This window comes from Amycolatopsis granulosa (assembly GCF_011758745.1).
Taxonomy (GTDB): Bacteria; Actinomycetota; Actinomycetes; order Mycobacteriales; family Pseudonocardiaceae; genus Amycolatopsis_E; species Amycolatopsis_E granulosa.
Genome location: NZ_JAANOV010000001.1, coordinates 1,008,368 through 1,122,522 on the forward strand (window position 1 = coordinate 1,008,368; position 114,155 = coordinate 1,122,522).

Genomic DNA, 114,155 nt, shown 5'->3' on the forward strand with positions numbered 1-114,155 from the left:
GCGAACAGCGCGACCTCACCGCGGTCCAGCAACGTGCGCGTCGACTCCATGGACAGCCGTTCCGGCGCCAGGTACAGCAGATCCAGCTCACCCGCGACGAACGCCGCCTCGACCTCGCGGCGCTGCTCGTAATCCTGGGAGGAGTTGAGGAACCCGGCCCGCACCCCGACGGCCAGCAGCGCGTCCACCTGGTCCTGCATCAGCGCGATCAACGGCGAGATCACCACACCGGTGCCCGCGCGGACCAGCGACGGGATCTGGTAGCACAGGGACTTCCCGCCGCCGGTCGGCATCAGCACGACCGCGTCGCCGCCGCCGATCACGTGCTCGACGATCGCTTCCTGGTCACCGCGGAAGGAGTCGTAACCGAAGACGCGCCGCAGGACCTGCAGGGCGTCACTCACCGGGACGGTGTCAGCGGAAGCCACCCCGCGATCCTAGGGGCTCGCCGCGGCAGCCGGACGGCGCCACACGAGATGCACCCGCGCTACAGGCCGACCCGCCGGTAGAGGCCGCCGACCTCGTCCCGGTTGAGCTTGCGGATCGTGCCCGGCTTGCCGTTGCCCAGCTGGACGTCCCCGATCGCCGTGCGCACCAGTTTGCGCACCGGGAAGCCGACCTCGGCCAGCAGACGCCGCACGATGTGCTTGCGGCCCTCGTGCAGCACGATCTCCAGCAGGCTGCGGCCGCCCATGCTGTCCTTGACGCGGAACGCGTCGACGCGGACCGGACCGTCCTCCAGCTCGATGCCGGCCCTGAGCTCCTTGCCCAGGCCGCGCGGCACCTTGCCGTCGACCTCGGCCAGGTAGGTCTTGGGCACGTGGTAGGACGGGTGCATCAGCCGGTGGGCGAGGTCGCCGTCGTTGGTGAGCAGCAGCAGGCCCTCGGTGTCGGCGTCGAGGCGGCCGACGTGGAAGAGGCGTTCGCTGCGGTCTCGGACGTAGTCACCGACGCACGGGCGGCCCTGGTCGTCGTACATCGTGGTGTGCACGCCGCGGGGCTTGTTCAGCGCCAGGTGCACCAGGTCCTCGCGCAGGATGACCCGGGTGCCGTCGACGTGGATCACGGCGCGGTCGGGGTCCACGCGGCGGCCCAGCTCGCGCACGACCGCGCCGTCCACGCTGACGCGGCCCTGCACGATCAGGTCTTCGGCGGCGCGGCGGGAGGCCACACCGGCCTTGGCGAGCACCTTCTGCAGGCGCACGCCCTCGGCTTCGGGCTCAGATGTCATCGATGGAGTCCACTTCCGGCAACAGGGGGGCGATCGGGGGCAGGTCGGTCAGTGACGACAGCCCCAGTCGCTCGAGGAACAGTTCGGTCGTCACGTACAGGGTGCCACCCGTCTCCGGGTCGGCGCCGCTCTCCGCGATGAGCCCGCGGGCGACCAGGGTGCGGATCACACCGTCGACGTTGACACCGCGGACGGCCGCGACGCGCGAGCGGGTGACCGGCTGCCGGTAGGCGATCACCGCCAGGGTCTCCAGCGCGGCCCTGGTGAGCTTGGCGCGTTGCCCGTCCAGCAGGAGCTTCTCGACGAACGGCGCGTAGGTGTCGCGGGTGTAGAGGCGCCACCCCTCGCCGGCCCGCCGCAGGTCGATGCCGCTGCGGCGCTCGGCGAGCTCGGCCGACATGACCTGCAGCGTCTGGGTGACGCGTGCCTCGGGCTGGTTCAGCGCACCGGCCAGCGCCTGTTCGCTCACCGGCGAGTCGACGACCAGCAGCAGGGCTTCCAGTGCCGCGGCCAGCGCGGAGTGCTCGGTGAGGTCCGGCAGCCCGTCCCCCACCGCGACGAGTTCGTCGTCCTCGTCGGGTTCGTCCGCCGGCTGCTCCTCGGCGGGAGGTTCCGCCGCGACGGGCACCTCCGGCGCGCGGGAATCGCCCACCGCGGGTTCCGTCGTCGGCACCTCGGGCTCGGCCCCGGGCTCCTGTTCGGGATTCACCCGTACTCCTCTTCCTCGACGCGGGCGCGGTCCTGCTCGGCGGCGGCCGTCGCCTCCTCGACCGATCCGCCGGTCCACCGCACCCGCAGCACCGTCAACGGCTCGTCCTGCTCGAACTGCACGCTCGACTCGCGGTAGAGCTCCAGCAGCGCCAGGAACCGGGCCACCACCTCGACCGTGTGCTCGCAGTCCTCGACCAGCTCGGTGAACGTCGCGTCGCCGCGCTCGGCCAGCTTCAGCCGCAGCAGCGCCGCGTGCTCGCGCACAGACACCCGGTGCGCGTGGATGTGGTCCAGCGACACCGTGGGCGGCGGCTTGGGCCGGAACACCGCCAGCGCGATCTCCGCGAACTTCGCCACGTCCACCCCGAGCATCACCTCGGGCAGCAACCCGATGTAGCGCTCCTCCAGCGACACCGATCGCGGGTACCGCCGCAGCGCCCCGGCCTCCAGCTCCGCGAACAGCGCCGCGACCTGCTTGTACGCCCGGTACTGCAGCAACCGGGCGAACAGCAGGTCCCGCGCCTCGAGCAGGGCCAGGTCGTCCTCGTCCTCGACCTCGGCGGCGGGCAGCAGCCGGGCTGCCTTGAGGTCCAGCAGGGTCGCCGCGATGACGAGGAACTCCGTCACCTCGTCCAGGTCCCACTCCGGCCCCAGCGCCCGGGTGTAGGCGATGAAGTCGTCGGTGACCTGGTGCAGCGCCACCTCGGTGACATCGAGCTGGTGCTGCGAGATCAGCTGCAGCAACAGGTCGAACGGCCCCTCGAAGTTGTGCAGGCGGACCTTGAACTTCGGCGCGGCGGAGTCGTCGCCGGCGACGGGCTGGGCCCCGTCGACCGGAGCCCCGTTCTCGCTCACGGCCCGGCGGCTTCCTCGGAGTCGAGCCCGCCCTCACGCAGGCGGCGCACCAGCACCGAGTCGGCACCGTGCTCGTCGAAGTCGGCCAGCAGCACCGCCACCGCCTCGCGGACCAGCCGGCCGCGGTCGATGGCCAGGCCGTGCTCGGCCCGCAGGCTCAGCCGGGCCTGCTCCATCGCGACCAGTTCCTCGCCGGAGACGTACACGGTGATCTTCGAGTCGTGTTTCTGCCGTCCGCTGCCGCGGCGCCCGGCGGCGCTGCGCTCCAGCTGCTCGCGGTGCCCCGGGTTGTGCCCGTGGCCCGGCCGCTGCGCCTCGGGGCGCTGCGGGGCGGGCGTGGGCGGCGCGGGCACGTCGAGGGCCGGGCTGCTGGTCAGGCGGAAGAGTTCCGAGGCCCCGGGGAGGGAGGCTCGCCTGCTCACCGAGCGATCACCTCGCGGGCCAGCGCGCGGTAGGCCTGCGCACCGGCGGACTTGGGAGCCCAGCGGGTGATGGGCTCGCCGGCCACGGTGGTCTCCGGGAACCGCACCGTGCGGTTGATGACCGTGTCGAACACGGTGTCGCCGAAGGCCTCCACGACCCGCGCCATGACCTCCCGGGAGTGGAGGGTGCGCGGGTCGAACATGGTGGCCAGGATGCCCGTGATGTCCAGTTTGGGGTTCAAGCGTTCGCGTACCTTCTCGATCGTGTCGATCAACAAAGCCACGCCCCGCAGGCTGAAGAACTCGCACTCCAGCGGGATGATCACGCCGTCGGCGGCCGTGAGCGCGTTCACCGTGAGCAACCCGAGCGATGGCTGGCAGTCGACCAGAACATAGTCGTACTCCGCGATGAGGGGTTGCACGACCCGGAGCAACGTGTGCTCGCGGCCCACCTCGGCGACCAGCTGCACCTCGGCGGCGGACAGGTCGATGTTGCTCGGCAGCAGGTCCATGCCCTCGACGCTGGTGTGCCGGAGGATGTCCTGGGCGGTCACCGACCGCTCCATGATCGCGTTGTAGACGGTCTGGTCCAGCTCGTGCGGCTGCACGCCGAGCCCCACCGACAGCGCACCCTGCGGATCGAAGTCCACCAGCAGCACCCGGCGCCCGTACTCGGCGAGCGCGGCGCCCAGGTTGATCGTGGACGTGGTCTTGCCGACGCCGCCCTTCTGGTTGCACATGGCCAGCACCGTGGCCGGGCCGTGCTTGTCCAGCAGCGGCGGTTCGGGGATCTCACGCAGCGGTCTGCCGGTCGGGCCGAGCTTGGGCTTGGCGGTCACGGGCGCGGTGCCCACGGCCACGACAGAGTCCACGGTCTCGGGCTCCCCCTCTGTCGCGATGGTCAACTGGTCGAGGTTCGCGGCGGCCGATGCGGCCGAGACCGATCTGGTCGAGGGCTGCGGTGTCGACATGGCGCGAAACTCCTCGTTCGACGGGTTGGCCGCAGCCTATGCGGCGAGCCGTTTGTCGCCAAAGCAACTCGCCGGTGCCGATCAGGTCAACCCAGCGCCCGAGGATGCGCCGTAGCATATACCTCACGGAGCGTGTTCATGGTGACCAGGGTGTAGACCTGCGTCGTGGTCACCGAGGCGTGGCCCAGCAGCTCTTGCACCACCCGGACGTCCGCCCCGCCCTCCAGCAGGTGGGTCGCGAAACTGTGACGCAGCGTGTGCGGCGAGACTCCGGAGGCGATCCCGGCGCGCTCGGCGGTGGCCTTGAGCACCTGCCACGCGCTCTGCCGGGACAGCCGGGTACCGCGGGCGTTGAGGAACAGCGCCGAAGTCCCGTGGCCGCGCCGCGCCAGCACCGGGCGCGCCCGCACCAGGTAGGCCTCCAGCGCCTCGACCGCCGGACGGCCGATCGGCACGAGCCGCTGCTTGCCGCCCTTGCCGTCCAGCAGCACGGTGCGCTCGGTGCGGTCCACGTCGTCGACGTCGAGCCCGACCGCCTCGGAGATCCGGGCACCGGTGGAGTACAGCAGCTCCAGCAGGGCCCGGTCGCGCAGCGGCCGCTCCCCTTCGGCAGCCGGCATCGCCAGCAGCCGCAGCACCTCGTCGACCGGCAGCGCCTTCGGCAGCCGCTTCGCCGGAGCGGGCGGCCGCACCTCGCGGGCCGGGTCGTCCTCGGTGAGCCCGTCGAGGTGGGCGAAGCGGTGCAGCCCGCGCACGGCCACCAGGGCCCGGGCCGCCGAGGATGCGGCGAGGGGCGGGTGCCCCTCGCCGCCCTCGCGCAGCGCGGCGCCGAACCCGGTCACGTCCGCGGCGGTGATCCGCCGGAAGTCAGCGATCCCGGACTGCTCCAGGTATCCCAGGTACCGGCGCAGGTCGCGCGCGTAGCTGTCCAGCGTGTTGCGTGCCGTCCCGCGTTCGACGGCGAGGTGATCGAGATACGCCGTGACCACCTCGGAAACCGGCAGAACATGCACGCCGACACCCTAGAGGGTCGGTTCAGGAAATGCGATCGGCGAACCTCGTGGGCCGGTCCCGCCACGGCGCGTCAGCCGGGCGGGCCGGGGCTGCGTGGTGGACCACCGCGTGCGCGGCGAGCACCCCGCCCACGGTCGCGCCGTTGACGATCTCCCCGGACAGCGTCATCCGCACCGCCTCGGTCAGCGGCACCCGGTGCACCACCAGGTCGGCCTCCTCGTCGCCGAGGACCTCCCGGTCGACCGGGGTGAGGTCGCGGGCCAGGAAGACGCGCACCACCTCGTCGGTGAACCCGGGTGAGGCGGCCACGTCGACCAGCGTCTCCCACCGCCCGGCGGCGAGCCCGGCCTCCTCGGCCAGCTCGCGCCGCGCGGCCGCCACCGGATCCTCGCCCGGGTGGTCGAGCAGCCCCGCGGGCAGCTCCCAGATCCGCCGCCCCAGCGGGTGCCGGTACTGGTGGATCAGCGTGACCGCACCGTCGGCGTCGACCGCGGCGATGGCGACCGCGCCGAGGTGCTCGACCACCTCGCGCTTGGCGGTGCCGCCGCCGGGCATCGCGACCTCGTCGATGCGCAGGCCCACCACGCGTCCGATGTGGACGTCCTTGCTGGACACCACGCGGAACTCGTGCTCGCCGGGCCTGCTCAATGCGCGCTCACGGTCGGCTCGGGCAGCTCGACCGGCAGCCGGTCCGCCGTGCGGTAGCGGACGACGGCGTCGATGAACGCGTCGAACAGCGGGTGCGGCCGGGTGGGACGGCTCTTGAGCTCGGGGTGCGCCTGGGTGCCGACGAAGAACGGGTGCACGTCCGCGGGCAGCTCGACGAACTCGACCAGCCGGTCGTCCGGCGAGGTGCCGGAGAAGACCAGGCCGGCGTCGGCGAGCCGCTTGCGGTAGGCGTTGTTGACCTCGTAGCGGTGCCGGTGCCGCTCGGACACCTCGGTGCCGCCGTACGCCTTGGCGACCTGCGAACCGGGCTTGAGCCTGGCCGGGTAGGCACCCAGCCGCATGGTGCCGCCCATGTCGCGTTCGCCGGCGACCACGTCCTTCTGGTCGGCCATCGTGGAGATCACCGGGTGCTCGGTGGTCTCGTCGAACTCCGCGGAGTTCGCGCCTTCGATGCCGGCCAGGTTGCGGGCGGCCTCGATCACCATGCACTGCAGGCCCAGGCACAGCCCGAGCACCGGGATGCCGCGGGTGCGGGCGTAGGTGATGGCGCCGATCTTGCCCTCGATGCCGCGCACGCCGAACCCACCGGGCACCAGGACACCGTCGACGTCACCGAGCGCGGCAGCCGCACCGGCCGGGGTGGTTGCCCGGTCGGAGGCGACCCAGACGATCTCGACCTTGGCGCGGTGGGCGAACCCGCCGGCGCGCAGGGCCTCGGTGACCGAGAGGTAGGCGTCGGGCAGGTCGATGTACTTGCCGACCAGCGCGACCCGGACGGTCTCCGACGGGTTGTGCACGCGGTCGAGCAGGTCGCCCCACACCGTCCAGTCGACGTCGCGGAAGGGCAGGCCCAGACGGCGCACGACGTAGGCGTCCAGCGCCTCGCGGTGCAGCACCCTGGGGATGTCGTAGATGGACCGGGCGTCCGGGCACGCGATGACCGCCTCGGTGTCCACGTCGCACATCAGGCCGATCTTGCGCTTGAGGTCCTCGGGCAGGTCGCGGTCGGCGCGGCACACCAGCGCGTCCGGCTGGATGCCGATGTTGCGCAGCGCGGCGACCGAGTGCTGCGTCGGCTTGGTCTTGAGCTCCCCCGACGGCGCGAGGTAGGGCACCAGCGAGACGTGCAGGAAGAAGCAGTTGTCCCGGCCGATCTCGTGCCGCACCTGCCGGCAGGCTTCCAGGAACGGCAGCGACTCGATGTCGCCGACCGTGCCACCGACCTCGGTGATGACCACGTCGGGCTGCTGACCGGTGCCGTCGGACTCGGCGACCGCCATGATGCGCCGCTTGATCTCGTCGGTGATGTGCGGGATGACCTGCACGGTATCCCCGAGGTACTCGCCGCGGCGCTCCTTGGCGATGACTTCGGAGTAGACCTGGCCGGTCGTGACGTTCGCCGAGCCGGAGAGGTCCCGGTCGAGGAAGCGCTCGTAGTGGCCGATGTCCAGGTCGGTCTCGGCGCCGTCCTCGGTGACGAAGACCTCGCCGTGCTGGAACGGGTTCATCGTGCCCGGATCCACGTTGAGGTAGGGATCGAGCTTCTGCATCGTGACCCGCAGGCCGCGAGCGGTGAGGAGCTGACCCAGGCTGGAGGCCGTCAGGCCCTTACCCAGGGAGGAGGCGACGCCCCCCGTGACGAAAACGTACTTGGCTGTCCGCGGCTGAAGTCCCACGGGCTTCCACCTTATCGCACCGGGCCCCGGACGCTCGCCCGCCGCGCCCACGTAGTTCGATAGGTCACGTCAGAAGTTCGCGCGTGAAAGAGGCACCGTGTCCCAGTCCACCGCTTCCCCGCTCACCTGGACCGCGCCGGTCGCGCCCGGACCGCTCGACGCGACGGTGCGCGTGCCCGGCTCCAAGTCCATCACCAACCGGGCGTTCGTGCTGGCCGCGCTGGCGGACGGGCCGACGCTGGTGCGCGCGCCGCTCGACTCGCGGGACGCCCGGCTCATGCTGGGCGCGCTGGAGGCGCTCGGCGGCGGCTGGGAACGGCAGGGCGACGACGTGCTGATCCGCCCGCTGGTGCGCGGCCCGGCCGAGCCCGCGCGGGTGGTGCTGGGCAACGCGGGCACCGTCGCGCGGTTCACGCCCGCCCTGGCCGGGCTGGGGTCGGCGCCGGTGACGTTCGACGGCGACGAGGCGATCCGCCGGCGCCCCATCGCGCCGCTGCTCGCCGCGCTGCGTGAAGCGGGCGCGGACATCGACGACGACGGCCGCGGCGCGCCTCCGTTCACCGTGCGCGGGCACGGCGGCCTGGCGGGCGGCCCGGTGGGCCTCGACTCGAGCGCCTCCAGCCAGTTCCTGTCGGCGCTGCTGCTGGCCGGCCCCGCGTTCGACGCCGGGGTGACGGTGCGGCTGACCGGCGGGACCCCGCCGAGCGAGCCGCACATCGCGATGACCCTGGACATGCTGCGCCGGTTCGGCGCGGCGCCGGAACGCGACGGCCAGGAGTTCCACGTCGGCCCGGCGCGGCTGTCCTGCCCGGACTTCACGGTCGAGCCGGACCTGTCCACGGCGGCGCCGTTCGTGGTCGCGGCGGCGGCGGCCGGCGGCACGGTACGCCTCGCCGGCTGGCCGGAGCACTCGACCCAGCCGGGTGACTGGCTGCGCAGCCTGCTGGTGGAACTGGGCCAGCGGGTGGAGCTGACCGCGGAGGGCCTGACGGTCACCGGGACGGGCGAGATCCCGGGCGCCCGGCTCGACCTGCACGAGGTGGGCGAGCTGACCCCGGTGATCGCCGCGCTGCTGTGCTTCGCCGACGGCCCGTCGCTGATCTCCGGGGTCGCGCACCTGCGCGGGCACGAGACCGACCGGCTGGCCGCGCTCGCGACCGAGTTGTCCGCGCTGGGTGCCGGGGTGACCGAGACCGCGGACGGCCTGGCGATCACCCCGGCCCCCCTGCACGGCGGTGTGTTCCACACCTACGAGGACCACCGGCTGGTGATGGCCGGTGCCGTGCTGGGGCTGCGGGTGCCCGGCGTGGAGGTGGAGGACCCGGCGACGGTCGGCAAGACCTTCCCCGGGTTCACCGGCGCCTGGACGGCGATGCTCAGCCGATGACGTCGGCCAGGCGGCCGGCCTGGTCCGGGTCGCTTCCCCAGCAGTAGAGCACCAGTTCGTCGGCGCCGAGGTCGGCGAACTGCTTCGCCGTCTCGCGGATCTGCTCCGGTGTGGTGAGCATGCGCTCGGCGGTCTGCCGGGCGTAGTCGCCGGTGAAGCCGTAGTACGTCAGGATCGCCTCGCGCGCCTCGTCCACACCGGACCCGAGCGCGACGTTGACCTGTGCGACCAGTCGCGGCCGGCCGTCCCGGCCCTCGTCCGCCCAGAACTGCCCGACCTTGGCGAACAATGACCCGGCCCACTGGACCGGGGCGGCACACAGGAAACCGTCACCCCACCGCGCGACCCGGCGCAGGGCGGCGTCGGCGAACGCGCCGAACAGGACCTCGGGGCCGCCGTCGCGGGCGGGCGCGGGCCCGATCCCCTCGGCGCCGGACCAGATCCGCCGCATGCGGTCCATCTGCTGGTCGAGGACGCGGCCGCGGCGACGCGGATCCGTCCCGGTGGCCTCGTGGTCGTCGTCGCGCCCGCCGACCCCGAGCCCGAGGGTGAACCGGCCGCCGGAGAGACGATCGAGGGTGGCGGCCTGCTTGGCGAGCAGGGCGGGTTCACGCAGCGGTGCCAGCAGGACCTCGGTCTGCAGGCGCACGCGCGTGGTGGCGCCCGCGAGCAGGGCGAGGGTGACCAGCGGTTCGGGGTTGTCGTAGACGACCCGGTCGAGCAGGCCGAGCGTCCGGAACGGGCCCTCGTCGGCGCGGCGGGCCCAGTCGATGAGGGATTCGGGCCTGCCGATGGGCAGGCCGAGACCGTAGTGCACGTGTTCCTCCGAATACGGGCGTGATGGGTGTTGTGTGCCGCCCGCTCCGGGCCGGTCGTGGTGCTGCCGCTGCGGCTGTCGTTCGGTGGCAAGCACGGCCGCGTGGAGTACGTTCGAGCCTAGCGGAAGATCGACTGGGGAGGGACGGCAGTCGTGAATGATCGTCGATTCGGGTTCGGGCTGCTGGTGCCTGACGCGGCCAGGACGCAGGCACCCGTGCCGTTGGCTGTCCAGCGCTGCGACGATCGGCTGCTTCTCTCCGTGGGACGCCAGAGCCCACCAGGCGAGACCGGAAGCGTGGCATGAGATGCCTACGCAGGGTTCACCCCGCGCGACCCCTGCGCTCAACCGAGTCCGTCCGCCAGCGCCGGGCAAGAAGAAAAAGAAAGAAATGATCACACACCAGGACATGGTCGATCTTTATGGTCGCGACAACGTCATCACTTTGACCCACCAGGAAGTTGACCGACTCGGGGTAGCGCCCCGGGATGCAGAGGTTCTGACAACTGTCGGGCTTCCCCGCATGAGTGCACCATTTTTTACGACCGAAACACAAGGGGGACCCGAGTTCCTTCGAGTCATCGATGTGACCACCCGTGACGGAAAGAAGCATCGCGAGGTGATTGTCGGCGGTCCTCCCGGCGATTCCGGAATGCGGTTCTCGCTCTCGGCCTACGAGAGGTTCGTGATGCTGGTGCAATTAGACGGAACGAAGCCCCGGGGTGAGGTGGTGAACAACAATCTTGGCGAATTCGTGGAGTTCCTCTACCGAATTGAGATGTTCACTCAGGACGTCGCCTCCGATCCGACCGTCAAGGAACAACTATTTGATGACCTTGAGGGTGCGTTGACGGGCATCGACCCGTTCTCCTTTGAGCTGCCGGAGAACTGGTGGGCCATGGCGCTTCGTCAACTCGGCGGACGCGACCTGGGGATTTAGCCAGGCCCATCCGCTCCGGCCCCGCCCGCAGTGCCCCGGAGGCAGGTGCGAGCCCGGGCTCGACGCCGACGGGGCGTACGCGGGCGGCACCGCGGAGCTGCTGGGTGTGCCCTTCGGCAGCCCCGGCGACCGGGTGGCTCAGGTGGGCGAGGCGATCCGGACGGTGCGGAAGCTGTTCGCGGACGGCACGTTCACGCCGGTGCAACGGCCTGCACCGCCGATCCTGGTCGCCGGTGCCGGTACCCGGCTGCTGCGCCTGGCGGCCGAGGAAGCCGACATCGTCGCCGTGCACGCGGGCCGGGACAACACCGAGGACGGTCTGCGTGCTCGCCTGCCGGTGCTCCGGGAGGCCGCCGGGTCGCGGTTCGACGAGCTCGAGCTGAGCGTGAACGTGTTCGCGGTCGGCGACGGCCCGATCCCGGAGCGGCTGCGGCAGTTCGGCATCGACCCGGCGGCCGGCCGGGACAACTCGCACCTGTCCGTGCTGTCCGGTGACACGGCCACGGTGGTGGACCTGCTGCGCCGGCGACGGGACGAGTTCGGCCTGTCGTACGTGACGATCAACGCCGGCGCGCTCGACGCGGCCGCCCCGGTCGTCGAAGCCCTCGCCGGCACCTGAGGGCTTGGTGCCCAGCCGGGCCGGCCGGGCACCGAGCCACACGGTATAGGTCGTTATACAGCAGCCTCAGCTGCCGGGCGGAGCCACGCCCGGCGCCGGCGACTGCGCGTTCCCGGCGATGCCGTACCGTCCGGTACCGCCGTCGAGCTGCTCCTTGAGCGCCAGCACCGTGCCGATGCGCCCGGCGGCCGTGTTCACGTTGTCCACAGTGGACAAGATCGAGGTCGCCGAGGTGTCCGCCCGCACGAACCCGATCGCGCCGGTACCCCCGGCCGAAGCGGGGTCGCCGGCGAGCACCGCTCCAGCGCCGGACCGGTCCAGCTGCGTCGCGAACCGGGCCAGCGTCGCGGCCTTGTCCCCGGCCCCGTCCCCGGTCGCCTGGCCACCGGTGAGCACCAGGGCCAGCTGCCCCGGGCCGATGCCCGGGCTGGCCTTGACGAACCCGCCGTCGGACAGGCCCGCGATCGCCGCCGCGAGCTCGTCCGGTGTGGACTGCGGCTTCGCGGTGTCCTTGTTGAGCAGCAGCACCGAACCCACCAGCGCCCCGGCCAGCGTGCCCGGGTCACCCGCGGTCGGGAAGGTCGACCCGGCGGGCTGCAGCCGGGTCACCACCTGACGCAGCTGGTCGGCCTTCACCGGGTCGGTGAAGGAGTCGGTCAGCTGCAGCTCCCCCGACACCCGCGCCCCGGAGGATTCGATGAGCTGCCGCACCGCGTCACGGTCGGCCGGGCTCGCTTCCTGCGTGGTGATCAGCACGACTGAACGGCGGTCCAGTGCTCCGGCCACGACCTTCGGGCCGAGCGAGCCGGCGAAGGCGTCCGCATCGGCCAGCCGCGCGTTGAGCTCGTTGCGCTGGGCCTGCAGATCGGACACCTGCGCGGCGAGCTTGCCCTTCTCGTCGGACAGCCCGGACAGCAGCGTGCCGTTCAGCGCCGTCGACCCGAGCACGACGCCCACGGCCAGCGCCAGGAACACCGCCGCGATCGAGACGATGTGGTACCGCAGAGAAATCACGTGAAGAGCCCCTTGACCCAGCTTGCGAAGGAATCCCAGGTGGAACGCGCCCAGTCCAGGTAGGCCCCGCCCACGTCGGACACGAGCAGCGCGGCCGCGACGGCGACGAGCGCGGCGAGCACGAGCAGGACGACCGCCGCCGGCGACACCCGGCTGCGGTGCAGAGCGGCGACGGCCTTGCCGTCGACGAGTTTCGTGCCGAGCTTGAGCCGGGTCAGGAACGTCGACGGGTTCGACCCGGACCGGCCGTGGTCGAGGAACTCCCGCAGCGTCGCCTGGAACCCGACGGTCACCACGAGTCCGGCCTCGTGGGCGTCGGCGAGCAGCAGCGCCAGATCCTCCGGGTTGCCGGACGCCGGGAAGGTGACCGCGCCGATACCCAGGTCCTGGATCCGCGCCACGCCCGGCGCGTGCCCGTCCGGCTGCGCCGGCACGACCACCTCGGCGCCGCACTTGAGCGTCTCGGCGTCGATGCCGTAGGGGTCGCCGACGATGATGTCGGGCTGGTGCCCCTGTGCCCGCAGCGTGTCCGCGCCACCGTCCACTCCGACCAGCACGGGCCGGTGCTCGGCGATGTACTTCTTGAGCGCCCGCAGGTCCTCGGCGTGGCCCTTGCCCGGGGCGACGACCAGCACGTGCCGGTCGCGCAGCGGCACGCGCACCTCGGGGACGCCGACACCGTCGAGGATCAGCGTGCGCTCGCGGCGCAGGAACTCGATGGTGTTCGCCGAGAACGCCTCCAGCTGGGTGGACATTCCCGCCTTGGCCTCGATCATCTGGTCGGCGACGCTCTCCGGCGTCTGCTCGCTGCCGCTGGCCATCTGCCGGTCGCCCGCGTAGAGGACGCCTTCGTGCAGCCGGACGCGGGTGCCGTCCTTGACCCGGCGCAGCACCTCGCCACCGACGTTGTCCACCAGCGGGATGCCCGCGTTGACCAGGATCTCCGGCCCCAGGTTGGGAAACCGCCCGGAGATCGACGGCGACGCGTTGATCACGGCCCCGACCTGCGCCTCGACGAGCGCGTCGGCGGTGGCGCGGTCGAGGTCGATCTGGTCGAGGACCACGATGTCACCGGAACCGACCCGCCGGATCAGGTCGCGCGTGCGCCGGTCCACCCGGGCGACGCCGACGATGCCGGGGAGGGCCTCGGTGTTGCGGTGGAGCAGACCGGGAAGCTTCATGTGTCCGATGGTGACAAACGAACACCGATGTCCGTTCGCAACACGCCGTGCACGACCCGGTTTCTCGCCGTGATCCCGGCAGAGACCGGTGCGTGTGGACGGTCAGCGCTTGGCGCGTTTGCCCGGCTTCGTGCGCGGCCCGGCCGCCTTCTGCTTGTCCGCGTCGGCCACCGCGAGCAGTTCCTCCGCGTGCGCGCGGCCGGTCTCGGTGCTCTCCATCCCGGCGAGCATGCGGGCCAGCTCGACCACCCGCTCGGACTTCTGCAGCTTCTTCACCCCGCTGCGCGTGACACCGCCCGTCGTGCCCTTGTCCACGACCAGGTGCCGGTCGGCGAACGCCGCCACCTGCGGCAGGTGGGTCACCACGAGCACCTGGTGGGTGCGGGCCAGGCGGGCCAGCCGCCGTCCGATCTCGATCGCCGCGCGGCCCCCGACGCCGGCGTCGACCTCGTCGAACACCAGCGTCTGCACGGTGTCCGCGTCGGCCAGCACGACCTCGATCGCGAGCATCACCCGGGAGAGCTCCCCGCCGGAGGCGGCCTTGTGCACCGGCATCGCGGGCGCGGCCGGGTGCGCCTTGAGCATCAGCTCGACGTCGTCGACGCCGGAGCTGCCGGCGTGCACCAGCTCGCCGTCCACCCGCAGGGCCTGCGGATCGGCGGAGTCGGTGGCGCGTCGGCTGACGGTCACCTCGATCTGCGCCTGGCCCATCGCGAGGCCCGACAGCTCCTCGGTGACCGCACCGGCCAGCTCGGCGGCCGCGGCGGACCGGGCCCGGGACACGGCCGCGGCGTGCCCGGCCAGTTGGGCGGCGAGCTCCTCACGGCGGGCGGCCAGCCCGGCGAGCGCTTCCTCGGAGGTGTCCATCGACGCCAGCCGCGCCCCGGCGTCCTCGGCCCAGGCCAGCACACCGTCGATGTCGGCCGCGTACTTGCGGGTCAGGGTCTTCAGCTCGGCCTGCCGGGCGAGGATCTGCTCGAGCAGGCCCGGGTCGGCCTCCAGCCCGTCAAGATAGCCGCCCAGCTCCGCGCCGACGTCGTTGAGCAGCATCTCGGCCTCGGCCAGCCGCGGCTCGAGGTCGCGCAACGCGGAGTCGTCGGAGCTGCCCAGCCGCCGCCGGGCCTCACCGATCAGCCCCAGCGCGCCCGGCTGGTCCGGGTCGCCGTCGGCGGCACCGGAGACCGCGGCCTGCGCGGCGCTCGCCGCGGCGCGCAGCTCCTCGGTCGCGGTGAGCCGCTTGACCTGCTCGGCCAGCTCCGCGTCCTCCCCGGGCTTCGGGCCGACCGCGGCGATCTCGTCCAGCCCGTGCTTGAGCAGGTCGGCCTGCTGTGCCATCTCACGCGACCGGCTGGTGCGCTCCGCCAGCTCGGCGGCCACCGCGAGCCACTCGTCGCGGACCGCGCGGTACTCGCGCAGCGGCTCGGCCACGTCGTCCCCGGCGAACCGGTCGAGCACGTCCCGCTGCTCGGCCGGCCGCAGCAGCCGCAACTGGTCGTTCTGGCCGTGCACGGCCAGCAGCCGGTCGGCCAGGTCGGACAGCACGCTCACCGGGACCGAACGGCCGCCCAGGTGGGCGCGGGAGCGCCCGTCGGCGCCCACCGAGCGCAGGGCGATGAGGCTGCCGTCCTCGTCGGTCTCACCGCCCGCGTCGGCCACGATCCGGGCGACGTGCTCGGCGAACACCCCCTCGAAACGTCCTTCGACGCTCGCCTTCCCGGAGCCGTTGCGGACCTTCGACGCCTCGGCGCGCCCCCCGGACAGCAGGTGCAGCCCGGTGACCACCATGGTCTTGCCGGCGCCGGTCTCGCCGGTGACCACGGTGAATCCCGGGTGCAGTTCGAGCAGGGCGTCCTCGATCACTCCGAGGCCCTGGATGCGCATCTCGGCCAGCACGCAACCACCGTAGCGGTCCGCGCCGACAATCCGCGGCGGACTCGCCTCAGCGCGCGTGCCGCTCCCGCCAGCTCTTCACCGGCAGCGCGAACTTGTGGACCAGGCGGTCGGTGAACGGTCCCGGGTGCAGGCGGGCCAGCCGCACCGGGGTCTCCCCCGCCACGACCTCGACCCGTGCGCCGCGCGGCAGCGCGATGTGCCGCAGTCCGTCGCAGGTCAGGATGGCCGGTGAGCCGAACGGGTCGACGCCGACGGTGATCACCGAATCCTTGGACACCACCAGCGGGCGGGAGAACATCGCGTGCGCGTTGCTGGGCACCACCAGCAACGCTTCGACGTCCGGCCAGATGACCGGGCCGCCCGCGGAGAACGCGTAGGCGGTGGACCCGGTCGGCGTGGCACACAGCACACCGTCGCAGCCGAAGGCCGACACCGGCCTGCCGTCCACCTCGATCAGCGCGTCGAGGATCCGTTCGCGGGTGCTCTTCTCGACGCTGGCCTCGTTGAGCGCCCAGGTACGCGCGACGACCCGGCCCTCGACGGACACCGTGACGTCGATGGTCATGCGCTCTTCGACGGTGTACTCGCGCGACACCACCCGCTGCACCGTCTCGGTGAGCGCGTCGGAGTCGGCCTCGGTGAGGAACCCGACGCGGCCCAGGTTGACGCCCAGGACCGGCACCCCGGCGGGGCGGGCCAGCTCGGCCGCCCGCAACAGCGTGCCGTCGCCGCCGAGCACCAGCACCAGTTCGGCACCGCGCGCCGGGTCGTCGGCCGGCGCGACCAGCGTGCACAGCTCCGCCAGGGAGTCGTGCTCGATCAGCTCCTTGACCTCGTCGTCGATGACGCGCAGGCCGATACCGGCCTCGGCGAAGCGGGTGGCGACCTCGCGCGCGGCGTCCTTCGTCGTCTCGCGGTCGGGGTGCATGACCAGCAGCACCTCGCGGCTCTCGCTCACTGGGGACCCTTCCCGACCGCGTCGCGGACCAGTTGCTCCATCTCGCCCAGCGGCGCCGGGTCACGGCGCAGCCAGGCGAAGTACTCGACGTTGCCCGACGGCCCGGGCAGGGGGCTCGCCACGACGCCGTGCGGGTGCAGGCCCAGCGTGGCGGCGGAGGCCAGGACGTCCAGCACGGCCTGGACGCGCAGTTCCGGGTCGCGCACCACGCCGCCGCTGCCGAGGCGGTCCTTGCCCACCTCGAACTGCGGTTTGACCATCGGCACCAGGTCGGCGCCGGCGGTGGCGCACGCCGCGAGCGCGGGCAGCACCAGGCGCAGCGAGATGAACGACAGGTCACCCACGACCAGGTCGACCGGCCCGCCGCACTGCTCCGGAGTCAGGGTGCGGACGTTGGTCTTGTCGAGCACGACGACGCGCTCGTCGGTCCGCAGGCGCCAGTCCAGCAGGCCGCGGCCGACGTCGGCGGCCACGACCTGGCGTGCGCCGCGCCGCAGCAGCACGTCGGTGAACCCGCCGGTGGACGCGCCCGCATCCAGGCACCGTTTGCCGGCCACGGACAGCCCGGCCGGTTCGAAGGCTTCGAGCGCGCCGAGCAGCTTGTGGGCGCCGCGGGAGGCCCAGCCCGGGTCGTCGGCGTCCTTCACCACGATCGGCGCGCCCGGTTCCACACCGGTGGCCGGTTTGGTGGCGACCATGCCGCGCACCGTCACCTTGCCCTCGCTGATCAGCGTGCTGGCGTGCTCGCGGGAGCGGGCGAGTCCGCGGCGCACCAGTTCGGCGTCGAGGCGGGCCCTGCGGGGCATCGCCTCACACCTTGTCGATGCTGGACAGGGCCGAGGTCAGCGCGGAGTGCACGGCGTCGAAGCGGTCCACGTGCTCACCGAGCGGGACCCGGTCCAGGTCGTCGAGCGCGGCCATGGCCTCCTCGATGCCGGCGCTGGGGTCGGCCGGGACCGCGGGTGCCGGCGGTGGCCCGGGCACCGGGCGCGGCGGCTGCGGAATGGGTTGGTGCTGCACGGCCACCACGCTAACGGATCAGCTCGCCGCCGGAGGGCAGCCCCAGCTCGGCGAGGGCGCGCCGGGCGGGCTCGTCCCCGGCCCGCACCGCGGTGACGCCGGTGTCCCAGGCGAGGGCGCACAGGGTGCGCAGCAGGGCCAGCGGGGCACCCTCGCCGGTGGCCACGAGGACGTCCCCGTCCCGCTGGGCGTGCCAGCCGGGCTGCGGCGCGATGCGCAGCTCGCCGGCGGGCTCGGTGAGCGCGCCGAGGTCGGCACCCAGGTAGGTGGGCCGCTCCGCGGGGACCGCGGTGAGCAGGGTGGCGGGGGTGGCGACCCCGGTGAGCACGCACAGCGAGTCCATACCGGCGTTGACGGCACCGGCGATGTCGGTGTCCAGCCGGTCCCCGACCGTCAGCGGGCGGGTGGCGCCCGCCGAGCCGGCCGCCGTGTGGAACAGCGGGGCCTCGGGTTTGCCCGCCACCTCGGGAGTGGCGCCGGTGGCCGTGCGCAGGGCGGCGACCATCGAGCCGTTGCCGGGCAGCAGGCCGCGCTCGGTGGGGAGGGTGGTGTCGACGTTGCAGGCGACCCACACCGCGCCCGCCCGGATGGCGACGCACGCCTCGGCCAGGTCGGCCCAGCCGGTGCCGGGGTTGTGGCCCTGCACAACGGCGGCGACGCCGTCGCCGGCGTGGCGCACCGGAGCCAGCCCGGCGTCGGCGACCTCGGCTTCGAGCGCCGCGGTGCCGACGACGAGGACCACCGCGCCCCCGGGCAGCCGCTCGCCGAGCAGCTTCGCGGCGGCCTGGGCGCTGGTGCTGACCTCGCCGGGGGTCGCGTCGATGTCGAGCCCACGCAACTGGTCCGCGACGGCACCGGGCGCTTTGGACGCGTTGTTGGTGACGAAGCGGACCGGGGCACCGGCGTCGCGCAGCTGCCGGATCGCCGCCGCGGCCCCCGGAATGGCCCGGGGGCCGTGGTAGACGGTTCCGTCGAGGTCGAACAGGAACGCGTCGTAGCCGGCCTGCAGGGCGTCAGCCATCGGCGAGCTCCGCGGCCCGCTCGGCGGCGTCGGTCTCCTCGTCCTCGTCGGCGTCGGCGGCATGCAGGAACCAGCGGATCGCCTCGTCCCGCCGGTCGGCGGCCAGCAGGTTGTCCGCGTAGGCGTAGAACAGCCGCGCGCTCCACGGGTCGCGTTTGCGCGGGTCGAGGTCGTCACCCTGGAGGGAGACGACGGCCGCGTCGACCTGGCCGAGGTCGCGCCGCGCACCGGCGGCGACGATCTTCAGCTCGATCTCCACGTCCCGCGGGAGCTGGTGGCCCTGCATCTCCTTGGCGAGGTCGAGTGCCCGCTCGGGGCGGCCGAGGGCGCGCTCGGCGTCGGCGATGACGGCCACGTGCTGGTCGGTGCGGGTCATCCGACGGACGGCCCGCAGCTCGGCGAGGGCTTCCTGCCAGCGGCCGGCGTGGTAGGCGACCAGCCCGAGCGCCTCGCGGACGATCGGCACCCGGGAGGCGCGCGTCTTGGCGAACTTCGCGTGCGCCAGGGCGGCCTCGGGGTCGGTGTCGATCAGGTTCCCCGCGGCGACGAGGTGTTTGCCCACGGTCTCGGCGAGGGACTTCGGCAGGGTCCGCAACTCGCGGCGCACCTCCGCGTCGAGGTCGCTGAACTCGATGTCCTCGGGCAGTTCGGGCGCCTCGAGGAGCTCCCGCGCGAGGGCGGCGTCGTCGAGGTCTCGACCGCGCTTGCCGCGCCGGTCGTCGGTCCGGCGCTCCTCCCGGGGCGCGCGGCGGAACTCCGCGTCGGCGATTTCGACCTGCTCCTCGCGCGTCACGGGTTGCGCGGCACGGTCGACCAGGGCGAAATCGTCGTCGTCCGGCTCGCCACCGGGCTCCGTGGTGCCCCCGGCAGCGGCCACACCGAGCGGGCCGGATTCGTCGTCCGGCTCGCCCGGGGCGCCGGCCGCGGTGGCGTCCGGCTCGGTCCCGGTCGCGTCGCTGATGTCCGGTGTGGTCACCCCGTCCCGGGGCGAGGCGCCCTGCTGGCGTTCCGCGGTGCTCTCGCCGGCCGCCTCGTCCGCGACGGGCTGCTCCGTCCGGTCCTCGGGGGCGGGTACCGCACGGTCGAAGCGCTCGTCGTCGCGGCCGGACCGCGCCGGCCGGTCCGCGAACTTGCCACCGGGACGGTCGACGGTGCCACGTTCGCGGTCACCGAAGTTCCGGCCACCCGACCGCGTGTCGTTCCGGGCCCCGCGACGATCGTCGAAGGACCGCCCGCCGCGCCGGTCGTCGTCCCGCTTGCCGTAGCCGCCACGGCGGTCGTCGGCCGGCCGCCCACCACGGTTGCCGGAGGAGCGGTCGCGCTCGCCGGAACCAGGACGGCCGCCACGGTCGTAGGGCCGGTCACCGCGCCGGTCGGCGGACCGGTCTCCGCCGCCACGACCGCGGTTGTCGAAGGACCCCCCGCGCTTGTCGGCGGAGCGGTCGCGACCGCTGCCGAAGGAGCCGCCACTGCGCTTGTCGAAAGAGCGCTCACCACGGCGATCGTCGAAGGAGCCCGCGCGCCGGTCACCGCGCTCGCCCCGGCGGTTGTCGGCGGAGCCGGTGCGCCGGTCGTCGGAGCTGCGCTCGCCACGCCGTGCGTCGGAGGAGCCACGCTTGTCGAACGAGCCGCCGCGCCGCTCACCGGAGGCGCGCTCACCACCGCGGTTGTCGTAGGAGCCGGTGCGCCGGTCGCCGTAGGGCCGGTCACCCCGGGCGCCACCGCGATTGTCGTAGGAGCTGCTGCGCCGGTCACCATAGGGCCGGTCGCCGTAGGGCCGGTCACCGCGGCGGTTGTCCGCGGAGCGCTCGCCGCGGTTGTCGTCGCGCTTCCAGCCTGGACGGTCCCCGCCGCGGCGGTCGTCGTCGCGCTTCCAGCTGGGCCGGTCGCCACCAGCACGGTTGCCGCCGCCGCGGTTGTCGTCGCGGTTCCAGCCCGGACGGTCGCCACCGCGGCTCCCGCCCCGGCGGTCGTCATCACGCTTCCAGTTCGGCCGGTCGCCACCAGCACGGTTGCCGCCGCCGCGGTTGTCGTCGCGGTTCCAGCCCGGACGGTCGCCACCGCGGCTCCCGCCCCGGCGGTCGTCATCACGCTTCCAGTTCGGCCGGTCGCCACCAGCACGGTTGCCGCCGCCGCGGTTGTCGTCGCGGTTCCAGCCCGGACGGTCGCCACCGCGGCTCCCACCGCGGCGATCGTCGTCACGTTTCCAGTTGGGCCGGTCGCCGTCGCGGTTACCGCCCCGGCGGTCATCGTCGCGGTTCCAGTTCCCACGGCCGGTCCCGCCGCCGCGGCGGTCGCCGAAGTCGCGGCCTCCGCGGTCGTTCCTGTTGTCACCTCGCCGGTCGCCGAAGTCACGGCCACCGGATCGGTTGTCGTCCTGCCGGCCATATCCGCCCGACCGGCCACCCTGTCCCGCCTTGCCGCGCGGGGTGCCTCGCTGCGCTCCCGATCGCCCTGCGCCGGGAGCCGAATCGCGGCGCCGGGGGCGATCGGACGCGGCGTCGTCGAAGTCGCGCCGCCCGAAGTCCGCCACCTGGGCCTCCTCTTTCTCGGTTGTGAAGATCAGTAAACGCACCAAAGGCCCGTCAGGCGAGCCAAACGGCTATCCTAACGGGCCCTTGGGAAAGGGTGTTCGGCGGTGTCCTACTCTCCCACACCCGCGGGGGTGCAGTACCATCGGCGCTGGCAGGCTTAGCTTCCGGGTTCGGAATGGGACCGGGCGTTTCCCTGCCGCCATGACCACCGAAACTCTCCGAAACAACACCCAATTGCCTGGGTGTGGTGTCTCAGAGTTGCAGAGCGGATGCGTAGCAGCTTTGTGGGCAAGTCCTCGGCCTATTAGTACCAGTCCACTCAAAAACACATTACTGTGCGTCCATGTCTGGCCTATCAACCCAATCGTCTCTTGGGGGCCTTAACCCACAAAGGGGTGGGAGACCTCATCTAGGAACAGGCTTCCCGCTTAGATGCCTTCAGCGGTTATCCCTTCCGAACGTAGCTAACCAGCCATGCCACTGGCGTGACAACTGGCATACCAGAGGTTCGTCCGTCCCGGTCCTCTCGTACTAGGGACAGCCTTCCTCAAGTCTCCTACGCGCGCGGCGGATAGGGACCGAACTGTCTCACGACGTTCTAAACCCAGCTCGCGTGCCGCTTTAATGGGCGAACAGCCCAACCCTTGGGACCTACTCCGGCCCCAGGATGCGACGAGCCGACATCGAGGTGCCAAACCATGCCGTCGATATGGACTCTTGGGCAAGATCAGCCTGTTATCCCCGGGGTACCTTTTATCCGTTGAGCGACATCCCTTCCACCAGGAGATGCCGGATCACTAGTCCCTGCTTTCGCACCTGCTCGACCCGTCAGTCTCACAGTCAAGCTCCCTTGTGCACTTACACTCAACACCTGATTGCCAACCAGGCTGAGGGAACCTTTGGGCGCCTCCGTTACCTTTTAGGAGGCAACCGCCCCAGTTAAACTACCCACCAGGCACTGTCCCTGAACCCGATCAGGGCCCTAGGTTAGATTCCCAATCCGACCAGAGTGGTATTTCAACAATGACTCCACCCGAACTAGCGTCCAAGCTTCACAGTCTCCCACCTATCCTACACAAGCCGAACCGAAAACCAATACCAAGCTATAGTAAAGGTCCCGGGGTCTTTCCGTCCTGCCGCGCGTAACGAGCATCTTTACTCGTAGTGCAATTTCACCGGGCCTGTGGTTGAGACAGCCGGAAAGTCGTTACGCCATTCGTGCAGGTCGGAACTTACCCGACAAGGAATTTCGCTACCTTAGGATGGTTATAGTTACCACCGCCGTTTACTGGCGCTTAAATTCTCAGCTTCGCCCCACAAGGAGACTAACCGGTCCTCTTAACGTTCCAGCACCGGGCAGGCGTCAGTCCATATACATCGTCTTACGACTTCGCATGGACCTGTGTTTTTAGTAAACAGTCGCTTTCCGCTGGTCTCTGCGGCCAACTCACCCTAGCCCGCAAAGGGGCTTCAAGTGCTTTGGCCCCCCTTCTCCCGAAGTTACGGGGGCATTTTGCCGAGTTCCTTAACCACAGTTCACCCGACCGCCTTAGTATTCTCTACCTGACCACCTGTGTCGGTTTGGGGTACGGGCCGCACATGTTCTCGCTAGAGGCTTTTCTCGGCAGCATAGGATCACCCTACTTCACCTCAACGGCTACGCATCACGTCTCAGACACATAAGCAGCGGATTTACCTACCACTCGTCCTACACGCTTACACCAGTACAACCACTCACTGGCGGAGCTACCTTCCTGCGTCACCCCATCGCTTGACTACTACCAGCTCAGGCCCCACGCAGACCAACCTCAACCCGAAAGTCTCAGCCAGCCCGGGTGGTTAGTATCACCAGCCTCGTCATGGGCGAACATACGCGGGTACGGGAATATCAACCCGTTGTCCATCGACTACGCCTGTCGGCCTCGCCTTAGGTCCCGACTTACCCTGGGCAGATTAACTTGACCCAGGAACCCTTGGTCATCCGGCGGCAGAGTTTCTCACTCTGCATTCGCTACTCATGCCTGCATTCTCACTCCCACACCCTCCACCACTCGCTTCCACGGTGGCTTCCCCGGATGCAGGACGCTCCCCTACCCAACAACACCACTACACAACACTCACAAGGAGCGAAGTGGATGTACATGTGTCATTGACACGGCTTCGGCGGTGTACTTCAGCCCCGCTACATTATCGGCGCAGGACCACTTGACCAGTGAGCTATTACGCACTCTTTCAAGGATGGCTGCTTCTAAGCCAACCTCCTGGTTGTCTCGGCGACCCCACATCCTTTCCCACTAAGCACACACTTAGGGGCCTTAGCCGGTGTTCTGGGCTGTTTCCCTCTCGACGACGAAGCTTATCCCCCGCCGTCTCACTGCCGCACTCTCACGTGATGGTATTCGGAGTTTGGTTGACTTCGGTAACCCGGTAAGGCCCCTAGGCCATCCAGTAGCTCTACCCCCACCACGAAACATGCGACGCTGCACCTAAATGCATTTCGGGGAGAACCAGCTATCACGGAGTTTGATTGGCCTTTCACCCCTACCCACAACTCATCCCCCAGGTTTTCAACCCTGGTGGGTTCGGCCCTCCACGAGGTCTTACCCTCGCTTCAGCCTGGCCATGGGTAGATCACTCCGCTTCGGGTCTAGACCACGCGACTCACACGCCCTATTCAGACTCGCTTTCGCTACGGCTACCCCACACGGGTTAACCTCGCCACGCAGCACTAACTCGCAGGCTCATTCTTCAAAAGGCACGCCATCACAATCTCACGATCGCTCTGACGGCTTGTAGGCACACGGTTTCAGGTACTCTTTCACTCCCCTCCCGGGGTACTTTTCATCTTTCCCTCACGGTACTAGTCCGCTATCGGTCACCAGGAAGTATTTAGGCTTACCGAGTGGTCCCGGCAGATTCACAGCAAATTCCACGAGCTCGCTGCTACTCGGGAACACCAACACACCACACCAACACAGCTTTCGCGTACGGGACTCTCACCCACTCCGGTCCACCATCCCAGGCGGTTCCACTAGCCATGCAGCACGATGCCAGAAGTGTCAGCTCCTGGAAGTCAGGTCCCACAACCCCGCACACACAACCCCTGACAGGTATCACATGCGCACGGTTTAGCCTCCTCCGCTTTCGCTCGCCACTACTCACGGAATCACTAAGTGTTTTCTCTTCCTACGGGTACTGAGATGTTTCACTTCCCCGCGTTCCCTCCACGCACCCTATATATTCAGATGCGGGTAACACCTCATAACAGGTGCTGGGTTTCCCCATTCGGACACCCTCGGATCACAGCTCGGTTGACAGCTCCCCGAGGCTTATCGCAGCCTCCCACGTCCTTCATCGGCTCCTGATGCCAAGACATCCACCATGTGCCCTTAACAACTTGACCACAAAGATGCTCGCATCCACTCTGCAATTCTCAAACACCACACCCAGAAACAACACACGTGTTGCCTCAGGACCCAACAGCGTACCCATGAGCACCCACCGATCCGGCCAGCCATGCCGTTCCACACTCCCCGAAAGAAGCAGTACTAAACCATCACCACACCATCACGATGAGCATCAGCCAGCCGTCCACAATTCCTCGAGCGTCTGAGCAGGACCACACTCGGGCCCCTAACTCAGCCACCCCACGACCCACCGAAGCAGGCGTGGATGTGTTGTGCTCCTTAGAAAGGAGGTGATCCAGCCGCACCTTCCGGTACGGCTACCTTGTTACGACTTCGTCCCAATCGCCAGTCCCACCTTCGACCACTCCCTCCCCGCAAGCGGGGTTGGGCCATGGGCTTCGGGTGTTACCGACTTTCATGACGTGACGGGCGGTGTGTACAAGGCCCGGGAACGTATTCACCGCAGCGTTGCTGATCTGCGATTACTAGCGACTCCGACTTCACGCAGTCGAGTTGCAGACTGCGATCCGAACTGAGACCGGCTTTAAGGGATTCGCTCCACCTCACGGTATCGCAGCCCTCTGTACCAGCCATTGTAGCATGTGTGAAGCCCTGGACATAAGGGGCATGATGACTTGACGTCATCCCCACCTTCCTCCGAGTTGACCCCGGCAGTCTCCCGCGAGTCCCCGCCATTACGCGCTGGCAACACAGGACAAGGGTTGCGCTCGTTGCGGGACTTAACCCAACATCTCACGACACGAGCTGACGACAGCCATGCACCACCTGCACACCGGCCACAAGGGGGCCGACATCTCTGCCGGTTTCCAGTGCATGTCAAGCCCAGGTAAGGTTCTTCGCGTTGCATCGAATTAATCCACATGCTCCGCCGCTTGTGCGGGCCCCCGTCAATTCCTTTGAGTTTTAGCCTTGCGGCCGTACTCCCCAGGCGGGGCGCTTAATGCGTTAGCTACGGCACGGACAACGTGGAAGTCGCCCACACCTAGCGCCCAACGTTTACAGCGTGGACTACCAGGGTATCTAATCCTGTTCGCTCCCCACGCTTTCGCTCCTCAGCGTCAGTATCGGCCCAGAGACCCGCCTTCGCCACCGGTGTTCCTCCTGATATCTGCGCATTTCACCGCTACACCAGGAATTCCAGTCTCCCCTACCGAACTCAAGCCTGCCCGTATCCACTGCAGGTCCGGAGTTAAGCCCCGGATTTTCACAGCAGACGCAACAAGCCGCCTACGAGCTCTTTACGCCCAATAATTCCGGACAACGCTTGCACCCTACGTATTACCGCGGCTGCTGGCACGTAGTTAGCCGGTGCTTCTTCTCCAGGTACCGTCACTTACGCTTCGTCCCTGGCGAAAGAGGTTTACAACCCGAAGGCCGTCATCCCTCACGCGGCGTCGCTGCATCAGGCTTCCGCCCATTGTGCAATATTCCCCACTGCTGCCTCCCGTAGGAGTCTGGGCCGTGTCTCAGTCCCAGTGTGGCCGGACACCCTCTCAGGCCGGCTACCCGTCGTCGCCTTGGTAGGCCATCACCCCACCAACAAGCTGATAGGCCGCGGGCCCATCCCGTACCGCCGAAACTTTCCACCCACCACCATGCGGTGCCAGGTCATATCCGGTATTAGACCCCGTTTCCAGGGCTTATCCCAAAGTACAGGGCAGGTTACCCACGTGTTACTCACCCGTTCGCCACTCATCCACCCAGCAAGCTGGGCTTCAGCGTTCGACTTGCATGTGTTAAGCACGCCGCCAGCGTTCGTCCTGAGCCAGGATCAAACTCTCCAACAATGCTAGAAAATCGATCCGGCTATAATTCATAGCCTCAAAGGAACCCACAAAGGGTTCTAGCTAATCAAACTGGCATTAGCTCATCAATACACTGTTGAGTTCTCAAACAACACGTCTTGTTGTGTCACCCGACGACACCCGAAGCACAAAGCCCTACGACTTCGAACTCACTGTGGTTTCGTCCGGCGGCGGTCACCCACTCTACCACCCGAGGTGGGAGCTTGGTTCGTGACCCCCCGCCTGGTACCCCGTGCTCCTCGGCCTCTCGGCTCCGGCCCGGTCTCCCTGGCGACGAAGAGAAGATTACATGGTCGGAAACCCCCCTCGAACAGGGGGGTCCCTTAACCGCATTTACCCTGGTCAGGACCGCAATTTGACCCCTGCGGCGTGCCGCTTGCCCCGGCGCACCACGAGCCACGTCCCGTGCAGGGCGTCCGTCCGCTCCGGCCGCCACTCCTCGTCGGCGATCTTCGCGTTGTTCACGTACGCACCGCCCTCTTTCACCGTCCGCCGCGCCGCACCCTTGCTGTCGGCGAGGCCGGTGACGACGAGCAGGTCCACGATCGTGGGTTCGTCCGCCAGGCGCACCTCGCCGGTGGGCACCTCGCTCATCACCGAATCGAGGGTGCGCGCGTCCAGCTCGGTCAGTTCGCCCCGGCCGAACAGGGCCTGACTGGCGTTGATCACCTGGCGCGTCTGCTCGGCACCGTGCACCAGGGTCGTCAGCTCCTCGGCCAGCCGGCGCTGACCGGCCCGCAGGTGCGGCTTCTCCTCGGTGAGCTGCGCGATCTCGTCGATCTCGTCCCGCGGGACGAACGTGAGCATGCGCAGGTAGGGCACGACCTCGGCGTCCGCGACGTTGACGAAGTACTGGAACCACGCGTAGGGCGAAGTCATTCCCGGGTCGAGCCAGAGGTTGCCGCCCCCGGTGGACTTGCCGAACTTGCGGCCCTCGGAGTCGGTCACCAGCGGGGTCGTCAGCGCGTGCACGCTCGTCCCCTCCACCTTGCGGATGTAGTCCACCCCGCCGAGGATGTTGCCCCACTGGTCGGAGCCGCCGATCTGCAGCTTCGTCCCGTACTGCCGGTGCAGCCGCAGGTAGTCGTAGGACTGCAGGAGCAGGTAGCTGAACTCGGTGTAGGAGATGCCGTCGGTGGCCAGGCGCCGCTTCACCGTTTCGCGCGCCAGCATCACGTTGACCGAGAAGTGCTTGCCGACGTCGCGCAGGAACTCCAGCGCGGAGACATCCCGGAACCAGTTCAGGTTGTTCTCGACGATCGCCCCGGTCGGCGAGTCGTCGAAGGCCACGAACTTCGCGAGCTGCACCCGGATCTTCTCCAGCCGGGCCGCGGTGACCTCGGGGTCGACCAGCGACCGCTCCCCGACATCCCGCGGGTCCCCGATCTGACCGGTGGCCCCGCCGCCGAGCACGATGGGCCGGTGCCCGGCGCGCTGGAACCGGGCCAGCGTCAACAGCTGGACGAGGTTACCGGCATGCAGGCTGTCCGCAGTCGGGTCGAAACCGCCGTAAAGGGTGAGCGGACCGGCGTCCAGATCCTTCCGCAGCGCATCGAGGTCGGTGGACTGCGCGATCAGCCCGCGCCAGGACAGTTCGTCGAGGATGTGTTCGCTCACGTCTCGATACTCTCCTACGAGGTCAACGAGTTATGTGGCGGGTCGGACCCGCCCGCCCCGGCGGTAGGCCGACACCGCGGGCGAGTCGGCGATCCAGAACCGCCACGGGATGTCCATCGCCGCCGCCACCCCCACCCGGGGACCGGAGGAGACACGGCCGGAAGGGATTTCCTCCCCCGTCAGCAGGCGCACCGGCGAGCCCGGATCCAGGAGATCGGCACCGTTGTGCTGCGGGCCGATGCCCAGAGCCGAGGTCAGCCGCGCCGGGCCGCGACCCAGTTCGACGTCCTTGCGCGCGGCCTTGCGCCGCGAGCGCGCCAGGTCCGTGCCCTCGACGACCTCGGCCGCGCGCAGCAGGACCGCGCCCGCTTCGCCGTCCTCCCGCCCCACCACGTTGGCGCAGAAGTGCATGCCGTAGACGAAATACACGTAGAGGTGACCTGCCGGCCCCCACATCACCGTATTGCGCGCGGTGCGACCGCGGTAGCAGTGCGACGCCGGGTCGTCCTCGCCGCGGTAGGCCTCGACCTCGACCAGCCGCGCGCGGACGGTGCCCTCGGGACCGGTGGTTTCCAGGACCGACCCGAGCAGCACGCGGGCCAGGTCGACCGGGTCGATCGCGAGTTCCTCACGCTTGAACAGGCGGCCGGTCACCGGAGCACGACCACCCCGGACGGCGTGCGCAGCACGGCCTCCAGACCCGGCGCCGGACCGGGGACGACGGTCAGCCCTGCGTTCAGCGCGGCGAGCGGGCCGGCCACCAGACCCGGATCCGGGTGGATCCCGGACAGCGCCTCCAGCGTGGTGCCGGCGGGCAGGCCGCCGGCCGGATGCGGGGAATCCTGCCAGTCGATGAGGAACGGCACCACGCCCCCACCGTCCGCCGGAAAGGCCAGCGACCAGCGCAGCAGCACGCCGTCCGGCCTTCGGCGGGACATCGGCAGCGCGTCACCGAACACCTGAGCGGCCGCGCGCGGCCGCTCCAGCGCCGCGGGCAGGTCCGGCACGCGGACCGCCCAGGTGACCAGGCGCGGACCGGTCAGGTCGTCGATACCGAACCAGCGCGGTCCGTCCGGCGCCTCCTGCTCCGGGTCCGGGCCGATGACCTCGAGGTACGCGCCGTCGCCGAGGCCCGCCAGGTGGTTACGGGTGCCACGGCCGGGGTGCGGCCCGCCGGGCACCAGGCCGACCCCGCGCTCACGCAGGTCCGCCACCGTGCCGGCGAGGTCCGGTGTCGCATAGACCAGGTGGTCGAGGATCACGCGATCCACTTCCGGTGGTCGGCGACCCGCGCGACGAGCCGGTCGAGCTGCTCGGCCACCCGCGCCGGAGCGGTGCCCCCGCGCGCGTCGCGGGAAGCGACCGAACCTTCGACGGTCAGCACGTCACGCACCCGCGGGGTGAGCGCCGGGCTGATCTTCGCCAGTTCCTCGTCGGTGAGCTCGTCGAGCCCGACGCCCCGCGCCTCGGCGACCCGCACGCACTCCCCCGCCGCTTCGTGCGCGAGGCGGAACGGCACGCCCTGCCGGACCAGCCACTCGGCGATGTCGGTGGCGAGGGTGAAACCGGCCGGCGCCAGCTCCGCGAGCCGGCCGGTGTGGAAGGTCAGGGTGCCGATCATGCCCGCGATGGCCGGGAACAGCAGCTCCAGCTGCTCGACGGAGTCGAAGACCGGTTCCTTGTCCTCCTGCAGGTCCCGGTTGTAAGCCAGCGGCATGCCCTTGAGCGTGGCCAGCAGGCCCGTCAGGTTGCCGATCAGCCGTCCGGACTTGCCCCGCGTCAGCTCGGCGACGTCCGGGTTCTTCTTCTGCGGCATGATCGAACTACCGGTCGCCCACGCGTCGTCCAGCGTCACGTAGCCGAACTCGGCGGTGTTCCAGATGATGACCTCCTCCGCGATGCGGGAGAGGTGCACACCCAGCATGGCCAGCACGAACGCGAACTCCGCCGCGAAGTCGCGGGAGGCGGTGCCGTCGATCGAGTTCTCCACGCTGGCGCCGAAGCCCAGCTCGGCGGCCACCGCCTCGGGATCGAGCCCCAGGGAGGACCCGGCGAGCGCACCGGACCCGTAGGGCGACTCGGCGGTGCGGACGTCCCAGTCCCGCAGGCGGCTCACGTCGCGCAGCAGCGACTGCGCATGCGCCAGCAGGTGATGCGCCAGCAGGACCGGCTGGGCGTGCTGGAGATGGGTGCGGCCCGGCAGGATCGCATCCGGGTGCCGGCGCGCCTGCGCGACCAGCGCGTCGACCACGTCCAGGGTGCCGGCCGCGACGCGCTTGCCGGCGTCGCGCAGCCACATCCGGAACAGGGTGGCGACCTGGTCGTTGCGCGACCGGCCGGCGCGCAGCTTCCCGCCCAGCTCCGGCCCCGCCCGGTCGATCAGGCCGCGTTCGAGCGCGGTGTGCACGTCCTCGTCCGCGACGGTCGGGGTGAAGGCCCCGGACTGCACGTCCGCGGCGAGTTCGTCCAGCGCCGCGAGCATCCCGGTGAGCTCGTCCCCGGTCAGGAGACCGGCCTGGTGCAGCACGCGGGCGTGTGCGCGGGAACCGGCGATGTCGTAGGGCGCCAGCCGCCAGTCGAAGTGGGTCGACGCGCTCAGCGCCGCCATCGCCTCGGCCGGCCCGCTGCTGAAGCGCCCGCCCCAGAGGGCGATCCCCGGTTGGCCGTTGTCTGCCATGTGTTCGTCTCAGCCTTCGCTCTGCTCGTGGTGTTCGGAGTCCAAAGTAGAGGAGCGCTGTGCCAGGGCGGCGAACCGGTCGGCCAGATCCCGCCCGGTGAGCGGTTCGCGCGCGATCACCGCCACCGTGTCGTCCCCGGCGATCGAGCCGACCACCTCCTCCAGTGCGGCCCGGTCGATCGCGCTGGCCAGGAACTGCGCCGCACCCGGCGGCGTGCGCAGCACCGTCAGGTTGCCGGAGGAATCGACCGACACCATCAGCTCGGCCAGCAACCGGGACAGGCGGGACGTGCCACCCTGCACCCCGCGCACGGGACTGCCGTCCTCCGGGATCACGTACACCGGCGCGCCCGAGTCCGCCCCGCGCAGTTTGACCGCACCGAGCTCGTCGAGGTCCCGCGACAGCGTGGCCTGCGTGACCTCGACCCCCTCGGCCGCCAGCAGCTTCGCCAGCTCGGTCTGGCTGCGGATGGCCATCGACGACACCAGCTCGACGATGCGGGCCTGCCGGGCGGCGCGGTTCATCGTCGCGCGTCCTCCTGCTGCAGGAGCCACACGAGAAGCGCCTTCTGCGCGTGCAGGCGGTTCTCCGCCTCGTCCCACACCGCGCTCGACGGGCCGTCGAGCACCTCGTCGGTGATTTCCCAGCCGCGGTGCGCGGGCAGGCAGTGCAGCACGATCGCGTCGTCGGCCGCCTCCGCCAGCAGCGATGCGTTGACCTGGAGCTTCCGGAACGGCGTGACGCGATCCATGCCGTCGTTCTCCTGGCCCATGGAGGTCCAGGTGTCGGTGACGAGGACGTCCGCGCCCTCGACCGCGGCGTTCGGGTCGGTGAACAGGCCCACAGTGCCGCCGGTCTCCGCCGCGCGTTTCCTGGCATCGGTCACCACGTCCGCGTCCGGCTGGAACCCCTCGGGGGCCACCACCCGGACGTGCAGGCCCGCGGTGACACCACCGAGCAGCAGCGAATGGGCCATGTTGTTGGCGCCGTCGCCGAGGTAGGTGAGGGTCAGCCCGGCGAGAGTGCCCTTGCGCTCGCGGATCGTCTGCAGGTCGGCCAGCACCTGACACGGGTGGAACTCGTCGGTCAGCGCGTTGACCACCGGGACCGTCGCGGTCGAGGCCATCGCGACGATGCGCTGCTGGGCGAAGGTGCGCCAGACCACCGCGTCCACGTATCGGGAGAGCACCCGGGCGGTGTCCTCGATCGTCTCCTCGCGGCCCAGCTGCATCGACCGGCCGTCCACGATGATCGGATGACCACCCAGCTGGGCGATACCGACCTCGAACGACAACCGGGTGCGCGTGGAGTTCTTCTCGAACAGCACGGCCACCGACTTGGGGCCGGCGAGCGACCGGTTGCCCAGCGGGTCCTTCTTCAGCTCGGCGGCCAGGTCGAGCACGGCCAGCTGTTCGTCCGGGGTCAGGTCGTCGTCACGCAGGAAGTGGCGGGGCATCGGGCAGTCAGTCCTTCGGGGTGGTGGTGTCGAGTGCGCCGGGCAGTGCGGCGAGGAAGCCTTCGGCCTGGTCCTGGCTCAGGATCAGGGGCGGCGCGAGCCGGATCGTGTCCGGGGCGACCGGGTTGACCAGGTAGCCCGCGGCCTGCGCGGCCTGGGCCACGGCCGGTGAGACCGGCTCGTTGAGCATGATGCCGATCAGCAGACCAGCCCCGCGCACACCCTTGACCAGCGGGTGCGCCAGCTCCTCCACGCCGGCGGCCAGGTCCTTGCCCACGCGGGAGACATGGTCGATCAGTCCGTCCCGGGAGATGGCCCGCAGCACCGCGAGGCCCGCGGCGCAGCACACGGGGTTGCCGCCGAAGGTCGTGCCGTGCTGGCCGGGTTTGAACAGGTCGCCGGCCGCACCGACGCCGATCACGGCGCCCAGCGGCAGGCCGCCGCCGAGACCCTTGGCGAGGGTGACGACGTCCGGGATGACCCCGGCCCGCTGGAAGGCGAACCACGTACCGGTGCGGCCGATACCGGTCTGCACCTCGTCCAGCACCAGCAGGGCCCCGGTCGCCTTGGTGATCTCCCGGGCGGCCTGCAGGTAGCCGTCGGGCGCGGGAACGACACCGGCTTCGCCGAGGATCGGCTCGAGGAACACCGCGGCGGTGTCGGTGTCGACAGCCGCGCGCAGAGCATCGGCGTCACCGTAGGGGACGTGCACCACGCCCGGCACCAACGGCTCGAACGGCTCCTTCTTCCCGGGCTGACCCGTCAGCGACAGCGAGCCCATCGTGCGCCCGTGGAAGGCGCCCTCGCAGGCGACGACCTTGGTGCGGCCGGTGAGCCTGCTGATCTTCAGCGCCGCCTCGTTGGCTTCCGCGCCGGAGTTGACGAACAGGACCTTCGCCTGCCCGGCCAGGCCGGCGACGTCCAGCAGCGCCTCGGCCAGCTCGACCGTGACCGGGTTGACGTAGAGGTTGGAGGTGTGGCCCAGCTTGGTGATCTGCTCGGTCACCGCTCGCACGACGTCCGGGTGCGCATGCCCGAGCGCGTTGACCGCGATGCCGCCGACCAGGTCGACGTACTCGGTGCCGTCGGCGTCCCAGACGCGGGCGCCTTCGCCGCGCACCAGGGTGAGGCCGGGGGTGCCGTAGTTGTCCATCAGTGCGGACTGCCAGTGCCGGCGGCCGTCCACATTGGAGGTGAGCGCGTCCATCAGGACTCCTGTTCCGGGAGGACCATGGTGCCGATCCCGCGGGAGGTGAAGACCTCGAGCAGAACCGAGTGGGCGATGCGGCCGTCGATGACGTGGGCGGTGCGCGCGCCACCGCGCACCGCGCGCACGCAGGCCTCCATCTTCGGGATCATGCCGCTGGCCAGCGTGGGCAGCAACTCCTCGAGCCGGTCGACGCGGATCCGGTCGATCAGCGACGAGCGGTCCGGCCAGTTCGCGTACAGGCCCTCGACGTCGGTGAGCACCACGAGCTTCTCCGCGTCGAGCGCGGCGGCGAGCGCGCCGGCCGCGGTGTCCGCGTTGACGTTGTGCACCACGCCGTCCGCGTCCGGGGCCACTGTGGACACCACCGGGATGCGGCCCGCGTTGACGATGTCCAGCACCGCGTCCGGGTTGACCGAGGCGACCTCGCCGACCAGGCCCACGTCGACGGACTCGCCGTCAACGGTGGCGTGCTTGCGTTCGGCGGTGAACAGCTGCGCGTCCTCACCGGAAATGCCGACCGCATACGGTCCGTGTGCGTTGATCAGGCCTACCAGCTCGCGGCTGACCTGGCCGACGAGAACCATGCGGACGATGTCCATCGTCTCCGGGGTGGTGACCCGCAGGCCGCCCTTGAACTCGCCGACGAGCCCGACTCGTTCCAGCATCGCGGTGATCTGCGGGCCGCCGCCGTGCACGACCACCGGGCGCAGACCGGCCAGCCGCAGGAACACCATGTCCTGCGCGAACGCGCGCTTGAGCTCGTCGTCGATCATCGCGTTGCCGCCGTACTTGACGACCACGGTCGCGCCGTGGAAGCGCTGCAGCCAGGGCAGAGCCTCGATCAGCACGCCGGCCTTCTCGGCCGCGGTGGACATCCGATCGTCGGCCGCGACCAGTTCGGGAGGAGTCATGAGGAGTAGGCGCTGTTCTCTTCGACGTAGGCGTGCGACAGGTCGGTGGTGAAGATCGTGGCCTCGCTCGAGCCGATGCCGAGATCGATGACGATCTCGACCGCCCGGCCGGACAGGTCGGCCGCGGACCGGTCGGCCGCGGTGGTGCCGCCTGCGAACAAGGTGACGCCGTTGATCGTGATCGACAGCGTCCCCGGGTCGATCTCCGCCTGGGCGCGGCCGACGGCCATCGCGATGCGGCCCCAGTTCGGGTCCGAGCCGAACAGCGCGGTCTTGACCAGGTTGTCCTCGGCGACGGTGCGGCCGACGTTGATCGCATCCTGCTCGCTGGCCGCTCCGCGGACCACCACGTCGACCTCCTTCGTGACGCCCTCGGAGTCGGCCCGCAACTGCTGGACGAGGTCCATGCAGGCCGCGGTGAGCACGTCGGTGAACTCGTCCAGGCCGGGGGTGATGCCGCTGGCGCCCGAGGCGAGCACGAGGACCGTGTCGTTGGTGGACGTGCCACCGTCCACGTCGAGCCGGTCGAAGGTGACGCGGGTGGCGGCGCGCAGGGCCGCGTCGAGTGCGTCCGGGTCCACGGCCGCGTCCGTGGTCAGGACGGACAGCATCGTCGCGAGGTTGGGCGCGAGCATGCCCGCGCCCTTGGCGAAACCGCCGACGCTCCAGCCGCCGCCGGGCTGCAGCGTCTGCTTCGGTTTCGTGTCCGTGGTCATCACGGCGCTGGCGGCGGCGAGCGCGGACTCGGCCGTGGTGTCCAGCGCCTTGACCGCCGCGTCCACTCCGGACAGAACGGCCGGCATGGGCAGCCGCTCCCCGATCAGCCCGGTCGAGCACACCGCCACGTCGATCGCGCCGACCTCGAGCAGCTCGGCGACCTTCTCGGCGGTGGCGTGCGTGTCCTGGAACCCACCGGGACCGGTGGCCGCGTTCGCGCCGCCGGAGTTGAGCACGACCGCGCGCAACCGCTTGTGCCGCAACACCTCCTGGGACCACAGCACCGGCGCGGCCTTGACCACGTTGCGGGTGAAGACGCCCGCGGCCGCCTGATCCGGCCCGTCGTTGACGACCAGCGCGAGGTCCAGGGCGCCGGAGGCCTTGATCCCGGCGGCGACGCCTGCGGCGCGGAACCCCTTCGGTCCGGTCACGGTCACGGTGCGACTCCTACTGTCGGAAGGCCGGTGGTCTCCGGGAGACCGAGTGCGATGTTCATGGACTGGATGGCACCGCCCGCGGTGCCCTTGGTCAGGTTGTCGATCGCGGCCACGACGACCAGCCGCCCGGCGTCGGCGTCCACCGCGACCTGGAGCTGCACGTTGTTCGAGCCCAGCGTCGCCGCCGTGACCGGCCAGCTGCCCTCGGGCAGCACCTGCACGAACGGCTCGGCCTGATAGGCCTTCTCGTACACCGCGCGGGCCGCCGCTGTGTCGGTCTCCCCGGCCAGCGGCGCGCTCGCCGTGGTCAGGATCCCGCGCGGCATCGGCGCGAGGACCGGCGTGAACGACACGGTCACCGGAACCCCGGCCACCGCGCCCAGGTTCTGCGCCAGCTCCGGCGTGTGCCGGTGCGCACCGCCGACACCGTAGGCGCTGGCCGACCCCATGACCTCGGACCCCAGCAGGTGCGGCTTGAGACTCTTGCCCGCGCCCGAGGTTCCGGTCACCGCGGTGATCGTCACCTCGGGCCGCACCAGCCCGGCAGCGAGCGCCGGTGCCAGCGCCAGCGTTCCCCCGGTCGGGAAGCAGCCCGGCACCGCGATGCGCTTGGTGCCGGCGAGCTGCTCACGCGCACCGGGCAGTTCCGGCAGGCCGTAGGGCCAGGTCCCGGCGTGGTCACCGCCGTACCAGCGCGCCCAGTCGGCCGCGCTGACCAGCCGGTGGTCGGCGCCAAGGTCGACGACCAGCACGTCCGGCCCGAGCTGGGCCGCGATCTCCGCCGACCGACCGTGCGGCAGCGCGAGGAAGACCACGTCGTGGCCGCCCAGCGTCTCGGCGCTGGTCTCCTCCAGGGTGCGCCCGGCCAGCGGGACCAGGTGGGGCTGATGCTGACCCAGCGGGGTGCCGGCGCTGCTCGCCGCCGTCACCGCACCGATTTCGACCTCCGGGTGCGCCAGCAGCAGGCGGAGGGCTTCCCCGCCCGCGTACCCGCTCGCCCCGGCCACCGCGACCTTCACCGTCATACGAATGATTATGCATTGCCGCGAAAGATCAATCAAACCAGATGGTGTGGAGTCACAGGGCCGGGAAACGAGCGAGCATCAGGCGGCGCCAGCACGCACGCCGGCTGCCAGCCGGGCGCCAGGCACGGATCCGGGCACTCGGAAGGGGCGCCAGATCCGGCACGACGCTCGGGCGCGCAGCGCTGAGCTGCCCGTCCGCCGCTACTCACGGAGCACGGGACCGTCGGCAGCCGGCTCGTCCGCCATCCCCCGCACGGCGTGCCGTCCACGTGCCACCGGATCTTCGCTCGGCTGTCATCGGTACCGCCGATCGCACGTGGGGCTGTCGAGCGGCCGCGAACCGGGGACAGGCGCGGCCGCGCACGAAGACCGTCCGCCGGTCACGCCGCATCGCCGGTCCCCGGCGTCGTGGCCCGCATGCTGGGCGGATCGGGCAGGTACTCGCCGCGGCGTTCCGGGTCGCAGCCCACCCGCGGCAGACGGGCGCGGATCCCGCCGGGGCTGCGTCCGAGTTCGCGGGCGATGTCGGCGACGCGCTCCCCGGCGATCCACCTGCGCTCGAGTTCGGCGTCGAGCTCCGCGGTCCACGGGCAGCCCTGGCCGGCGGGACGGTCACGGCCTCTTCGGCCACCGGGATCGGCGAGTGCCGCGTGATGTCGCAGGGTCTCCGACAGCACCGTGCCGACGGTGCCGGCCGCGCCCGCGGTCACCTCGATCTGCCCGTCGGCGACCGGTTCGCCGTCGGGGCCGGCGGCGCCGATCCGGATCAGCAGCCGGCCGTCGTGCAGGTCCCGGTCGCCGTCCGGCAGGGCCGCGACCTCGATGCAAATGGTGGTGTCGCCGGCGCGGAGAGTGCTCCGGTGCTCTTCGATGATGTTCATGGGCCGGCACGCTAACGACACCCTCCGACAATTTCGGTCACCTGCCGTCGCCAGGCCATCGCGCACCGAAATTGTCGGACCCGCGGTTTAACGTGGTCCGCCTCATCACCGACCACTGGGGGCAGACATGGAGAGCGGGCAGTCGTGGCGCGTCGTCGGGAGCGGGCCGGCACCGAACCCGGCCCGCTCGGGCGTCGTCTCCGCACCGAGCACCGGGCTCACCTCCACCGGACGGCAGAGCCGATGAACGCGCCGCTCCGCGGCGACTGGATCCCGGGCCCGGCCCTGCCGAACCGCCGCGGCGCGGACCTCCGCACCGGGCGGCCCCGGGCATCCGGCCGGAACGGGCTGCTACCGCACCACGGCCCGCAACACGTCGCGCAACACGGCGGGCTGCCCGGCCCGGACACGATCCGAACGCGCGCCGGCCGCGCCGCCGGGAACCGGTTCCGGCAGCGGATCGCACAGGGCGTCCGGGCCGTCGCCCTTCTGACGCGGCGGCAGCGCACCGGTGGCGAGGTAGTCCGCGATCCGGTCGTCGACGCAGGCGTCCCCGGACAGGGAGCCGGCGTGCGTGGTGCCGCCGGGCTCCCCGATCAGGCTCGAGCGCGGGAAGCGGCGGCGCACCTCCAGGTTGCCGGTGAACGGCGTGGCCGCGTCGAACTCCTCACCGATGAGCAGGGCGCCCGCGACGCGACGACCGTCCACGTCCACCGCCTTGCCCGCGGGCACCGGCCAGGTACGGCACGGCGCGTTGTACCAGGCGTTGCCCCAGGTCTCGAACCGCGCCTTCGCGTAGGTGATCCAGTTGTCCACCTTCCAGGTGGTCCAGCTCCGCGGCCACGGCGCATCGGTGCACTGCACGGCGTTGTAGACGGCGAACCCGTTGTCGTCGCCGGGCGAGCTCGTCCGGTCGTAGCGGGTCTTGAGCGTCTGCCAGTCGCGCTGGTGCACCCAGCCCGCGAAAGCCTTCGCCAGATCTTCCCAGGTGGACTGGTAGTAGCCCGCCTGCAGGAAGATGTCGGTCCACTCGTCCGGCCCGATCACACCGCCGGCCGGCTCGTCGGACAGCTCACGCTGCTGGGCGTACCACAAGTCCTCGACCGCCTCGGCCGTCGTACCCAGGTGGTAGGCATCGTCGTGCCGGGCCAGCCAGTCGAAGTAGACCTTGATGTTGCGGTCGAAGGCGAGGTCCTGGTCCAGATTCGCCTGATAGAAAACTTTTCGCGGATCGACGTTGCTGTCCAGCACCATCCGTCGCACCCGCTCGGGGTACCGGGTCGCGTACACCTGACCGAGATAGGTGCCGTACGAGAACCCGTAGTAGTTGATCTGCTCGGCGCCCAGCGCCTGGCGCAGGCTGTCCAGGTCCCGCGCGACATCCGTGGTGCGCATGTGCTCGAGCAGCGAGCCGTTCTTCGCGCAGGCCGTGGCGTAGTCCTGGGAAGCGCCCAGCCAGAACTGTTCCAGCTGCGGGGTGGCCGGCACGTACGCGGGACGGTGGTAGCCGAAGTGCCTGGGATCGCAGGACAGCGCCGGCCGGCTCGACCCGACGCCCCGCGGGTCGAACCCGACCCAGTCGTAGGAGTTCCCGGCCCCCTTCGGCACCGCCCGGCCGAGCGCCGAGAGCCCCAGTCCGGAACCGCCGGGTCCGCCGGGGTTGACGAGCATGATGCCCTGGTAGTCGGTGTTCGTGTGCCGCACGCGCGAGACCGCGAGCGAGATCTTCACGCCGGCCGGATCCTGGTAGTCCAGCGGCACGGCGAGGAATCCGCATTCCGCGCCGGCGTGGGCCAGATCCTCCGACTCGCACGGTCCCCACTGGACCGGCGCGGGCACGAACTCCGGCGGTGCGGCGGCGGCAGGCGTGGCCACCAGGCAGCTCGCCAGCACACCGGCCGCGAGGATCCCGGGCACGAACTTGCTCACAGTGCTCCCTCTCGTCGGCTGAGCGGTCAGAATCTCACCACAAGATCGTGGAATCCGGTCCGGTCCGCCAGCCGACGCGCGGCGGCGCCCGGGATCCCACCCGTCCGGAAAGGGAGGTCGGATGGACGAAGTGGACGAACTGGTCCGGGCGGCGCGCGCTGGACTGGCGCACCTCGCCGATCCGGTGAAGGCGCCGGCGATGCGGCGGTACATGAAGTCCGAGATGGACTTCCGTGGCGTGCCCAAACCGGAGCGGTCGAGGCTGGCCCGGCGGGTGTTCGGGGAGCATCCCCTGCCGGACCGGGAGTCCTTCGTCGCCGCGGTGCGGGAGCTGTGGCGCAACGCGGCGTTCCGGGAAGAGCGATACCTGGCGATCGACCTCACCGGGCACCGGCCCTACGCCCGCTGGCAGGACCACACGCTGATCCCGCTGTACGAGGAAATGATCGTCAGTGGCGCGTGGTGGGACTATGTCGACGAGATCGCCATCCGGCGAATCGGTCCGCTCCTGCGGGCCGATCCGGAGCGCGTGACGCCGGTGGTGCGGCGCTGGGCGCGGGACGCGGACAGGTGGCGGCGCCGGACCGCCGTGATCTGCCAGGTGGGCGCCCGGGGCAACACCGAGCCCGGCCTGCTGACCTCGGCGATCGAGGCGAACCAGGACGACGGCGACTTCTTCCTGCGCAAGGGGATCGGCTGGGCGCTGCGCGACTACGCCCGCACGGCTCCGGACTGGGTGCGCGCCTTCGTCGAGGCGCATCCCGCGCTGTCGCCGTTGTCAGTGCGGGAGGCGCTCAAACACCTCGGCCGCGGATGAGTCCGCGGCCGAGGAGGGTGCACCGGCCCGCGCAGCTATGCGCGAAGCTCCGCGCCGTACCGCGAGCCGGCCTCGGCCACCGCGGCATCGCGCGCCGCCGTCGCCTCGTCGACCGTGAGCGTCCGGTCCGCGGCGCGGAACCGCAGTTTGTACGCCAGCGACCGCTTGCCCGCACCGACCTGGTCGCCGGTGTAGACGTCGAACAGCGCGGTGTCCTCGAGCAGGTCACCGCCGCCGGCTACCAGCGCCGCGGCCAGGTCGGCGGCGGGCACCTGCGCGTCCACCACGAGCGCGACGTCGAGCAGCACCGGCGGGTACGGCGAGATCACCGGGGCCGGCCTGTCCTCCCGCAGCGGGATCGCATCCAGGTCGAGCTCCATCGCGACGGTCCGCTTGGGCAGGCCCAGCGCCTCGATCACCTTGGGGTGCAGCTCGCCCGCGTGCCCGACCGGCCAGTCTCCGACGAGGAGTTCGGCACACCGCCCCGGGTGCCACGGCGCCAGCTCGGCGTTGCGCACCCGCAGCTCGACCCCGGCGGCCTGGCCGACGAGCCGGGCGGCCTGGACGGCGTCCGCCCAACCGGCCTGCTCACCCTTGCCCCACCAGCCGGCGCGCTCGCGCTGTCCGGCGAGCACCACGGCGACGTGCTGGGGCTGGGCGGGCACCGCCGCCTCCAGCTGCGCGAGCTCGGCGTCCGACGGACGCCCGGAGACGCCGAGCTCCGGCATCGGAACCGGGCTCGCGCCGGGCAGGACGACCTGTCCGATGTGGAACAGGGCGAGGTCCTTGAACCCGCGGGAGGCGTTGCGCTGCAGCGTCTCGAGCAGACCGGGCAGCAGCGTGGTGGCCAGCCGGTCCTTGTCCGCCTCGAGCGGGTTCTGCACCTTCACCGTCTTGCGCCGCACGTCGTCGGCCGCCAGGCCGAACGCGTCCCACACGGACTCACCCACGAAGGGGAACGGCTGCACCTCGACGTACCCCGCCTCGGCCAGCGCCCGGGACACGGTGCGGCGGCGCCGCTGGGCGGCAGTGAGACCGGTGCCCGCCGGGGCGGTGGGCAGCACCGACGGGATGCTGTCGTAGCCCTCGAGCCGCAGCACCTCCTCCACGAGGTCGGCGGGCTGCTTGAGGTCGCCGCGCCAGGTCGGCGGCGTCGCGTTCACCTGGGCGGTGCCGTCGTCACCGGCGCCGACGGTGACCTTGCAGCCCACCTGGTTCAGCCGCCGGACGGTGACGCCCCGGTCGTAGCGGATGCCGGCGACCCGGTCGGGCAGGCTGATCGGCATGGTGATCGGCGCCGGCGGCTCGAACGTGCCCACGTCGGTGCGGCCCGGCTGGATGCTGCCGTCGCCGTAGGTACGCAGCAACCGGGCGGCCCGCTCCACGGCGGCCGCGCAGACCTGCGGGTCGGTGAACCGCTCGAACCGCTTGGCGGCCTCCGAGAACAGCTTGTGCCGCCGCGCGGTGCGGCTGATCGACGGCGGGTCCCAGTGGGCGCCCTCGATCAGGACGTCGGTGCTCTCGGTGCTGATCTCCGTGCTCGCCCCGCCCATCGTGCCGGCCAGCGACACGGCACCACGCTCGTCGGCGATCACGACGTCGTCGGCGTCGAGGGTCCGCTCCACGTCATCGAGAGTGGTGAGCTTCTCCCCCGGCTTCGCCCGCCGGACGACCAGACCGCCCTGCAACGACGCGGTGTCCCAGGCGTGCAGGGGCTGCCCGAGCTCGAGCATGACGTAGTTGGTGACGTCCACGGCGAGCGAGATCGAGCGGATCCCGGCCAGCAGCAGCCGCCGGCGCATCCACCACGGCGTCGGCGCGCCCGCGTCGAGGCTGGTGATGCGGCGCACCACGAACCGGTCGCAACCGCTCGGGTCGGCGATCTCGACCGGCCACGCCTCGCCCTCGGCGGCGGGCAGGTCGAGCACGGCCGGGTCGCCGAACGGCACGTCGAGCGCCGCGGCGAGCTCGCGGGCGAGCCCGCGGACCGACAGGGCGTAGCCGCGGTCGGGAGTCGGGGTCAGATCCAGGACGGTGTCGTTCAGGCCGAGGACCTCGTGCGCGCACTCGCCCGGGCTCGCCGTCGAGGGCGGCAGCACGAGGATCCCGCTGTGGTCCTCGCCCAGACCGAGCTCGCGGGCCGAGCAGATCATGCCGTCGCTGATCCGGCCGTAGGTCTTGCGGGAGGCGATCTCGAACGGTCCGGGCAGCACCGTGCCGGGCAGCGCCACGACCACCAGGTCGCCCTCGGCGAAGTTGGTCGCGCCGCAGACGATCCCGCGGGTGCGGATGCCGGCCGGGCCCTCGTGCTCGGCGGGCTCCTCGCCGGGGACGGCCACCTCGCCGACGTCGACACGGCAGAACCGGATCGGCTTCTTGAAGCCGTCGAGCTCCTCGATCTCGGCGACCCGGCCGATCACGAGCGGCCCGGTGACCTGGTCCAGCGAGCGGACCTCGTCCACCTCGATGCCGATGCGGATGAACGCGTCGGCCAGCTCCCGCGGTCCGACCTCGCCGGCGTCCAGGTGCTCGAGCAGCCAGCTGACGGGGACTCGCACTCAGGCCTCCGTTCCGAAGGGAAGGGTGAAGCGGACATCGCCCTCGACGATGTCGCGCATGTCGGGGATGCCGTTGCGGAACTGGAGGGTCCGCTCGATGCCCATGCCGAACGCGAAGCCCGAGTACACGTCCGGGTCCACCCCGCAGGCGCGGAGCACGTTCGGGTGCACCATGCCGCAACCGCCCCACTCGACCCAGCCCGGGCCGCCGGCCTTCTCCTCGAACCAGACGTCCACCTCGGCGCTGGGCTCGGTGAAGGGGAAGAAGTGCGGGCGCAGCCGGGTCCGGGACTTCTCGCCGAACATGGCCCGGGCGAACGCGTCCAGAGTGCCCTTGAGGTGGGCCATGGTGATGCCCTTGTCCACCGCCAGGCCCTCGACCTGGGAGAACACCGGCGTGTGAGTCGCGTCCAGCTCGTCCGTGCGGTAGGTGCGCCCGGGGCAGACGACGTACACCGGCAGGTCGCGGTGCAGCAGCGTGCGGGCCTGCACCGGCGAGGTGTGGGTGCGCAGCACCAGGCCGGAGCCCGGTTCACCGGCGTAGAAGGTGTCCTGCATCTGCCGCGCCGGATGGTCCTTCGCGAAGTTGAGGGCGTCGAAGTTGAACCACTCGGCTTCCAGCTCGGGGCCCTCGGCGACCTCCCAGCCCATGGCGACGAACACGTCCGCGATGCGCTCGCTCACGGTGGTGAGCGGGTGCCGGGCGCCGCGCGGGATACGGTCCCACGGCAGCGTGACGTCCACGGCCTCCTCACGCAGGACGCGCTCGTCGCGCTCCGCGAGCAGCGTGGCGCGCCGGGAGTCGAACGCGGACTGGATGGTCTGCCGCGCCTCGTTGACCCGCTTGCCGGCCTCGGCCTTGTCCTGCTTCGACAGCGAGCCGATGGCGCGGCGGGCGAGCATGAGCGGCGAGTGGTCACCCAGGTGGGCCGGTTTCACCGCGGCCAGGGCGTCCAGGTCGCCGGCGGCCTGGAACTCGGCCTCGGCGTGCTTCACCGCCGCCCCCAGGGTCTCGGGCGAGGTGGCCTCGGCCGGGGGCAGGTCCTGCTTCTCGGTGGCTCCGGACATAGCTCCTCGGTGTCCGCTGGACGGGATCCGCCGTGCGACACGCACATGACGATTACCGCTGGATTCTAGGCGATCGCGATCCGGCACCGGCGCCTCACCCGACCGGACGACGAGCCGCCATCGCGCTGGTGTAGAGACACACGGCCGCGGCCGTGGCCAGGTTGAGGCTCTCCGCCGCGCCGTAGAGCGGGATCCGCACGGGAAGGTCCACCGCGGCCAGGACCCCGGGCGACAGCCCGTGGGCCTCGTTGCCGAACACCCAGGCCGTTGGAGCCGCGACGTCGACGGCGCCCAGTTCGGTCTCGGCGTAGCCGTGGGCGGCGAGCAGGCGCAGCCCGGCCGCGCGGCACGCGGCGAGGGCGGCAGCGGTGTCCCGCACACGCGAGAGGGGGAGGTGGAAGACGCTGCCCGCCGACGCGCGGACGCACTTGCCGTTGTGCGGGTCGACGCTGTCGCCGGTGAGGATGACCGCGTCCGCACCGGCTGCGTCCGCGACGCGGATGACGGTGCCGGCGTTACCGGGATCGGCGACGCCGTCCAGCACGGCGACCAGCCGTGCGGTGCCGTCGAGCAGGCCATCGAGGGGGCGGTCGAGCAGGGCACAGACCGCCACGATGCCCTGCGGGGTGACGGTCTCGGACAGCCCGGCGGCGGCCCGGTCCGTGATCGGCGAGACACGCACGCCTGCTTCCCGTGCACCGCCGACCAGGTCCGGGTGGGCCTGCGCGGCGCGCTCGGTGACGAACAGCTCGTGCACCGCGCCCGGGTCACGAGCCAGGGCGGCACCGACGGCGTTGGCGCCCTCGGCCAGGAAACGACCGGTCTTGTCGCGCTCGGCACGGCGGGTCAGGCGCCGCGCAGCGACGACCCGGGGGGTCCGTTCGGTGAACGGAGCCGCCCCGGGCCGGGTCAGATCGGCGTGCTCGCTCAGGCCGACTTCTTCTCGTCGCTCGGCCCGGTCGTCACGTGCTGCTTGGCCAGCTCGGCCAGCGCGGTGAACGCCGCGGGGTCGTTGACGGCGAGGTCCGCGAGGATCTTGCGGTCGACCTCGACACCAGCAGCCTTGAGGCCCTGGATGAAGCGGTTGTAGGTCACGCCGTTCTGCCGGGCGGCCGCGTTGATGCGGGTGATCCACAGCTGGCGGAAGTCACCCTTGCGGGCACGGCGGTCCCGGTAGGCGTAGTTGAGCGAGTGGAGCATCTGCTCCTTCGCCTTGCGGTACAGCCGCGAGCGCTGGCCGCGGTAACCGCTGGCCAGTTCGAGAGTTGCGCGACGCTTCTTCTGGGCGTTGACCGCCCGCTTGACGCGTGCCACGGGTCCGTCCTGTCGATATCAGGGGGCGACGGCTGATGACCGGGCGCCCCGGGGTTTACGGCGGAAGAGGAGAGGCTTCAGCGGCCGAGCAGCCGCTTGACCCGGCCGACGTCGTTCTTGGCGACCTCGCCGGTGCCCTCCAGACGGCGGGTGACGCGGCTGGACTTCTTCTCCATCAGGTGGCGGCGACCCGCCTTCTGACGACGGAGCTTGCCCGTGCCGGTGACCCGAATCCGCTTCGAGGTCCCGCTGTGCGTCTTCATCTTCGGCATTGAGTGCTCTCTTTCATGGTGCAGCACACCGGAGTACCGGTGTGCTGCGAACTGCGTCGGTCGCGGCGCCCGTCAGGAGTCGACGGGTTCCTTGGCGGCCTTCTGCTTGGGCTTGGCGTTCTTGTGCGGCGCCAGCACCATGATCATGTTGCGGCCGTCCTGCTTCGGGGACGCCTCCACGTAACCGAGCTCGGCCACGTCCTCGGAGAGCTTCTGCAGCAGCCGGAAACCCAGCTCCGGCCTCGACTGCTCACGACCGCGGAACATGATGGTCACCTTGACCTTGTTCCCCGCGGCGAGGAAGCGGGACACGTGCCCCTTCTTCGTCTCGTAGTCGTGCTGGTCGATCTTCGGGCGCAGCTTCTGCTCTTTGATGACGGTGAGCTGCTGGTTACGGCGTGACTCGCGGGCCTTCTGCGCGCTCTCGTACTTGAACTTGCCGAAGTCCATGAGCTTGCAGACCGGCGGGCGCGCCTGCGGGGCGACCTCGACGAGGTCGAGATCCGCTTCCTGGGCGAGCCTGAGCGCATCCTCGATGCGGACGATGCCGACCTGTTCCCCGTTCGGTCCGACGAGCCGGACCTCGGGAACGCGGATGCGTTCGTTGATGCGTGTCTCGGAGCTGATGTGGCCTCCTTGGTCCGAGGTGTGTTGTCTAGCCTGCTCGACCTGGTGCCCACATACCACGGGCCCCGTCCCCGGCCGATGTGCCAGGATGCGGGGCCCTGCTTTCCGATCACGTCCGACAGCGATGCCGAACGTTCCGCCGTCACCGACCACGGCCGATGACGGGACCGGACCCGGCCGCCTCGTGCGGCGACTCGGGTGGGAGCGGGGCTCCACTTGCCGCCCCCGATTTCTCGGGGACTGGTCGCACGTGGAAGGGTACCAGACGTGCTTGACGACGGTTCCAACGCGCCCGACCCGGGCGATATTTCCGCGCCCGTGCGCGACCTGCAGGACATCCCCAGCGTCGAGGTCATCAGCCGGGCGGCGGTGATGCTGCTGTCCGCCGCGGCCGAACGGCTCGGGCTCGCCGACGAGGACCCGGACACCAGCCCGCAGCGGGACCTGGACGAGGCCCGGCGCCTGATCACCGCGCTGGCCGGGCTGGTCACCGCCTCCGCCGAGTACCTCGGCGTGCACGCCGCTCCCCTGCGCGACGGCCTGCAATCGCTGCAGAAGGCGTTCCGGGAGGCGTCGGCGGTGCCCGATGCGCCCGGCCAGGGCCCCGGGGAGAAGTACACCGGTCCGGTGTACTGACGGTTCCCGGCCAGCCGACGTGCGGCGAGGACGCGGGGGTGGCGACCGCGGCGCGGACGCCACCCCGCCGAGGCGGTCCCGGGCCGGCCCGGCCTCAGTCCACGACCGCCAGCAGGTCGATCTCCACCAGCACACCCTTCGGCAGCCCGACGTACACCGTGGTCCGCGCCGGGTAGGGCTCGCGCATCAGCTCGTTGTACACCTCGTTGAACTCGCCGAAGTGGGCGGTGTCGGTCAGGTACGCGCGGACCATCACCACGTCCTGCCAGCCGGATCCGGCCTCGGTGAGGACCGCCTCCAGGTTCGCGAACACCTGACGCGTCTGTTCCGCGATCGTGCTGCCGACGATCTCGCCGGTCTCCGGGTCGAACGGGACCTGCCCGGCCAGCTGGAGGATGGGGCCCTTGCGCACGGCGGGCGAGTAGTTCGCCGCCGGCTTGGGAGCCTTCTCCGTGGTGATCGCGACCTTGGCCATGTGAACCGGTTCCTCTCTCACGGGGTCCATCCGTTGTGGACGGACGCGTCCTCGGCGGCGGCCCGCAGTACCGGCAGCAGTGCCAGCAGGCCGTCGTGATCCAGCAGCACCTTCGGCACCGACAGGGACACCGCCGCGAGGACAGCCCCACCGGGACCGCGCACCGGCGCGGCGATGCCGTGGATGAAGTCTTCGTACTCGGCGTCGTCGACCGCGTACCCGCGTTCCGCGACCCGTGCCAGCTCGGCCAGGTACGCCTCGGGGGCGGTGATGGTGTTCGCGGTCAGCGGGGTGTAGTCCAGGCCGCGCGCGATCGTCTCGCGCCGGGCCGGCGGCAGCGCGGCGACCAGGATCTTGCCGGCCGCGGTGCAGTGCAACGGCGCGCGTTCACCGATGCGGGAGTACATCCGCACGCTGTGCCGGCCTTCGTACTTGTCGACGTAGACGACCTCGCCGTCCTCGAAGGTGGCCAGGTGCACGGTGTAGCCGGTGCGGTCGTTGAGCGCGGCGAGCGCCGGCGCGGACTCGCGCCGCACGTCGCGGCCCTCCAGGGCGCGGGCGGCCAGGTCGAACAGGGCGCTGCCGAGCCGGTAGCCCCGGGACCCCGCGCGCTGCACGAAGTGCTGCGTCTCCAGAGTGCGCAGCAGCCGCAGCACCGTCGACTTGTGCACGCCGAGCTCAGCGGCGAGCTCGTTCAGGGTGCTCGCGCCCCCGGCGAGCGCGTGGAGCAGGCTCAGCCCACGGTCAAGACTCTGGCTCACGCTCGCTCCGTTGACCGGTCACCCGGGGAATGCTACACCTGACGCAGTCACTTTGTGCAACGTGCGTTGCACAATACGCAACGGAGCTCGCATGGCCGACTGTACCCTCGACGCGGCGGCGCTGGCGGCGCTCGCCGGCGAACGGCTCGACTGGCGGTTCAAGTCAATCCCCGCCACGCTCTGGGGCCACACGCTGGCCGACGCTGCCGCCCTGCGGCCCGGGCTGTTCACCGACGGGTTCGTCGGCCCCGTCGTCGTGCTCGAAGCCGACGCGCTGGAGCACAACCTGCGCACGATGGCGCAGTGGTGCGCGCGGGCCGGGGTCAAACTCGCACCACACGGCAAGACCACGATGGCGCCACAGCTGTTCGCCCGGCAGGCCGAGCACGGCGCGTGGGGCATCACCGCCGCCAACGCCGGCCAGCTGCGCGTCTACCGCGCCTTCGGCGTGTCCCGGATCCTGCTGGCCAACGAGCTGGTCGACCCGGCGGCGCTGCGCTGGCTCGGCGCGGAGCTGGACGCGCATCCGGAGTTCGAGTTCAGCTGCTGGGTCGACTCGGTCCGCTCGGTCGAGCTGATGACCGAGGCGCTGCGCGGTACCCGCCGCCCGGTGGACGTGCTGGTGGAACTGGGTGCCGACGGCGGCCGGACCGGCGCGCGCGACCTGGGCACCGCGCTGACCATCGCCGCGGCCGCGCACGCCAGCCCCGCGCTGCGCCTGACCGGTACCGGCGGGTACGAGGGCGCGCTGGCCCACGACCCGGGCCCGGCCTCGCGCCGGGTCGTCGACACCTACCTGCGGCGGCTGCGGGAACTCACCATCGCCCTCGGCCGGCGCGGACTGTTCGCGGACCTGGACCAGGTGATCGTCACCGCCGGCGGTAGCGCCTATTTCGACCAGGTCGCCAGCGCTCTCACCGGCGACTGGGCCGGCCTGCCCGTGGTGCCGGTGCTGCGCAGCGGCGCGTACCTGACGCACGACGACGGCTTCTACCGCGGCATCTCCCCGCTGGGCGAGCACCCGCGGATCGCCGGGACACCGCGGTTCCGCTCCGCGCTGCGCGCCTGGGCCCAGGTCACCTCCCGTCCCGCCGGCGACCTGGCGCTGCTGACCCTGGGCAAGCGCGACGCCTCCTTCGACGAGGGCCTGCCCGTACCGCAGTGGCACCGGCGCCCCGGACAGGAACCCGCGGAGCTGACCGGGCACACCGTGACCGCGCTCAACGACCAGCACGCGTTCGTCGCGCTGCCCCCGGGCTCGCCGGTGCGGGTCGGCGACTGGATCGGGCTGGGCCTGTCGCACCCGTGCACGGTGTTCGACAAGTGGCCGCTGCTGCCCGTGGTCGACGGCGACACCGTCGTGGACTTCGTCCGCACCTACTTCTAGAAGTCCACGGTGGACCTCGTGCCGCGGGATGCGCACGGTGGCGGGCTCGCAGTCGCGCCCGCATCGACAAGGCACGCTCATGCGGATGTGCCGCTGCTCGCGGCACCGGGTTCGCCGTCGCCGGGCGAGGGAGTCCGAAGTGGACCGGTGCGTGAGCTGGTCGGACGTGCGAGGTGGCCGGCACGCCTGGTGGCTGCCACAGCTCGCACCGCCGCAGCTGCCTTGCGGGTGCGCCGGACGCGTTCGGGAAGAGGGTGGAGGTGTGCGGCACGGGCCGTTTGCGTGCCGATCCGGCTGGTTCCTCCCGATGGGCGCGGTATGCGGCATTACCGGCGAGGCGCTGCCGCGTTCCTCGACGCCGCACCCTAGGGTCTTCGGTCAGTTTCCGGGCAGATGCGACAGCGATTCTCACGCCATGCTTGTGCTCTTGCACACACGGTGAAAACGCCGCACCAGGGCCGAATTCAACCGTCCACTAGGGACCGGTTAGAGCCGCTCCCGGTGGAAAACCTTCTATCTCAAGGGCCTTCAGTCGATGTTGCCCCGGCCGTAGCATTGGCCGGATCGCTGAGGGAGCAGCGGGGCGGGGAGGTCTCATGGTCACCACCGGCAGACGAGCCGGGCACGTCGGTGAGGTACCGCGCGCGTCCGGCGACCGGCGCCGCCGGCGGATGCTACCGCAGGCGCTCGCCGTTGCCGCACCCGTGGTCCGCCCGCACCTGCCGGCTCTGGCCGCAACCTCCGTGCTGGAATTGTTCGGGGCCGGCGTGTCCCTGCTCCGCCCGTGGCCACTGGCCCTGGCCGTCGACCACGCGATCGGCGGCAGGCCGGCCTCGGGTTTGCTGGTACGGCTCAACGGGTTTTCGCCGGCCTCAATCCTCCTGCTCGCGGGAGCGGCGACCGTGCTGCTCAGCGTCGTCGCGGGCGTGCTGAACCTCGCCTCCACGGTGTCCGCGGAGCGCGCCGCCGAAGGCGTCGGCGCCAGGCTGCGGGAATCGGTGTTCGAGCACACGATGGAACTGTCCCTGCGGTGGCACGACCGGATGCCCAGCGGCGAGTTGCTGTCCCGCCTGACCAGCGACGTGGCCCGGATGCTGGCCGCCGTGGTCGCGGTGGCGACGATCCTCATCCCGGACACGTTCGTCCTGGTGGTGGTACTCGTCGTACTCGCCCTGTTCGACCCCGGGCTGGCACTGGTCGGTCTCGCGGTCCTGCCGCTGCTGGTCGTCCTCGCGGTGTGGCAACGGCGCCGGGTGCGGCGCGCGCAGAACGACGCCCGTGACGCCTGGGGAAACCTGAGTGCGGTCACCAACGACCTGCTGCGCAACGTCCGCGCCGTGCAGGCGTTCGGCCGCGTCGACCGCGCCCGGGAACTGTTCGCCCGGCCCAACCGGCGGTTGCGGGACACCGAGGTCAAGGCGGCCACGGTCTCGGCGCGCTGGAGCCCGATCGCGGACATCGTCCTGTCCCTGGGCGCGGGCCTGGTGCTGGTGATCGGCGGGCGCGCGGTGCTGTCCGGGTCGCTGAGCACCGGTGATCTCCTGGTGATCCTGGCCTACCTGGGCGACATGTACTCGCCCGTGCGCAGCCTGACCCGCCTGTCCTCGGTGCTGGCCAAGGCGGGTGCGAGCGGCAAGCGCGTGGATGAGGTGCTCACCGCTTCGGAATCGGTGGCCGACGCGGCGTGGGCGCAGCCGGCCCCGGAGCGCATCGGCGAGGTCCGCTTCGCGCGCGTCGGCTTCGCCTACGAACCCGGGCACCCGGTGCTGCGCGACTTCGACCTGGTCCTCCGCGCCGGCGAAACCGTGTGCCTGCTGGGACCCAGCGGCGCGGGCAAGAGCACAGTGCTGCACCTGCTGCTGCGGCTCTACGACGCCGACAGCGGCCACATCATGATCAATCGCACCGACATCCGCGATCTCCAGCGGCACAGTCTCCGGCAACGGATCGCGTTCGTGCCGCAGGACCCCTGGCTCCTCGACGCGACCGTGGCGGACAACATCGCGTTCGGCGCCACGGCGGCGGACCGGGCGGCGGTCGAGGAGGCCGGACGGCAGGCCCTGGTGGACGAGTTCGTGCACACCCTGCCCCACGGCTACGACACGACGCTCGGCGAAGGGGGCGTCCGCCTCTCCGGCGGTCAGCGGCGGCGGGTGGCGCTCGCCCGGGCCGCCGTGTCCGCCGCGCCGCTGGTGCTGCTGGACGAGCCGACGGCTTCGCTCGACCCGGTCTCGTCCGCGACCGTCGTCCAGGCGATCCGCGGCGCCACCGCCCACCGGACCGTTCTCATCGTGACGCACGACCGGGACCTGGCGGCGATCGCCGACCGGGTCGTCGTGCTCGACCGGGACCCGCAACAACCGCACGGAAACGGGAGAGGAGGTGAACCTCATGCTGCTGATCAAAGGCCCGATGTCTTACCGCAAGCACGGGCACAAGCACGGTAAGCACGCCGGCAAGACCACTCGCACCACCCGGACCAGCCGTTCGCGTTGCTGATACCGGTATCGATGACCTGGCGGCCCGCGCTCGGGCGCGGGTCGCCGGGCTCCGGCGGGAAGGACAGGCATGAGCGAAGCCGCGCTCGACGACGACGGCGAACCGGTGTGGGACATGGCGGAGGGCGCCGAGTGCCCCGGCCGGACCCGCGCGGTGCGCCGGCTCGGGGTGGGCTGGCGCTGCGAGACCTGGCTCGTGTGGTCGGTCCCGCTGTGGTGCCCGATGGTGCTGAAACTTCCGCGCCCGCACATGCGCGAGCACCCGCGCGCGGTACGCGCGTTGCGGCGGGAGGTGACGGCGCTGTCCGGGCCACCACACCCGGGGCTGCCGAGGCTGATCACGGACGGTACCGCCGAACCGCTGCCCCACCTGCTGTTCGAGTACCTCGATGGTCCCGACCTCGACGACGTCCTGGACGAGGTCGGCCCGCTGGCCGGAGCCGAGGCGGCGTTGCTGGGGGTGCAGCTGCTGTCGGCGGTGGCGGCGGTGCACCGGGAAGGCCTGGCGCATCTGGACGTCAAGCCCGGCAACGTCGTCCTGCGCGACGGCAAACCGGTCCTCATCGACTTCGGCAGCGCACGTGCGCTCGGATCGCCCCAACCACCGGGACATCCGATCGGGACCCGTGGCTACACATCCCCCGAGCAGGAGGCGTGCCTGACGGTGTCACCGGGGATGGACGTCTACGGGGTCGGGGCGACCCTGCACGCGGTCGTGACCGGGCACCGGCCGGGAACGGGCGGCCAACCCTGCCCGCCGATGCTGACGGGACTGCTCGCGACCGATCCGGCGCGGCGCCTGGACGTCAGCGACGCGATCGCCGCGCTCCTCGAGTGGATTCCGGCGGAGTTCCGGCCATGGCCGGAGTGGGCCGACGCCTACCTCGGTGGAGCGTGACTGCCGCGCCCGGTGCCGTCGTCAGATCCGGCGGGCGTTGTGGAAGGGCATGCCGGCCATCGAGGAGATCTTCACCGGCTGACCGGCGGTGCTGGCGTGCACGATCTTGCCGTCGCCGACGTAGATGCCGACGTGGCTGACCGGCGTGTAGAAGAACACCAGATCACCGGGCCGCAGCTGGGACAGCGCGACCGGGGTGCCCATCGTGGACTGAGCGCGGGAGCTGTGCGGGAGGTTCACCCCGGCCTGCTTGAAGGCCCACTGGACGAGGCCGGAGCAGTCGTAGGCGTTGGGACCCGCGGCACCCCAGACGTAGGGCTTGCCCAGCTGGGTGAGCGCGTCGCGCAGGGCGGTCGCGCCGACGCTGGTGCCGGTGATCGAGGCCGGCGCGACGGCCGGTGCGGTGTCGGTCGGGGCGGCCGTGCTGGCGAACGCCGGGCCGGCAGCACCGGCGAGCGCGGCCGCCAGCACGGCGCTGGTGACACCGGCGCGCAGGAGTTTGCGGCCGGACTTCGGCTGCGGGGACTGTCGCATGTCGAGCGTTTCCTTTCGCTTTCCACCACCCGTGGCGGGGGATCCACGAAATCGCGGTGGTGGCTTGCGGCCGTGATCTTTCGGGGTAGATCACTGGTTGCCGCAAGAGCGCTGGAAACGTTACGAAGCGAGCCCGGCAATTGTGAAGACCGGGTGCGATATCACACAGATCAAAATCATTCCCGGTAATGGATCTTTCGCTGCTCGTGACAATTGATTTTGTCCCGGCGCGGTGCGCGCCGGGACAGTGACGTCACTGCTGCTGCGGGTGACCTTGCTGGACCTGACCCTGCTGCTGGTACTGCTGCTGCGCGCCGGTGTCGGTACCGTCGGGCACCACGTACACCGCCGTGCCGTAGGCGGCGATCTCGCTCGCGGTCTGGGCGATTTCGTTGCAGTCGAACCGCATGCCGAGCACCGCGTTCGCGCCGAATGCCATCGCTTCCTGACAGAGCCGCCCCAGCGCCTCGTGCCGCGAGTCGGACAGCAGCTTGGACAGGCCCTTCAGCTCGCCACCCGCCATCGCTTTCAGCCCGGCGCCGAAGTTGGAGAACATGTTGCGGCTGCGCACCGTCAGCCCGAACACCTCGCCGTACACGCGCATGACCCGGTACCCGGGCAGATCATTCATGGTGGACAGCAGGATCGGAAACCGCGGCTGCGGCTGCTGCTGTTGCTGTGGGTAAGGCTGGTTCATGCCGCGGATCGTAGCGCCCGTCAGGTGACGGCCCGGTACCAAACCTGCGGACGCCCGGCCTGTCCGTATCGTCGTGCCCGCCGCACGAGCCCGCCGTCGGCCGGGGTACTCCAGGTACCATCGGGCGGTCACCGCGAACACCCGCGGCGAACGACCGTCCACCCCGGACTGTGCCGGTGTCTCGCCCGCTTGCCGGAGCCGACCGGGGACGGTTGTCCCGCAACGACGTGAACGGCTCGGCCTTCACCCGCTCCGGAGTGGACGACCACGGCGACCACGAATCCCGCGACGCGCCGCTACCAGGACGGCGGCCCCGGCCCCACGGCCGGTCCGTCGCTCATCGCGTGCTCGTGGCGAGGTGGCTCTGGAGCCCCCGCAGGCCACGCCGCATCATCAGCGCGTGGTTGACCTGGAACAGCGGCCGGGCCAGCGGGGACAGCGCACGCAGCAGCCGTTTGGTGGCGATCACGTGCTGGGTGATCTCCAGCCGGGTGCCGCCCGGGCGCCGCAGGACGACCGCGGCGAGCTCACCTTCCAGGTCACCGGTCAGGTGCACCCGCAACCGGCCGCGGTTCACGTCCTCTTCGTCGCGCCGCATCCGGATGACCAGGGCGTAAGGCAGCGCGGCCCGGCACACGAGCTCCGCGGTGTCGTCGTCCACCTGGCTCACCGCGCGGACGTCCGGCCACCACCGCGGGTAGCCCGCGACGTCGGTGACCGCGTCGAACACCTGAGGCACCGGCGCGGAGAGCAGCCAGGTGTCCCGGAACTGGTAGGCATTGACCCGCATGGGCCGATTATCCGCCGAGATCGACCGCGGGACACGCCGTCACCGGCCGGATCCGGCGGCCTGGTGCTCGCGTTCGCCCCGGACGGCTGACCGCGGATGGATGCCGTCGGCGCCGGACCGGCGGCGCGTCCCGGCGCGGTGCCGGTGCAGCCGGTGAGCTGCCGGAGGCCGTCCGGGTAGACGAGGACACCGGTGACCACGGCCTCGCGGCCACCGGCCATCCTTCGGCCCGCGCAGGTGCCCGCGGGGCGCTCGTCCGTGCGACCGGCTGTCCACGGCGGACCGGTGGCACGTGCTTCCCCCGGTGCCGGTGCTCAGGCCCCGGAGATCCGCGGGAACGAGCCGACGGCCGCTCCGCCGGCGTGGGGCAGCGCCACCGGTCACCGGGCCGGGCAGGCGAATTCCGCGGCGAGCGTCCGGTCGCCGGGACCGGCTCCGTTGCCGGCACGTACCGGTTCACCCGCGTCCCGCGAGCTCGCACCGCCGCCCGGAACGCGGTCCTGGACGGCCCGGCGTGCCCGGCGGCACCGGGCAACGCTGGATCGCGCCCGCCGGCATCGGCCAGGGCCGGCGGCTTGCCGAGCACACCGAGGGGCACCAGCGGCGCGGGCAGCGTGCCTTCGGCCGCGCAGCACACCGGCGACGGGGCACCGCGCGAGCCGTGCCCGCGATCGGCCCCGGGCGGGAGCACGGGCGAGGGCCGGTTGCCCGCCGATCGCTCGGAGGCGAGCGGTGTGATCGACGCGCGGGCGCACCCGCCGCGGCCGTCCGTGCCGTGGCGGGAAGGCGCCTCGCCGCTGCTCGCCCCGATGGCACTGCCCGTGGGCGGAGCACCGGCACACCGAAGTGCACCGGCGGGCCGGACGGGCTCGTCAGGTGAGCAGCTCCTGCAGGAACTTGCCGGTGTAGCTGCCCTCCACCGTGGCGACGTGCTCGGGCGTGCCCTCCGCGACGATGGTGCCGCCGCCGGAACCGCCTTCGGGGCCGAGGTCGATCACCCAGTCCGACGTCTTGATCACGTCCAGGTTGTGCTCGATCACGATCACCGTGTTGCCCTTGTCCACCAGGCCGTTGATGACACCCAGCAGCTTGCGGATGTCCTCGAAGTGCAGACCGGTGGTGGGCTCGTCGAGGATGTACACCGTCTTGCCGGTCGAGCGCTTCTGCAGCTCACTGGCCAGCTTGACGCGCTGCGCCTCGCCGCCGGACAGCGTCGGCGCGGGCTGACCGAGCCGGACGTAGCCCAGGCCCACGTCCACCAGGGTCTGGAGGTGCCGGTGGATCGCCTTGATCGGCTCGAAGAACTCGGCGGCCTCCTCGATCGGCATGTCGAGGACATCGGAGACCGTCTTGCCCTTGTAGTGCACCTCGAGCGTCTCGCGGTTGTACCGGGCGCCCTTGCAGACCTCGCACGGCACGTACACGTCGGGCAGGAAGTTCATCTCGATCTTGATCGTGCCGTCCCCGGCACACGCCTCGCAGCGGCCGCCCTTGACGTTGAACGAGAACCGGCCCGGCTGGTAGCCGCGCACCTTCGCCTCGGTGGTGGCCGCGAAGAGCTTGCGCACGTGGTCCCACACGCCGGTGTAGGTGGCCGGGTTGGACCGCGGCGTACGACCGATCGGCGACTGGTCGACGCGCACCAGCTTGTCCACCAGGTCCAGACCGCGCACCCGGGTGTGCCGTCCCGGCACCTGGCGGGCGCCGTTGAGCTTGTTCGCCAGCACGGTGGCCAGGATGTCGTTGACCAGCGTCGACTTGCCCGACCCGGACACGCCGGTGACCGACACCAGGCAGCCCAGCGGGAACGACACGTCCACGCCGCGCAGGTTGTGCTCGCGCGCACCCACCACGGTCAGCTGGCGCTTCTTGCTGACCGGCCGGCGGATCTCCGGCACCGGGATGACCTCGCGCCCGGACAGGTACGCACCGGTCAGGGAGTCCTTGTTCCTGAGCAGCTTGCTGAACGGTCCGGTGTGGACGATGTGCCCGCCGTGCTCCCCCGCGCCCGGGCCGATGTCGACCACCCAGTCGCTGGCGCGGATGGTGTCCTCGTCGTGCTCGACCACGATCAGTGTGTTGCCCAGGTCGCGCAGCCGGGTCAGGGTGTCGATCAGGCGGCGGTTGTCCCGCTGGTGCAGGCCGATGGACGGCTCGTCCAGCACGTAGAGCACACCGACCAGACCGGACCCGATCTGCGTGGCGAGGCGGATCCGCTGGGCCTCGCCACCGGACAGCGTGGCCGAGGCCCGGTCCAGTGACAGGTAGTTCAGGCCCACGTCCAGCAGGAACCGCAGCCGCGCCTGGATCTCCTTGAGCACCGCACCGGCGATCATCGCCTCGCGCGAGCCCAGCTTGAGCCCGTCGAGGAACTCCGACGCCTCCTCGATCGACAGGGCGCACACCTCGGCGATGGACCGCTCGCCGCGCTCGGCGTGCTCGAGCGTGACCGCGAGGATCTCCGGCTTGAGCCGGCTGCCCTGGCACGCGGGGCACGGAACCTCGCGCATGTAGCCCTCGTACCGCTCGCGCATGTACTCGGACTCGGTCTGCTCGAGGCGCCGCTCCAGGAACGGGATGACGCCTTCGAAGCTGGCGTAGTAGCTGCGCTGACGGCCGTACCGGTTGCGGTAGCGAACGTGCACCTGGTCGTCGACGCCGTGCAGGACCGCCTTCTGCGCCTTGGCCGGCAGCTTGCGCCACGGCGTGTCCATGCGGAAGCCGATGGTCTCCGACAGCGACTCCAGCAACCGCTGGAAGTACTCGGCGCTCTGCCCGCCCGACCACGGCGCGATCGCGCCCTCGGCCAGCGACAGCTCGTCGTCGGGTACCACCAGCTCCGGGTCGACCTCCTTGCGGATGCCGATGCCGGTGCACTCCGGACAGGCGCCGTAGGGCGAGTTGAACGAGAACGAGCGGGGTTCGAGGTCCTCGATCGTCAGCGGGTGGCCGTTCGGGCACGCCAGGTTCTCGGAGAACCCGCGGATGCGGTGCGGGTCGCCCTCGGGCAGGTCGACGAACTCCAGCTCGACCAGGCCGTCGGCCAGCCGCAGCGCGGTCTCGACCGAGTCGGTGAGCCGCTGCTTGGCCGAGGCCTTGACGGTGAGCCGGTCGACCACGACACCGATGTGGTGCTTCTCCTGCTTCTTCAGCTTCGGCGGGTCGGTGAGCTGGTACACCTGCCCGTCGATGCGCGCCCGCGAATAGCCCTGCTGCTGCAGGTTGCTGAACAGGTCGAGGTACTCCCCCTTGCGGCCACGCACGACCGGCGCGAGCACCTGGAACCGGGTGCCCTGCTCCATGGCCAGCACCTGGTCGACGATCTGCTGGGGGGTCTGCTTGCTGATCGGCTCGCCGCACTGCGGGCAGTGCGCCTTGCCGGCGCGCGCGTAGAGCAGCCGCAGGTAGTCGTAGACCTCGGTGATCGTGCCCACGGTGGAGCGCGGGTTGCGCGAGGTGGACTTCTGGTCGATCGACACCGCGGGCGAGAGCCCCTCGATGAAGTCCACGTCGGGCTTGTCCATCTGCCCGAGGAACTGCCTCGCGTAGGCCGACAGCGACTCCACGTACCGCCGCTGGCCCTCGGCGAAGATCGTGTCGAAGGCCAGGCTCGACTTGCCGGACCCGGACAGGCCGGTGAACACGATCAGGCTGTCCCGGGGCAGGTCGAGGTCGACGCCGCGGAGGTTGTGCTCGCGCGCACCGCGAACAACGAGGCGATCAGCCACGGATGAGGTCCCTTCCTGGAATGTGACGGCCGGATCAGCCAGCCGCATCCATGCTAGGACGACCCACCGACAGAAACCGGAGCCGGACCGTTCGGCTCCTCACCGACGAGGTCGTCCGGAGCCCTCCGCGGTGACGGCGCGGTGACGCGCGGCGTGGTCAGCCAGCGGTGGGCCGGCCGTTCGACGAGCTTCGTGAGCAGCCATCCGGCGCCGATCGCCGCCCCCAGCACGAGCGGCAGCCGCGCCCAGCCCGGCAGACCCGCGAGCTGCAGCGCCTTGGCCAGGATGTAGCCCAGTTCCTGGTGCAACAGGTACACACCGTAGGAAATTCCGGCCAGCCACCCGATGGCCGGCGCGACCGGCCGCAGGAACGTCCAGTCCGGGCCCTTCGCCGCCGCGCACACCAGCACCAGCACCACGGCGAACCCGATGTCGGAGGGCAGCCGCGCCGGGTCGGTGGGCAGCGCCACGTGGAACGGGTAGAGGTGCAGGTCCTGGGCGGCGACCGCGGCGGCCAGCAGCAGGGCCAGGTGCGGCGTGGACATCCGGTCCCGCGACCACAGCCACACCGCGATTCCCGCGGCGAACGCGTGCAGCCGGTGCAGCCCGAACCCGAACACGAGCGAGAACGCCCACGGTGACGGGTTGTTCACCCCCAGGACCCAGAACCGCAGCACCAGCGGCACCAGCGTCATCGCCCACAGCAGCAGCTTCGCGTGCCGGGCGGCGTGCGGCGAGCGGAACCAGCGGGTGCGCGACCACAGCAGCGCGGCACCGGCGAAGACCATGAGCTGCACGGGCAGCGTCCAGTAGGAGCCGTCGAGCCAGATGAAACCCGCGTGCCAGCTCTGGATCATGGTCAGGTTGACGAGCAGGTCCCAGCCGACCGGGACGTACCACGAGCTCGCCCACGCCACCCCGTCGCTGGTGGGGCCGAACAGCGTGTCCCACCAGCCGCCACCGAACCCCTGGCCGTTGAACGAGGCGTCCGCCCCGCGCATCACGAAGTAGGTGACGACCACCGCGACCAGGTACGGCGGGAGCAGCCGCGCGGTCTTCTTCCACATCCACCTGCCGGTGCCGCCACGCCGGATCGTCTGGCAGACGAAGAACGCCGAGACGACCATCAGGATCGCCGCGCCGAACTGGGCGCTGATCCGGACCGGGTAGTCGTTCAGCTCGGGGTGGGCCAGCGGACCCTGGTGCGTGATGTGCCCGAGCACCACGGACAGGACGGCGAGGACGCGCACCGCGTCCCAGCTGATGCGTCGGGTGCTCCTGCGCTGGGGGGTTTCGGGGAGGGAACTCGGCACTGTTTCGGGCGTCTCACAAGATCGGGTCGGGGACGCAGCGGAGCCTACGTTACCTTTCTGAGACCAACCTGAACGGGTGGAACGGGTTGTCGCGCGGCGACTACCGTTGGCGCCGTGAACGTCGTAGAGGACTACACCGGCCACGTCGAGCCGGGCGGGGACGCGGCCCGGCGCGTGCTGGACGCCCTGACCATCACCAAGCTGTCGGTCGGGCCCATGGACAACAACGCCTACCTGCTGGTTTGCCGCCGGCAGAACGAGGCGCTGCTGATCGACGCCGCGGCGGACCCGGAGCGGATCTCCGATCTGGTGGGCCACGGCCCGGACCGTCCGGCGCTGCGCACGGTCGTCACCACGCACCAGCACCCCGATCACTGGCAGGCGCTCGGCGCCGTCGCCGGCGCATACGGTGCGAACACGGCGGCTCACCCGTTGGACGCATCCGTGTTGCCCGTGCCGCCGGACTTCCTGGTCGAACACGGCGACACGCTCACGGTGGGTGACTGCACTCTTGAGGTGATTCACCTCCGCGGGCACACCCCCGGCTCGATCGCGTTGTTGTACCGCGATGCGGACGGCAGCACGCACCTGTTCACCGGGGACTCGCTCTTCCCCGGCGGCGTGGGGAAGACGGCCACACCGGCGGACTTCGAGTCCCTGATCGGCGACGTGGAGTCCCGGGTGTTCGACAGGCTCCCGGACGAAACCTGGTTCTACCCGGGGCACGGGGACGACTCGACGCTGGGTGCGGAGCGGCCGAAGCTGGCCGAGTGGCGGCAGCGGGGCTGGTGATCACCGGGATCGGTTCCGTACGGCCGACAGGACCGCCGGGGCGAGCATCGCCGGGCCGAGGTCGACACCGGTGCCCGGGGACCCCGGCCTCGTGCCGCTCGGTTCCGGATGGCCGCGGCGGGCGTGCTGTTCGGGCCGGGACGGCTGGACGAAGGGGGCCCGCTGACGCACCGGCACGGCACGACCGGGCCGCTCACGGGCCGCTGACCAGCGCCGGGCGGCCTCGCCGAAACGGGGAAGCACGGGTAAGCTCGGACCCACGGTTGAGCAAGTAGCCGTTCGGAGCTACCCGACAGGCGCTTGCCGCGCAGTGTGGAGGCCGTGCTCATGGCTCCTCCGGAAACCCGTCCCGCACCGGTCCAGCGGGGCATCCCCGTTCCGCGGGCGAAGGACGTCCCGGAAGCGATGCCGTTCACCGTCGACGTGTCCCAGCCCGAGCGGCACACGCTGCTCGTCGAGGTCGGCGGCGATGTGGACCTGGCCAGCGCACCACAGCTGGCGGACGTGCTCAGCCGCCGTTTCCGCGGCCCGGTGACACTCCTCGTGCTGGACCTGTCCGAGGTCAGCTTCTTCGGCACGGCGGGCCTGAGCGTGCTGGTCGAGACGCAGTACGCCGCCGCGCGGCGCGGTGTCGCGCTGCGTGTCACCGGCACCGGCGCCCGCCCGGTCGAGCGTGCGCTGCGGGCGGCCGGCATGCTGTACAGCCTGCCGCACTCCGACGAGCCCGCCGAGGATGTCGTGCTCCGGCACGTGGCCGAGCAGAGCGTGGGCCGGGCGCCCTGGTGACTCCCGCTCATCCGTGACCGAGCCGGTGGTGCGGGCGCTGCTACGCTCTCGCGCGTGCAGGAGGACGGGCCGGTCGTGGACATCTACACGGACGGCGCGTGCAGCGGAAACCCCGGGCCCGGCGGGTGGGGCGCGGTGCTGCGGTACGGGCAGCACGAGAAGGAGCTCTACGGAGCCGAGCCGGGCACGACGACGAACAACCGCATGGAGCTGATGGCGCCGATCCGCGCGCTGGAGGCGTTGACGCGGCCGTCGGTGGTGCGCGTGTACACCGATTCGAGTTATGTCCGCAACGGTGTCCTGCAATGGATGCCGCGGTGGAAGACCAACGGCTGGCAGACGGCGGCGCGGGAGCCGGTGAAGAACGCGGACCTGTGGCAGCGCCTCGACGCGGCGATCGGCCACCACGAGGTCCAGTGGCACTGGGTCAAGGGTCACGCGGGCCATCCCGACAACGAACGCGCCGACCGGCTGGCGGTGCGCGGAGCACACGAGGCCGGCCGGCGAACGTGACCGGAGCCCGTGCGGCACCGGAGGCCGGGCCGCACGCAGAACAGGTCGTTGACGACACAGGTGTAGTCCTGCGCCGCGGTCTCCAGCTCGCGCAACGCCCGGGTGCCGCACGGCTCCGGTGGCCCCGCGGTCAGGTGCCGGATCCGGGCCAGGCACAGGGCCACGTCCCAGGTTCCGCCGTGCGCCGCCACAGGTCCTGCAGCCCGCGCCGAGCGGCATGACCGGCCCGGGTGCGAGCCGGTTCGGACCGGCGTCCGCGGCGCCCTCGTTCGTGTACCGGCTGGAGCGGGCGTGCCATTCGTGAAGCCCGGGCTACCAGTCCTGCAGGCCCTTCACGCCGGCAACGGCCGGACACGCGATCCCGGCCGCTGTTCGGATGAGCCGCGCGGAACACCCCGGGTCGCCTCGATGTCCTTTTCGGACATCCGGTTTCGCTACTGCGACTGGGGTTTCACCCGGGATACCGCGGGCATGCCACAGTGCGCGGCTCGTGGCCACCCAATGGGGCGATGCGGCGAGGGACATCCCGTCCTAGCGGCGCTCCACGATGCCACGGACGAACGCGGCCTGGCCGGCGTGCTGCAGGTCGTCGGACAGGATGCTCACCAGCCGGACGCCCAGGGTCACCGGCGGGTCCCACGCCTCGTCGACCACCCGGTCCAGCTCCGGCTCGCGCAACCCGCGCAGCCACGCCACCGTCGAGTCGTGCACCGCGTCGTGGTAGCCGGTGAGCAGTTTGGCTTCGGCGCGCACCGCGGCGACGTCCTCCGACCGGTGGCCGTAGCCGGTCGCGCCCCGGCCGAACGGCAACCCGAACCGGTCGTGCCAGCCCTGCTCGGTCCACACCTGGCGGGTACCGGCCAGGTCGGCGATGTGGTCGTCCTGCACCCGCGTGAGGTGCCAGACCAGCCACGCGACCGAGTTCGCGTCCCGGTCGAGACGCTCGGCGAGCTGGTCCGCGGTCAGCCCGTCGACCGCCCCGTGCACGACCTCCCGGATGCGGCCGAACCCGTCGATCAGCAAGTCCGCAACAGTCATGCGTCCACGCTAGCGGCGATCGATCAGTCCCGCCGCGACCAGCTCGACGGTCACCAGCACCGCGATCGACTCGGCCGCCAGCAGGCCGAGCAGGACCAGCACCTGCGTCACCCCGGCCTGCACCGGCCCGGCCCCGCCCAGCAGCACGCCGACGAAGGCGCCCGGCAAGGTGACGAGGCCGACGGTGCGGGTCTGGTCGAGCGCCGGGATCAGCGCCTGGCCCGCGGTCGGGCGGCAGATCTCCAGTGCCGCGGCGCGCCGCAGGAACCCGAGCGCGAGGGCGGCCTCGTACTCGCCGCGCCGCGCGGTCAGCTCGTCGAGGGCCCGCCGCGCGGCCTGGGAGGTCGCGGTCATCGTGCCGCCGATGACGATGCCGGCGATCGGCACGACCGCGATCGGCCGCAGGGGCACCACACCGAGCCCCAGTACGAGCGCGAGCACCGGCAGCACCCCGCTCGCCAGGGCCAGCGCGACCCACGGCAACCGTCCCAGCGGAAGCCCGACCCGGCGGGTCGAGGTCACGGCGGCGACGGTGAACATCAGCAGCACGAACAGCCCGGTCCACCAGCCCGACCGCAGCACCACGGTGATCAGCAGCGACACCGCGGCGAGCTGGGTGACAGCGCGCCCCGCCGCGGTCACCACCGCCCAGCCCGGCCCGAGCCGCCCCAGCCAGACCGCGAGCGCACCGGCCACCACGAGCGCGACGAGGACGACGGCCAGCAGAGGGCCGGCGTGCAGGGTCGCTCCGTTCACGCGGACGATCGTGCCTCACCGGGCCGGGCGCCCGCCCGCTCCGGCGACCACGCGCGCGGCCGGGATGGAGTCAGGGCAGGGACTTCGAGCAGCGCACCATCCCCTGCGGCGCCGACACCGACCGCTCGCTGACCACCACGCCGTCGACGACGATCCGGCAGGTCAGCAGGCCGCCACCGGCACTTTGCGCGGTGAGGCTGAAGTACTGGTGGGCACCCTGCGCCCCGGTCCGCACCAGGGACGCCGACCACGGCGTGCGGGTGTCCAGAACCTGCGCGATGTCGGCGCCCTGCGCCACGTAGGTGACGTTGAGCGCGTGCGCCCCACCGGTCAGCTCGTAGGTGACCTGGTAGGACACCTCCGGGGCGGGTGCGCCCGGAGCCACGATCGGTGCGCCGGCGCCGCTCAGCGAGCCCACCTCCGGATCGGTGGACCGCTGGCCCGCCACGAGCAGCGAGGTGAGGCCGACCGTCAGGACCACGCCGAGGGCGGCGAACACCGCCATCGAGCTGGCCAGCGGCCGCCGCGGTCCCGGACTGGGGCGCACGGTGGGAACAACACCCATGGCGTCGTCTTCTCTCGGCTCTCCGCGCTTCCACCGAGCGCGTCAACCATTCCTCGCGAGCCGAGCACCAATCGTTACCTGCGGTGTACACCGTCATCGGCTTTTCACCCGTTTGGGGTAGTGCAACGGGCTGACCTGCGGACTTCCCCATGTCCACGGCGTCGGTCCCGCAGGTTCCGGCGACCACCGGTATGCGGCGGGCGGCCCCCCGAGGCACGGGACGAGGTCAGTGCTCGCTCGCCCGCTGCCGCTCGGCCAGGAAGTGCGTGATGTCCTTCGTGGCGGGGTAGAGAGCGCGGTACCGCTCGTAGAACCGGTCGTAGATCTCCACCGCGGCCGGGTCCGGGCGCACCGTCCCGGCGACCGGGTTCCACCGCGCGGCATCCGGTTCGGCGCCGATCGCGACCGCCGCCAGCAGCGCGTCCCCGAACGCCGCGCCGATCGTCTCGGCAGGCACCTGCTGCTCGGCACCGGTCACGTCGGTGACGATCTGCGTCCACAGCCCGCCCTGGGTGCCGCCGCCGACCGCGACCAGGCGGCCGGCCGCACCGCCGGAGTCGCGCATCGCCTCCAGGTTGTGCCGCACGCCGTAGGCGATACCCTCCAGCGCGGCCCGGTACAGCTCGCCGATGCCGTGCGCGGTGGTCAGCCCGGCGAGCACGCCCCGCGCATCCGGGTCGAACAGCGGGGTCCGCTCCCCCGCGAAGTACGGCAGCAGCAACAGCCCTCGGCTGCCGGCCGGCACTTTGGCCGCCTCGGCGACCAGTGCGGCGAAGTCGCCGCCGACGAGACGGCGCAGCCAGTCGGTGATCGCCCCCGACGTGGCCATGCCCGCGGCGAGCGAGTACGTGCCTGGAAAGGCGCCGCAGGTGGTCCACAGGCCGGTGTGCGGCCGCGGGTCGGCGAGCACCTGGATCAGGAACATCGTCGTCCCGTACATCACCATCGTGTCGCCGGGCTCGCTGACCCCAACGCTGGCGGCCTCCGCCCACGCGTCGACGGTACCGGCGGTGACCGGAAGTCCCTGCGGCAGACCGGTTTCCGCCGCGGCGGCCGCACTGACCGTGCCGGCCACCTCGGTCGGCCAGACCAGCCGCGGCATCTCGACCCCGGGCGCGCACCGCTCCGCCCAGTCGCTCGCCCAGTCGCCCGCGCGCAGGTCGTACATCGGGTCGCACTGGCTGGCGGAATGGTGGTCCAGCACGTACTCGCCGGTCAGCCGGTGGACCAGGTAGGAGCTGCACATGAGGAACAGCCGGGTGCGCCGGAACACCTCCGGCTCGTGCCGGGCGAGCCACCGCCACTTCGGGCCGACCGCCTGCGACGACAACGCCGTGCCCGCGCGCTCCAGAATGGAGTCGGCGCCCAGTTCCGCGGTCAGTTCCTCGATCTCGCGTGAGGCGCGCGTGTCCACCCCGTACAGGATGGCCGGGCGCAGCGGCCGCCCGTAGGAGTCGGCGGGCAGCAGCACCGGGCCGATGCCGCTCACCGCGAGCGCGGCGAGGCGGCGCTCACCGGCCGCCGCGACCAGCTCCCGCGTCAGCGCCAGGAAGTCCTGCCACCACACCGCCTCCGCGTCGTGCTCCACCCACCCGGGGTGCGGGTAGGACGTCTCGTGCGCCCGTGACGCCCGGGCGACGATCTCACCGTCGCGGGTGACCAGGACACCCTTCGAGCTGGACGTCCCGATGTCGATGCCGAGCAGCAGGTCCTCAGCCACGGGACCACTCGTGCAGTTCGACGCCGAGCAGACCGGCCGCGGCACGCAGCTCGGCACGGCGGTCACCCGGGATGGCGTGGATGTGGTTGGCCCCGAACTCGGACAGGAACTTCTCCGCCGGCACGTCCAGGCGCGCCCACGCGTGCGGCCATTCCGGCGTGGACTGCCGCATCAGCGCTTCGTTGGTCTCGTCGTCGTAGTTCTCGAACTCGCCCAGCATCAGCTGCAGACGGTACTCCCCCGCCCGCCGGGTGAGCCGCCCCAGTGTCATCTGCCCGGGCGCGGCGATGTGCTGCACCGAGGCGCCACCGGCCGGGAAGAAGAACACCTCCGGGTAGAGGTGGACCTTCGCGAGGTTCACCGCCGGGTCGTCGCTGCGCGCGGCGAACCAGGTGGCGTGCTGGCCGGAGTTGCACAGGTCCCAGATGTCGCGGTCGGCGTGGTAGTGACGCACGTCGGCGAACAGGACGGGAGTGCCGGAGATCCGGTGCATCAGCTGCATCGTGAGCGCCCCGTCCATGTCCGCCTCCGTGGCCGTGACGTGCACCGGTTTGGGGCCGTCCCAGTCGTAGGGGTCGTTGAGGAGCGCTTCGGTGACGTCCATCGTGGCGAAGTGCTCGGTCAGCTCGGGCTGGCCCTTGATCCCGGAGAAGTCCAGGTTGCGCTCGGCGATGATGTCGCGGATGGCGAGGTAGGAGCGGATCTGCCGCTCCAGCAGTTCCGGGGTGAGCTTGGAACCGTCGTAGTGCACCCCGGCGGCGTGGTCCTCGAGCCACCGGCGGGCCTTGGCGGCCTCACCCACGTCGGCCTTCTCGGCGCGCAGCACCAGCTCGTACTGGTCGATCTCCTCGACGTCGATGCCGAACCGCCGCATCCACTGGTCGGTGTTGGCCACCGCGGTGTTCATCCCCATCGGCCGGCCACCGAAGCGGCCGAAGGTCGACCCGCGCAGGGAAGCGACCGCGGCCGCGGCACGGGCGTGCGCGCCGATCCGCTCGGTCAGATCCGCGTCGTCCGGGGCGCCCCACAACCGCGTGTGCGCACGGCCGATCTGGTCCAGCGCGCCACCGGCGGCGAGCATGCCGACCAGGCCCGGTTCGGTGGGGTCGGTGCTCGCGACGAGGATCAGGGGGCTGCTGGTGGCGTCCGCGGCGAGCATCGTGAAGTGCGGGAAGCTCCACACCGCGTAGTAGAAGACGGTGACGTCCACCCCGGCCGCGGCGACCTCGCGGGCGACCGACGAGGCCAGCGTGTTGGTCGCGATCAGGTCGGAGCCCGCCACCACGTCGTGCCCGGCCGCGGTGAGCGACCGTACGAGATCGTCCTGTTTGGACTGGATGAACCGGGCGTTGCGCGCGTGCACGTGGTCACGCCCGTCGGAAATGCTGATCACGCCGATGCGGGCCACCGCTGCCTCCTCGGGCGGGTAATCGATTACTCACGACGCTATTCTGGACCCCGGGCGGTGTCAATAGCGGCCCGGAGCCCGCGTGAGCGGCACGGAAGACGGGAGGTCGCGGGTGGCGACCATCAGCGACGTGGCCCACCACGCGGGCGTGTCGACGGCCACGGTGTCCCGCGCGCTGAACGGCGTGTCCACAGTGGATCCGGTGCTGGTCGCGCGGGTGCGCGCGGCGGCCGAGGAGCTCGGCTACCGGCCCAACGGGCTCGCGCGGAACCTGCGCCGCCAGGAGACCGCCGTCCTCGCACTGGTCATCTCCGACGTGGAGAACCCGTTCTTCACCGCGATCGCGCGGGGCGTCGAGGACGTGGCGCAGACGGCCGGCTACTCCGTGGTGCTCTGCAACTCCGATGAGAACGCGGAGAAGGAACGCCGCTACATCGACGTGGCGCTGCAGGAGCGGGTGGCCGGGGTGGTCATCTCGCCGACCGACGAGTGGGCCGGGGTGGAGATGCTGCTGCGGCGCGGCACCCCGGTGGTCGCGGTGGACCGGCCGCTGCGGGCGGGCACCGGCGATCAGGTGCTGGTGGACTCGCGCGCCGCCGCCCGCGCCGCGACGGAGCACCTGATCGCGGCGGGCTACCGGCGGGTCGGGTGCGTGACGGGGCCGGCAGGTGTGCGCACGGCCGACGACCGGCTCGCCGGATACCGGGCCGCGCTCGGGCGCCGCAAACGGCGGGAACGGCGGGCGGAGTACCGCGCGGCCGGCGGTGCGGCGGCGACGCGCGAGCTGCTGGCCGGGGCCGAGCCGCCGGACGCGTTGCTGGTCGCCAACAGCGCCATGGCGATCGGGGTGCTGGAGACCTTGCGGGCCGAGGGGTTGCGGCTGGGGCGCGACGTGGGCGTGGTGGCGTTCGACGACGTCCCGTGGGCGACGCTCATCGACCCGCCGCTGACCGTGGTGGCGCAACCGGCCTACGAGATCGGCGCCGAGGCCGCGCGGCTGCTGCTGGCCCGCATCGCCGACGGCACCCTGCCCCCGACAGCCACGACGCTGGAGGCGCAGCTCATCGAGCGGGGCTCGAGCCACCGCGCCTGACGGCGGTTCGCCTTCGCGCGCGCACCCGGAAGGCCAGCGCGACCCAGGTGTGGCGAACACGGCGACCGCACCGGCCAACACGGCGGCCGGGGCGGCGAACACGGCGGCTGGGGCGGCCAATACCGGTGAGCGGCGCGTGCGGGGGGTGCGGGGAGTCAGGAGCCGGTGTTCAGCTCCGCGTAGGTGGCGGCCGCGTTCTCCTTGGTCACCAGCCTGGTCGGCAGCGTCTGGGTCTTGGGCACCTGCCCGCAGTCCAGCAGGATGCGCTTCGCCGTGTCGACGGCTTCCCGGCCGCCCGTGGGGTAAACGAACGTCGCCGACAGCCGGCCCGCCTCCACCGCCTTCAGCCCGCCGGATTCGATCGGCAGCCCGTCGATCCCGGTGATCGGCAGGTCGGGCCGGCCGGCGTTCTGCGCCGCGATCCGCGCGCCCTCCCCCATCGGGTCGTTCTGCGAGTAGATCCCCTGGATGTCGGGGTGGGCCTGGAGGATCGCGTCGGCCTGCTGCTGTCCCTTGTCGCGCAGCCAGTCGGCATCCTGGGCCGCCACGATCTCGATCTTCGAGCCGTCGATGCCCTGCATGAACCCGTCGTGCCGTTCCCGCGCCGGGGTGGACCCGGCCAGCCCGCGCAGTTCGGCGATCTTCCCGCCGTGCGGCAGCAACACGTTCTTGAAGTACTCGCCGGCCTGCCTGCCGATGCCGGTGTTGTCCGCGCCGATGAACGAGGTGTAGGCGTCCCCGTCGACCTTGCGGTCCAGCACCAGCACCGGGATGCCCTTGTCGAAGGCGCGTTTCACCGGCGCGGTCAGCGGGGTCGCCTCGTTCGGGCTGATGATGAGCAGGTCGATCTGCTGGGTGAGGAACGTGTCCACCTGCTCGACCTGCTTGGAGTTGTCCTGCGCGGCGTCGGCGAAGTCGACGGCGAACTGCGGCACCGCCGCGACGGCCGACCGGATGTCGTCGTTCATCCGCTGCCGGTAGGGTTCGGCGACGTTGGCCTGGCTCATCCCGATCGTGTACTTCCCGTCGGCACCGCACTTCGCCGGCGCGCCGTGGCCGCCGCCGGCGCCGGCGTTCTCGTGCGTGGTGCCGCAGGCGGCGAGCAGCAGGCACACACCCGCCGCGGCCATGGCCCGGGACTTCTTCATGCGCTTTCCCTCTCGTCAGGCAACCGATGCCGGGCGCAGGCGCTGCAACCCCGCGGCGAGCACGATGACCAGGCCGATGACGAGCAACTGGACGTTGGAGTCCACGTTGTTCAGGGCCAGGATGTTGCGCAGCACGCCCACCAGCAGTGCACCGGCGACCGTGCCGACGACCGAGCCGCGCCCGCCCATCAGGCTCGTGCCGCCGATGACCACGGCGGCGATGGCGTCCAGTTCGTACATCGCGCCGTCGTTGGGGCCGCCGAAGTTCAGCTGCCCGGCGTGCACGATCCCGGCCAGCGCGGCCAGCAGCCCGCACAGTCCGAACACGACGATCTTGACCCGCTTCACCGGCACCCCGGACAGGCGCGCAGCCTTCTCGTTGCCGCCGATCGCGTAGACGTGCCGGGAGAACGCGCTGACCCGCAGCAGCACCACGGCCAGCGCCGCGACCACTCCGAAGATCAGCGCGGGGATCGGCACCAGCCCGTCGAACGTGCGCTCCCCCAGCAGCGAGAACGTCACCGGTGCCTGCCCGGGCCGGTCGCCGTAGGTGATCGACACGCCCTGCCCGCCGGACCAGATGCGCGCGAGCCCGCGGGCGATCTGCATGCCGGCGAGCGTGACGACGAACGCCTGGATGCCGAACGACGTGATCGCGATCCCCTGCAGCAGCCCGAATCCCAGGCCGATCGCCAGCACCGCGAGCACGGCGGGCACCAGGCCGAGGTCGTTCCCGGTCAGCAGCACCGCCGAACCGACACTGGCCAGGCCGAGCACCGAGCCGACGGACAGGTCGATGCCGCCGATGAGGATGACGAGCGTCATCCCGACCGCGAGGATCCCGATCTCCGACATCGAGCGGACGACGTTGAACAGGTTGCCCGAATCCAGGAACACGAGCTCGCCGTTCTTGCTCGGCGAGTACACCACCGCCGCGGCGAACACCAGCACCAGGCCGAACAGGCTCTGGAATCGGAACAGCGTCGCCAGCACACCGCCGCCGGGACGCCCGGACCCGGGCAGCGCGGCCACCTTGGCCTGGGTCATGACGTCCCTTCCGCCACCAGGTCCTCGACGGCCCCCTCGCCCATCGAGAACGCCAGCAGCTCCGCTTCGCTGGTGTTCGCCGCGTCCAGTTCCCGCACGCTGCGCCCGTCCCGCAGCACGACGACGCGATGGCACACGCCGATCAGTTCGGCCGGTTCCGACGACGCGAGCAGCACCCCCACGCCCCGGTCCGCCGCTTCCCCGAGCAGCCGGTAGATCTCGGCCTTCGCGCCGACGTCGACGCCACGGGTCGGCTCGTCCAGCAACAGCAGCGCGGGATCGGTGAGCAGGCCGCGTCCCAGCACGACCTTTTGCTGGTTGCCACCGGACAACGACCCGGCCGGGTCGCGCAGCGAACCGAGCTTTACGCCGAGCCGCTCGACGATCTCCTTCGCCGCGCCGCGTTCCCGCCGGCGGGACACCACCCCGGCCCGTGCGATCCGGTCCACGACGGACAGCACGGTGTTGGCCAGCACCGAGTGCTCCAGCGCCAGTCCGGCGACGCGGCGGTCCTCCGGCACGAACGCCAGCCCGAGCCGCAGCGCGCCGCGCGGGCTGCGCGGCCGGATCTCCTTTCCCCGCAACAGCATCCGCCCGGCGAAGCGTCCGCCGACGCCGTAGATCGTCTCGAGCAGTTCGGTCCGCCCGGACCCGAGCAGGCCGGCCACGCCGACGATCTCGCCGCGTCCCACGGTCAGGCTGATGCCGGCCGGGTCGCGCCGGCCCGGCCGCCGCGACGGCACCACGAGGTCCTCGACCCGGAGCAGCTCCTCCCCCGCGCCCGCACCGCCACCGGTGCGGAACACCGATTCGACCGGCCTGCCGACCATCGCCTCGGACGCCTGGCGCGCGGTCAGCGCCCGGGCGTCGAACTCGGCGACGACCTCACCGTTGCGCAACACGGTCGCCCGGTCGGCGACGCGGCCGATCTCGTCCATCCGGTGCGAGATGTAGACGATGCCGGCACCGCCGCCGCGCAGCTGCGCGATGACCGCGAACAGCCGGTCGATCTCGGGCGCGGACAGCGCCGAGGTCGGCTCGTCCATGACGAGGATCCGCGCGTCCAGGGACAGCGCCTTGGCGATGGTGACCAGCTGCTGCTCACCGGTGCGCAGCTGCTCCACGGGCCGCCGCGGGTCGAGCGCGATCCCGATGCGGTCGAGCAGTGCCACGGTGTCCCGCCGCATCCGGCGACGGTCCACCGTGCCGAGGCGGGTGCGTGGTTCCCGGCCGAGGAACACGTTCTCCGCCACCGGCAAGGCCGGGACGAGATCGAGTTCCTGGTGGATCATCGCGACCCCGGCGCGCTGCGCGTCGGCGGGACCGGCGAACCGGGCGGGCGCGCCGCCGACGCGGATCTCGCCCCGGTACCCGCCGACCTCGCCGGCGAGCACCTTCATCAGGGTGGACTTGCCCGCGCCGTTCTCCCCGAGCAGCGCGTGCACCTCGCCGGCGCGGACGGTGAAATCGACACCGCGCACCGCGTGGATCCCGCCGTAGGACTTGCTCACCCCGGCGAGCTCGACCAGCGGCGGCCGCGCCTCCGCGTCCAATCTCGTCCCCCTCGCCACGCTGCGAGAAATCGATTACCCGGCCGAACTTAGGGTGACCGGCGACACATGTCAAGAGTGGACGAGGTACCGTCCACTCCGGTCGGTTTCCCCCGGCGCGCACGAATCCGCACGCCGGGCTATGCTCGGGCGCATGACGGTCGCGCTGGAGAACGTCCTCGCCAAGGCCGGTCTCCGGATCGACGCCGAGGACTTCCTGTCGCTGGTCGAGGACGCCGCCCGCCGGCTGTCCCCGCCGCACCCGGATCCGGCGTCGTTCTTCGGCGCGAGCCAGCGCGCCGCACTCACCGCGGCCGGGCTCGACCTCTCACCCCGCCGGGACGACGAGGCCGACGGCCGCGCCGCGTCCGTCGCCGCGCACGCGGTGCTGGCCGAGTCCGCCCTCACGGTCACCGAAGCCGCGCAGCGGCTCGACGTGGACCCGAGCCGGATCCGGCACCGGCTCGCCGAGCGGCGCCTGACCGGCTGGAAGGACCAGGGCGGATGGCGGCTGCCGTTGTGGCAGTTCGGCGAGCGTGAGCCGCTGCCGGGCCTGGACCTGGTCCTCGCCGCCGTGCCCGACGACCAGCCGGCGCTGGTCGTGGCCGCGTTCATGAACAGCACCCAGCCGGACCTGGAGATCGGCGGACATCCGGTGACCCCACGCCAGTGGCTGCTCGCCGGGGGCGACCCCGCGCCGGTCGCCGCGCTCGCCGCCACCCTCGGCACCCCGTTCTGAGGGCCGCAGCACCAGCTCATGGCACGTCTTCCCCTGCCGCCCGCGCGGGCCGAACTGGTCGCCGCGCTGCGCGCGGAAACCGACCTCGTCACCGTGCCGCCCACCCAGCGGCTGGTCCGGATCTTCAGCACCGGCGGCACCCACCCGCAGCAGTGGAACACGTTCCGCTACACCGGCCCGCTGCCGCACGGGCGGTTCGACCCCCAGCCACCGGGTCGCGACGGTGGCCCGGTCACCGATTCCGGCCACGGGGTGCTGTACTTCGGGCTCACCGTGCGGACGAGCGTGGCCGAGGTGTTCCAGACGACGTCGCTGGTCGACCGCAAGACGCGCGTCCCGCGGCTGGTCGTGGTGCGGCCGGGACGGCCGCTGCGGCTGCTCGACCTGACCGGTCTGTGGCCCACCCGGGTCGGCGCCTCCCAGGAGATCTCCAGCGGGCCGAAGAAGATCACACAGGCGTGGGCGCGGGCGATCCGCACGGCGTTCGACGGCCTCGACGGGCTGTGGTACCGCTCGTCGATGGACGGCGGATCGCCCGCGCTGTGCCTGTGGGACCCACCGGCCGGGGACGCGCTCCCGCTGGCGCCGGACATCCTGCTGCCGCTGGACCACCCCGGGCTGGACGTGCCGCTGGCACGCGTGTGCGAGGAGCTCAACTACGTGCTGCTGAACTGACCCGCGGGCAGGCCCGCCCGCGGGCCGGTTCGGCTCGTCACGACAAGTGGCGCGACCACCACTCCAGGATCGAGGCGAAGCGCTGCAGCCGGTGCCGTGGCTTGCCGGACCGGCTCAGCTCGTGGCCCTCGCCGGGGAAGAGCAGCATCTCCACCGCCGCGCCGTTGCGCTTGAGCTCCACGAACAGCCGCTGGGCCTGCTCGACCGGGCACCGCCAGTCGTGTTCGGAGTGGACCACGGCGAACGGGATGCCGATCTGGTGGGCGTAGGTCAGTGGGCTGCGGTCGCGCTGCACCACCGGGTCCGCACCGACGTAGGCCGCACTGAAGTACCAGCCGATGTCCGAGCTGCCGGTGAAGGAGTCCCACGCGTTGACCGCCCGCTCGCTCCAGGCGGCCCGGAACCGCGAACCGTGGTGGGCCGCGAGCCAGGTGGTCATGAACCCGCCGTAGGACCCGCCCATGACGCCGACGCGCGAGGCGTCCAGGTCCTCGCGTGCCAGGGCCGCGTCCAGCAAGGCCAGCACGTCGTCCACATCCACCGTGCCGAGGCCGTGCACGATCGCCTGACCGTGGCTCTCGCCGTAGCCGGCCGAGCCCCGCGGGTTGCCCATCACCACCGCGTATCCGGCCGAGGCGTACACCTGCGCCTCGTCGAACAGGCCCCAGTCGTAGGCGGCGAACGGCCCACCGTGCACCACGAGCAGCACCGGGTGCGGCCCGTCGCCGTCCGGCCGCACCAGCCAGCCGTGCACCGGGTAGCCGTCGGGTGCGGTGGCCGTCAGCTCCTCGGCCGGCCGGATCCCCTTGCCCCGCAAGGGTTCGGAGAAGTCGGTGAGCACCCGTTGCCCGGCGCCGTCGAGCAGCACCACGTCGCCGGAGCTGTCCGGCCGCGCCACCACCGCGGCGATCCGCTCCCCGTGCACGGCGAACGAGCGCACCGCACACCGGTCGCCGAGCAGCCGGTCCAGCCCGTCCAGCGGCACCCGGTCGGCGTCCCGGGGCACGCCGCGCAGCTCGACCGCACCGCGGTTGAGCACGGCCACCAGGACCTGGTCGCGAAACCGCGCCGGCGGGACGTCGGCCGCGCAGTACACCGACTCGGCATCGGTCAGCCGCCGTGGTTTCGCCGGCTCGCCGTCGGCGGGCAGCTCCGCCGCCCACACTCCGGGGTTGCGGGCGACGGCGTGCGGCCAGGTGAACTCGGCGCCGTAGTAGTAGACGGTGCCGTCGTCGAACACGGCGGGCTTGGCGGCGCTGCCGGCGGTGCGCACCACGAGCACCGGTTCGCCGCCACCGGCGGGCACCCGGTAGAGGTCGCTCTCCCCGGTGTCGGTCGTGCCCCACTCGCGCGGTGCCACGACGAGCAGGGCCGAGCCGTCGGGCAACCAAGCCGGGTCGGACACGTCGGCCCGGTCGTCGGTCAGCGGCTCCGGTTCACCCGGATCGGTGGCATCGACCACGAACAGCCGCGACGGCCGGTCACGCAGGAACCCGACGTTGTCCAGCCGGTAGTCGTAGCGGGTGATCCGGCGGGGCGCCTCCGCATCCGGTTCGACGACCTCGCCGTCCTCCCCCGGGGTGCCGTAGCGGCCCGGTTCGGGCAGTCGCGCGGTGAAGGCGATGCGGCGGGAGTCCGGTGCCCACACCGGGGCGCCGGCGCCGAGCGGCAGATCGGTGATCCGCCGGGCGTCCCCGCCGTCGGCCGGCATCACGTGGAGCTGGGGCCTGCCCTTGTCCTCCGCCCGGAGGAAGGCCACCCAGCGGCCGTCCGGCGAGATGGCGGGAGCGCTGTCCCGCTCGCCGTGGGTCCACTGCCGGGCCGGCCCGCCGTCCGGGTGGGCCCGCCACAACGCGCTGCGGTAGGTGTTGCCGCCGAGGTCAGGGGTGGCGACCGCGGTCAGCAGCAGGGTGCCGTGCAGCGCGGGCGGACCGGGCACGGCGACGAGTTCGAGATCCGAAGGACGCATGCCCCGAACCTACCTGATTTCGTTAGCCTCGCTAAGAGCTTCCGTCTTCTCGTCGCGCTTCGCCTTCGCCAGGCTGAACAGGGTGGTGACGGCGAGGACGACCACGATCACGCCGAGGGACACCCAGTTGCCGATGTCCAGCCAGTCCGGCACCGCGTGGTACTCGTGCAGCGCGTGCAGGATCAGCTTCGCGCCGATGAAGGCGAGGATCACGGCCAGCCCGTAGGACAGGTAGACCAGCTTCTTCACCAGGCCGCCGAGCAGGAAGTACAGCTGCCGCAGGCCCATCAGCGCGAACGCGTTGGCGGTGAACACCAGGAACGCCTCCTGGGTGATGCCGAAGATCGCCGGTATCGAGTCGACCGCGAAGAGCAGGTCCGCGCTGCCGATCGCGACGATCACCACGAACATCGGGGTCAGCCACCGCCTGCCGTCCCGCTTGAGCGTCATCCGGTGACCGTGGAAGTCCTCGGTCACCGGGTAGAGCTTGCGGATCCAGCGCACGACCGCGTTCTCGTGGTACTCCTCGTCGTGGTCGTCACCGCGGACCAGGCTGATCGCCGTCCACACCAGCACCGCGCCGAACAGGAAGAACACCCACACGAACTGGGCGATGAGCGCGGCGCCGATCGCGATGAAGACGCTGCGCATGGCCAGCGCGAGCAGGATGCCGATCAGCAGCACCCGGTGCTGGTGGATCGCCGGCACCCGGAACGACGCCATGATGATCATGAAGATGAACAGGTTGTCCACCGACAGGGAGTACTCGGTGATGTATCCGGTGAAGAACTGCACCCCGTAGTCGTGCCCGGCGAGAACCCAGACGCCGATGCCGAACAGCACCGCGCAACCGACGTAGAACACGACCCACCTGGCCGCTTCCCCAGTGGTGACCTCATGCGGTTTGCGGTCGACGATCACCAGGTCGACGGCGATGAGGACCAGCAGGCCCGCCACCGTGGCAGCCCACAGCCACACGGGAACACTCATGTACGCAATACCTCCGGTTAGCGCGCAACAGCAGCTAGCCGGAGGTCTCTTCCGCCGGTGGGACACCGGCCGACGGTGCCGGGTGTCCCGCAGGACCGCCGTGCTGACGACACCGCCGCGAAGGAATACTCCCCTCCACGTCTGGATCCATCTTCCCTGACGAACCGGACGAACACCACCTCAGGTAAGGCTCATCACCCGGATCCCCCCGGGATCCGGACCGCGCCGCGGCGTTCTCAGGAAAGCTCCCATACCGTTTCGGTGTGCCCCGAATCCCGCTGCCGCACACGCGCCGTGCCCGGGCGGTGACCCTCGCGGTCGTCGTCGTGGTGCTCGCCGCCGTGGCGCTCGTCTGGACCCGCTCGCCGAGCGAGCCCGCCGCGGTCCCGACGCAGGACGCCGTCCTCGACGTGCCGGCCGCGCCCGGCTCGGCGGCGACGGTGCGCCTGGACACCACGCTCTACCTGCCCGCGCACACGCCCGCGCCGGCGATCCTGCTGCCGCACGGGTTCGGCGCCGACAAGACCAGCGTCGCCGGGGACGCGCAGGACCTGGCGCGCCGCGGGTTCGTGGTGCTCACCTACTCGGCACGCGGCTTCGGGCACAGCACCGGCGAGATCGGGCTGAACGACCCGGACTTCGAGGTCGCCGACGCCACACACCTGGTCGACTGGCTCGCCACGCGCCCCGAAGTCCGCCTCGACGGTCCCGGCGACCCGCGGATCGGGGTGCTCGGCGCCTCCTACGGCGGCGCACTCGCGCTGCAGCTGGCCGGCCGGGACAAGCGGATCGACGCGATCGCGCCGATGATCACCTACAACGACCTGGCCCAGGGGCTCACGCCGAACGCGGCGACGACCACGCCGACCGCCGGGACGGCCGCGGCCGGGGCGTTCGCGCCCGACGGGGTGTTCAAGAAGGGCTGGGCCGGGCTGCTGTTCTCGGCCGGCAGCTCGTCCCCCGGCGGCGGCCTGAGCGCCGACGCGCCCGAGCCCGGTCAGCAGACCCAGGACAACCAGTCCGGCGGCACGGGGAGTGGCGGCGGTTCGGCGGCCGGTGCGGCCCCGGGCCCCGGGCAGGCGCCACCCCAGCGCGGCTCGGCGGCCTGCGGCCGGTTCACCGACGAGATCTGCCGGGCCTACACCGAGCTCGCCACCACGGGCAGGGTCAGCCCGCAGGTCGCGGCCCTGCTGCGGCGGCTGTCGCCCTCGGCCGTCACCGGGCGCATCACCGCGCCCACGCTGCTGGTGCAGGGCGAGGCCGACACCCTGTTCGGGCTCGACCAGTCCGACGCGACGGCCCGGCAGATCACCGCCGCCGGCGGTCACGTGCAACAGGTCTGGTACACCGGCGGGCACGACGGCGGGCGTCCCGGGCCGCAACTGCGCGCGAAGATCGGCGACTGGCTGTGGTTCCAGCTCACCGGCGAGGGCGGCAATCCGTTCAGCGGGTTCTCCTACGACGTGGAGGGATCACTGCGCGCCTCGGGTTCACCGTCGGTGCGCACGGTCGACGCCGGCGAGTACCCGGCGCAGGCGCAACGGCGCACGCTCCGGCTGAGCGGCGCCGAGCAGACGATCGTGAACCCGCCCGGCGGCACGCCCGCCGCGGTCAGCGGGATCCCCGGGCTGAACGGGGCGGTCAGCGGCTCGTCGCGGCTGTCCGGCCTGTTCACCGCCGACCCGCCGGGGCAGTCGGCGCGGTTCACCACGGCACCGGTCGACTCGCAGCTGCTCGTGACCGGCTCCTCGACGGTGCGGCTCCGGGTGTCCGGCACCGGCGATGCGGTGCTGTTCGCCAAGCTCTACGACCTGAACCCGGACGGCACGCGCACGCTGCCGGCGAACGAGGTCGCCCCGATCCGGGTGGCGATCCCGGCGTCCGGCACCGCCGACGTGACCGTGACGCTGCCCGGGATCGTGCGGCCGGTGGAAGCCGGGCACGCGCTGCAGCTCGTGGTCACCACGACCGACCAGGCGTACGCCACGCCGGTCGCACCGGCCGCGTACCGGGTCGCCCTGGCCGACCCGGTGCTGGCCGCGCCGGTGGTGCCCGGGCACGCCGAAGGCGGCGGGTGGCCGGTCGGGACGCTCCTCGGCATCGCGGTGACGCTGGCGATCGCCGCGGCGGCCGCGGCGATCGCGGCGCTGCGCAGGCGCCGCTCGCATGGGGCTGACCCGGAGCTCGCCGCGGTGCCGCTGGTGATCGACGGGCTGACCAAGTCCTACCCGGGCGGCGTCACCGCGGTGAACGACCTGTCCTTCCGGGTGGAGCCGGGCCAGGTGCTGGGCCTGCTCGGCCCGAACGGGGCGGGCAAGACCACCACCCTGCGAATGTTGATGGGGCTGATCACCCCGACGGCCGGGGAGATCGTGGTGTTCGGCTACCGGGTGACGCCGGGTGCGCCGGTGCTGTCGCGGATCGGGTCGTTCGTCGAGGGCTCGGGGTTCCTGCCGCACCTGTCCGGCGCCGCGAACCTGCGGCTCTACTGGGACGCGACCGGGCGGCCCACCGAGCAGGCGCATCTGGAGCAGGCGCTGGAGATCGCCGGGCTGGGCAACGCGGTGCACCGCAAGGTCCGCACCTACAGCCAGGGCATGCGGCAGCGGCTGGCGATCGCGCAGGCCATGCTCGGGCTGCCGGAGCTGCTCGTGCTCGACGAACCGACCAACGGGCTCGACCCGCCGCAGATCCACCAGATGCGCGAGGTGCTGCAGCGGTACGCCGCGACCGGGCGGACCGTGGTGGTCTCCAGCCACCTGCTGGCCGAAGTGGAGCAGACCTGCACGCACGTCGTCGTGATGCACCGCGGCCGGCTGGTGGCCGCGGGCGAGGTCGGCGACATCGTGGCCGCCGGTGGCGAGGCCACCTTCCGGGTGGACCGGCCGGAAGCCGCGGCCGACGCGTTGCGCGGCGTGCCCGGGGTGTCCACTGTGGACGTCGACGGCAACCTTGTGCACGCCGACCTGGACGGCATGCCGCGCGCCGACGCTGTTGCCGTGCTGGTGCACGCCGGGGTCGCGGTCGAGCAGGCCGGTCCCCGGCGGCGGCTGGAGGACGTGTTCCTGCAGCTGGTGGGAGAGGACGGCGCATGACCGAGTACGAGGGCCACGGCCCACGCCGCGCGGATCGGTGCGCTGCCGGGCGGCCGGCGCGCCCGCGGCGGGAGGGAGACGCATGACCGAGAACGGCGTCCACACCGACCCGGCGGCTCTGGACGACCTCACCGACGCCGCGAGTCACACCCACAGCGGCGTCGGCGCGGACGGCGCCGTCGCCGGCTACCGGGCGCGGCGCACCCTCCGGCTGGGCGTCGAGCTGCGGCGGCAGCTGCGGCGGCGGCGCACCCAGCTGGTGCTCGGCTTCGTCGTGCTGCTGCCGTTCATCCTGGTGGTGGCTTTCGAAATCGGGCAGTCCAGCCCGAACCGGCGCTCCGGCGGGTTCGTCGACCTGGCGACCGCGAGCGCGCCGAACTTCGTGGTGCTGGCGCTGTTCGTGTCCGGGACATTCCTGCTGCCCACGATCGTCGCCCTGTTCTTCGGGGACACGATCGCGAGCGAGGCGTCCTGGTCGAGCCTGAAGTACCTGCTCGCGATCCCGGTGCCGCGGCACCGGCTGCTCCGGCAGAAGGCCGTCGCGTCCGGGCTGCTGTCGGTGGCGGCGCTGGTGCTGCTGCCGCTGGTGTCGCTCGTGGCGGGGCTGATCTTCTACGGCGCCGGGGACGCGGTGAGCCCGACCGGCGACGCGATCCCGTTCGGCCGCAGCCTGGTGGCGATCGCGCTGTCCACGGTGTTCGTGGTGGTCCAGCTGGCGTGGGTGGCCGGGCTGGCGCTGCTGCTGTCGGTGCTCACCGACGCGCCGCTCGGCGCGGTCGGCGGGGCGGTGCTCGCGGCGATCCTGTCGCAGATCCTGGACCAGATCACCGCGCTGGGCACACTGCGCGACTACCTGCCGACGCACTACGCGTACGGGTGGATGGACCTCATCGCGACCGATATCGACTGGACGAACATGGCGGCCGGGCTGTTGTCCGCGGTGATCTACGCGACGGTGTTCACGTTGCTGGCCGCCCGCCGGTTCGCGACCAAGGACATCACCAGCTGAGCCCGCTACGGTGGGCCGATGACGATCGAGGTGGACAAGGCCGGCGACGTGGCCGTGCTCACGCTGGCCCACGGCAAGGCGAACGCACTGGACACCGAGCTGTGCCGGGAACTGGTGGCGCAGCTGGAGAACGCCGAGCTCAACGGCACGCGGGCGGTGGTGCTGGCCGGGCGGGACGGAATGTTCTCCGCGGGCGTGGACCTCAAGCGGGTGTCCGCAGGCGGGGCGGACTACGTGCGGGAGTTCCTGCCGGCGCTGTCGGATGCGTTCCTGGCGGTGTTCGGGTTCCCCGGCCCGGTGGTGGCGGCGATGACCGGGCATGCGATCGCCGGCGGGGCGGTGCTGGCCGCGGCGTGTGACCGGCGGGTGCTCAACGCCCGGCAGGGGCGGGTGGGCGTGACCGAGCTGCTGGTCGGGGTGCCGTTTCCGCTGGTGGCGCTGGAGATCCTGCGGTGCGCGTACGGGACGGACCGGCTGCCCGGGCTGACGTTCCTCGCCGAGACGTACGCCGGGGAGGAGGCGCTGGCCCGCGGGCTGGTCGACGAACTGGCCGCGCCGGAGGAGGTGCTTCCGCGGGCGATCGAGACGGCCACGCGGCTGGCGGCGGTGCCCGGGGACGTGTTCCGCCACACGAAGGCGCAGATCCACCGCCCGTTCGACGAGCGGATCGGTGAGCAGCGCGCCGGGGACGACGTCTACGTCGAGCAAGTGTGGTCGTCGGCGCCCGCGCTGGCGGCGATCGAGCAGTACGTGCGGGCACACCTCGGCGGGTGACCGGCCCGGACCGCCGGGCGGCCGGGCCGCGGCCGGCCGGCGGGTAACCCGGGTGCGGGCGGCAGCCGACGCGGCCACCGCCCGCGGCCACCGGACCGAATGACAGCCGCCCGCCCCGCGGCCACCGGGTCGAACGACAGTCACCAGGCGGTGACCGGCCGGGCGCCTCGGGAAGGCACCGCAGATCCCGGCACGACGACTTGTCCGGTAGCCGCGTCCCTTCCGGATCACCGTCCCCGTGGGCGGCGGTGCTCGTGCTCCTCGGGGGTGGTGGTGCGCGGGCCGCGGCGCACCGACGTCACTTCAGCCCGGCGGCGTCCATGCCTCGCAGTTCCTTCTTCAGCTCCGCGATCTCGTCGCGCAGGCGGGCGGCCAGCTCGAACTGCAGGTCGCGGGCGGCCTGCATCATCTGGTCGGTCATCTGCTGGATCAGGTCGGCCAGTTCGGCGCGCGGCATGCCGGCCACGTCGCGGTCCACCAGCACCCCCGAGCTGCGGCCACCCTGCTCGGGCTTCTTGCCGCGGGAGGCGTTGCGGCCCGAACCGCCGACCTGCACCGCCTGCTCGGAGTCCTCGGCCTCGCTGTAGACGCGGTCGAGGATGTCGGCGATCTTCTTCCGCAGCGGCTGCGGGTCGAGGCCGCGCTCCTTGTTGTAGGCGATCTGCTTCTCGCGGCGCCGGTTGGTCTCGTCGATCGCGTACCGCATCGAATCGGTGATCTTGTCCGCGTACATGTGGACCTCACCGGAAACGTTGCGCGCTGCCCGGCCGATCGTCTGGATCAGCGAGGTGCCGCTGCGCAGGAAGCCCTCCTTGTCCGCGTCGAGGATCGCCACCAGCGACACCTCGGGCAGGTCCAGGCCCTCGCGCAGCAGGTTGATGCCGATCAGCACGTCGAAATCACCCGAGCGCAGCTGCCGCAGCAGCTCCACCCGCCGCAGCGTGTCCACCTCGGAATGCAGGTACCGCACGCGGATACCCAGCTCCAGCAGGTAGTCCGTGAGGTCCTCGGCCATCTTCTTGGTCAGCGTGGTGACCAGGACCCGTTCGTCCCGCTCGGCGCGCACCCGGATCTCGTGCACCAGGTCGTCGATCTGCCCCTCGGTCGGCTTGACGACGACCTCCGGGTCGACCAGGCCGGTCGGCCGGATGACCTGCTCGACGAACTCGCCGCCGGTCTGGCCCAGCTCGTACGGGCCCGGCGTAGCCGACAGGTACACGGTCTGCCCGATGCGGTCGGTGAACTCCTCCCAGGTCAGCGGCCGGTTGTCCAGTGCGCTGGGCAGCCGGAACCCGTGCTCGACGAGGGTGCGCTTGCGCGACGCGTCGCCTTCGTACATGCCACCGATCTGGGGCACCGTCACGTGCGACTCGTCGATGACCAGCAGGAAGTCCTCGGGGAAGTAGTCGATCAGGGTGGCCGGCGCCGACCCGGGCGGGCGGCCGTCGATGTGCCGCGAGTAGTTCTCGATGCCGGAGCAGAACCCGACCTGGCGCATCATCTCGATGTCGTAGCTGGTGCGCATGCGCAGCCGCTGGGCCTCCAGCAGCTTGCCCTGCTTCTCCAGGTGCGCCAGCTGGTCGGCCAGCTCCTCCTCGATGCCGCCGATCGCCTTCTCCATGCGCTCCGGCCCCGCCACGTAGTGGGTGGCCGGGAAGATGCGCACCTCGTCGACCTCGCGCACGATCTCACCGGTGAGCGGGTGCAGGTAGTACAGCTTGTCGACCTCGTCGCCGAAGAACTCGACCCGCACGGCCAGCTCCTCGTACGCGGGAATGATCTCGACCGTGTCGCCCCGCACGCGGAACGTGCCGCGCGAGAACGCCAGGTCGTTGCGGGTGTACTGCACGTCGACCAGGGCCCGCAGGAACGTGTCGCGCTCGACCTCCATGCCGACCGAGAGCCGGGCGGACCGGTCGAGGTAGGACTGCGGCGTGCCCAGGCCGTAGATGCACGACACCGACGCGACCACGATGACGTCCCGCCGCGACAGCAGGTTCATCGTGGCGGAGTGCCGGAGCCGCTCGACGTCGTCGTTGATCGACGAGTCCTTCTCGATGTAGGTGTCGGTCTGCGGGACGTAGGCTTCCGGCTGGTAGTAGTCGTAGTAGCTGACGAAGTACTCGACCGCGTTGTGCGGGAACAGCTCACGCAGCTCGTTGGCCAGCTGGGCGGCCAGCGTCTTGTTCGGCGCCATGACCAGGGTGGGCCGCTGGACCCGCTCGATCAGCCACGCGGTGGTCGCCGATTTGCCCGTACCGGTGGCACCCAGCAGCACGACGTCCTTCTCGCCGCGCTCGAGGCGCTCGGCGAGCTCGTCGATGGCCGCCGGCTGGTCACCGGCGGGCTGGTACTCGCTGACGACCTTGAACCGGCCGTCCGCGCGCGGGATGTCGGAGACGGGCCGGAACTCGGACTGGGCGAGCACGGGGTGTTCGGTTGCGAAAGCCACGTCCACCAGAGTAGGCGGGCCCACCGACAATTTTCAGCGTGGCGGGGTTTCAGCAGGCCAGGCGCCGATCGCGGGCGGCGCGGGCCAGGCACGCCTCGCACGGCATGCCGCAGATGCGCTCCAGCAGCTCGGCGCTGCCGCACCGGATCGGGGCGCCGCAGCGGGCGACGAGGACCTCCGGGATGGGGCCGGTCTCCGGGATCGGGACGAGGTGGCACACCCGGTCGCGTTCACCCCCGGCGCCCGGCCGCAGCCGCACGAGCGCCATCACTCCGGTCGGTTCGGCGTACACGACGTTCCCCATACGGAGATCGTAAACCGGAATAATCGTGGAATCTTCGTGCCCTCGGCCCAATCCTCCGGTCGGGTACTGGTCTTGAGAGACGAAAGCGGGACGACGCGGGCGGACGCGAAGCGGCGCGGACAGCAGCGATGACGCGAATGACGGCGCCGGTGGTTCCCGCGGGCGGGCAGCAGGCTCAGTGGGCTCGGTGGGCTCAGCGGGCTCGGTGGGCTCAGCGGGCGGACGACGAAGGCCATGACGACGGGACCTCCGGCAGCCACGGCCGCCGGCCCGTGCACCGGGGACCTACGGCGCGGTCAGCACGGCCGCGCCGAGCCGGTGGCACAACCGCAGCGCCAGTTCCACGTCAAGGCGGTTCTCGGCGACCGGGCGGCCCAGCATCTCCTCCGCCTTGCGCACCCGGTACTGCACCGAGTTCTTGTGCATCGTCAGCTGGGTGGCCGCGGCGGTGTAGCTGCCGCCGGTGGACAGGAACACCCGCAGCGTCTCGCGCAGCCGGGCGTGGTGCTCGTCGTCGGTGGCGAGCTGGTTGAGCGTGTCGGCCACCCAGCCCCGCGCGGCCGCGATGTCACCGGCCATCAGGGCGATGGCGCCGACGTCGCGGAAGGTCAGGAACCGGTCGCAGTGCTCCCCCGCGGCGAAGGCCAGGTTGTAGACGCGCTGGGCCTGCCGGTGGCTGCGGCGGAACCCGTCCACGCCCGCACCGGGGTCGCCGAGCACGAACCGGACGCCGGGGTCGGCCTTGTCGAGCACCTTCCGGACCCGCTCCTCGTCCGGCATCGCGGCCCGCTCCAGGGGGAACCAGACCCACGCGCACATCTCGTCGTTCGGCACGAACAGCGGCGCTCCGACGCTGGGCAGCCCGCCGGCCAGCTCGGTCGCGACCGTCTCCAACGCGCCGAGAACGTGGCCGCCCGGCGGGAGGGGCGCCTGCCACACGATCATCGCCAGGTGGGTGCCGCGCAGGCGGTAACCGAGGCTGGTCTCGCTGGTGTCGGTGGCGCCGCCCTCGATCAGCGTCCGCACCCGCGCGGCGCGCACCGCGCTGCGGTTGACCAGCCAGCGGTCGCGCTCCTCCTGGTAGGCGGACACCGCCTGCTGCGTGACCCGGTCGATGAAGGCGAACGCCTCGGTCAGCGCGTGGCTCATCATCCCGCCCACCACGGCGGGGTCGCGCTCCAACCGCACCGCCTCGGGCAAGGCGTACTCCAGCAGCGCGGTCTGGCCCAGGTAGTAGGCGCGGATCAGGTCGACGACCGGGGTGCCGCGCTGGGCGAGGCGGCGCGCGTACTCCGTCGCGGCGGCGGGCGCCTCCACGCGGCGCGGATCGATGCCGTGCTGGAAGATCCGCAGCGCGGTGTCGACGTTCTGGTAGACGCTCGCCGACAGCAGGCTGACCACGCTCTCGTCGTCGTTGACCAGGTTCGGGAGCTCACGCGCGTACACCTGCACGACCTTCTCGGTGAGCTCGGTGGCCCGGTCGGCGAGCAACGCGGCCACGCGCGCTACTGCCTCGATCGCGTCTGCCTCGTCCGCCACGCGATCACCCTACCGCCGCGACAATTCCGTTCTGCCTGTAAACCAGCAGAATGGAGCCATGACCGCGCACGCCGGGACGATCCACTCCCCCAAGATCGAGACCTTCGACGTCGCGAACCGGACCAACACCGACCCCAAGGGCATCGCCCGCGCGGTCGAGGAGTACCGGGTCGAACCCTTCGGGCTCTACCTCGCCCGCCACACGCCGGGCCGGGCCCAGTTCCACTACCTGGAGTCCTGGCTGCTGCCGAGGCTCGGGCTGCGCGTGACCGACTACTGGTTCCGCCCCGGGCACGAGCGTGATCAGGACTTCTACCTCGACGTGGTCTCGGTGGAGCGCGACGGCGCCACCTGGCGCACCACGGACTGGTACCTCGACCTCGTGGTGCGCGAGGGCGAGCGGGTCGACGTGCTCGACACCGACGAACTCCTCGCCGCCACCGGCGCCGGGCTGCTCACCCCGCGCGAGGCCGAACGCGCGCTGGCGATCACCTACGGCACGGTCGACGGCCTCGCGGCACACGAGTACCGGCTGGACCGCTGGCTCGCCACCCGCGGCGTCCAGCTGACCTGGCGCCGGCGCTGATCCCGCCCGGCCCGCCGGCGGAGAAGTAGTTGACGTTCGAGGGCAACCGAACCGCCCCCGGCCGCGTCACAGTTGCGGAGCTCGCCCGCCTTCCGGTGTGCACCACCGCGGGGGCGGGCCGGCTGCTGCCGCTCGTCAGGCGGGGCCGCCGCGGCGGTTCCGGCGACGAGCGCGGTTTCCCGGCGGCTGGTCGGCATCTGCTTGGGGGTATGCCGACCAGCCGCCGGCACTCCGCGATCGGTGGGTGGTTCCGGGTCACCGGGGGGTGGTGTCCACACGGGACGGACGGCGGCCGCGCCGCGTCAGGCCGACCAGCCGGTGCGCTCCGCCCACTCCTCGGCGCGCGTGAAGGCGGCGTTGACCCAGCCCTGCTTCTCCTCGGCGTAGCCGTCCACCGAGCAGTCCTGCGCGTGGGCCCGCGCCAGCTCGGCCTTCACCGCGGCGTAGGCGTCCCGCTCGGCCGGGTTCGCCCGCAGCCACGCGGCGAACAGCAGTGCCAGCCGCCACGCCGGAGTCGCGGTGCTGCGCACGTGGACGTTGACCGGCCGCCCCGGGTCGGCGCCGTAGTGGAACCGCTTCGGCCATGGCCGTCCGCCGCCCTGCGGGTCGTCCCACCACTCCCCCGCGGCGCGGAGGAAACCGCCCTCGGACAGCACGTCGGCGAACTCGTCCGCCTGCTCCAGCGTCGACACGGTCACCTGGAGGTCGAGGACGTCCTTCGCGGGCAGCCCGGGCACCGACGTCGAGCCGATGTGGTCCACCCGCAGCGCGCGGCCGGCGGTCAGCAGCCGCAGCCGGGCGAGCGCGCGGGCGGCCTGCGCGGGCCACGCCGGGTCGTAGGGCACCAGCTCGGGCGCCCGCGGCGGACGGGGCCGGCGCAGGCGCACGTTCTCCTCGAACGGCACCAGCCGCTCGGTCCACAACCGGTCCACCTCGGGCAGCACCGCTCCGGCCGGCCCGGAGTTGTCCAGCCACACGTCGGCGACCGCCCGGCGCTGCTCGTCAGCGGCCTGCGCGCGGATCCGGGCGCGGGCGTCCTCCTCCGGCATCCCCCGCTGTTCGATCAGCCGCCGCACCCGGGTCTCCACCGGCGCGTCCACGATCACCACGAGGTGGTAGTTCGGCGCGTACCCGCCCTCAACCAGCAGTGGCACGTCGTGCAGCACGATCCCGTCCGGCGGCACCGCGGCCATCCGTTCCGCGGTGCGGGCGCCGATCAGCGGGTGCAGGATGCCGTTGAGCCGGCCGCGGGAGTCCTCGTCCGCGAACGCCTTCGCCGCGAGCGCCGGGCGGTTCAGCCCGCCGTCCGCGGCCAGGACGTCCGCCCCGAACGCCTCGACGACCTTCGCGAGTCCCTCGGTGCCCGGTTCCACGACCTCGCGCGCGATCGCGTCGGCGTCGATGTGCACCGCGCCGTGCTCCACGAGCCGCGCCGCGACGGTCGACTTCCCCGCGCCGATTCCTCCGGACAGTCCCACCCGCAGCATGATTCGCATTGAACCAGACACCTCGATCGGGTGTCCTTTACTCCCTGATCGGCTTGTGACGGAAACGAGACTGGTGACACGCCGGGGTGCTACTACGCTTCCCGCCGTTCGTTGCGTACGGTGCGCGCGGAAGGTCGCCCACACGGAGGAACGATGTCGCGGAGCAAGCACACCGGGAGGCACCGCCTCGGCACGCCGGGTCTGGTGCACTGCGTCCTGCATCGCCCCGTGGCACTCGCACTGGAGGAGTACCGGCGCACCTGGCTGACCGCGCTGCTGGTACCGGCGAAGCACAGCCTGGCCGGGCTGAAGCGCCGGGCCAGCGCGGCGGCGCTCGAACGCGCGTGGGCACCCGCCACCACCTGATCGCCTCCCCCTGACACCACGAGGCCCCGCCGGGAACAACCCGGCGGGGCCTCGGTGAACCACGCGCTAGTTCACGCAACCCGACATGTCGGTGCTGGAGGTGGGCGGGACCGGCGCGGCCGGGGTGGTGGCCGGGGCGGGGGCGGCATCCGCGGCCTGCCTGGCGACGGTCGTGGGCGTCGCGGAGGTGCTGGCGGTCGCCGGCCCGGTGCGGCCCATCAGGGCGGCGAGGAAGTCGCGCACCTGGCCGGGGTCGACCTGCACCGCGTCACCGTCATCGGGGGTGGACAGGCTCAGGCTCTGCACCGGGATCGTGGCGAAGGTGATCGCGCCCGCGGACAGGTTGTGCAGCTGCTCGGCGAAGGTGAGCACGTCCCAGCCCTGGTCGAGGACGACCGACTGGCGCACCGCGTCGACGAGCGCGGACAGCCGCGACGGGTCGGTGAGGGTTCCGCTGCCCAGCACCACCTGCGCCATCCCGGACAGGAACGCCTGCTGCCGGGCGATGCGGTCGAGGTCGCCGCTGGGCAGCCCGTGCCGCTGCCGCACGAACGCCAGCGCCTGCGCACCGGACAGCGTCTGCTTCCCGGCCGGGAAGTCGGCGCCGGAGTAGGTGTCGTGCACCGGCTCCTTCAAGCAGACGGGCACGCCGCCGACGGCGTTGCTCAGGGCGTAGAACCCGGCCAGGTTGATCGCGGCGTAGTGGTTGATGGCGAGCCCGGTGAACTCCTCGACCGTCTCGATCGTGGTGCGCGCCCCCGCCGCGTCCGCCTCGCGTTCCAGTTCCGCCCCGCTCACCCCCTGTGCACGCAGGGTGCTCAGCGCGGCCTGCTTACCGTAGGTGTACGCCGAGTTGATCTTGTGCTTGCCGTATCCGCCGGCAAGCTGCACGTAGGAGTCGCGGGGGATGCTGATCGCGGTGGCCGAGCCGCCACCCGCCGGGACGTGCACGACCATCATCGTGTCGGTGGTGTCCCCGCCGTCGCTCGCGTCGCCGGCGTGCAGCTGGTCGAGCAGGCTCTGCGGCAGCGGATCACCCTGCGCGTCGGTGCGGGAGTCGAGGCCGACGAGCAGGATGTTCTGGTCCACCGACAGGCTCGGCCCGGCCGGGACCCGGGCCGAGGGCGCGATGACGTTGGCGGTCGCCAGACCGCTGTCCAGCCGGGACAGCTGGGTCCAGGCGTAACCGGTGCCCGCGAGCACGAGCAGTGACGCCAGCCCCACGGCGGTGTAAGCGGCCGGGCGCCAACGGTGACGCGGAGCAGACGACATCGTCACTCCTTGTCTGCGCAGCACCGTGCGTTCCCTTCGCACATCACTCCATCCAGCTAACACCAGGATCCACGAAAAAACTGATGGTTTGCTGTGAAAATTGGCGTGCGCAGACACGAAGGCCGCCCCGATGCGGGGCGGCCTTCATGCCGGGGGATGGAATGAGCGCGGCGGGGTGCCGGAATATCGCGGGCAGGCTGGGCACGAGCCCGCCGCGCTCGACCGACCGGCGCGAGGGGGGAGGGCGCCGGGCGGCTGGACCGGGGATCAGGAGGCCGCGGAGGTGGTCCCGGCCGAGCGGGCGAGCGCCCAGGACGGCGGACCGCACTGCGGCCGCCATGTGCCCAGGTGCACCCACTGCCGTCCCCAGCTGTACCCGGCGAGCACCACCTGGCGGTGGCACCGCGGGCAGGGCTGCGGCGGCGAATCGACCTGCATGACCATTTCCTCCGGTGTTCGGTTTCGGTCGCAACTACCAGAGTGCCTGCCGCACCGGCCCGGGAAACCGGGAGTCTTACGCATTTGGGTACGTAGACCGGGCTACGTACCGTCCTCGCCGGCGCGCTGTTCGGTGAGCCAGGCCGCGATCTGGGCACGCGAGGTGAAGCCGAGCTTGGTGAGGATGTTCTCCACGTGCGTCTCGGCGGTGCGCTGCGCGATGACCAGGCGGGCGGCGATCTGCTTGTTGCTCAGCCCGTCGGCGACCAGCTCGGCGATCTCGCGTTCCCGCCGGGTCAGGCCACCGGGACTGCTCTCCCGCGACCGCCGCGCCGGCCGGGGGCCGGCCGGCTTCTCCGCCAGGGCGTAGGCGATCGCCTCGTCCACGCCGCCACCGCTGGTCGCGGCGAACGCGGCGTGGTAGGCGTCGTCACCCAGTGCCTCCCGGGCGCGCGCCTCGCACTCCTGCTCGAACTGCTGGTGCGGCCGGGTTTCGGACACCGCGGCGCCGCTGAGCCGCCAGATCGCGGACGCCGCGCCGAGCAGGCCGGCGGCCCGCTCGTGCTCGCCCCCGGCGCCGGCGCACCACGCGAGCGCACTGAGGTTCAACGCCAGCTGGGTGCGGTCCGTCAGCCGCATCCCGATGGCCTCGCGCAACAGCGCCGACGCCCGGCGGTGGTCGCCGTGCCGCCAGGTGTGGATGGCCACCGCCCACAGCGCGTAGGCCTTGGACCAGTCGGCCTGGTGCGTCTCGCACAGCGCCAGGGCCTCCTCGGCCACCGGCAGCCCCGCGGGCTCGTCCAGGTAGAACAGCACCGCGGCCAGCAGGATCAGGGTGTTGCACACCTGGGCCAGGTCGCCGGTGCGCCGGAACCCGGCCAGCGCCTGCTCCAGCAGCTGCCGTCCGCCCACCAGGTCACCGAGGTAGAAGGTGCCCGCCCCGGCGCACTGGGCCCACCCGGCGCGCAGGCCGTCATCGTCCAGGGCTTCGGCCAGCTCGCGCAGCTCCGCCAGCATCGCGCGGGCCGGCTCCTCGTCGCCGATCTGGATCGCCGCGAACGCCGCGCCCTGCACCGCCCGGGCGTGCACCAGGAGGTCGCAGCCGGCGTCGCGCGCCAGCGACGCCCGCAGCCACCGGTAGCCCTCGCGCACGTACCCGCCCGCGAACCAGTAGTCCCACAGCGGCCCCGTGATCTCCGCGGCGCGGCAGGCACCCTCCGGTCCGCCGCTCATGCAGTGCTCCAGCGCCACGCGCACGTTGGGCTGCTCGCGCCGCATCCGCTCCACCCACTCCAGCTGGTGCGGGCCGAAGTTCTCGTCGCGGTAGCGCCGCGTCAGCCGCACGACGTAGTCCACCTGCGCGCCGCGCACCGCCTCCTCCCGGCCGGACGCGACCAGCTTGACGTCCCCGAACTCGCGGAGGGTCTCCAGCATCCCGTACCGCGCGGAGCGCCCGAAGGTGCCGTCCAGGCGGGCCAGGATGGACTTGTCCACCATGCCGGCGACCAGGTCGAGCACCTCACCGGCGTCGATACCGGCCGCGGCGCACACGGCCTCGGCGGCTTCCAGGTCGAATCCGCCCGCGAACACCGACACCGCCTCCCACACCGCCTGCTCCGCGCCGGTGCACAGGTCGAAGCTCCACGCGATCGCCGCCTCCAGCGTCTGCTGCCGGCCCGGCGCACTGCGGCTACCGCCGGTGAGCAGCCGGAACCGGTCGTCCAGCCGCTCGAGCAACTGGCCGAGCGAGAGCACGCGCAACCGCACGGCGGCGAGTTCGAGCGCGAGCGGGATGCCGTCCAGGCGGCGGCAGATCCGCACGACGGTGTCGCGATTGGACGAGTCCACGGTGAACCCGGGCACCACGGCGGCGGCGCGCTCGGCGAACAGCGTCACCGCCTCGACCGCCGGCTCACCCGCGGAGGGCACCGGCAGCGGCGGCACCACGAGCACCTGCTCGCCGTCGGCACGCAGCAGCTGCCGGCTGGTCGCCAGCACCCGCACCGAGGAGGTGGCCGACAGCAGCTTCGCGACCAGCACCGCGCACGCGTCCAGCACGTGCTCGCAGTTGTCCAGGACCAGCAGCACCCGCTGGTCCTCGAGGAACTCCGCGAGCCCGGCCACCTGCGCCCCGGCCTGGTCGGTCAGGCCGAGCGTGGTGGCGATGGTGTACGCCAGCAGTGCGGGGTCGCGCAGTTCGGCCAGCGGCACGAACCACACGCCGTCGGGGAACGCCCGGCGCACGTCGGCGGCCGCGCGCAGCGCCAGCCGGGTCTTCCCGACGCCGCTCGCACCCGTCAGCGTCACCAGCCGGGCGGAAGCCAGGAGGCGGCGGGTTTCGGCGAGCTCGCGGCGCCGCCCCACGAAACTGGTGAGCTCGCTGGGAAGGTTGCCTGCGCCGCGCGTGACGTCGGGCATCACCCGATTCTATGCCGGTGCCGGGCCCGGTCCGGCCGGGCGCGACCGGGCGTGGTGCCGCAGCAGCGCGACGATCCGGTCGTTGACCTGATCGGGGTACTCCATCGGGAAGGCGTGCCCGGCGGCGGGCAGGACGACGAGTTCGGCACCGGGCACCGCGCCGGCGATGGCCTCGCTGTGCGCGGGCGGTGTGACGGCATCCTCGGCGCCGGCCAGGACGAGACAGTCGACGCGGTGGAGCGCGGCGAGCGCGGCGACCTTGTCGTGCACGCGGAACTGCGGGAAGAAGTCGGCCAGCACGTCCAGGGGCGTGGCTTCGATCATTCCGGCGAGGAAGTCGGCGACGTGCGGCGGCACGTCGGAGGCGAACGCGTGCCGGGCCACCAGCGCGCCGGTCAGCTCCCGCAGGGCACCCACCCGCGGTCCGGCGCGGTGCAGCGCCGCCAGCACCCACGGGGCGAGCCGGTGCAGCACCCGCATCCCCGGACGGGGCAGGCCGAGGTCGCCCAGCACCGGCTCGGCGCTGGTGGCGAGCAGGGCCACCGCGACGACGCGCGGGCCGAACAGGTCCGGGTACTGCTCCGCGAGCGCCATGATCGTCATGCCGCCCATCGAGTGCCCGGCGAGCACCACCGGCCCGTCCGGCGTGGTCTGCTCGAGCACCGCCCGCAGGTCGCGGCCCAGCTGGTCGACAGTCGCGTGGGCGGCCGGCCCGCGCTGGGAGCGGCCGTGCCCGCGCTGGTCCCACGTCACGACGCGGGCGTGGCGGGCCAGCTCGGCGGTCTGGAAGCACCAGCTCGCCGACGACAGCGCGTAGCCGTGGCACAGCACCACGGTGACCGGCGCGGTCGCGGCGCCCCGTTTGTCGGCGGGCAGGATCCCGGCGGGCAGGATCTCGGCGTGCAGGGTGACGCCGTCGTCGGCGATCACCGTCCGGGCCGCGCCGGGAACCGGGTCGGCCAGGACGGCCGGCTCGGGGCGGCCCAGGGTGCCGGTGACGGCACGCACGGCGGTGCGGGTCAGCGCGAGCCCGGCCACCACGCCCAGTTCCACCGCCTTCACCGCGCGCATGTCTTCCCTCCGGTGCGCCACCACGACGGGTCCGAGCCTGCCCGCCCACCGGCGGCCGGGACACCGGGAAAGTACGTAACCGGCTACGGAGCCCCTGAGGCGACCTCAGCAGCCGGAGTAGCGGTGCGCGGGCATCCCGCGCACCCCCGGCCGCACCCGGAACAGGGCACCGGCCTCCGGCTGGGTGCCCTCCCCGACCCCCTGGCGCGACGTCGTGATGTACAGCTCGGACAGGTCCGTGCCGCCGAAGGTGCACGCGGAGACCTGGGTGACCGGGAGCGCGACCCGGGCGAGCTGCGCACCGCCGGGCGCGTAGCAGTGCACCGCGCCGCCGCCCCAGAGCGCGACCCACAGGTTGCCCTCGGCGTCGACGGTCAGGCCGTCCGGCGAGCCCACGTCGGCGGGGATGGTGACCACCGGGCGGCGGTGCGTCAGCCCGGCCGCGGCCGTGTAGTCGAAGGCGTCGATGCGGCCGGTCGCCGTGTCCACGTAGTACGCCGTGCCGCCGTCCGGGCTCCAGGCCAGGCCGTTGGAGATGGTCACACCGGTGAGGACGGTGGTGATCGTGCCGTCCGGGTCCAGCCGGTACAGCGCGGCGGCACCGGGGGTCTCGTCGTAGGCCATCGAACCGCAGTAGAACCGGCCGTCCGGATCGCATCCGCCGTCGTTCATGCGGATGCCGGGGTCGCTCCAGACCTCTCCCAGCGGCCGCACGTCCGCCAGCGTCGCGTCGGCGAGCGCGAATCCGCGTTCCACCGCCACGACCACACCGCCGGCCACGCCCGGGCGCAGCGCCGCGGCGACCGACCCGACGTGGTGGCGGCGGACCTCGTCGCCGTCCAGTTCCAGCACGTCCCCGGCGAGCATGTCCACCCACCGCACGCTGGGCCACTCCGGCGCCCACACCGGGCCTTCGCCGTGCTCGGCCACCGGTGCGGTCACCTGGTCCACAGTGGACGTCATGTCGGGCCTCCCTCGCCAGGCGCCCGCTGGAAAGCCGGCGGGACGCGTTCCCGGGTCGTGCCGACGGTATCCGCCGACGCCCGTCGCCGCACCCGGGCATAAGGTCTCGACCATGGATACGAGCTGGGCGCGGAAGTTCACCGAGGACTGGGTCACCGCGTGGAACGCGCATGACCTGGAGTCCGTGCTGGCGCACTTCACCGACGACGTGGTGTTCACCTCGCCGGTCGCGGCACAGCTCGTGGATACCGCGGTGATCCGCGGCAAGGACGCGTTGCGCGCGTACTGGCGCGAGGGCCTGCGCCGGATCCCCGATCTGCGCTTCGAGGTCGTCGGCGTCTACTCCGGGGTGGACATGCTGGTCATCAACTACCGCAACCAGAAGGGCGGTCTGGTCAGCGAGGTGCTGCGGTTCGACGGCCCACTGGTGCGCGAGGGCCACGGCACCTACCTCGGCGAGGACTCGAACCCGGCCGGCGCGACGTCCTGACCGGTGCGCACCGCCACCACCGCCAGGGTGGTGTAGTCCATCGTGAAGCCACCGCCGAGCGCGTCGACGGCGGTGCCGACCGCGTCCAGGATCTCGGCCCGGACGGCGGGCGCGAGCCCGGTGAGGCCGCCGGTGGTCGCCAGCAGGTCCAGCCATTCCTCGCGGGTGTAGGGCCGGGCCCAGTCGAACCGCCACTGCTCCGGTTCGCCGAACCCGTGCCCGGCGGCGATGTGCTCGGCGAACCGGGCGAACCCGGCCCGGTGGAAGTCCACCACGTTCCCGGAGGGCTGCGCGGGGAACGGTGAGCCGGGCACCAGGCGCCGGTAGGCCTCGGCGAACGCGTCGGCCACCGGCGGCGGTGGCGCGAAGACGTGCGCGAACACCGCGAGCAGACCGCCCGGGCGCAGCACTCGTGCCGCCGTCGCCGGACCGGCCACCGGGTCGACCCAGTGCCAGGACTGCCCGGCCACGACCGCGTCGAACACCCGGCCGGCGGGGTTCCAGTCCTCGAAGGTGGACACCTCCACCTCGACCCCGCCGCGCCGGGCGAAGTCGGCCATCCGCGGATCCGGCTCGACGCCGAGCACGCGGCACCCGGCCGCCTGGAACTGCCGGGCCTCGATGCCGGTGCCGCACCCGACGTTCAGGAACACGCGGCCCGGGGCCCCGGCGACGACGCGATCGATCAGTTCACGCGGATAGGGCGGCCGGGCGCGGTCGTACCGGTCGGCGTCCACACCGAAGGATTCCGCGATCTGCCGCGCTCGGTGCGCTGATGAAGTGGGCATGCGCCCACCATAATGGGCAGGTGCCCACATCCGCCATCGGGTACCCCCACGCGGATCGAGGACAATGAACACATGCCGACCGGGGTGCACATCCGCGACGTGCGCAAGCAGCTGTTCGACGCCGCCGGGCGCGTCCTGCTCCGGGACGGTGCGAGCGCGCTGACCAGCCGCGCGGTGACCGCGGAAGCCGGCGTCGCCAAGGGCGTGCTGCACCGGCACTTCACCGACTTCGACGCCTTCCTCGCCGAACTCGCCGGAGCCCGGATCGCCCGGATCGAGGACCAGGCCGCGGCCCTGCGCGCGGCGGCCGGGACCGGGACCGTGGCCGGCAACGTGACCCGGGCGCTGACCGAGCTGTTCGACCCGGTCGCCGTGGCCCTGACCCGGCTGGTCCTGTTCCGCGACGAGCTGCGCACGCGGCTGCGCCGCGGACGGCCGCACGGCATCCCGATCCTGACCGAGGGCACCGCGATGCTCGCCGCGTACCTCAGCGCCGAGTGCGAGCTGGGCCGGGTCGCGGCCGACACCGACGCCGGCTCGCTCGCGCCGGCCCTGATCGGCGCCGGGCACCTGCTGTTCACCGATCCGCGACCGCCGGAACCGGCCGACGTCGCCCGCGTCGTGGCGACCGTCCTCGCCGACGTGCTCCAGCGGCGCCTGCTCTGACCGGTCAGCCGGCTCAGGCGCGGCACCGCGATGCCGCGCCGAGGATCAGCACCAGCACGACCAGCGGCGCTTCTCCTCGGCCTGCTCCCGGGTGGACACCTGATCCGCGGCCTTCTTCGCGGTGACCGGGCGATGGGTGCCGTGGTGGGCGGCGGGGGCACCAAGAGGTCGAGTCGGCGAGGCGCCGCGGCTTGTGAACCCGCGAACACGACGCCGGAAACGGCGAACACGGCGACCGGACGGGCGAACACGGCGGCCGCCGGGGGGCGGGCGCTAGTGGTTGTCGGGGGGTCCGCCGGCCAGGGGCACGTCGGGGTCGTCGTCGGCCGGGGGCTCCGGGTCGCGCCACTCCTCCACGCGGCTGGACCGGTTGCCCTGCAACGTGCCGCGCAGCTCGGCCTTGAGCGCGTCGTCCTCGCGCGGGCTGTGCTTCTCGCTACCGCGTTCCATCAGCCGGCTCCCTTCAACGGGTCGTGCCCGATCGTCATCAGCCGGTGCCGCCAGTTCTCCTGCCCGGCGGTCGGCTCCAGGTCGTCCCGGCGCTCGGCGTGCACCTTCTCCACCACCTTGCGCATCACGCGTTCGTCGTCCTCGGTCAGGTCCGTGCGGCGCTTGCCGAGGATTTCCAGGACCCGCTGGCCGGTTTTGGTGCCCGCCTGGTCCGGCAGCTCCTCGCTGTGCGGGCCGGCCGAGCGGACCCGCAGCCAGTCCGCCAGCTCCCGGGAGGACATGTTCACCACGCGGTGGAACTCGTCCCACAGCGCTTCGTCCACATGCGACTGGGTCGTCATCGGGTCACCTCCGGGCGGTCAGCCTGCGCACCAGGACCAAGACCAAGACCAGGATCCCGAGCCCGGCACCCGTGCCCAGGGCGATCCGCTGGGTGCGGTGCGCGGTCTCCTTCATCTTCCCGGCCAGTGCCTCGGCGGTCTCGCCCAGCTCCTGACGGGTCAGTTCGAGGTCGAGGCGCGCTTGTTCGGCGTCGTGCGGGAACGTGTCGCGCTTGGCCGTCATCGGCGCATTCCCTCTCGTACGGCCGCCACGTCCTTGGGCAACCCGGACACGGCCTCCTGCGGCACCGGCGGCACCGCGCCGGACAGCTGCTTCTTGCCGATCAGCCCGGCCAGGCCGCCGATGAGCAGCAACGCGCCGCCGATGATCAGCGCCGAGGCCCACGCGGGCAGCACCAGCGCCAGCGCCAGCACCGCGGCGGCGATGAGGGTTCCCGCCCCGAACAGCGCGAGGATCCCGGCCGCACCGGCCAGGCCCGCGCCCGCGCCGGCCCGCTTACCCTTCTGCCGCAGTTCTTCGGTCGCCAGCCGCAGCTCGTCCCGTACCAGCCGCTGGACCTGCTGCGACATGTCCTGGACGAGCTGGGCGATCGAGCGATCTTCGACCGCCGTCGACCCGCGACCCGTGTCCTCACTCATGCGTCGCCTCCCTCGGAGTAGCTCGCAGTCCGGCTACCCGCGGGCGAGGAGCGTTAATCGTCGTGCGTGGTGGGTGAGGTGCCGCTGGTGAGGCTCTCGGTGGCGGTCTCCGAGGGCGTTTTCGTCGCCTCGGAGTGCGGGATGGTCTTGCCCGTCAGCGTGATGTGCCCTTCTTCGTGCAGGCGCTCCACCAGGTGCGGGTAGTGCATCTCGAACGCCGGCCGTTCCGACCGGACCCGCGGCAGCGACAGGAAGTTGTGGCGCGGCGGCGGACAGGTGGTGGCCCATTCCAGCGAGTTGCCGAAACCCCACGGGTCGTCCACTTCGACCGGATCGCCGTACCGGTAGCTGCGGACCACGTTGTACATGAACGGCAGCATGGAGGCGCCCAGGATGAACGCGCCGATCGTGGAGACCGTGTTCAGGATCGTGAAGTTGTCCGTGGCCAGGTAGTCGGCGTAGCGCCGCGGCATGCCCATGTCGCCGAGCCAGTGCTGCACCAGGAATGTGGTGTGGAACCCGACGAACGTGGTCCAGAAGTGCAGCTTGCCGAGACGCTCGTCGAGCATCCGGCCGGTCATCTTCGGGAACCAGAAGTAGAAGCCGGCGAAGGTCGCGAACACGATCGTGCCGAACAGCACGTAGTGGAAGTGCGCGACCACGAAGTAGGTGTCGGTGATGTGGAAGTCCAGCGGCGGCGACGCCAGGATGACCCCGGTCAGCCCGCCGAGCAGGAACGTCACCAGGAACCCGACCGCCCACAGCATGGGCGTCTCGAAGCTCAGCTGCCCCTTCCACATGGTGCCGATCCAGTTGAAGAACTTGATCCCGGTCGGCACCGCGATGAGGAACGTCATGAACGAGAAGAACGGCAGGAGCACCGCGCCGGTGGCGAACATGTGGTGCGCCCACACCGCGAACGACAGCGCCATGATGCCCATCGTCGCGAACACCATCAGCCGGTACCCGAACAGCGGTTTGCGGCTGAACACCGGGATGACCTCGGTGATGATGCCGAAGTAGGGCAACGCGATGATGTAGACCTCGGGATGGCCGAAGAACCAGAACATGTGCTGCCACAGGATCGCCCCGCCGTTGGCGGGGTCGAACACGTGCGCGCCGATGATGCGGTCCGCGGCCAGCCCGAACAGCGCCGCGGTGAGGATCGGGAACACCGCCAGCACCAGCACGCTGGTGAACAGGATGTTCCAGGTGAAAATGGGCATTCGCCACATCGTCATGCCCGGGCAGCGCAGGGTGACGATCGTGGTGAGCATGTTGACGCCGCCGAGGATCGTGCCCAGACCGGACACGATCAGCCCGAAGATCCACAGGTTCCCGCCGATGCCCGGTGAGTTCGCCGCGTCGGACAGCGGGGTGTAGGCGGTCCAGCCGAAGTCCGCGGCGCCGCCCGGGGTGAGGAACGACGAGAGCACGATCGTCCCGCCGAACAGGAACAACCAGTAGGAAAACGCGTTCAGCCGCGGGAACGCGACGTCCGGCGAGCCGATCTGCAGCGGCAGGACCATGTTGGCGAAGGCGAACACGTTCGGTGTCGCGTAGAGCAGCAGCATGATCGTGCCGTGCATGGTGAACAGCTGGTTGTACTGCTCCTGCGACAGGAACTGCAACCCCGGCCGGGCGAGCTCGCCCCGCATGAGCAACGCCAGCGCGCCGCCGATGACGAAGAAGGCCAGCGACGTGTACAGGTACATCAGGCCGATCAGCTTGTGGTCGGTCGTCCGTGCCATGCGCAACAGCAGGCTGCCCCGGCGGTGCCTGGTCGGCAGCTCGTACCGGTTGCCCAGGGCGATGGGACGTGCCTTCAGTTCCGTCATGCGGCCCTCCCGGCTGCCGAGTGGACGAATCCAGGGTGCTCCGGATCACATCGGGGAATCAAGACCCCAACCCGTACGTGGCGTACGCGCTGCGGATGACCGGCTGGGCGACGTTGCGCACCCGCACCCCGCCCGGGGTCACGCCCTGTTCGCAGCCGAAGTGGGCGTGCCCGTGGATCGCCAGGTCGGCACCGCATTCGTCGATCACCTCGCCGAGCTGGTAGGCACCCAGGAACGGGTAGATCTCGGGCGGTTCGCCCCGCAGGGTCTCCGGGATGGGCGAGTAGTGCGTCAGCGCGATCCGGAAGTCGGTGTCGTCGAGCTCCAGCATCGCCCGGCGCAGCGCGTCGGCCCGCTCGACGCTGTGCTCGACGAACGCCTTCATCTCGCGCTCGCCGAACGCGCTCGCGCACTTGCCGGCGAACCCGCCGCCGAAGCCCTTCACCCCGGCGATGCCCAGCCGCTGCCCGCCGGCCGCCACCCGGGTCGCGGAGCCCTCCAAGACCTGGATGCCGTGGTCCTCCAGGAGCTTGGTGATGTCGTCCTGGCGGTCGCTGTGGTAGTCGTGGTTGCCCAGCACCGCCACCACCGGCCGGTCCAGGCCGCTGAACTCGTCGGCGACCACCTCGGCCTCCTCCAGTGCGCCGTGCCGCGTCAGGTCGCCGGCCAGCAGCAGCACGTCCGCCAGGTCGCCCAGGTGTTCCAGCGCGGGGCGCAGCAGCCCCCGCGCGTCCTCGCCGAGGTGCACGTCCCCGACCGCCGCCACGCGGATCACCGCAGGTCCTCCCTCCGGGCCGGCTCGCGCGTGTCGGCCACCCGCACGTCGTTGTGCACCCGCAGGCCCGGCGCGGCCTCGTGCAGCACGGTCTCCAGCTCGGTGCGCCGCTCGTCGCAGGTCACCTCCCCGGACAGGTGCACGTCGTCGCCGCGGACGTTCACCCGGACGCCCATCTCGGCCGTCCGCGGGTCCTCGGCCAGGGCGCGGCGCAGGTGGGCCGCGCGGTACTGGGGTGTTTCCCGCCCGTCGGTCATCACGCGGTTCCTTCGAGCTCGACGACGTCCAGCGAGTCCAGCAGCGTCAGGAACGCCTGCGCGTACGGCGACTCGCCGGTCTCCTTCGCCACCCGCTCCCAGTCCACCTGTTCCCGCAGGTCACGGGCGATGTGCAGGAGCGGTGCGAGATCGCAGCGGTGGGCATCGAGGACGAGCAGCTTGTCGATCATGATGTCGGTGCCGCCCAGGACCGGTGCCATGGTCGGGCCGACGCGCATCACGTCCGCGCGGCGCAGGGTCTCCTCGGTGACCGGGCGGTAGTTGGGCCGGAAGATCAGATCGACCAGGACCTCCCCGTCCCAGACCTTGCTCAGCCAGTCCTCCGGCGGGTCGTCGGCCCGCATGCCCTCCGCCACCAGGGCCGCCCGTGCCGCCGCCACGTCCTCCTCCTTGAGGAACACGTCCACGTCGTGGTCGGAGGGCGGGCCACCGCGGGCGTAGACCGCGCAGCCGCCCGCCACGGTGAACGGGATCTCCCGAGCCGTCAGCGTGGTGACCACCCTGGTCAGCGTCCGCAGCAACGACTGCTCGTCCATCCCGGCCGGGTACCCGCGCCCGACCGGGGCAAACGGGTGCCGCGGCGGATGCGTTTCGCGCCTCGCCCCCCGGGTATGACCCGTCGCGTTCGTGAAGGTTGGGAGCGATCGAGGCGATGCGGCGCAGCACCGAACTGAGGCTGGCCCGGACGGTGGACGCCGCACGCCGGGCACGCCGGTTCACCACGGAGGTGTGCGCACGCTGGCGCGTCGCCCAGTTGGCGCCGGACGCGGCGGTCGTCGTGACCGAGCTGGTGGAGAACACGCTGCGGCACACCCGGGGGGCACCACGGCTCGCCCTCGAACTGCACCGGGACGAGCTGACGGTCCGGGTGACCGACGACGACCCGCACGAGGCGGTGATGCGGGAGGGTGGTCATCCGCCGGGGCTGGGGCTGCTGCTGGTGGCGCAGACGTCCCGGGAGTGGGGATGCGATCGGGTCCCCTCCGGCGGCAAGACGGTGTGGGCCGTCCTGCGCTGACGCGAGGCCGGCGGTGCGGGCCACCGCTGTCCCGCACCGCCGGTGCACCCACCACGGACGGCGTGCGCCGCGCCCTGCGGCACCCTGCCGACCTGCACCGGGTACCCCGCGCTCCCGTCGTCAACCGGGATGAAGCGGGTTGCCAAGCAGCAGGGCGGGTCCGTACGGTCGAAGGTGAGCGGTTGAGCTACCAGCCGTGCCGGGAACGGGCACACCCGGCCGGAGATTTCGAAGACATTTCGAATACCTGGACGTGTGTGCGGCCGTCCCCGCTGTGCTCACCACCAACCGGGGAGACTCCCGTGTACCAAGCTCACGAGCTCCGCATCGACATCGCCGACCGGCCCGACGGGATCCGGCTGGCCCGCCTGTCCGGTGAACTGGACCTGGGCGCCGCACCCGCACTCCGCCGTTGCCTGAACGACTGCCTCGACCACGGGCGCACCTTCGTCGTGGACATGGAGGCGGTCACCTTCCTCGGCTCGGCCGGCCTGCAGGCCCTGGTCGACGCCGACGAAACGGCCACGCACCGCGAACTGCGCTGGGCCCTGGTCGCCAGCCACCGCACCATCGTCCGCCCGCTGCAGATCACCGGGCTGCACGAGCAGCTGCCGCTGTACCCGAGCGTGACGGTGGCGGCACGTCACCTCTCGGAAACCACCTCGATCACCGGCTGAGGCACCCACCGCGCTGCCGTGTCGTGGCCGGGATCATGTTCCGGCGGCCCGTCCCAGCCGGACGAGCCGCAGGCCGCTGCCCCGGACCGTGGCCGGGTCGAGCACGTTGCGGGTGTCGACCACGACGTCGCCCTCGGCGACGGCGGCCAGCTGGCTCCAGTCGAGCCGCGCGAACTCGGGCCATTCGGTCAGCACCACCAGCACCCGGGCGCCCTTGGCGGCCAGAACCGGGTCGTCCACGCGCTGAACCGGTCCGGTCTCGGCGGTCACGCCGGGGTCGTAGCCGGTCAGCACGGCGCCGGCGGCCGCCAGCCGCCCGGCGACCGCCAGCGCCGGGGAGTCCCGCAGGTCTTCGGTGCCGGCCTTGAACGCCAGCCCGAACAGGCCGATCCGGGCACCGTCGAGTCTGCCGCCCGCGGCGTCGCGGATCCGGGCGGCCACGTGGTCGTACTGCCGGTCGTTGGCCTCGATCGCGGCGCGCAGGACGGTGAGGTCGACCCCGGCGCCGGCGGCGGAGGCGACCAGCGCCCGGGTGTCCTTGGGCAGGCACGACCCGCCCCAGCCGGGGCCGGGGCGCAGGAAGTGCGGGCCGATCCGCTCGTCCAGGCCCATCGTGCGGGTGACCGCGTCGATGTCGGCGCCGGTGCGTTCGCACAGCCGGGCCAGCAGGTTGACGTAGGACAGCTTGAGCGCCAGGAACGCGTTGCTGGCGTATTTGCCCAGCTCCGCGCCCGCGTGGCCGGTGCGCACGATCGGCGCGCCGAGGTCCGCGTAGAGCGCGGCGACCCGGTCCACCGCGCGCTCGTCGCCGCCGAGGACGACGCGGTCGGGGTGCCGGAAATCGTGCACGGCGTGCCCCTCGCGCAGGAACTCCGGGTTGCTCACCACGGCGATCCCGGTGGTACCGGCGATGCGGGCGCAGGTGCCGACCGGCACGGTCGACTTCACCACCAGCACGGTGTGCGGCGCCGGGCGGATCGCGGCCAGCACGGCCTCCAGCGCGCCGAGGTCGGCCGTGCCGTCGGGACCGGTGGGCGTGGGCACGCAGGCGAACACGAACTCCCGCGTACCGGCCGCCCGCACGTCCGCGGTGAACCGCAGCCGCCCCACGGCCAGGCCCTCGCGCACCAGTGGCGCCAGGTCCGGCTCGGCGAGCGTGACCTCGCCCCGGGACAGCCGTGCCACCTTGGCCTCGTCGACCTCGGCGCACAGCACGTCGTGGCCGAGCGCGGCGAGGCAGGCAGCGGTGGTGAGGCCCACGTACCCCGCCCCGGCGATCCCGACCGCGGCCATGTCAGACCTCCGCGACCTTGCGGCCGGCCGCGACCACCTCGTCGACGGTGATGGCCAGCAGGCCACGGGCCGGTTCCGTGGCGAACGGGTCGCCCTCCTCGCCCGCCCACAGCACCACGTGCCGGTCCTCGGTGCCCGGTGGCGGACCCCACCGCCACGGCGCGGTCGGGCCGAACAGCAGCACCGACGGCGTGCCGTAGGCGGTGGCCAGGTGCGCGACGCCGGTGTCCCCGCTGATCAGCAGCCGCGCCCCGGACACGAGCGCGGCCAGTTCGGTCAGCCGGGTGCGCCCGGCCAGCACGGCGGCCGGGGGCAGGCCGGCCGCCGCGGCGAGCTCTCCCGCGAGGTCCCGCTCCGCGGCGCTACCGGTCACCACGACCCGGTGACCCGCGGCGGAGAACTCGCGCGCGACCTCGGCGAACCGGCCGGGCGGCCAGCGCCGCGACCCGTACGCCGCGCCGGGGTGCACGACGATCGCGTCCGGCGCCGGGCTCGGCACGTCCGGCCGGGTCAGCGCGAGGTCGCCGGGGTCGGCGTCGATCCCGTAGTGGGCGAGCATCCGGCACCAGCGCCGCGCCTCGTGCTGGTCGGCCACCCAGTCCGGGCCGTCCGGTTCGCCGGAGGCCGGGTGCCGGTGGGTCAGCAGCCGGCCGGGCCGGGTGCCGAGCAGGTCGCGCACGCTCTCCGGGCCGCTGCCGTGCAGGTTGACGGCGACGGCGGGCGGCGCACCGTCCCAGCGCAGCTCGCCCAGGCCCGGGGTGGGCAGCACCCGGTCGACCGCGCCGGTGAGCGCGGCGACCTCGTCCAGTGCCGCGGGCGCGGCCACGGTGATCCGCGCGTCCGGCAACGCGGCCCGCAGACCGCGCAGCGCCGGAACGGTGACCAGGAGGTCACCGAGCCCGAGCGCCCGCAGCACCAGGACGTCGCCGGTCACGGCCAGGAGCCCTCCTCCGAGTGCGCGACGACCAGCTCACGCACCTCGCAACCGGCCGGCTGGGACAGTGCGAACAGGACGGTCGCGGCGACGTTGCCCGGATGGTTCAGCTTCGCGTCGGCCGGCGGCTTGTACTGCTCGTCGCGCTCGTCGAAGAACGCGGTGTGCATGCCACCGGGGACCAGCATGGTCACCCCGATGCGGCCCGCGGTCTCGGCGGCCAGTGCGCGGGTGAACCCGACCACGCCCCACTTCGAGGCGCAGTACGCGGTGGCGTCGCTGACCGCCTTGATGCCCAGGGTGGACGCGACGGTCACCACCTTGCCGTGCGAGCGCTCCAGGTACGGCAGCGCGGCACGCACCACCGCGGCGGTGCCGAACAGGTTGACCTGGACGACCCGCTCCCAGTCCGCTGTGGACACCTGGTCCAGCCTGCCGGGGAAGTCGATACCGGCGGCGGTGAACACCGCGTCCAGCCCGCCCGCCTGCTCGGCGAGCTCCCGCACGGCCCGCTCGGTCTCGGCCGTGTCGGTGAGGTCGACCGGGACGTAGGGCACCCCCGCGGCCGGGGGCTTGCGGTCGAGCACCAGCGGGGTCCCGCCGGCCTGTGCGACGGCCTCCACGGTCGCCGCGCCCAGCCCGGACGCACCCCCGGTGATCAGCACCTTGCCTACCTTGCCTGGCGAAGTCGGCATGTCTCCCCTTCTATCCGTTGGACACGGTCTCGATGAGCCGTGTGGTCGAGTAGCCCTCGACGGTGGGCACGAGCACGACCTTGCCGCCGCCGGCGCGCACGACCTCGGCCTCCGGCAGGTCGGCGCCCTCGTAGTCGCCGCCCTTGACCCAGATGTCCGGGCACAGCCGGCGCAGCACCTCCACCGGCGAGGACTCCTCGAACACCACGACGGCGTCGACGGACTCCAGCGCGCTGAGCACGCGCACCCGGTCGGCCGCGGTCACCACCGGGCGCCCCGGCCCCTTCAGCCGGCGCACCGAGTCGTCGGAGTTGACGCACACGATCAGCACGTCGCCCAGTTCGCGGGCGCGGCGGAGCAGGGCCACGTGTCCCGGGTGCAGGATGTCGAAGCACCCGCCGGTGGCCACGACCCGCCCGCCGCGGTGGCGCACCCGCTCGGCCAGCTCGAAGCCGGACAGGCCGGGTTCGCGCGCGCGGACCGGCTCGGCGGGCTCGGACAACGCGGTGGCCGCGCCGGCGGCGACGAACCGGGCCGCGGACTCCACCGCCGAGGCGACCGCGTTGTCCAGCGCGGCGCCCTCGAACAGGGCCGCGGCGACGGCGCTGGCGAAGCGGTCCCCGGCGCCGCAGGTGTCCGGCCGCACGCTCGCCGGGACGCGGGACGCGTTCGGCACCGGGATCGCCCGCGTGCCGGTGCCGTCGGCGAGCACGGCGCCCTGCGCCCCGACGGTCACCGCGACCGCCTCGGCCGCCCACTCCGCGCGCAGGCGCCCGGCCAGTTCCCCGGGGGTGCCGGGTCCGCCGGCGAACTTCGCCGCCTCGCTGTCGTTGGGGGTCACCAGTGCCGCGCCGGGAACGGGCGGCCCGCCACGCGGGTGCGGATCCCAGACCACCGGTGCGCCGGTCTCGGCCAGCAGTTGCCGGATCTGCGGGTGGCTCGCCACGCCCCGGCCGTAGTCGGCGACCAGGATCGCCGAGGCATCGCGCAGCACGGACACGGTGCGCGCGTCCAGCGGCTCGCGGGAAGCACGCCCGTCGCCGTGGTCCAGTCGCACCACCGACTGGCCCGCCGCGCGGATGCGGGTCTTGCGGACGGTCCCGCCCCGCAGCGGCAGCGCGCACAGCTCGACCTCGCCGGCCAGCAGCCGCGCCAGCCGCGCGCCGCCTTCGTCGTCGCCGAGGGCCGTGACCAGCACGACGTCCGCGGCCGACCGGGCGGCCAGGCGCGCGGCCAGCCCGGCGCCACCGGGCCGGTGCCATTCCCGGCCGACGTCGACCACCGGCACGGGCGCCTCCGGGCACAACCGGTCCGCGCTGCCGTCGACGTCGATGTCGAGCAGTGTGTCGCCGACCACCACCAGGGGGCCGGTCACGAGGGCACTCCCAGCGCCTGGTCGAGTGCCGCGCACAGCCCGTGGATCACCGCGAGGTGCGCCTCCTGCACCGTGCCGGTGCTCGGGGCCTCGATCACCACGGCGTCGTCGCAGATCGCGGCGAGCGCGTTCGGTCCCGGTCCGGTCAGGGCCCACGTCGTCATGCCCAGTTCGTGGGCGGTCTTCGCCGCCGCGCACACGTTCTGGCTGCGCCCGCTGGTGGACAGCGCCACGAGCACGTCGCCGGTGCGCCCGTGCGCGCGCACCTGGCGGGCGAACACCTCCTGGTCGCCGTAGTCGTTCACGATCGCCGTGGCCGCCGAGGTGTCGGCGTGCAGGGCGATCGCCGACAGCGGCTGCCGGTCGTGCACGAACCGGCCGACCAGCTCGCCGGTCAGATGCTGCGCCTCGGCGGCGCTGCCGCCGTTGCCGCAGGCGAGCAGCCGTCCGCCGGCTCCGAGCACCTCGGCGAGGTGACGACCCCACGCCTCGATCCTCGGTGCCAGCGCGGTCAGGTCCCGCATGGTCGCGGCCAGAGCCGCGAACCGCTCCTCGATCACGCTGCACCTCCTAGTTTCTCGACGGCCATCAGGACGTCCTCGGGCGGAACCCGGCCCAGGCAGGGATGCCCGGCCACCGGACAGATCCGGGCCCGGGTGTCGCGGCAGGGCGCATCCTGGTCACCGAGCAGGACGACCGGCACACCGTGGGGCGCCCACCGCGCGGCCGGCACGACGGGCGCGAACAACGACACCACCGGAGTGCCCACGGCCGCGGCCAGGTGCGCCGGCCCGGTGTTCGGGGCGACGGCGACCCGGGCCCCGGCGAGCACGGCGGCCAGGCCGTGCAGATCGGTCCGGCCCGCCAGGTCCAGGCCGTGGTCGCCGGCGACCCGCGCGGTGAGGTCGCGTTCGGACGGTGCGCCGGTGACCACCACGCGGTGGCCGGACTGGGCGAGCAGCCGCACGACCTCGGCGTTGTGCTCGGCCGGGTACTGCCGGGCCGGCACCGAGGCGGCCGGGTGGACCACCACGTAGCCGGGTTCGCCGACCAGCTCCGACACGTCGGGCAGCGGGCGGCGCACGGCGAGGTGCCCGTCGTCACCGGGCGGCAGCTCGTACCCGGCGGCCCGTGCCAGCGACAGGGCGCGCTCGGCCTCCGGCGGGTCGCCCTCGATGCGGTGCCGCAGGTCCAGCAGCGAGCCCGGGTAGTCCTCGCAGATCGCGCCGATCCACGGCACCCCGCACTCGCGCAGGATCAGTGCGAGCGGCAGCGGTGACTGGTGGAACGAGGTCACCACGAGCGCCGCATCCGGTTGGGCCGCACGGATGTGCGCGCGCAGTTCCGCGAGGTGGGCGGGGGCCGCGGCGGGCGGTTCCGGGTCGATCCACGGGGCGCACCACTCGATGACCTCGCCGACACCGGGCAGCAGTTCGGCGGCGGCGCGACCGTGCGGCCCGGCCAGGAACGTGACCGGCCCGGCCGTGGCCGCCACCGCGCGCACCAGCGGGCCGGACAGCAGGACGTCGCCCGCGTTGTCCAGCCGCGCCACCAGAACCCGTGTGCTCACCATGCCCGGTCCCCCATCGCCAGCGCGACCGCTTCGGCCAGGTCACCCGCCACCTGCGCGTCGCGCCGCGCGGCCGCGATCTCCGCGGGCCGCGTCCGGGGCGTGGGCACCAGCACCGCACGCGCGCCCGCCGCGCGCGCCGCCTCCACGTCGGCCCCGATGTCCCCGATGACCACGCAGTCCTGCGGGCGCACCCCCAGCGCCAGCGCGGCCCGGGTCACCAGTCCCGGTTTCGGTTTGCGGCAGCAGCAGCCGTCGTCCTCGGCGTGCACGCACACCTGCCACGTGCCGAACGGTCCGAGCAGCTCCTCGACCCGGGCGTTGACCGCGGTCAGTTCGTCCGGCGTGATGAGCCCGCGCGCCACGCCGGACTGGTTGCTCACCACGCCCACCGGCACACCGGCGGCGCGCAGGCGGCGCAGCACCTCCTCGGCACCCGGCACCGGGCGCACCAGCTCCGGGTCGTTGTTGTACGGCTCGTCGTGGACGAGGGTGTCGTCGCGGTCGAAGAGGATCGCCCTGGCGGCGGCGCGCGGGCGGCGCACGCGCAGCTCGCCGGCCAGCCGGTGGCGCACCGCGACCGGCGGGATGAGCACGCTGGTGACCGCCATCTTCGCCAGTTCCGCCGGGGTCCTCGGGCCGGGCAGGATGCGCCGCAACGCGAATTCCGCGGTGAGGCCGAGCCACGCGATTCCGGCGAATGCGGCCGGCGTGGGCCGCCGCGCCGCGGCGCAGGCGAGCGCGGCGAGGCCGCTGAGCGTGGTCAGGGTGTGCCGGCCCAGGCGTCCCGGACCGGCCGCGGTCAACTCCCTCCACTGTGGACCGAATTTGCGCCGCATCAGCGCGTTGTCGGCGTTGCCGCGCTGCGCCCGGACGCTGGCGAAGAACCCGCCGTGGCGCGCCGGGTGCAGGGTGGTGCGGATGCCGCGTTCCAGCCGCCATCCCGCCTGCCGCACCCGCAGCGCCAGGTCGGCGTCCTCACGGAAGGCGCGCGGGAAACGTTCGTCGAACCCGCCCACGGCGGACAGGACGTCGCGCCGGTAGGCCATGTCCGCGGTGATCCACTCCGCGGTCGCCAGTCCGGCCGTGTCGCGTTCGAGATCCGTCGGCCGGCGTCCCCCGGTCGGGCCGGGCACCACGATGCGGCCCTGCGACCCGGCCACGTCGGCGGCCAGCGCGGTCAGGTCGGACTCCAGCCGGGAGGCCCAGTCGGCGGTCGGGCGCACGTCGTCGTCGAGGAAGGCGATCCATTCGGTGCCCGCGGCACGCCACCCGGCGTTCCGCGCCGCCGCCGGGCCGCGCCCGCCGGAGTGCAGCACGCGCACCGGCGTTGTCAGCTCCGGCAGCGGCAGGCCGCCCGGGTCCGGGCGGTCGTCGACGACGATGATCTCGGCGGGCCGCGGTCCGATGCCGTGGCCGAGCGCGGACAGCAGAGCCCGCAGGCTGTCCCGGCCGGTCGTCGGGACAACCACGGTGTAGGCGATCATTCCGGCCTCCGGACGACGAACGGCCCGAGGGCCAGCAGGTCGATCGGGCTCGATCCGAAGCACTCCAGCGCGTCCCGTGGCGAGTCCACCATCGGCCGGCCCGCGGTGTTCAGGCTCGTGTTCACCACCACGGGAATCCCGGTCCGGGATTCGAACTCCGCCAGCATGCGCGCGACCAGCGGCTCGTCCGCCGGGTCCACGGTCTGCACGCGGGCCGTACCGTCCACATGCGTCACCGCCGGGATGCGGTCCCTCCACTCCGGACGGACGTCGTGCACGAACAGCATGTAGGGGCTGGGCACCGGACCGCGCTCGAACAGCTCGCGCGCGCGGTCGGCGAGCACCACCGGCGCGACCGGGCGGAACTGCTCACGGCCCTTGACGTCGTTGAGGCGTTCGAGGTTGCGCCGGTGACCGGGGTGCGCGAGCAGTGAACGGTGTCCCAGGGCGCGCGGACCGAACTCCGCCCGGCCCTGGAACCACGCCACGATCCGGTCCTCGGCCAGTGCCCGGGCCACCGTCGCGGCAAGGTCGTCGGGCCGTTCGTAGGGCAGGCGGGCGGTGTCGAGCGCCTGCTGGATCTCCACATCGGAAAAACCGCGTCCCAGCGCGGCACCGGTCATCCGCGCGGCGGGTTCGCCCCATTCCGCGGCCAGGTGCAGCGCGGCACCCAGCGCGGTGCCCGCGTCACCGGCCGCCGGCTGGATCCAGATGTCGTCGAACGGGCCTTCGGCCAGCAACCGGGTGTTGGCCACGCAGTTGAGCGCGATGCCGCCCGCCATCGTCAGGTTCGCCTGCCCGGTCTGGGCGTGCAGCCAGCGCGCCAGGTCGAGCAGCACCTCCTCGAGACGCCGCTGCACGCTGGCGGCGAGGTCGGCGTGCTCGGGCCGGAAGCCGGCGCCGGGCTCGCGGCGCGGCGCGAAGCGGGTCAGATCCAGCGGCGCGGCACGGAATCCGCCGTCACCGACGGCACCGAGGTGTTCGCGCAGCGCGTCCGCGAACCGTGGTTTTCCGTACGAGGCCAGGGCCATCACCTTGTACTCGTCGCTGGAGCGCGCGAACCCGAGGTGTTCGGTGAGGTCCTCGTACCGCAGTCCGAGCGAGTGCGGGAGCCGTTGCGCGGCCAGCTCGACGAGCTTGCCGTCACGGTATTCCCCGGCCAGGTAGGAGGTCGCCTCACCGCGGCCGTCGGCCACCAGCACGGCGGCGTCGCCGAAGGGCGCGGCGAGCCCGCTGGACGCGGCGTGCGCGACGTGGTGCCGCACGAACCGCACCTTCGCCGGGTCGAGCCCGGGCAGCGCGGTGTTCAGGAACTGCGGGGCGCGGCGGGCGTAGGTGGTGCGCAGCTCCTCCCAGCCCTGGTCCACGCCGGCGAGGTCGTGGTCCACCAGATCCGGGTCGTAGGAGTAGCCCACCGCGTCCAGCTCGGACGGCTCGATCCCGGACTCGGCCAGGCACCAGCGCGCTGCCTGCTCGGGCAGTTCCCAGGTGGCGAACGGCACCGGCCGCTTGCCGTGCTTGCGGCGGCTGAAGCGCTCCTCCTCGGCGGCGGCGACCACCCGGCCGTCCACCACGAGGGCGGCGGCCGGATCGTGGAACACCGCGTTGATCCCGAGGATCCGCAAACTCCTACCTCCACATCGGGTCACCACTGCTACTTAGCGCTACCCCTGCTCCTCCTCGTCTAAACGGGACTGAGGCGGGCGGCGAACCACTCCAGCGTCCGGCGCAGGCCGTCGTGCAGCCCGACGCGCGGCCGCCAGCCCAATTCCCGTTGCGCCACCGAGATGTCGGGGCACCGCCGTCGCGGATCGTCCACCGGGGCGGGCACGTCGCGCACCGGCACGGCGGTCCCGGCCAGCCGCTGGATCTCCTCGACCAGCTGCCGGATCTGCAGCTCGTGCGGATTGCCCAGGTTGACCGGTCCGGCGAAATCGGCATCCGCCAGCGCCAGCAGCCCGTCCACGGTGTCGTCCACATAGCACAGCGACCGGGTCTGGGTGCCCGCGCCCGCGACCGTCACCGGTTCACCGGACAGGACCTGCCGGATGAACGTGGGAATGGCGCGGCCGTCGTCGGCGCGCATGCGCGGGCCGTAGGTGTTGAACAGGCGCGCGATGCCGGTGTTCACGCCGCGGGCACCGCGGTAGGCCGTGGTGAGCGCCTCGGCGTAGCGTTTCGCCTCGTCGTAGACGCTGCGCGGGCCGACCGGGTTGACGTGTCCCCAGTAGGTCTCGCGCTGCGGGTGCTCGCGGGGGTCGCCGTAGACCTCGCTGGTCGAGGTGAGCACGAACCGGGCGCCGTGGGCGACCGCGAGGTCCAGCGCGGCGTGGGTGCCGGCGGCGCCGGTGTGCAACGTCTCCACGGGCAGCCGCGCGTAGTCCCGCGGCGAGGCCGGGCTGGCCAGGTGCATCACCAGGTCGACGGGGTCGGTGACCTGAAGCCCGCCCGTGACGTCGGCCCGGACGAACTCGAAACCCGGCTCGCGCGTGAGGTGCGCGATGTTGTCCGCGCTGCCGGTGCACAGGTCGTCCACGCAGGTGACCCGGGTGCCGCGGGCGAGCAGGCGTTCGCACAGGTGGGAGCCGAGAAAGCCGGCTCCGCCGGTGACGACGGCGTGGCTGTGCATGGACTCCTCCTACCCGGCGGAGTCACTTCGAAACGCTACGGAGGTACTTCTCCTACGCCAGGGCCAGCAGCGCCAGCGCCCCGGCGGCCCCGCAAATACCCAGCGTCTGCTTCCGGTTCAGACGTTCACCCAGAAAGACCAAGGCGAGCACGACCGGGATGGCCGGGTAGAGGGCGGCCAGCACGGTCGCGACGGCGAGCAGCTGCTGGTGGGTGGCGACCCAGTAGAGCACGATCGCGACGCTGCCGAGCGCGCCCGCGGCGACGGCCGGCCAGGCCAGCCGCGGCCGCAGCGTGAGCGGGGTCCGGGTGGTGAGCACGAGCGGCAGGATGACGGCCACCGAGGCGGCGCGGCTGACCACGATCGGCCACAACCCGGCGTCGAGCGGGACGGGTTTCATGGCCAGGAACTGGAGCGCGAAGCCGGCACCGGCGACGAGGGCGTCGCGCACGCCCGGGCCGGCGGGCCGGCCGCCGCCGGACACGAGCCAGATCGCGGGCAGGGCCAGCACGATCCCGGCGACGGCCCCCGGGGAGGGCCGCTCGCCGAGGAAGGCCAGCCCGGCGACCACCGGCAGCGCGACGGCCCCGACGTCGCTCACGGGCACCACCACGGTCAGCGCGTCGCGGCTCATGGCCCGGTAGAGAAATCCGACGCCGATGCCGGTGCCGGCACCGGACAGCGCACCCCAGCCCAGGCCGCCGGTGCCGGGGTGGGAGGCGAGGAGAGCGACGAGGAGGGTCACCAGGGTGCCGCCGGCCTGGGCGTAGAGCGAGACGGTCAGCCCGGGCGCCCGCCGCGCGACCAGACCGTTCACGAAGTGCGTGATCCCGAAACACCCGGCCGAGGCCAGGGCGAGCAGCTCGCCCGTCATCGGCGGCCCCCGTCCACAACCCCGGCGCCGGTGGCCTCCCGCGCCCGGCAGGCCGCGCCCACCGGGCACACCGCACCCGCCGCCACACAGGCGGCCCGGTCGCACAGGCGGCACAGCCGGTCGGCCTCCGGGAGCTGCGCGTAGGCGGCGGTGAGGAGCTTGGCGACCAGCTCGGCGAACACCACCCGTTCCCGGTCGTCGAGCGCGGCGGTCAGCGAGGCGAGGCGCCCGCCGCGGTGCCCGAGGATCCGTTCCGCCGCGTCCACGCCGGCGTCCGTCAGGTGCACCGCGACCGCCCGGGCGGCCGTCGGCCGGCGTTCGGCCAGGCCGCGACCCTCCAGCCCGTCCACCATGCGGGCGGCGGCGGGCTGGCTCAGGCCGACCCGCCGGCCCAGTTCCGTCACCGACAACCCGGGTGCCGTGGACAGCACCACCAGCGCCGCGGCACCGCTCACGCTGGTGCCGGCCGCGGTCGTGGCGTCGGTCAGCGCGAGGTCGTTGACCGTGAGCGCCAGCGCGCCCAGGAGGTTCGCCAGCCGTTCGTCATGCATGACTCATGCATAGGTCATCGGAGTGGGATTCGCAAGCCGGGGCGAACCGGCACGAATAACCCGGGCGAGCGGGGGAAGCCCCCCGTCTGCACGCGTACTCAAGACAACTTTCCTTCGTCCACAAGGAGATCTTGTGTTCCGACACACGAAACTGCTGCAGTTCGAGGCGAAGCCGGAGCGCCCGGACCCGTTTTTCGCCCGGCGCTTGCAGGAGCTGATCGGTGGTGCGTTCGGCGAGATGACGGTGACGATGCAGTACCTGTTCCAGGGCTGGAACTGCCGCATGGAGGGCAAGTACAAGGACCTGATCATGGACACGGCGACCGAGGAGATCGGTCACGTGGAGATGCTGGCCACGATGGTGGCACGGTTGCTGGAGGGTGCGCCGGCCACGGTCACCGCGGAGGCGGCGAAGGACCCGGTGATGGCGGCGGTGCTGGGCGGGATGGATCCGCAACAGGCGATCGTGTCCGGCGGTGGCGCGGTGCCGGCGGACTCCAACGGCACGCCGTGGAACGGCAAGTACATCGTGGCGTCGGGCAATCTGCTGGCCGACTTCCGGGCCAACGCGGCAGCCGAGGCGCAGGGCCGGTTGCAGACGGCGCGGTTGTACAACATGACCGACGACCCGGGTGTGAAGGCGATGCTGAAGTTCAACCTCGCCCGCGACACGGTGCACCAGAAGCAGTGGCTGCGCGCGATCGAGGAACTGCAGGCCGACGGGCTGGAGTCCGACATCGCCCCCAACGCCCTGCTGGACGAGGAGGACCAGACCCACAACAACACGATCTGGCACCTGTCCGACGGCCCCGACGGCAACAAGG

107 protein-coding genes and 3 rRNA genes (2 of these 110 running past the window's edge) are annotated in these 114,155 nt (G+C 71.9%); 25 read left to right on the plus strand and 85 right to left on the minus strand.

Annotation, left to right across the window (positions count from 1 at the left end):
• The 6 genes in view from recQ to FHX45_RS04940 are tightly spaced (at most 59 nt apart) and all read right to left on the minus strand, a layout consistent with a single transcriptional unit that may run on beyond the window.
• A protein-coding gene (recQ, locus tag FHX45_RS04915; RefSeq protein WP_167097041.1) for a DNA helicase RecQ crosses the window boundary here: on the minus strand, positions 1–428 show its start. 1,405 nt of this gene lie to the left of the window's left edge; 428 of the gene's 1,833 nt are visible here — the first part of the coding sequence; its start codon is at positions 426–428; its stop codon lies off the left edge, out of view.
• A 59-nt stretch (positions 429–487) separates the two neighbouring features.
• Positions 488–1,231: a pseudouridine synthase gene (locus FHX45_RS04920; RefSeq protein WP_167097043.1), complete on the minus strand. Its 744-nt coding sequence runs from the start codon at positions 1,229–1,231 to the stop codon at positions 488–490.
• Positions 1,221–1,940 carry an SMC-Scp complex subunit ScpB gene (scpB, locus tag FHX45_RS04925; protein WP_424923790.1) on the minus strand — a complete coding sequence of 240 codons (720 nt, stop codon included), beginning with the start codon at positions 1,938–1,940 and terminating at the stop codon, positions 1,221–1,223. Before scpB ends, FHX45_RS04920 begins: the two co-directional genes overlap by 11 nt.
• Positions 1,937–2,797, minus strand: coding sequence for a segregation/condensation protein A (locus FHX45_RS04930; RefSeq protein ID WP_167097045.1), 861 nt, complete (start codon positions 2,795–2,797; stop codon positions 1,937–1,939). Before FHX45_RS04930 ends, scpB begins: the two co-directional genes overlap by 4 nt.
• Entirely contained in the window at positions 2,794–3,219 is a 426-nt protein-coding gene (locus tag FHX45_RS04935; protein ID WP_341771353.1) for a cobyrinic acid ac-diamide synthase, read from the minus strand. The genes FHX45_RS04930 and FHX45_RS04935 overlap by 4 nt, the downstream gene beginning before the upstream one ends.
• Positions 3,216–4,190 (minus strand): ParA family protein, encoded by a 975-nt coding sequence (locus FHX45_RS04940; protein ID WP_167097047.1) that lies wholly within the window; start codon positions 4,188–4,190, stop codon positions 3,216–3,218. The genes FHX45_RS04935 and FHX45_RS04940 overlap by 4 nt, the downstream gene beginning before the upstream one ends.
• Here FHX45_RS04940 and FHX45_RS04945 point away from each other — a divergent pair.
• On the plus strand, positions 4,117–4,305 hold the full coding sequence (locus tag FHX45_RS04945; RefSeq protein ID WP_167095799.1) for a hypothetical protein: 189 nt from the start codon (positions 4,117–4,119) through the stop codon (positions 4,303–4,305). The two genes, FHX45_RS04940 and FHX45_RS04945, sit on opposite strands and share 74 nt — an antisense overlap.
• Here FHX45_RS04945 and xerD read toward each other — a convergent pair.
• The 3 genes from xerD to FHX45_RS04960 are packed head-to-tail and all read right to left on the minus strand — an operon-like array spanning position 4,277 to position 7,549.
• On the minus strand, positions 4,277–5,179 hold the full coding sequence (gene xerD / locus FHX45_RS04950) for a site-specific tyrosine recombinase XerD (protein ID WP_167108427.1): 903 nt from the start codon (positions 5,177–5,179) through the stop codon (positions 4,277–4,279). The genes FHX45_RS04945 and xerD overlap by 29 nt on opposite strands.
• Before the next feature lie 46 nt (positions 5,180–5,225).
• On the minus strand, positions 5,226–5,852 hold the full coding sequence (locus FHX45_RS04955; protein WP_167097049.1) for an NUDIX domain-containing protein: 627 nt from the start codon (positions 5,850–5,852) through the stop codon (positions 5,226–5,228).
• Positions 5,849–7,549, minus strand: a complete 1,701-nt coding sequence (locus tag FHX45_RS04960) for a CTP synthase (protein ID WP_167097051.1) — start codon at positions 7,547–7,549, stop codon at positions 5,849–5,851. Before FHX45_RS04960 ends, FHX45_RS04955 begins: the two co-directional genes overlap by 4 nt.
• Before the next feature lie 97 nt (positions 7,550–7,646).
• Here FHX45_RS04960 and aroA point away from each other — a divergent pair, with 97 nt between their 5' ends.
• Positions 7,647–8,936, plus strand: coding sequence for a 3-phosphoshikimate 1-carboxyvinyltransferase (aroA, locus tag FHX45_RS04965; RefSeq protein WP_167097053.1), 1,290 nt, complete (start codon positions 7,647–7,649; stop codon positions 8,934–8,936).
• Here aroA and FHX45_RS04970 read toward each other — a convergent pair.
• The gene (locus tag FHX45_RS04970) at positions 8,926–9,753 is read right to left on the minus strand and encodes an LLM class flavin-dependent oxidoreductase (protein ID WP_167097055.1); all 828 of its coding nucleotides are present in this window, start codon (positions 9,751–9,753) and stop codon (positions 8,926–8,928) included. The two genes, aroA and FHX45_RS04970, sit on opposite strands and share 11 nt — an antisense overlap.
• Before the next feature lie 391 nt (positions 9,754–10,144).
• Here FHX45_RS04970 and FHX45_RS04975 point away from each other — a divergent pair, with 391 nt between their 5' ends.
• Together FHX45_RS04975 and FHX45_RS04980 are read left to right on the plus strand one after the other, a co-directional pair.
• On the plus strand, positions 10,145–10,693 hold the full coding sequence (locus FHX45_RS04975) for an SUKH-4 family immunity protein (protein WP_167097057.1): 549 nt from the start codon (positions 10,145–10,147) through the stop codon (positions 10,691–10,693).
• A gap of 106 nt (positions 10,694–10,799) precedes the next feature.
• Positions 10,800–11,312, plus strand: a complete 513-nt coding sequence (locus FHX45_RS04980) for an LLM class flavin-dependent oxidoreductase (RefSeq protein ID WP_167097058.1) — start codon at positions 10,800–10,802, stop codon at positions 11,310–11,312.
• Positions 11,313–11,378: 66 nt separating this feature from the next.
• Here the strand turns inward: FHX45_RS04980 and FHX45_RS04985 are convergent, their stop codons facing one another.
• From FHX45_RS04985 to FHX45_RS05095, 23 genes are all read right to left on the minus strand, one after another.
• On the minus strand, positions 11,379–12,326 hold the full coding sequence (locus FHX45_RS04985; RefSeq protein WP_167097060.1) for a copper transporter: 948 nt from the start codon (positions 12,324–12,326) through the stop codon (positions 11,379–11,381).
• The gene (gene steA / locus FHX45_RS04990; protein WP_167097062.1) at positions 12,323–13,507 is read right to left on the minus strand and encodes a putative cytokinetic ring protein SteA; all 1,185 of its coding nucleotides are present in this window, start codon (positions 13,505–13,507) and stop codon (positions 12,323–12,325) included. The genes FHX45_RS04985 and steA overlap by 4 nt, the downstream gene beginning before the upstream one ends.
• A gap of 102 nt (positions 13,508–13,609) precedes the next feature.
• Positions 13,610–15,400, minus strand: a complete 1,791-nt coding sequence (gene recN / locus FHX45_RS04995; RefSeq protein ID WP_167097064.1) for a DNA repair protein RecN — start codon at positions 15,398–15,400, stop codon at positions 13,610–13,612.
• Positions 15,401–15,446: 46 nt separating this feature from the next.
• Complete coding sequence (locus FHX45_RS05000) at positions 15,447–16,358, minus strand: NAD kinase (RefSeq protein ID WP_167097066.1); 912 nt, start codon at positions 16,356–16,358, stop codon at positions 15,447–15,449.
• Positions 16,355–17,164 carry a TlyA family RNA methyltransferase gene (locus tag FHX45_RS05005; protein WP_167097068.1) on the minus strand — a complete coding sequence of 270 codons (810 nt, stop codon included), beginning with the start codon at positions 17,162–17,164 and terminating at the stop codon, positions 16,355–16,357. The genes FHX45_RS05000 and FHX45_RS05005 overlap by 4 nt, the downstream gene beginning before the upstream one ends.
• 4 nt (positions 17,165–17,168) lie before the next feature.
• Positions 17,169–17,387: a hypothetical protein gene (locus FHX45_RS05010; RefSeq protein ID WP_341771354.1), complete on the minus strand. Its 219-nt coding sequence runs from the start codon at positions 17,385–17,387 to the stop codon at positions 17,169–17,171.
• A gap of 1 nt (position 17,388) precedes the next feature.
• Positions 17,389–18,399, minus strand: coding sequence for an HAD-IIA family hydrolase (locus tag FHX45_RS05015; protein WP_167097070.1), 1,011 nt, complete (start codon positions 18,397–18,399; stop codon positions 17,389–17,391).
• The gene (locus tag FHX45_RS27945) at positions 18,392–20,932 is read right to left on the minus strand and encodes a hypothetical protein (RefSeq protein WP_243868927.1); all 2,541 of its coding nucleotides are present in this window, start codon (positions 20,930–20,932) and stop codon (positions 18,392–18,394) included. Before FHX45_RS27945 ends, FHX45_RS05015 begins: the two co-directional genes overlap by 8 nt.
• A gap of 97 nt (positions 20,933–21,029) precedes the next feature.
• Positions 21,030–21,146, minus strand: a 5S ribosomal RNA gene (gene rrf / locus FHX45_RS05025).
• Between the two features lie 71 nt (positions 21,147–21,217).
• Positions 21,218–24,336, minus strand: a 23S ribosomal RNA gene (locus tag FHX45_RS05030).
• A gap of 287 nt (positions 24,337–24,623) precedes the next feature.
• Positions 24,624–26,148: ribosomal RNA gene (locus FHX45_RS05035) — 16S ribosomal RNA — on the minus strand.
• Together the 16S, 23S and 5S rRNA genes form the textbook arrangement of a ribosomal RNA operon.
• A gap of 360 nt (positions 26,149–26,508) precedes the next feature.
• On the minus strand, positions 26,509–27,783 hold the full coding sequence (gene tyrS / locus FHX45_RS05040; protein WP_167097072.1) for a tyrosine--tRNA ligase: 1,275 nt from the start codon (positions 27,781–27,783) through the stop codon (positions 26,509–26,511).
• Positions 27,784–27,813: 30 nt separating this feature from the next.
• Entirely contained in the window at positions 27,814–28,437 is a 624-nt protein-coding gene (locus FHX45_RS05045) for a DNA-3-methyladenine glycosylase (RefSeq protein ID WP_167097074.1), read from the minus strand.
• A complete protein-coding gene (locus tag FHX45_RS05050) occupies positions 28,434–29,045 on the minus strand; it encodes a VOC family protein (protein WP_341771355.1) in 612 nt (203 codons plus the stop codon). Before FHX45_RS05050 ends, FHX45_RS05045 begins: the two co-directional genes overlap by 4 nt.
• A complete protein-coding gene (argH, locus tag FHX45_RS05055) occupies positions 29,042–30,460 on the minus strand; it encodes an argininosuccinate lyase (protein WP_167097078.1) in 1,419 nt (472 codons plus the stop codon). The genes FHX45_RS05050 and argH overlap by 4 nt, the downstream gene beginning before the upstream one ends.
• Positions 30,461–30,469: 9 nt before the next feature.
• Complete coding sequence (locus tag FHX45_RS05060) at positions 30,470–30,985, minus strand: arginine repressor (protein ID WP_167097080.1); 516 nt, start codon at positions 30,983–30,985, stop codon at positions 30,470–30,472.
• Positions 30,982–31,917 (minus strand): ornithine carbamoyltransferase, encoded by a 936-nt coding sequence (gene argF / locus FHX45_RS05065; protein ID WP_167097082.1) that lies wholly within the window; start codon positions 31,915–31,917, stop codon positions 30,982–30,984. The genes FHX45_RS05060 and argF overlap by 4 nt, the downstream gene beginning before the upstream one ends.
• Positions 31,918–31,924: 7 nt before the next feature.
• Positions 31,925–33,124, minus strand: coding sequence for an acetylornithine transaminase (locus FHX45_RS05070; protein WP_167097084.1), 1,200 nt, complete (start codon positions 33,122–33,124; stop codon positions 31,925–31,927).
• Positions 33,124–34,038 (minus strand): acetylglutamate kinase, encoded by a 915-nt coding sequence (gene argB / locus FHX45_RS05075; protein ID WP_167097086.1) that lies wholly within the window; start codon positions 34,036–34,038, stop codon positions 33,124–33,126. The genes FHX45_RS05070 and argB overlap by 1 nt, the downstream gene beginning before the upstream one ends.
• A complete protein-coding gene (argJ, locus tag FHX45_RS05080) occupies positions 34,035–35,192 on the minus strand; it encodes a bifunctional glutamate N-acetyltransferase/amino-acid acetyltransferase ArgJ (protein WP_167097088.1) in 1,158 nt (385 codons plus the stop codon). The genes argB and argJ overlap by 4 nt, the downstream gene beginning before the upstream one ends.
• Positions 35,189–36,217, minus strand: coding sequence for an N-acetyl-gamma-glutamyl-phosphate reductase (gene argC, locus FHX45_RS05085; RefSeq protein ID WP_167097090.1), 1,029 nt, complete (start codon positions 36,215–36,217; stop codon positions 35,189–35,191). Before argC ends, argJ begins: the two co-directional genes overlap by 4 nt.
• Positions 36,218–36,597: 380 nt before the next feature.
• Positions 36,598–37,098, minus strand: a complete 501-nt coding sequence (locus FHX45_RS05090) for a helix-turn-helix domain-containing protein (protein WP_167097092.1) — start codon at positions 37,096–37,098, stop codon at positions 36,598–36,600.
• 351 nt (positions 37,099–37,449) lie between these two features.
• The gene (locus FHX45_RS05095) at positions 37,450–39,027 is read right to left on the minus strand and encodes an alpha/beta hydrolase (protein WP_167097094.1); all 1,578 of its coding nucleotides are present in this window, start codon (positions 39,025–39,027) and stop codon (positions 37,450–37,452) included.
• 121 nt (positions 39,028–39,148) lie between these two features.
• Between FHX45_RS05095 and FHX45_RS05100 the strand changes: the two genes are divergently transcribed.
• Positions 39,149–39,844: a DNA alkylation repair protein gene (locus FHX45_RS05100; protein WP_167097096.1), complete on the plus strand. Its 696-nt coding sequence runs from the start codon at positions 39,149–39,151 to the stop codon at positions 39,842–39,844.
• Between the two features lie 35 nt (positions 39,845–39,879).
• Here FHX45_RS05100 and pheT read toward each other — a convergent pair whose 3' ends face one another.
• The 6 genes from pheT to infC all read right to left on the minus strand — a co-directional run bounded on the left by pheT (position 39,880) and on the right by infC (position 45,743).
• Positions 39,880–42,402 (minus strand): phenylalanine--tRNA ligase subunit beta, encoded by a 2,523-nt coding sequence (gene pheT / locus FHX45_RS05105; protein WP_167097098.1) that lies wholly within the window; start codon positions 42,400–42,402, stop codon positions 39,880–39,882.
• Positions 42,403–43,470 (minus strand): phenylalanine--tRNA ligase subunit alpha, encoded by a 1,068-nt coding sequence (gene pheS, locus FHX45_RS05110; RefSeq protein WP_167097099.1) that lies wholly within the window; start codon positions 43,468–43,470, stop codon positions 42,403–42,405.
• A 94-nt stretch (positions 43,471–43,564) separates the two neighbouring features.
• Positions 43,565–44,383: a TrmH family RNA methyltransferase gene (locus FHX45_RS05115; RefSeq protein WP_279588932.1), complete on the minus strand. Its 819-nt coding sequence runs from the start codon at positions 44,381–44,383 to the stop codon at positions 43,565–43,567.
• A gap of 14 nt (positions 44,384–44,397) precedes the next feature.
• Positions 44,398–44,784 (minus strand): 50S ribosomal protein L20, encoded by a 387-nt coding sequence (gene rplT, locus FHX45_RS05120; RefSeq protein ID WP_167097101.1) that lies wholly within the window; start codon positions 44,782–44,784, stop codon positions 44,398–44,400.
• Positions 44,785–44,861: 77 nt separating this feature from the next.
• Positions 44,862–45,056, minus strand: coding sequence for a 50S ribosomal protein L35 (rpmI, locus tag FHX45_RS05125; protein ID WP_167097103.1), 195 nt, complete (start codon positions 45,054–45,056; stop codon positions 44,862–44,864).
• Between the two features lie 72 nt (positions 45,057–45,128).
• A complete protein-coding gene (gene infC, locus FHX45_RS05130) occupies positions 45,129–45,743 on the minus strand; it encodes a translation initiation factor IF-3 (RefSeq protein WP_094009115.1) in 615 nt (204 codons plus the stop codon).
• A gap of 207 nt (positions 45,744–45,950) precedes the next feature.
• Here infC and FHX45_RS05135 point away from each other — a divergent pair, with 207 nt between their 5' ends.
• A complete protein-coding gene (locus FHX45_RS05135; RefSeq protein ID WP_167097105.1) occupies positions 45,951–46,319 on the plus strand; it encodes a DUF1844 domain-containing protein in 369 nt (122 codons plus the stop codon).
• A 94-nt stretch (positions 46,320–46,413) separates the two neighbouring features.
• Here FHX45_RS05135 and FHX45_RS05140 read toward each other — a convergent pair whose 3' ends face one another.
• Together FHX45_RS05140 and FHX45_RS05145 are read right to left on the minus strand one after the other, a co-directional pair.
• Entirely contained in the window at positions 46,414–46,794 is a 381-nt protein-coding gene (locus tag FHX45_RS05140) for a RidA family protein (protein ID WP_167097107.1), read from the minus strand.
• A 17-nt stretch (positions 46,795–46,811) separates the two neighbouring features.
• Positions 46,812–47,555, minus strand: coding sequence for an IclR family transcriptional regulator domain-containing protein (locus tag FHX45_RS05145; protein ID WP_167097109.1), 744 nt, complete (start codon positions 47,553–47,555; stop codon positions 46,812–46,814).
• Positions 47,556–47,646: 91 nt separating this feature from the next.
• Here FHX45_RS05145 and FHX45_RS05150 point away from each other — a divergent pair, with 91 nt between their 5' ends.
• The 3 genes from FHX45_RS05150 to FHX45_RS05160 all read left to right on the plus strand — a co-directional run bounded on the left by FHX45_RS05150 (position 47,647) and on the right by FHX45_RS05160 (position 52,338).
• Positions 47,647–48,942, plus strand: coding sequence for an amino acid deaminase (locus tag FHX45_RS05150; protein WP_167097111.1), 1,296 nt, complete (start codon positions 47,647–47,649; stop codon positions 48,940–48,942).
• A gap of 596 nt (positions 48,943–49,538) precedes the next feature.
• On the plus strand, positions 49,539–51,389 hold the full coding sequence (locus FHX45_RS05155) for an ABC transporter ATP-binding protein (protein WP_167097113.1): 1,851 nt from the start codon (positions 49,539–49,541) through the stop codon (positions 51,387–51,389).
• A 121-nt stretch (positions 51,390–51,510) separates the two neighbouring features.
• Positions 51,511–52,338, plus strand: a complete 828-nt coding sequence (locus FHX45_RS05160) for a serine/threonine-protein kinase (protein ID WP_167097115.1) — start codon at positions 51,511–51,513, stop codon at positions 52,336–52,338.
• Between the two features lie 21 nt (positions 52,339–52,359).
• On the opposite strand, the gene FHX45_RS28700 is transcribed toward FHX45_RS05160, so the two are convergent.
• From FHX45_RS28700 to FHX45_RS05185, 5 genes are all read right to left on the minus strand, one after another.
• Positions 52,360–52,872 carry an NlpC/P60 family protein gene (locus FHX45_RS28700; RefSeq protein WP_167097117.1) on the minus strand — a complete coding sequence of 171 codons (513 nt, stop codon included), beginning with the start codon at positions 52,870–52,872 and terminating at the stop codon, positions 52,360–52,362.
• Positions 52,873–53,125: 253 nt separating this feature from the next.
• Complete coding sequence (locus FHX45_RS05170; protein WP_167097119.1) at positions 53,126–53,569, minus strand: YbjQ family protein; 444 nt, start codon at positions 53,567–53,569, stop codon at positions 53,126–53,128.
• Positions 53,570–53,906: 337 nt separating this feature from the next.
• Positions 53,907–54,359: an SRPBCC family protein gene (locus tag FHX45_RS05175; RefSeq protein ID WP_167097120.1), complete on the minus strand. Its 453-nt coding sequence runs from the start codon at positions 54,357–54,359 to the stop codon at positions 53,907–53,909.
• Between the two features lie 872 nt (positions 54,360–55,231).
• On the minus strand, positions 55,232–58,087 hold the full coding sequence (gene uvrA, locus FHX45_RS05180) for an excinuclease ABC subunit UvrA (RefSeq protein WP_167097123.1): 2,856 nt from the start codon (positions 58,085–58,087) through the stop codon (positions 55,232–55,234).
• A 53-nt stretch (positions 58,088–58,140) separates the two neighbouring features.
• Entirely contained in the window at positions 58,141–59,400 is a 1,260-nt protein-coding gene (locus FHX45_RS05185) for an acyltransferase family protein (RefSeq protein WP_167097125.1), read from the minus strand.
• Between the two features lie 114 nt (positions 59,401–59,514).
• Here FHX45_RS05185 and FHX45_RS05190 point away from each other — a divergent pair, with 114 nt between their 5' ends.
• From FHX45_RS05190 to rnhA, 3 genes are all read left to right on the plus strand, one after another.
• Positions 59,515–60,192 carry an MBL fold metallo-hydrolase gene (locus FHX45_RS05190; protein ID WP_167097127.1) on the plus strand — a complete coding sequence of 226 codons (678 nt, stop codon included), beginning with the start codon at positions 59,515–59,517 and terminating at the stop codon, positions 60,190–60,192.
• Positions 60,193–60,519: 327 nt separating this feature from the next.
• Complete coding sequence (locus FHX45_RS05195; protein WP_208405810.1) at positions 60,520–60,978, plus strand: STAS domain-containing protein; 459 nt, start codon at positions 60,520–60,522, stop codon at positions 60,976–60,978.
• A 54-nt stretch (positions 60,979–61,032) separates the two neighbouring features.
• A complete protein-coding gene (gene rnhA, locus FHX45_RS05200) occupies positions 61,033–61,491 on the plus strand; it encodes a ribonuclease HI (protein WP_167097129.1) in 459 nt (152 codons plus the stop codon).
• A 531-nt stretch (positions 61,492–62,022) separates the two neighbouring features.
• Here the strand turns inward: rnhA and FHX45_RS05205 are convergent.
• The 5 genes from FHX45_RS05205 to FHX45_RS05225 form a co-directional block, all read right to left on the minus strand.
• Positions 62,023–62,529, minus strand: coding sequence for a mycothiol transferase (locus FHX45_RS05205; protein ID WP_208405811.1), 507 nt, complete (start codon positions 62,527–62,529; stop codon positions 62,023–62,025).
• 9 nt (positions 62,530–62,538) lie between these two features.
• Positions 62,539–63,285: an ABC transporter permease gene (locus FHX45_RS05210; protein ID WP_167097131.1), complete on the minus strand. Its 747-nt coding sequence runs from the start codon at positions 63,283–63,285 to the stop codon at positions 62,539–62,541.
• A gap of 70 nt (positions 63,286–63,355) precedes the next feature.
• Complete coding sequence (locus FHX45_RS05215; RefSeq protein WP_243868928.1) at positions 63,356–63,850, minus strand: MmpS family transport accessory protein; 495 nt, start codon at positions 63,848–63,850, stop codon at positions 63,356–63,358.
• A gap of 226 nt (positions 63,851–64,076) precedes the next feature.
• Positions 64,077–65,570, minus strand: coding sequence for an FGGY family carbohydrate kinase (locus FHX45_RS05220; protein WP_167097133.1), 1,494 nt, complete (start codon positions 65,568–65,570; stop codon positions 64,077–64,079).
• Positions 65,563–66,978, minus strand: coding sequence for an L-fucose/L-arabinose isomerase family protein (locus FHX45_RS05225; RefSeq protein WP_167097135.1), 1,416 nt, complete (start codon positions 66,976–66,978; stop codon positions 65,563–65,565). The genes FHX45_RS05220 and FHX45_RS05225 overlap by 8 nt, the downstream gene beginning before the upstream one ends.
• Positions 66,979–67,090: 112 nt before the next feature.
• Here FHX45_RS05225 and FHX45_RS05230 point away from each other — a divergent pair, with 112 nt between their 5' ends.
• Positions 67,091–68,071 carry a substrate-binding domain-containing protein gene (locus FHX45_RS05230; RefSeq protein WP_167108448.1) on the plus strand — a complete coding sequence of 327 codons (981 nt, stop codon included), beginning with the start codon at positions 67,091–67,093 and terminating at the stop codon, positions 68,069–68,071.
• A 155-nt stretch (positions 68,072–68,226) separates the two neighbouring features.
• On the opposite strand, the gene FHX45_RS05235 is transcribed toward FHX45_RS05230, so the two are convergent.
• From FHX45_RS05235 to FHX45_RS05245, 3 genes are read right to left on the minus strand one after another with little or no spacing between them, the layout of a single operon-like run.
• Complete coding sequence (locus tag FHX45_RS05235; protein ID WP_167097137.1) at positions 68,227–69,219, minus strand: substrate-binding domain-containing protein; 993 nt, start codon at positions 69,217–69,219, stop codon at positions 68,227–68,229.
• Between the two features lie 15 nt (positions 69,220–69,234).
• On the minus strand, positions 69,235–70,266 hold the full coding sequence (locus FHX45_RS05240; protein WP_167097139.1) for an ABC transporter permease: 1,032 nt from the start codon (positions 70,264–70,266) through the stop codon (positions 69,235–69,237).
• Complete coding sequence (locus FHX45_RS05245) at positions 70,263–71,819, minus strand: sugar ABC transporter ATP-binding protein (RefSeq protein ID WP_167097141.1); 1,557 nt, start codon at positions 71,817–71,819, stop codon at positions 70,263–70,265. The genes FHX45_RS05240 and FHX45_RS05245 overlap by 4 nt, the downstream gene beginning before the upstream one ends.
• Before the next feature lie 151 nt (positions 71,820–71,970).
• On the opposite strand from FHX45_RS05245, the gene FHX45_RS05250 reads away from it, so the two are divergent.
• Both FHX45_RS05250 and FHX45_RS05255 read left to right on the plus strand, forming a co-directional pair.
• Entirely contained in the window at positions 71,971–72,555 is a 585-nt protein-coding gene (locus tag FHX45_RS05250) for a DNA-binding protein (protein WP_167097142.1), read from the plus strand.
• A gap of 18 nt (positions 72,556–72,573) precedes the next feature.
• Positions 72,574–73,230 carry an RES family NAD+ phosphorylase gene (locus FHX45_RS05255; RefSeq protein WP_167097144.1) on the plus strand — a complete coding sequence of 219 codons (657 nt, stop codon included), beginning with the start codon at positions 72,574–72,576 and terminating at the stop codon, positions 73,228–73,230.
• A gap of 37 nt (positions 73,231–73,267) precedes the next feature.
• On the opposite strand, the gene FHX45_RS05260 is transcribed toward FHX45_RS05255, so the two are convergent.
• Both FHX45_RS05260 and FHX45_RS05265 read right to left on the minus strand, forming a co-directional pair.
• On the minus strand, positions 73,268–75,199 hold the full coding sequence (locus FHX45_RS05260) for a S9 family peptidase (protein WP_167097146.1): 1,932 nt from the start codon (positions 75,197–75,199) through the stop codon (positions 73,268–73,270).
• Positions 75,200–75,208: 9 nt separating this feature from the next.
• On the minus strand, positions 75,209–76,189 hold the full coding sequence (locus tag FHX45_RS05265; protein WP_167097148.1) for a TerC family protein: 981 nt from the start codon (positions 76,187–76,189) through the stop codon (positions 75,209–75,211).
• A gap of 263 nt (positions 76,190–76,452) precedes the next feature.
• Here FHX45_RS05265 and FHX45_RS05270 point away from each other — a divergent pair, with 263 nt between their 5' ends.
• The 3 genes from FHX45_RS05270 (at position 76,453) to FHX45_RS05280 (ending at position 81,067) form a co-directional block, all read left to right on the plus strand.
• Positions 76,453–79,284 (plus strand): alpha/beta fold hydrolase, encoded by a 2,832-nt coding sequence (locus tag FHX45_RS05270; RefSeq protein WP_167097150.1) that lies wholly within the window; start codon positions 76,453–76,455, stop codon positions 79,282–79,284.
• 82 nt (positions 79,285–79,366) lie between these two features.
• A complete protein-coding gene (locus FHX45_RS05275; protein WP_167097152.1) occupies positions 79,367–80,293 on the plus strand; it encodes an ABC transporter permease in 927 nt (308 codons plus the stop codon).
• A gap of 18 nt (positions 80,294–80,311) precedes the next feature.
• Entirely contained in the window at positions 80,312–81,067 is a 756-nt protein-coding gene (locus tag FHX45_RS05280; protein WP_167097154.1) for an enoyl-CoA hydratase/isomerase family protein, read from the plus strand.
• Positions 81,068–81,365: 298 nt separating this feature from the next.
• Here the strand turns inward: FHX45_RS05280 and uvrB are convergent, their stop codons facing one another.
• The 3 genes from uvrB to FHX45_RS05295 form a co-directional block, all read right to left on the minus strand.
• A complete protein-coding gene (gene uvrB / locus FHX45_RS05285; RefSeq protein WP_167097156.1) occupies positions 81,366–83,519 on the minus strand; it encodes an excinuclease ABC subunit UvrB in 2,154 nt (717 codons plus the stop codon).
• Positions 83,520–83,568: 49 nt separating this feature from the next.
• Positions 83,569–83,823: a hypothetical protein gene (locus tag FHX45_RS05290; protein WP_167097158.1), complete on the minus strand. Its 255-nt coding sequence runs from the start codon at positions 83,821–83,823 to the stop codon at positions 83,569–83,571.
• A 285-nt stretch (positions 83,824–84,108) separates the two neighbouring features.
• A complete protein-coding gene (locus tag FHX45_RS05295; RefSeq protein ID WP_167097160.1) occupies positions 84,109–85,362 on the minus strand; it encodes an RsbRD N-terminal domain-containing protein in 1,254 nt (417 codons plus the stop codon).
• A gap of 58 nt (positions 85,363–85,420) precedes the next feature.
• On the opposite strand from FHX45_RS05295, the gene FHX45_RS05300 reads away from it, so the two are divergent.
• The gene (locus FHX45_RS05300; RefSeq protein ID WP_167097162.1) at positions 85,421–85,948 is read left to right on the plus strand and encodes a ribonuclease FAU-1 family protein; all 528 of its coding nucleotides are present in this window, start codon (positions 85,421–85,423) and stop codon (positions 85,946–85,948) included.
• A gap of 302 nt (positions 85,949–86,250) precedes the next feature.
• Here the strand turns inward: FHX45_RS05300 and coaE are convergent, their stop codons facing one another.
• The gene (gene coaE, locus FHX45_RS05305) at positions 86,251–87,435 is read right to left on the minus strand and encodes a dephospho-CoA kinase (RefSeq protein ID WP_167108451.1); all 1,185 of its coding nucleotides are present in this window, start codon (positions 87,433–87,435) and stop codon (positions 86,251–86,253) included.
• Positions 87,436–87,588: 153 nt separating this feature from the next.
• Between coaE and FHX45_RS05310 the strand changes: the two genes are divergently transcribed.
• Complete coding sequence (locus FHX45_RS05310) at positions 87,589–87,801, plus strand: hypothetical protein (protein ID WP_167097164.1); 213 nt, start codon at positions 87,589–87,591, stop codon at positions 87,799–87,801.
• A gap of 66 nt (positions 87,802–87,867) precedes the next feature.
• On the opposite strand, the gene FHX45_RS05315 is transcribed toward FHX45_RS05310, so the two are convergent.
• From FHX45_RS05315 to FHX45_RS05335, 5 genes are all read right to left on the minus strand, one after another.
• A complete protein-coding gene (locus FHX45_RS05315) occupies positions 87,868–89,073 on the minus strand; it encodes an LCP family protein (protein ID WP_167097166.1) in 1,206 nt (401 codons plus the stop codon).
• Between the two features lie 267 nt (positions 89,074–89,340).
• The gene (locus tag FHX45_RS05320) at positions 89,341–89,511 is read right to left on the minus strand and encodes a hypothetical protein (RefSeq protein ID WP_167097167.1); all 171 of its coding nucleotides are present in this window, start codon (positions 89,509–89,511) and stop codon (positions 89,341–89,343) included.
• Positions 89,512–89,613: 102 nt separating this feature from the next.
• The gene (locus FHX45_RS05325; RefSeq protein WP_167097169.1) at positions 89,614–91,929 is read right to left on the minus strand and encodes an ATP-binding protein; all 2,316 of its coding nucleotides are present in this window, start codon (positions 91,927–91,929) and stop codon (positions 89,614–89,616) included.
• Positions 91,930–91,938: 9 nt separating this feature from the next.
• On the minus strand, positions 91,939–93,000 hold the full coding sequence (locus tag FHX45_RS05330; protein ID WP_167097171.1) for an alpha/beta fold hydrolase: 1,062 nt from the start codon (positions 92,998–93,000) through the stop codon (positions 91,939–91,941).
• Positions 93,001–93,105: 105 nt separating this feature from the next.
• Entirely contained in the window at positions 93,106–93,963 is an 858-nt protein-coding gene (locus FHX45_RS05335; RefSeq protein ID WP_167097173.1) for an SMP-30/gluconolactonase/LRE family protein, read from the minus strand.
• 112 nt (positions 93,964–94,075) lie between these two features.
• Between FHX45_RS05335 and FHX45_RS05340 the strand changes: the two genes are divergently transcribed.
• Positions 94,076–94,453, plus strand: coding sequence for a nuclear transport factor 2 family protein (locus FHX45_RS05340; protein WP_167097175.1), 378 nt, complete (start codon positions 94,076–94,078; stop codon positions 94,451–94,453).
• On the opposite strand, the gene FHX45_RS05345 is transcribed toward FHX45_RS05340, so the two are convergent.
• The gene (locus FHX45_RS05345) at positions 94,411–95,241 is read right to left on the minus strand and encodes a class I SAM-dependent methyltransferase (RefSeq protein WP_167097177.1); all 831 of its coding nucleotides are present in this window, start codon (positions 95,239–95,241) and stop codon (positions 94,411–94,413) included. The genes FHX45_RS05340 and FHX45_RS05345 overlap by 43 nt on opposite strands.
• Before the next feature lie 72 nt (positions 95,242–95,313).
• Between FHX45_RS05345 and FHX45_RS05350 the strand changes: the two genes are divergently transcribed.
• Positions 95,314–95,907: a TetR family transcriptional regulator gene (locus FHX45_RS05350; RefSeq protein ID WP_167097179.1), complete on the plus strand. Its 594-nt coding sequence runs from the start codon at positions 95,314–95,316 to the stop codon at positions 95,905–95,907.
• A 273-nt stretch (positions 95,908–96,180) separates the two neighbouring features.
• Here FHX45_RS05350 and FHX45_RS05355 read toward each other — a convergent pair whose 3' ends face one another.
• The 8 genes from FHX45_RS05355 to FHX45_RS05390 are packed head-to-tail and all read right to left on the minus strand — an operon-like array spanning position 96,181 to position 100,764.
• A complete protein-coding gene (locus FHX45_RS05355) occupies positions 96,181–96,357 on the minus strand; it encodes a hypothetical protein (protein WP_167097181.1) in 177 nt (58 codons plus the stop codon).
• Positions 96,357–96,698: a DUF3140 domain-containing protein gene (locus tag FHX45_RS05360; RefSeq protein ID WP_167097183.1), complete on the minus strand. Its 342-nt coding sequence runs from the start codon at positions 96,696–96,698 to the stop codon at positions 96,357–96,359. The genes FHX45_RS05355 and FHX45_RS05360 overlap by 1 nt, the downstream gene beginning before the upstream one ends.
• A gap of 4 nt (positions 96,699–96,702) precedes the next feature.
• A complete protein-coding gene (locus tag FHX45_RS05365) occupies positions 96,703–96,921 on the minus strand; it encodes a DUF3618 domain-containing protein (RefSeq protein ID WP_167097185.1) in 219 nt (72 codons plus the stop codon).
• Positions 96,918–97,337 carry a phage holin family protein gene (locus tag FHX45_RS05370; protein ID WP_167097187.1) on the minus strand — a complete coding sequence of 140 codons (420 nt, stop codon included), beginning with the start codon at positions 97,335–97,337 and terminating at the stop codon, positions 96,918–96,920. Before FHX45_RS05370 ends, FHX45_RS05365 begins: the two co-directional genes overlap by 4 nt.
• 53 nt (positions 97,338–97,390) lie before the next feature.
• Positions 97,391–99,175, minus strand: coding sequence for an aa3-type cytochrome oxidase subunit I (gene ctaD / locus FHX45_RS05375; protein WP_167097189.1), 1,785 nt, complete (start codon positions 99,173–99,175; stop codon positions 97,391–97,393).
• 58 nt (positions 99,176–99,233) lie between these two features.
• A complete protein-coding gene (locus FHX45_RS05380) occupies positions 99,234–99,950 on the minus strand; it encodes a metallophosphoesterase family protein (RefSeq protein ID WP_341771356.1) in 717 nt (238 codons plus the stop codon).
• Positions 99,947–100,207, minus strand: coding sequence for a BON domain-containing protein (locus FHX45_RS05385; RefSeq protein WP_167097191.1), 261 nt, complete (start codon positions 100,205–100,207; stop codon positions 99,947–99,949). Before FHX45_RS05385 ends, FHX45_RS05380 begins: the two co-directional genes overlap by 4 nt.
• Positions 100,207–100,764, minus strand: coding sequence for a nucleotidyltransferase family protein (locus FHX45_RS05390; RefSeq protein ID WP_167097193.1), 558 nt, complete (start codon positions 100,762–100,764; stop codon positions 100,207–100,209). The genes FHX45_RS05385 and FHX45_RS05390 overlap by 1 nt, the downstream gene beginning before the upstream one ends.
• A gap of 116 nt (positions 100,765–100,880) precedes the next feature.
• On the opposite strand from FHX45_RS05390, the gene FHX45_RS05395 reads away from it, so the two are divergent.
• Positions 100,881–101,246: an ATP-binding protein gene (locus tag FHX45_RS05395; protein WP_167097195.1), complete on the plus strand. Its 366-nt coding sequence runs from the start codon at positions 100,881–100,883 to the stop codon at positions 101,244–101,246.
• A 302-nt stretch (positions 101,247–101,548) separates the two neighbouring features.
• Positions 101,549–101,923 (plus strand): anti-sigma factor antagonist, encoded by a 375-nt coding sequence (locus tag FHX45_RS28565; protein ID WP_167097197.1) that lies wholly within the window; start codon positions 101,549–101,551, stop codon positions 101,921–101,923.
• Between the two features lie 33 nt (positions 101,924–101,956).
• Here the strand turns inward: FHX45_RS28565 and FHX45_RS05405 are convergent, their stop codons facing one another.
• From FHX45_RS05405 to FHX45_RS05455, 11 genes are read right to left on the minus strand one after another with little or no spacing between them, the layout of a single operon-like run.
• A complete protein-coding gene (locus FHX45_RS05405) occupies positions 101,957–103,216 on the minus strand; it encodes a UDP-glucose dehydrogenase family protein (protein WP_167097199.1) in 1,260 nt (419 codons plus the stop codon).
• A 1-nt stretch (position 103,217) separates the two neighbouring features.
• Positions 103,218–104,150: a glycosyltransferase family 9 protein gene (locus tag FHX45_RS05410; protein WP_167097201.1), complete on the minus strand. Its 933-nt coding sequence runs from the start codon at positions 104,148–104,150 to the stop codon at positions 103,218–103,220.
• Positions 104,147–104,845, minus strand: coding sequence for an SDR family oxidoreductase (locus FHX45_RS05415; RefSeq protein WP_167097203.1), 699 nt, complete (start codon positions 104,843–104,845; stop codon positions 104,147–104,149). The genes FHX45_RS05410 and FHX45_RS05415 overlap by 4 nt, the downstream gene beginning before the upstream one ends.
• 10 nt (positions 104,846–104,855) lie before the next feature.
• On the minus strand, positions 104,856–106,220 hold the full coding sequence (rfaE2, locus tag FHX45_RS05420; RefSeq protein WP_167097205.1) for a D-glycero-beta-D-manno-heptose 1-phosphate adenylyltransferase: 1,365 nt from the start codon (positions 106,218–106,220) through the stop codon (positions 104,856–104,858).
• Positions 106,217–106,780 (minus strand): SIS domain-containing protein, encoded by a 564-nt coding sequence (locus tag FHX45_RS05425; RefSeq protein ID WP_167097207.1) that lies wholly within the window; start codon positions 106,778–106,780, stop codon positions 106,217–106,219. Before FHX45_RS05425 ends, rfaE2 begins: the two co-directional genes overlap by 4 nt.
• Positions 106,777–107,793 (minus strand): glycosyltransferase family 9 protein, encoded by a 1,017-nt coding sequence (locus FHX45_RS05430; RefSeq protein ID WP_167097209.1) that lies wholly within the window; start codon positions 107,791–107,793, stop codon positions 106,777–106,779. The genes FHX45_RS05425 and FHX45_RS05430 overlap by 4 nt, the downstream gene beginning before the upstream one ends.
• Positions 107,787–109,277: an HAD-IIIA family hydrolase gene (locus FHX45_RS05435; RefSeq protein ID WP_167097211.1), complete on the minus strand. Its 1,491-nt coding sequence runs from the start codon at positions 109,275–109,277 to the stop codon at positions 107,787–107,789. Before FHX45_RS05435 ends, FHX45_RS05430 begins: the two co-directional genes overlap by 7 nt.
• Positions 109,274–110,902, minus strand: a complete 1,629-nt coding sequence (locus FHX45_RS05440; protein WP_167097213.1) for a carbamoyltransferase family protein — start codon at positions 110,900–110,902, stop codon at positions 109,274–109,276. Before FHX45_RS05440 ends, FHX45_RS05435 begins: the two co-directional genes overlap by 4 nt.
• Before the next feature lie 59 nt (positions 110,903–110,961).
• Positions 110,962–111,906 (minus strand): NAD-dependent epimerase/dehydratase family protein, encoded by a 945-nt coding sequence (locus FHX45_RS05445; protein ID WP_167097215.1) that lies wholly within the window; start codon positions 111,904–111,906, stop codon positions 110,962–110,964.
• 52 nt (positions 111,907–111,958) lie between these two features.
• Positions 111,959–112,780 (minus strand): EamA family transporter, encoded by an 822-nt coding sequence (locus FHX45_RS05450; protein ID WP_167097217.1) that lies wholly within the window; start codon positions 112,778–112,780, stop codon positions 111,959–111,961.
• Positions 112,777–113,331: a MarR family winged helix-turn-helix transcriptional regulator gene (locus FHX45_RS05455; protein WP_167097219.1), complete on the minus strand. Its 555-nt coding sequence runs from the start codon at positions 113,329–113,331 to the stop codon at positions 112,777–112,779. The genes FHX45_RS05450 and FHX45_RS05455 overlap by 4 nt, the downstream gene beginning before the upstream one ends.
• Positions 113,332–113,464: 133 nt before the next feature.
• On the opposite strand from FHX45_RS05455, the gene FHX45_RS05460 reads away from it, so the two are divergent.
• On the plus strand, positions 113,465–114,155 hold the 5' portion of the coding sequence (locus FHX45_RS05460; protein WP_167097221.1) for a manganese catalase. 176 nt of this gene lie beyond the right edge of the window; 691 of the gene's 867 nt are visible here — the first part of the coding sequence; it begins with the start codon at positions 113,465–113,467; the stop codon falls past the right edge of the window.

Excerpts from the sequence above, each read along its gene's own strand:
- FHX45_RS04920 (WP_167097043.1), bottom strand. The coding sequence starts at position 1,231 with ATGACATCTGAGCCCGAAGCCGAGGGCGTGCGCCTGCAGAAGGTGCTC.
- FHX45_RS04945 (WP_167095799.1), top strand. The coding sequence starts at position 4,117 with ATGGTCAACTGGTCGAGGTTCGCGGCGGCCGATGCGGCCGAGACCGAT.
- FHX45_RS04940 (WP_167097047.1), bottom strand. The coding sequence starts at position 4,190 with ATGTCGACACCGCAGCCCTCGACCAGATCGGTCTCGGCCGCATCGGCC.
- FHX45_RS04975 (WP_167097057.1), top strand. The coding sequence starts at position 10,145 with ATGATCACACACCAGGACATGGTCGATCTTTATGGTCGCGACAACGTC.
- steA (WP_167097062.1), bottom strand. The coding sequence starts at position 13,507 with ATGAAGCTTCCCGGTCTGCTCCACCGCAACACCGAGGCCCTCCCCGGC.
- FHX45_RS05005 (WP_167097068.1), bottom strand. The coding sequence starts at position 17,164 with ATGCCCCGCAGGGCCCGCCTCGACGCCGAACTGGTGCGCCGCGGACTC.
- FHX45_RS05015 (WP_167097070.1), bottom strand. The coding sequence starts at position 18,399 with ATGGCTGACGCCCTGCAGGCCGGCTACGACGCGTTCCTGTTCGACCTC.
- argH (WP_167097078.1), bottom strand. The coding sequence starts at position 30,460 with ATGGCAGACAACGGCCAACCGGGGATCGCCCTCTGGGGCGGGCGCTTC.
- FHX45_RS05060 (WP_167097080.1), bottom strand. The coding sequence starts at position 30,985 with ATGAACCGCGCCGCCCGGCAGGCCCGCATCGTCGAGCTGGTGTCGTCG.
- argF (WP_167097082.1), bottom strand. The coding sequence starts at position 31,917 with ATGCCCCGCCACTTCCTGCGTGACGACGACCTGACCCCGGACGAACAG.
- FHX45_RS05070 (WP_167097084.1), bottom strand. The coding sequence starts at position 33,124 with ATGGACGCGCTCACCTCCAATGTGGACGGCCGCCGGCACTGGCAGTCC.
- argB (WP_167097086.1), bottom strand. The coding sequence starts at position 34,038 with ATGACTCCTCCCGAACTGGTCGCGGCCGACGATCGGATGTCCACCGCG.
- argC (WP_167097090.1), bottom strand. The coding sequence starts at position 36,217 with ATGACGGTGAAGGTCGCGGTGGCCGGGGCGAGCGGGTACGCGGGCGGG.
- FHX45_RS05090 (WP_167097092.1), bottom strand. The coding sequence starts at position 37,098 with ATGAACATCATCGAAGAGCACCGGAGCACTCTCCGCGCCGGCGACACC.
- FHX45_RS05100 (WP_167097096.1), top strand. The coding sequence starts at position 39,149 with ATGGACGAAGTGGACGAACTGGTCCGGGCGGCGCGCGCTGGACTGGCG.
- pheS (WP_167097099.1), bottom strand. The coding sequence starts at position 43,470 with ATGTCCGGAGCCACCGAGAAGCAGGACCTGCCCCCGGCCGAGGCCACC.
- rpmI (WP_167097103.1), bottom strand. The coding sequence starts at position 45,056 with ATGCCGAAGATGAAGACGCACAGCGGGACCTCGAAGCGGATTCGGGTC.
- FHX45_RS05140 (WP_167097107.1), bottom strand. The coding sequence starts at position 46,794 with ATGGCCAAGGTCGCGATCACCACGGAGAAGGCTCCCAAGCCGGCGGCG.
- FHX45_RS05150 (WP_167097111.1), top strand. The coding sequence starts at position 47,647 with ATGGCCGACTGTACCCTCGACGCGGCGGCGCTGGCGGCGCTCGCCGGC.
- FHX45_RS05155 (WP_167097113.1), top strand. The coding sequence starts at position 49,539 with ATGGTCACCACCGGCAGACGAGCCGGGCACGTCGGTGAGGTACCGCGC.
- FHX45_RS05160 (WP_167097115.1), top strand. The coding sequence starts at position 51,511 with ATGAGCGAAGCCGCGCTCGACGACGACGGCGAACCGGTGTGGGACATG.
- FHX45_RS28700 (WP_167097117.1), bottom strand. The coding sequence starts at position 52,872 with ATGCGACAGTCCCCGCAGCCGAAGTCCGGCCGCAAACTCCTGCGCGCC.
- FHX45_RS05170 (WP_167097119.1), bottom strand. The coding sequence starts at position 53,569 with ATGAACCAGCCTTACCCACAGCAACAGCAGCAGCCGCAGCCGCGGTTT.
- FHX45_RS05175 (WP_167097120.1), bottom strand. The coding sequence starts at position 54,359 with ATGCGGGTCAATGCCTACCAGTTCCGGGACACCTGGCTGCTCTCCGCG.
- FHX45_RS05195 (WP_208405810.1), top strand. The coding sequence starts at position 60,520 with ATGGCTCCTCCGGAAACCCGTCCCGCACCGGTCCAGCGGGGCATCCCC.
- FHX45_RS05205 (WP_208405811.1), bottom strand. The coding sequence starts at position 62,529 with ATGACTGTTGCGGACTTGCTGATCGACGGGTTCGGCCGCATCCGGGAG.
- FHX45_RS05215 (WP_243868928.1), bottom strand. The coding sequence starts at position 63,850 with ATGGGTGTTGTTCCCACCGTGCGCCCCAGTCCGGGACCGCGGCGGCCG.
- FHX45_RS05235 (WP_167097137.1), bottom strand. The coding sequence starts at position 69,219 with ATGAAGAAGTCCCGGGCCATGGCCGCGGCGGGTGTGTGCCTGCTGCTC.
- FHX45_RS05240 (WP_167097139.1), bottom strand. The coding sequence starts at position 70,266 with ATGACCCAGGCCAAGGTGGCCGCGCTGCCCGGGTCCGGGCGTCCCGGC.
- FHX45_RS05250 (WP_167097142.1), top strand. The coding sequence starts at position 71,971 with ATGACGGTCGCGCTGGAGAACGTCCTCGCCAAGGCCGGTCTCCGGATC.
- FHX45_RS05255 (WP_167097144.1), top strand. The coding sequence starts at position 72,574 with ATGGCACGTCTTCCCCTGCCGCCCGCGCGGGCCGAACTGGTCGCCGCG.
- FHX45_RS05260 (WP_167097146.1), bottom strand. The coding sequence starts at position 75,199 with ATGCGTCCTTCGGATCTCGAACTCGTCGCCGTGCCCGGTCCGCCCGCG.
- FHX45_RS05265 (WP_167097148.1), bottom strand. The coding sequence starts at position 76,189 with ATGAGTGTTCCCGTGTGGCTGTGGGCTGCCACGGTGGCGGGCCTGCTG.
- FHX45_RS05275 (WP_167097152.1), top strand. The coding sequence starts at position 79,367 with ATGACCGAGAACGGCGTCCACACCGACCCGGCGGCTCTGGACGACCTC.
- FHX45_RS05280 (WP_167097154.1), top strand. The coding sequence starts at position 80,312 with ATGACGATCGAGGTGGACAAGGCCGGCGACGTGGCCGTGCTCACGCTG.
- FHX45_RS05290 (WP_167097158.1), bottom strand. The coding sequence starts at position 83,823 with ATGGGGAACGTCGTGTACGCCGAACCGACCGGAGTGATGGCGCTCGTG.
- FHX45_RS05300 (WP_167097162.1), top strand. The coding sequence starts at position 85,421 with ATGACCGCGCACGCCGGGACGATCCACTCCCCCAAGATCGAGACCTTC.
- coaE (WP_167108451.1), bottom strand. The coding sequence starts at position 87,435 with ATGCTGCGGGTGGGACTGTCCGGAGGAATCGGCGCGGGGAAGTCGACC.
- FHX45_RS05310 (WP_167097164.1), top strand. The coding sequence starts at position 87,589 with ATGTCGCGGAGCAAGCACACCGGGAGGCACCGCCTCGGCACGCCGGGT.
- FHX45_RS05315 (WP_167097166.1), bottom strand. The coding sequence starts at position 89,073 with ATGTCGTCTGCTCCGCGTCACCGTTGGCGCCCGGCCGCTTACACCGCC.
- FHX45_RS05320 (WP_167097167.1), bottom strand. The coding sequence starts at position 89,511 with ATGCAGGTCGATTCGCCGCCGCAGCCCTGCCCGCGGTGCCACCGCCAG.
- FHX45_RS05325 (WP_167097169.1), bottom strand. The coding sequence starts at position 91,929 with ATGCCCGACGTCACGCGCGGCGCAGGCAACCTTCCCAGCGAGCTCACC.
- FHX45_RS05330 (WP_167097171.1), bottom strand. The coding sequence starts at position 93,000 with ATGCGCGCGGTGAAGGCGGTGGAACTGGGCGTGGTGGCCGGGCTCGCG.
- FHX45_RS05335 (WP_167097173.1), bottom strand. The coding sequence starts at position 93,963 with ATGACGTCCACTGTGGACCAGGTGACCGCACCGGTGGCCGAGCACGGC.
- FHX45_RS05340 (WP_167097175.1), top strand. The coding sequence starts at position 94,076 with ATGGATACGAGCTGGGCGCGGAAGTTCACCGAGGACTGGGTCACCGCG.
- FHX45_RS05345 (WP_167097177.1), bottom strand. The coding sequence starts at position 95,241 with ATGCCCACTTCATCAGCGCACCGAGCGCGGCAGATCGCGGAATCCTTC.
- FHX45_RS05350 (WP_167097179.1), top strand. The coding sequence starts at position 95,314 with ATGCCGACCGGGGTGCACATCCGCGACGTGCGCAAGCAGCTGTTCGAC.
- FHX45_RS05355 (WP_167097181.1), bottom strand. The coding sequence starts at position 96,357 with ATGGAACGCGGTAGCGAGAAGCACAGCCCGCGCGAGGACGACGCGCTC.
- FHX45_RS05360 (WP_167097183.1), bottom strand. The coding sequence starts at position 96,698 with ATGACGACCCAGTCGCATGTGGACGAAGCGCTGTGGGACGAGTTCCAC.
- FHX45_RS05365 (WP_167097185.1), bottom strand. The coding sequence starts at position 96,921 with ATGACGGCCAAGCGCGACACGTTCCCGCACGACGCCGAACAAGCGCGC.
- FHX45_RS05370 (WP_167097187.1), bottom strand. The coding sequence starts at position 97,337 with ATGAGTGAGGACACGGGTCGCGGGTCGACGGCGGTCGAAGATCGCTCG.
- ctaD (WP_167097189.1), bottom strand. The coding sequence starts at position 99,175 with ATGACGGAACTGAAGGCACGTCCCATCGCCCTGGGCAACCGGTACGAG.
- FHX45_RS05385 (WP_167097191.1), bottom strand. The coding sequence starts at position 100,207 with ATGACCGACGGGCGGGAAACACCCCAGTACCGCGCGGCCCACCTGCGC.
- FHX45_RS05390 (WP_167097193.1), bottom strand. The coding sequence starts at position 100,764 with ATGGACGAGCAGTCGTTGCTGCGGACGCTGACCAGGGTGGTCACCACG.
- FHX45_RS05395 (WP_167097195.1), top strand. The coding sequence starts at position 100,881 with ATGCGGCGCAGCACCGAACTGAGGCTGGCCCGGACGGTGGACGCCGCA.
- FHX45_RS05405 (WP_167097199.1), bottom strand. The coding sequence starts at position 103,216 with ATGGCCGCGGTCGGGATCGCCGGGGCGGGGTACGTGGGCCTCACCACC.
- FHX45_RS05415 (WP_167097203.1), bottom strand. The coding sequence starts at position 104,845 with ATGCCGACTTCGCCAGGCAAGGTAGGCAAGGTGCTGATCACCGGGGGT.
- FHX45_RS05430 (WP_167097209.1), bottom strand. The coding sequence starts at position 107,793 with ATGGTGAGCACACGGGTTCTGGTGGCGCGGCTGGACAACGCGGGCGAC.
- FHX45_RS05435 (WP_167097211.1), bottom strand. The coding sequence starts at position 109,277 with ATGATCGCCTACACCGTGGTTGTCCCGACGACCGGCCGGGACAGCCTG.
- FHX45_RS05445 (WP_167097215.1), bottom strand. The coding sequence starts at position 111,906 with ATGCACAGCCACGCCGTCGTCACCGGCGGAGCCGGCTTTCTCGGCTCC.
- FHX45_RS05450 (WP_167097217.1), bottom strand. The coding sequence starts at position 112,780 with ATGACGGGCGAGCTGCTCGCCCTGGCCTCGGCCGGGTGTTTCGGGATC.
- FHX45_RS05455 (WP_167097219.1), bottom strand. The coding sequence starts at position 113,331 with ATGCATGACGAACGGCTGGCGAACCTCCTGGGCGCGCTGGCGCTCACG.